The organism is Thermoactinospora rubra (genome assembly GCF_002093975.1).
GTDB lineage: Bacteria > Actinomycetota > Actinomycetes > Streptosporangiales > Streptosporangiaceae > Nonomuraea > Nonomuraea rubra_A.
Genome location: NZ_KZ084330.1, coordinates 1 through 112349 on the forward strand (window position 1 = coordinate 1; position 112349 = coordinate 112349).

A 112349-nucleotide genomic window follows, 5' to 3' on the forward strand; every position below is an offset into this window, starting at 1 on the left:
GGCTTATGGCGGGGAGAAGATCCCCCTGGATGAGGGCCACGAGCCGCACGGGCCTCACGAGGAGGAGCACGCCGCCATCGGCGCGGGCGAGGACCGCTCGATCACGCGCCACTGACCGGAGTTGAACCAGCGGGCCCGGACGGAGTCCTCTCCGTCCGGGCCCGCTGCTTTTTCAGATCCTGTACGGCTAGGGCCACCCTTCGGCCACCCCCCGAAAGGCCACCGTCCGCTGTTGCGGACCACGCAAGGCGGGCGGCCGCGGGCGGCGACGGCCTCGACGCCCGTGCTCAGCCGTACAGCCCGGCGGCGCGGGCGGCCTCCTCGATGCGGCGCAGGTGCTCGTGCCCGTCCGGCCCGAGGGCCGTCAGGACGCCGGCGATGAGGGTCTCGATCACCGCCAGGGCCGGGACGAGGCTGTCGTACGGCGAGGGCGAGCCGACACGGCTGGGCAGCACGACGTCGGCGACGGCGGCGATGGGCGACAGCCACGGGTCGGTGAGCAGGACGACTTTGGCGCCTTGGTCGCGCAGGTAGCGGGCGAGCTCCAGCGACTCGGGCTCGTAGCGGCGGTAGTCCAGGACGACCAGGACGTCCTTGCGGCCGGCGGCGGCCAGGACGGCGGCGCGCTCGACGGCGAGGTCGGACAGCGGGTGGACGTTGTCGCGCAGCTGGACGAGGTGGAGGGCGAGGTAGCGGCCGAGCACGCCGGTGAAGCGGCCCCCGGCCACCAGGATGCGGCGGCCGGGGTCGGCCAGCAGGCCGATGCCTTGCCGGAGGTCGTCGGGTGGGATGGCGGCGAAGGTGCCGGCGATCGCGGCGCCGATGCTCTGCCCGGCCTGCTGCAGCAGGCCGGCGGCGGTGGAGGAGCGGGAGCCGTACCCGCCGGCGTCGTAGAGGGTGGCGGGGGACGCCTCGCGCTCGCCGAGTTCGGCGCGCAGGGCGGCCTGGAAGCCGGGGAAGCCGCCGAAGCCGAGGCGGGCGGTGAAGCGCAGCACGGTGGGGGCGCTGACACCGGCGCGTTCGGCCAGCTTGGCGACGGTCTCCAGGCCCGCGGCCGGATAGGCGGCCAGCAGGGCCCGGCCGACCTTGCGCTCGGCCGGGCTGCACTCGCCGAGGCGTTCCTTGATGACGTCGCTCAGCCGCGCCATCGCACTCTCCTTCCCGACCGGCCGCCGGAAGGCGGCCCGTCGATCATGGGGTCAGCCGGCCCGGATGTCCACCCGCAGGCCGCGAGGATCGCGAGCAGGACTCTCCAGGACTCTCATGGCCTGTCCTGTGGGGGCAGTCGCCGGATCAGCGAGGCGAGCAGGGTGATACGTGGCCGGACGCTGGACAGGCCGACCCGGGCCAGCCGGCCGTCCACGCTGAGCCGGCCGCCGTCGATCTTCTCCAGGTGGTTGACGCAGCGCAGGAAGGTGCTCTTGCCCGAACCGCTGGGACCCAGCAGGCACAGCACCTGGCCCTGGCGCACCTCCAGGTCGACGCCCTTGAGCACCTCCAGCGTGCCGAAGCGCTTGCGCACCCCCTCGGCCTTGACCATGGTCATCGGACACCTCCGAACAGCCGCCGCGTCACGCCGGTGCCCCTGCCGTACCTGCGCTCCAGGTACGCCTGGGGAATCGACAGCAGCGTGGTGAGGACCAGGTACCAGGGCTCGCGACGATGAGCAGCGGGATGGTCTGGTGGTTCTGGCTGTAGACGCGCTGCACCTGCGTCATCAGCTCGGCCGCGTAGGCGGACTCGTTCAGCCCGAGGGCCAGCAGGGCCGCGGCCAGTGGTGTGATCACCTCGTTGGTGGGGGGCGACCAGACGATCAGGTCGATCTCCGGGTAGAAGATGCCGGAGAAGCCCCAGAAGAGGATCTGCACCAGGAGGGGAGTGCCGCGGAAGAGCCAGACGAACCCGGCCGTGCTGAGGGACAGGACCGGGTTGGCCGACAGCCGCATCACCGCGACGGCCACGCCGCCCGCCAGGCCGATGGCCACGACCGCGTTGACGGTGGCGGTCTTCAGGCCGATCGACTCGGCGCCGTGCTTGGCACGGATCTTGCCGTAGGTGCCGTCGTCCATCTCGAAGGCGTCGCCCCCGTCGGCGGTGCGCGCTGTGTAGATGGCGGCGGGCTTGGTCTGCAGGGCCGCCGTCACGGTGCCGGCCTTGATGGCGGGATGATGCCGTCGAACTTCTGCAGCCGAACTCGAAGCGCACGCCGAGCTTGGCGCCGATCGCCTGGCCGAGGTCGTAGTCGATGCCGGTCAGCTCCTTGCTGCCCTCGGAGACGAACATCTCGAACGGCGGGTACGGCGCGTCGGTGGCCACCCTGACCTTGCCGGCCTGCCTGATGCGTTCGGGAAGCAGGGCGTGGAGGGCGGGATCGGCGGTGGCGAGAACGGCCACACCTGCGAGGAGAAGGGGAAGTCTGCGCATGTCGCACCTCGGACGGGGATGGTGCGGAGCAGGCATTACAGAAGATGGCTAATGACGCCAAGCTGTATCATTCGTTACATTCTCCGTCGCTGTCCCGGCGTGCTCGGAAAGAGATTGGTCCGTACCTCTGTCCCTTCGTGAAGTCCATGTATTGACACTTCGCCTCCATCCCTCCAGACTCTCCATCTAAATGGTACGGACCAATTGTCCTCCTCTCGTCTGGAGCACCATGCGTACGATCGCCCCCCTCCGCCTCGCCGGCGGGCTGGCCGCTCTTGCCCTGGCCGTGTCGGCCTGCGGTCTCGGCGGCGTCAGTCAGCCGGCCGCCCCCCAGCAGACGACCGGGAACGGCAAGAGCAAGATCGTCTTTCAGACGCTCCAGCTCAAGCCGACCTTCGACGAGTACATCGAGAAGACCATCGCGGCCTTCGAGGCACACAACCCCGCCATCGACGTCGAATGGGTGGACATTCCCTTCCAGGGCGCCCAGGAGAAGCTCGTGGCGGACGCGGCGGCCGGCAAGCTCCCCGACGTGGTGAACCTCAACCCGAACTTCGCCCAGCCCTTGGAGAGCAAGGACGTCTTCGTCGACCTGGAGTCGGCCGCGGCGGACGCGAGGCCGCTCTACGTGCCCGGCGCGTGGGATGCGTTCAAGGTCCCCGGCAAGCCCGGCTCGTTCGGCTTCCCGTGGTACCTCACCTCCGAGGTGACCATGTACAACAAGAAGCTGTTCGAGAAGGCGGGCCTGGACCCGGCCAAGCCTCCGGCGACGCTGGAGGAGCTGCACGCCGCCGCCGAGAAGCTCGCCAAGGCCGGCAAGGGCGACTTCCACGGCATGCATCCGGCGCTGGAGAACCGCTTCATCACCGACCTGGCCAAGCTGGGCGTCCCGCTGCTCGACCAGAGCGGCAAATGGGCCTTCAACACCCCCGAGGCCGTGGCCCACGTGGAGAAGCTGGCCGCGATGTACAAGGACGGGGTGTTCTCCAAGGACTCCCTCACCCAGGACCACGCCAAGCAGACCGAGGCCTACCAGGCCGGCAAGATCGCGCTGTTCCCGAGCGGGCCGAACTTCCTCAAGCTGATCAAGGAGAACGCGCCCGAGATCGCCGAGCAGACCGGCGTGGGGCCGCAGATCACCGGCCCGGACGGGGTGGCCAACATGTCGGTGATGGGCCTGCTGGTGCCCAAGTCCAGCCCCAACCGGGAGGCCGCCCTCAAACTGGCGCGGTTCATCACCGACAAGGACAACCAGCTCGCCTTCTCCAGGATCGTGGCGGTGCTGCCGAGCGTGACCGAGGCGCTGGGGGACCCGTACTTCACCACCACCGACGGCACGCCGGAGTCCGAGGCCCGCAAGCTGTCGGCCGCCGCGCTGCCGACCGCGAAGAACCTCACCCCCGTGCAGTTCGACGACCGCGTCAAGAAGGCGGTCATCGGCAAGATCCAGCTCGCGCTGCAGGGCGAGCTGAGCGCCAAGGAGGCCCTCGACCAGGCGGTCGAGGAGGCCAACGAGATCACGGGCAGCTGAGCCCGCCGTACCCGCGGCCGGGTGGAAAGCCGGTCCGCGACCTCCGGGCGGCGCCCGCGACGGCCCGCCCGGAACCCCGTCCCGACGTCTGGAGGTCCACGCATGATCGGCCGCAACCCGGCCATCCCGTGGCTGTTCGCCGCCCCGGCCCTGCTGGTGGCCCTGGTCTTCTCGCTCGGCCCGTTCGCCAACACGATCGTGCTGGCCTTCACCGACGCCTCCACGCTGGGCGGCGGCGCCTTCAACGGCCTTGACAACTTCGCCCGCATCGCCGAGGACGAGCGGTTCTGGAACGCGATCGGCAACACCGCGCTCTACGTGGCCGTGTGCGTCCCGGCGATGGTGACGCTGCCGCTGCTGCTCGCGCTGCTCGTGCGGAAGAAGGTGTTCGGCATCGGGTTCTTCCGGGCCGTGTTCTACTCTCCCGTGGTCGCCTCGATGGTCGTGGTGGGCCTGATCTGGTCGTGGCTGCTGTCGGACGACGGCCTGGTCAACGCCGCGCTGCGCGGCCTGCGCCTGATCGAGGAACCGCTGCCCTTCCTCACCGACGCCGACCTGCTGCTGCTCAGCGCCATCGGCGTGACGGTCTGGAAGGGCCTGGGGTACTACATGGTGGTCTACCTCGCCGCGCTGGCCAACGTGCCGCGCGAGCTGCACGAGGCCGCCCAGGTGGACGGAGCGGGCCCGGTGCGCCGGTTCTGGTCGGTGACGGTCCCGGCCATCCGGCCGACCATGGTGCTGGTGGGCACGCTGGCCGCGGTCGCCGCGGCGAAGGTGTTCGCCGAGATCTACGTGCTGTCCAACGGCACAGCAGGCCCGGGAGGTGAGGCCGCGAGCGTCGTCTACCACATCCGCGAGGTCGGCCTCGGCCTCGGCGGGGAGGCCGGCTACGCCTCGGCGATGAGCCTGGTGCTGTTCGCCGTCACCCTCGGCTTCTCCCTGCTGCTCACCCGGCTCAACCGACGGGAGGAACGGCTGTGACCGTACGGACCGAGCCGCGGCGGACCGCTCTGCGCCCGGCGCCCGGCGCGCCGCCGGGCAGGACGCCGGCGCGGGCGGCCGCCCGGCGGGTGGCTGCCCGCATCGTGCACTACCTGCTGCTGCTCGGCATGCTCGTCGTCCTGATCGGCCCGTTCGCCTGGCAGTTGTCCACCTCGCTCAAGGGCACCGCGGAGAGCGTCTTCAGCTACCCGCCCGACCTGTGGCCGGACGACCCGACGCTGGCGAACTACGCCAAGGCCGCGCAGACCGTGCCGGTCTGGCGTTACGGGCTGAACTCCCTGATCGTCGCGCTCGGCTCGGCGCTCACCAACTGCCTGTTCGGCGCGATGGCCGGATACGCCCTGGCCAGGATGCGCTTCAGGGGCCGCAAGGTGGTCTTCGCCGCGTTCCTCGCCACCATGATCATTCCCTTTGAGGTGATCATGGTCTCGGTCTTCCTGACCTCGCGCTCCCTCGGCCTGGTCGACACCCTGCTCGGCGTGCTGCTGCCCACCGCCGTGACCGGCCTGTCGGTGCTGCTGCTGCGCAACGGCTTCCGCGCCCTCCCTGTGGAGGTCGAGGAGGCGGCCATGCTCGACGGCGCGGGGGAGTGGCAGCGGTTCTGGCGGGTGGCGCTGCCCTCGGTCCGCGGCACGCTCACCGTGGTCGCCATCTTCAGTTTCGTGTTCTCCTGGGACGACTTCCTCTGGCCACTGATCGTGCTGTCCTCGCCGAGGAACTACACCCTGACGGTGGGCATCCAGTACCTGTCCGGCACGTTCACCGCCGACCAGCGGGTGATCGCGGCGGGCACAATGATCGCTGTATTGCCGTTGCTGGCGCTGTTCTTCGCCCTGCAGAGATTCTTCTTCCGGGGCGTCGGGGAAGGGGCGGTCAAGGGATGACCCAGGAACCCAAATACGAGAGGCTGCGCCGTACCCTCGTGGAGCTCATCGAGACCCGGCTGGCCCCGCACGACCCGCTGCCGAGCGAGCGCGAGCTGATGCAGCGGTACGGCGTGAGCCGGATGACCGTGCGAGAGGCGATCGAACGGCTCGTCCGCGACGGGCGCGTCTACCGGGTGCAGGGCTCCGGCACGTTCGTCGCGGACGCCGGGAAGATCACCAAGTCGCTCACCCTCAGCTCGTTCAGCGAGGACATCCGCGCCCGGCGCATGGTCCCCGGCGGCAAGCTGCTGCTGATGGAGCGGGAGCCGGCCGACGTCAACGTGGCGCGCGACCTGTTCGTGGAGCCGGGCGCGCCGGTGGTGCATCTGCGGCGCCTGCGCACCGCCGACGGCGAGCCGATGTGCCTGGAGAACGTCTGGATCCCAGAGGATCTCGTGCCCGGCCTGGTCGGCCTGGGCGAGGTCGACTCGCTGTACGGACGGTTGGAGCAGGCCGGGGCCGCCCCCGAGTACGCCGACCAGACCATCTCCGCCACCGTCGTCACTCCCGAGCAGGCCGAACTGCTGGGCGTGCCCAACAACTTCCCGGCTCTGGAGGTGTCCCGGGTCGCCTACGACGCCCGGGGCCGCGCCGTGGAGCGGGGGATCAGCGTGTACCGCGCCGACCGCTACGACTTCCGCGTGACGATCGCCAGAGGGCGGCGCCGGTGAACCTCGGCATCGACATCGGCGGCACCAAGATCGCAGCCGGGCTGGTCGCGGACGACGGCACGGTCGTCCGCAAGGCCGCCACACCCACCCCCGCCGCCGAGGGCGCCGCCGCCGTCGTCGGCACGGTGGTACGGCTCGCGCGCGGGCTCCTGGCCGACGGCGCCGGGCGGCCCCGCGCGGTGGGCGTCGGCAGCTGCGGCATGGTGGACCCGGCGGGCCGGACGATCACGGCGGCCGTCGACTCCATCCGCGGCTGGGCGGGCACCCCGCTGGCCGGCCTGCTGGAGGACGCGCTCGGCCTGCCCGCGATCGTCCGCAACGACGTCCAGGCGTTCCTGGCCGGGGAGCTGAGCGTGCGGCCCGGCCTGTCACGCCGCCCCGTGGTGGGGGTGACGGCGGGCACCGGCATCGGCGGGGCGCTCGCGGCGGACGGCAGGATCATGCTCGGCGCCCACGGCGTCGCCGGTCACCTCGGCCACGTCCCCGTCCCCGAGGCCGACGGGCTCGCCTGCACGTGCGGCGCGAGCGGGCACGTGGAGGCGGTCGCCTCCGGCCCCGCCATGGCCACCGCCTATGCCCGTGCCGTCTCCGGGACCGCCACGGCCCACCCCGCCCCCGCCGGGCTCCTCGGCGAGGGGCGCGACCTGCGTCCCGTCGCGGTGCTGGCCGGGGCCGGCGACCCGGTGGCCGCCGCCGTGCTGGCCCGGGGCGGCACGGCGCTCGGGCGGGCGCTGGCCGGGGTGGTCAACGTGTGGGATCCCGCCGCCGTCGTGGTCGGCGGCGGGGTGGCCGCCGTCGGAGAGCCGTACCTCGGCCCGCTCCGCACCGCCCTGCGCGCCTCCGTCCTGCCGGTCCTGGCGGACGTGCCGGTGGTCGAGGCCGTGCTCGGCGCCGACGCGGTCGTGGTGGGCGCGGCCCGCGAGGCCGCTGCCCTGCTTGCGGGAACCGGCCGATGACGCTCACCCTCGCCCTCGTCCCGCTGGACGAGCGGCCCGCCTGCGCGGTCCTGCCCCGGGAGATCGCCGCGGTCGCCGGAGCCCGGGTCCTGCTGCCGCCCGCCGCGCACCTGCCGCGGATCCGGACGCCCGGCGACCCAGACGCGCTCGCCCGCTGGCTGCGGGAGACGCCGTGCGACGCCGCGGTGGTGGCGCTGGAGACGCTCGGATTCGGCGGGCTGATCGCCTCCCGGATCCTTCCCGCCACCGTCGAGCAGGTGACCGCCCGGTGGGCGCGGCTGCGCGAGGTCGGCGCTCCGGTGCACGCGGTCACCCTCGTCACCCGCACCCCGGACTCCGCCGACTCCATGGAGGAACCGGAGTACTGGGCGCGGCACGGCCCCGCCCTGCATCGCCTCTCCGCCGCGCTCCACCGCGGCGACGGCGCCGGGCCGGACGTCCCGGAGGAGGTGCGCCACGACTTCCTGCGGCGCCGGCTGCGCAACCACACGCTCAACCTCGCCGCGCTCGGCCTGCTGGCGGACGGCACGCTGGAGACGCTGGTCGTCGGGGCCGACGACACCGCCGAATGGGGCCTGGCCACGGCCGAGCTGCGCTGGCTGCAGGCGTGGACGGGCTGGCTGGACGGGCGGGTGACCGTACGGCCGGGCGCGGACGAGGCCACTGCCACGCTGGTGGCCCGCGTGCTGGCCGCGGAGGTTCCCGTGCGGTTCTCGGTGGAGGCCGCCGGGCCGCTCGACCGGGTGGCGCCGTACGAGAACATGCCCGTCGGGCAGACCGCGCGAGGGCAGATCGCCGCGTGCGGCGGGGTGTGCGACGACGGCGATCCGGAGGTGACGCTGCTGGTCCACGTCCCCGACGGCACCGGCGCCGACTGGGCGGTCGCCCCGCCCGCCGATCACGCCCGCAACACGGCGGCCGCGGCGGCCCTGGCCGGCCGGGCCGCGGAGCTGATCGCGGCCGGGCGGCAGGTGGCGATCGCCGACTGCGCCCAGCCGAACGGCGCCGACCCCGCCCTGGTGGCGGCGCTGGGCGAGCGCGGGCTGCTGCACCGGCTGGCCGCCTACGCGGGCTGGAACACCGCGGGCAACACGCTGGGCACGGCGGCGGCGCACGCGGTCGCGGTCGTCGCCGGCCGGCGCAACGGCACCTTCGACGCCGCCGCCCACCGGCGGCTGCTGTTCCGGCGGCTGGTCGAGGACCACGGCTACATGACACGGGTGCGCGGCACGGTGCGGGCCCGCCTGGGCGGCGATCCCACCCGGCACGACCACGTGCCGCCCGGACACCCGGCGATCGGCGAGATCGAGGCCGGGCTGAACTCCCTGCGGCCGCCCGGGTTCGACGGGCTCGCGGCGGCGGGGGTGCGGCTGCCGTGGAACCGCACGTTCGAAGTGGATTTCGACATCATCGAGGAGGATGGCGCGTGCGCATAGCCGACGTCGCGGTCGTCGGGGGCGGACTCGGCGGCGTGGCCGCGGCGCTCGCCGCGGCCGAGGCGGGATGCACCGTGGTGCTCACCTGCGACCAGGAGGTGCTCGGCGGCCAGGTCACCACGCAACTGGTGCCCGCCCTGGACGAGCACCCCCACGTGGAGGAAGGTGGGGTCTCGGCCTCCTACCGGAGGCTGCGGGAGCTGATCCGGGCACAGTACGGCGGGGTGGCCAACCCCGGCGGCGGCTGGGTGAGCAGGCTCTGCTTCGAACCCGCGGCGGCGAAGGCGGCGCTCGACCGGATGCTCGCCCCGCACGTGGCCTCGGGACGGCTCACCGTCCTCACCGGGACCGCCCCCGGCTCGGCCCGGGTCCACGCCGGGACGCTGGAGTCGGTGACGCTGAGCACCGGCGAGACGGTCTCGGCCGAGGTGTTCTGCGACGCGACCGAGCTGGGCGACCTGCTGCCGCTGGCCGGAGCCCCCTGGACGGTGGGCTCGGAGGGCCGCGACGCCTACGGTGAGGAGCTGGCGCTCGACGGCGGTCCCCGGCCCTCCGCGGTGCAGTCGTGTACCACCGGCTTCCTGGTCGAGCACCTGCCGGGCGAGGATCACACGGTCGAGCGGCCGCCGGGCTACGAGCGCTGGCGCGTGCGGCAGCCGTTCACCCTGGAGATCGCCGGCTGGGACGGCCGGGTGCACCGCTACCGCATGTTCGAACAGGGGCCCGACGGGCATCCGCCGTTCTGGACCTACCGGCGGCTGCGCGAGGGCGCCGTGCTCGGCGGCCGCGACCTGGCGCTGATCAACTGGGTGGGCAACGACTACGCCGACCGGTCGCTGGTGGACGAGCCGGAGCTCGCCGCGGCGGAGTCGCGCCTGCTGTCGCTCGCCTTCCTGCACTGGCTGCAGACCGAGGCGGGCTTTCCCGGGCTGCGGCTGGTCACCGAGGCGCCGGTCACCTTCGGCGGCCTGGCCGTGCACCCGTACGTGCGGGAGTCGCGCCGCCTGGCCGTGCCCCGGCCGGTCACCGAGCACGACCTGCGCCCGCGTCCCGGCCGGGCCAGGGCGGCGGCGATGCCCGACTCGGTCGGCGTGGCCTGGTACCACATGGACGTCCACCCCCGCGTCGGCCATCCGCGCAGCCACTACGCGCCGTCGGCGCCGTTCCAGATCCCGCTGTCCGCGCTGGTAGCCCCCGAGCCGGGCAACCTGCTCGCCGCGGCCAAGAACCTCGGCGCCACGCAGGCCGCCGCCGCGGCCTACCGGGTGCACCACGGCGAGTGGGCGGTCGGCGAGGCCGCGGGTGCGCTGGCCGCCCACTGCGTACGGCGGAGCGTGCCGCCCTCCCGGGTGGCCGCCGACCGGCGGGAGCTGTCCGCCCTGCAGGCCGCGCTCGTGGCCAGGGGCGTGCCGATCGCCTGGGCGCTGGACGTACCCGTGGACGATCCGCTGTTCGGCGCCGTCCAGTTGCTCGCGGCGGCGGGAGCCGTACGGCAGGACACGCTGGAGATCGGCCCCGGCGCGGCCCTCACCGACGGTGACCGGGCGGCGCTGCGCGCCGCGGCGCACCGGCTCACGGGCGCGAACGTGCCGGCCCCCGCCTTCGACGGCGCCGCCACCTGGGGCGAGGCGTGCCTGGCCCTGGCCCGTGCCGCCGGGCTCGTCCGCGAGGAGGACCGATGACGGGCACCAAGGCCACGGGCGCCGAGGTTCTCGGCAGGCTGCGCGGCGGGCTGGTGGTCTCCTGCCAGGCCTATCCGGGCGATCCGCTGTTCGGCCCCGCCTACATGGCGGAGATGGCGCGCGCCGCCGTGGCCGGCGGGGCGGTGGCGGTGCGCATCAACTCCCCCGCCGACGTGGCGGCCGTGCGGGCGGTCGTGGATGTGCCGATCGTGGGGCTGTGGAAGGACGGCGACGCCGAGGTCTACATCACCCCGACAGCCGGCCACGCGATCGCCGTGGCGCGGGCCGGAGCGGAGATCGTGGCCCTGGACGCGACCGGCAGGCCGCGCGGCGACGGGCTCGACCTGGCCGCCACGATCGAGCGGATCCGCGAGCGCACCGGCGCGCTGGTCATGGCCGACGTGGCGACCTTCGAGGAAGGGCTGGCCGCGGTGGCCGCCGGGGCCGACTGCCTGTCCACGACGCTGTCCGGCTACACCCCCGACTCCCCTCCGGGTCCCGAGCCCGACCTGGACCTGGTCGCCAGGCTGTCGGCGGCCTGCCCGGTCCCGGTCTTCGCCGAGGGCCGCATCACCACCCCGGAACAGGCCGACCGGGCCCTCGCCCTGGGCGCGCACGCCGTCGTCGTCGGCGGCGCGATCACCCGGCCCGCCGACATCACCCGCCGGTTCGTCTCGGCCTTGAAACGATCGCGGGCATGACGTCTGTCACGTCGACTGGGATCGCGAGCCGAGCCGCCACGAGCGGGAAACGCCCGCCACCCCCATGGGCGCGTCACAGGGGCGGCGGGCCTTTCAGCGGGACCGGAGGCGGCCGGGCGGGAAGCGTCCCGGACGCGCTCCGGCCGGAAGACCGGCTCAGCGCGCGCGGCTGAGCCAGCGGTCGTACATGGTCACATCGCGCAGCAGGCGGTCGCGGAAGCGCGGCTCCAGCCCGGAGGAGTCGCGCAGTCGGCCGGCCGCCCGGGCGAGCTGGGCCTCGGCGCGGCCGAGCTTGCCGATCCGGATCCAGCGGTCGGCCGCGGCCAGGTCCTTGGCCAGGTCCTTGGCCGTCTCCACGGGGACGCACCTGCCGGTCGCCGCGGCGAGCTGCTCGCCTGTGCGGGCGAGAGCCGTACGGGCCGCCCCCGGCAGGTCGGCGTGCGGCACGCGGGCCTTGACCCGGAAGACGCCGGTGCCCAGCGCGTCCGCCTGGTCGTTGCGGAGCTGCAGGTAGGAGAACAGGGCGGCGCCGTCGGAGCCGGCGTCGCGCACCGCCTGCACCTGGTCGAGCACGACCTCGGGGGCGCTGCCGCGCATGGGGCCGTAGGTCGCGGTGTAGAGCAGGTTGCCCTCGCCGACCAGGCCGCGCATCCTGGCGGTGTCGTCGGCCACCGCCTGCGCGGAGGTGCCGAACGCCATGCCGGTCAGCAGGTCGACGTAGCCGTGCTCGACCCAGGCTGCCCAGTTCTGGAACTTCTTGCCCAGACCGTCGGAGGGGTCGGGGAAGACCGCTGCGGACAGCCGGCGTCCGGGCGCGACCCGCCGCTGCAGCTCCCGCACCTCGGCGACGAAGGAGGTGATCCGCTGCTCGCGCCAGGCGTTCCAGTCCTTCCAGCGCGGGTCGTCCATGGTCAGGGCGTAGGGATCGACGCCGTACGCCTTGGCGAACTCGGCGCGGCTGTGGTCGCTGTAGGAGAAGGACGCCTGGTAGGGCAGCGAGACCGGGTAGCGGATGTAGTCCAGGTGCAGGCCGTCGGTCTCGTAACGGGTGAGGATCTCCTCGAAGATCTCCTTGACGTACTGGCGGGCCTGCGGGATCGCCGGGTCGAGGAAGTAGTAGCCGGCCTCCTGGGAGGAAGGCTGCGGGCCGCTCTTGCCGACGTCCTCGCGCTCCACCGCGGCCCATTCGGGGTGCGCGGTCAGGATCGGGCCCGGACCCTTGTTCTCGCCCTGGTGGCCGGCGAAGAAGGTGTGCACCCAGGCGTGCAGCTCGATGCCGCGCCTCTTCGCCCCGTCGATCCACACCTTGAGCGGGTCGAAGCCGGCCATGTTCGGCCGCTGGGCCGCCACGCCCCACCGGGCGGCGACCTGGCTGGGATAGATCGTGTACCCCTGCCAGAGGGTCTCCAGGAAGATCATGTTGATCCCGGTCGCCTGGAGCCGGTCGAGGGAGCGCTCGATCTGCTCGGGAGTGGTCTCGGTGGGCCTGACCCAGATGCCGCGGCCTTCGACGGGGCGGGACTCGCGGGTACGGTACCAGGCGGCTTCGGCCTCCCGCCTGGCTTGCTGCGCCAGATCCGCGGCGGCGCGCGGGTCCGGCTCGGCGGCGGCCCGCGCGAGCAGCCGCTCGGCCTCGGCGATGCGCGTCCTCGCTCCCTCGCCGTCAACGGGGAGACAGCTCGCCCCGGCGTCGTCCAGCCCCCGGCGGGCGGTGGCCAGCGCCTGCTCGGCGCCGAGCCGGTAGGTGCCCGCGTCGACCGAGACGGTGACCTTGCCGCCTTCGAGCCTCACCGAGGCGCCGAGCACCGCGTTGGCCGACAGCCACTGGCCACGGGAACCATGGCCGCTGATCACATAGCCGCCTTCCGGGACCGTGCTGTCCCCGCCGCCCCGGGCGGTGACCCGGCCGTTCACGACCGTGACCTCGAAGCCGTAGGCGTTGGTGCCGGTTCTGCCGGGCCTGGTGTAGACGACGAGCTGCTCGGCGCCCCGGCAGCCCGGATAGCACCGGCCGGACGCCGGATCGACGCCTTCGGGGTTGGTCTCGGCGGTGGGGTCCACCGCGTCCACCGGCGTGCCGACGGTCTTGAAGACCAGGCCCTCCAACCGGATCCGGTCGCCCCTGCGCACATGATCGCGAAGGAAGGCGCGCACATCGGGAGAGCCACCCGGCGAGGCGGACAGCACCGCCCCGTCCGCCGGGATCGCGTTGTCGCCTGGATTGGGGCACTGGGTCAGCGCGGTGCACACGTCGAGCACCTCGTAGACATCGCGCTCGGTCGTCTTGCGCAGGACGGCCTCTCCGCCGAAGGCGTTGGTGCCGGTGCGCGGCTGGAAGGCGGGGGTGTAGAGGGCCAGGATGCCGCCCGTCCTGCTGGGCGGGTCGACGGCGTGGATGGGGTGCTCTGCGCCGTCCGCGGCGATCACCTTCGGTCCGGCGGGGGCGGGCTCCGCGGCCGCCGCTTGCGCTCCGTTCGGCGCCGTCTCGGCTGTGGCGGGCGGCGCCGTCGGGAACGACAGCGCGACCACTGCCAGCAGGGCCGCGCTCCCTCCTCGAATACGCACAGACTCCTCCATTCAACAGATGTTTGGTCGAGTCTGGCGAAAATGGTCCGGACAAGTAACCGCCTAAAGCTCTCAATTCAGCATATATTCCGAACCACTACTCGAAATTGGTACGGACCACTGTCGGTGCGGGAGCCGGCGGGGCGGCGGGTTCCGGGCTTCACCGAGCACCCCGCCGAGCTCGGCACCACCCCCGGTGTCACCTCCTCCGGAGGCACGTCGAGCGTCGCCGACGCTCATTCGCGCGGGCCGCTGAGATCGGCCGTCACGGTCCGACCGGCACCCTTCGTCTGTCGAGGTGAGACATGCCGGACTCCCCGAGCATCCCCCGGGCATCGATCCGCGGACTCGCGCGTCGTCTACGTCGGCCACGACCCGATCGCCATCACCCACGCGCGGGCGCTGCCGCAGGATGAGCGCGTGGCCATCGCGCAGGCCGACGCCCGCGACCCCGAGGCGGTCATCCGCCATCCGGACGTGGCCGGGCTCATCGACTTCGACCGGCCCATGATGGAGGTGTGGCGGAAGGCGATGGCGCCCAGTAGGCGGCGCCGGGCTGCCCTGGTCGCGCGTCACCGGCTCGGGGAGTGGGTAGCAGGACAGCGATGCAGACGTTCCTGCCCTACCCCGACTTCGCGCAGAGCGCGCGGGCGCTCGACCGGCGGCGCCTGGGCAAGCAGCGCGCCGAGACGATCCAGGTGCTGCGCGGACTGCTCGTCCCGGGGTACGGCTGGCGGCGCCATCCGGCGGTCGCCATGTGGGCGGGCTACGAGGAGGCGCTCGCCCGCTACGGGCTGGAGATCTGCGGGGTGTGGCGCGCGAGCGGGCACGCCGACACGTGCGCCGGCACCCTCCGGGCGGAGCTGCGGCGGGCCCTCGGCGTGACCGCGGTTCGCCCGCAGCGCGAGCTGGCCCTGGCCGGGGACCTGCCGCCCTGGCTCGGCGATCCGGACTTCCACCGGAGCCACCAGTCGGCGCTGCTGCGCAAGGAGCCCGCCTTCTACCGGCCCCGCTTCCCCTCGGTGCCCGCCGACCTGCCGTATGTGTGGCCGGAGTCCGACCGGCCCCGCCGTACCCCTCTCTAGGCTCTAGGAGAAGCTAGTCCTCCTCCGTGAACACGATCTCGCGGCGCTTGCGAATCGCCGGGAGGGCGGCGACGACGAGGGCCGCCACGGCCAGCGCCAGGAGCGCCGCGGAGATGGGCCGGGTCAGGAAGACCGAGGCGTCGCCGCGGGAGATGATGAGCGCCCGCCGCAGGTTCTCCTCCAGCAGCGGCCCGAGGACGAAGCCGAGCAGCAGCGGCGCCGGTTCGCAGCCGCACTTGATGAGGATGTAGCCCAGGATCCCGAAGAACACGATCGCGTAGACGTCGTAGGCGTTGAACCCCAGGGAGTAGGTGCCGATCGCCGCGAACAGGACGATCATCGGGAACAGCACCTGGTAGGGGATGCGCAGCATGCGCACCCACAGGCCGATCAGCGGCAGGTTCAGCACCACGAGCAGCACGTTGCCGATCCACATCGACGCGATCAGGCCCCAGAACAGCGCCGGTTCGTCGGTGATGACGTTCGGCCCGGGGGTGATGCCGTGCACGATGAACGCGCCGACCATCAGCGCCATCACCGGGTGGGCGGGCAGCCCCAGCGTGAGCAGCGGGATGAACGACGTCTGCGCGGCGGCGTTGTTCGCCGACTCGGGGCCCGCGACGCCCTCGATCGCGCCGCGCCCGAACTCCTGCTGCCGCTTGGAGACGCGCTTCTCGACGGCGTAGGAGGTGAACGAGGCCAGCACGTGCCCGCCGCCGGGCAGGATGCCGAGCCCGGCGCCCAGGCCGGTGCCCCGCAGGATCGGGCCGACGATCCGGCGCCGGTCCTCGCGGGTCGGCCAGAGGTTCTTCACCCTGCTGACGATCGCCGTGCGAGCCTGCTCGTTCTCCAGGTTGCGCAGGATCTCGGCCACCCCGAACATGCCGACGGCGACCGACACGAAGTCGATGCCGCCGTACAGCTCGCGCCGGTCGAACACGAACCGGGGCGTGCCGGTGTAGATGTCCTGGCCGACGGTGCCGAGCAGGACGCCGAGCGCGATCATCGCCAGGGCCTTGAGCGCCGAGCCGCGCGCCAGCGCGATCGACACGATGAGGCCGAGCAGCACCAGCGAGAAGTATTCGGCCGGGCCGAACTTCAGCGCGACGCGGGCCAGCGGCGGGGCCGCGACCGCCAGCACGACGGTGGCCACCGTACCGGCGATGAACGATCCGATCGCGGCGGCGGCCAGCGCCGGGCCGGCCCGCCCCTGCCGGGCCATCTCGTGCCCGTCCAGCGCGGTGACCGCCGCCGACGACTCGCCGGGCAGGTTGATCAGGATGGCGGTCGTCGAGCCGCCGTACTGCGCGCCGTAGTAGATGCCGGCCAGCATGATCAGCGCCGTCACCGGCTCGAAGTTGAACGTGATCGGCAGCAGCATCGCCACCGTCGCCGTCGGCCCGATGCCGGGCAGCACCCCGACCATCGTCCCGAGCAGCACGCCCACGAAGCAGTAGACGACGTTCTGGACCAGGAGGGCGGTGGAGAAGCCCAGCGCGAGGTTGTCGAAGAATTCCATGCCTCAGTCCGGATGCCGCGTCACAGCCCCAGCCACGGGCCCCACAGCGGGATCCGCAGCTGAAGCCCGACGACGAAGATCAGTGTGGCGGCCACGGTCAGCCCGGCGGCCACGGCCACGGCCGTGAGCGGCCGCACGCGCGAGCTGGCCAGCGTGGTCAGCAGGGCGGTCACCGCCGAGGTCACGACGAATCCCAGGCCCCGCACGGTGAACCCGAAGAACAGGAGCGCGGCCACGATGAGGACGACCGCGCGCCAGGGGATCGGCCCGAACGAGATCACCTCGCCGGCGACGAGCCCCTTGACGACGATCGCCAGGCCCAGGGCGGCCACGATCGCGCCGACCAGCAGCGGGAAGGCGCCGGGGCCCATCCGCAGCGGGGTGCCCAGCTCGTAGCCGAGCGACCCCGCCACGAACGCGCCACCGATCAGGACGAAGATCATCCCGGCCAGGACGTCCGGGAGGGACCGGCGGCGCTCCACCTCAGGAGGCCTTGACACCGGCGTCGGCGATGACCTTGGCCCAGGTTCGCAGCTGCTCTTCGAGCTTGGCCCGGTGCGCCTGCGGCGTGGCGTTCTCGGCCGGGACCGGCGCGGTGCCGAGCTTGGCCATCTGGTCGATGACCTTCTGGTCGGCCAGCGCCGCCTTCAGCGCCTCGGACAGCTTCTGCACGACGTCCTGCGGCGTGCCCTTGGGGACGTAGAGCCCGTGCCAGACGCTGACCTTGAGGTCGGGCAGCCCGGCCTCGGCGGTGGTGGGCACGTCGGGCAGGCTCTTGACCCGCTCCGGCGTGGTGACCGCGTACGCCTTCACCTCGCCCGCGGCGATCTGGCCGCTGGTGTTGGTCGTCTGGTCGCACATGAAGTCGACCTGGCCGCCGACGAGGTCGGTCAGCGCGGGGCCGGTGCCCTCGTAGGGAACCTCCTGGAGCTTGACGCCGGCGGCGGTCTGGAACAGCAGGCCGCACAGGTGGGACGCGGCGCCGATGCCGGCGTTGGCCAGCGTGACCTTGCCGGCGTTCGCCTTCACGTAGGTCACGAGGTCCTGGAGCGTCGCGGGCGGGAAGTCCTTGCGGGCGACGATCGTCATCGGCACCTCGGTGACGAGCCCGACCGTCTCGAAGTCCTCCAGCGGCTTGTAGCCCAGGTTCTGGTACAGGGCCGGCGCCGTCGACATGCCGATGTGGTGCATGAGCACGGTGTAGCCGTCGGGCTTGGCCCGCGCGACCTCGCCGGCGCCGACCGTGCCGCCCGCTCCCTCGACGTTCTGGACGACGATCTTCCCGCCGAGCTTGGCGGCCATCGGGTCGGCGATCATGCGGGTGACGGTGTCCGTCGGGCCGCCCGCGCTGAACGGGACGACGAAGGTGATGTTCTGGTCCGGGTAGCCGCCGGCCTGGCCCGTGCCGGTGGTGCCTCCGGTGGTGCCGCCGTTGCCGGAACAGGCGGCGGCGAGCGCGACGGCGCCGATCGCGGCGAGCATCCGCACGGCGGCCCGGTACCCGCTGGTCCTTGTCATGGCGCGGCCTCCTCTCGGTGAGCGTGCGGCCTCAGTCTCGACCGGCGGGGGCGCGGACGGTGTCAAAGAAATCCCAAGGAATGCGCCGGATGTCAGAGAAACCCCAAGAACGGCTGACGCGAGCGTCGAGGCCGGCCGTACAATCCGGTATGCGGATCACCATCATCGAAGATGACGACCGCGTGGCGCGGGGCCTGGTGACCGTCCTGGCCCAGGCGGGCTTCGAGGTCCACCGCATCGCCACCGCCGCCGAGGCCGTGCGCGCCACCCCGTCCGACGTGGTCCTCGTCGACCTGGGCCTGCCCGACGGCGACGGGCTCGACGTGATCCGCAGGCTGCGTGACCGCCCGGAGACCGCGGTCATCGCGGTGACCGCGCGCTCGGAGGAGCACGAGCGGGTCCGCGGCCTGCGCGCCGGCGCCGACGACTACATCGTCAAGCCGTTCGGCGTCCCGGAGCTGCTGGCCCGGATCGACGCCGTCCTGCGGCGCACCCGGGCGGCCCGCGCCCTGACCCACCCGGACGAGCCGCTCGTCCTCGGCCCGGTGCGGATCAGCGTCGGCACCCGCGAGGTCACCGTCGGCGGCACGCCGCTGACGCTGACCCGCAAGGAGTTCGATCTGCTCCTGCTGCTGGCGCGGCGGGCGCCGAACGTGGTGAGCCGCGACGTCATCCTCGACCAGATCTGGGGCGCGACCTGGGAGTCCTCGAGCCGCACCCTGGACACCCACATCGCGGCGTTACGGCACAAGCTCGGGCCCGCCGTCCCCATCCGCACGATCCACGGGGTCGGCTACCGGCTCGTGGCCGACGCGCCGGAGCCGACCGGCTGACCCGCCGTGCACCGCCGCCTGCTCGTCGTCCTGGTCCCCCTCGCGGTACTGCTGGTCGCCGCGCTCGGGGTGCCGCTCAGCGTCACCGTGGCCGAGCGGGAGATGCAGGAGACCTACGTCGACCGGCTCAACGACGTGGGCCGGTTCGCGTCGCTGGCCGAGACCGCGCTGTCGACCGGGCGGACCGCGGCGCTCCAGCAGGAGCTGGCGCGCTACCACGAGCTGTACGGCATCCCGGCCGCGGTGATCGACACCTCGGGCAGGATCCTGCTCGGGCCGGCCGGCGCGTACGGCAAGGCGGCGCGGACCGAGCCGGCGCTGCCCCGGATCGTGACAGCGGCGCTGGCCGGGGGCAGATCCGAGCCGTCCGGGGAATGGGCACCGTGGGACGACTCCGCGCTCGTGGTCGCCGAGCCGGTCGGCCGGGACAGCCAGGTCGTCGGCGCGGTCGTGACGATCTCCGACCTGTCCAAGACGCGCCGCCGCATCCTCGTGCGCTGGGCCCAGCTCGCCGGGCTCGGGCTGTTGCCGCTGGTCGCGCTGGTGGCCGTCGCCTGGCCGGTGTCGGCCTGGGTGCTGCGGCCGGTGCGGGAGCTGGACGTGGCCAGCTCGCGGATCTCCCGGGGCGACCTCACGATCCGCGCGGACGCCGAGGCCGGCCCGGTCGAGCTGCGGCGGCTGGCGGAGTCGTTCAACATCATGATGGACGCGGTCGAGAACGCCGTGCAGCGGCAGCGGGCGTTCGTGTCCGACGCCTCGCACCAGCTGCGCAATCCGCTGACCAGCCTCCGGCTCGCCGTGGAGAGCCTCGAACCCCACCTGCGCCCGACCGGCCAGGGGCGGCAGGCCTACGACGTCGCCGTCGACGAGCTGAAGGCGATGCAGCGGCTGCTCAACTCGCTGCAGGCCAGCGCGCGGATGGAGAGCATACGGACGGCGTCGCCGGTGGATCTCGACGCGGTGCTGGCGACCCGGGTGGACCGGTGGCGGGCCCTGACGGCGACGGCCGGGCAGACGCTGGCGGTCGACGTGCCGCCGGGGCTGCGGCTGCTTGAGCCGCCGGGCGGGCTGGGCAGCGTCCTGGACGAGCTGATCAGCAACGCGCTGCGGCTGTCGGACGCGCGGGTGGTGGAGGTGAGCGCCCGGGTGTTGCCCGGCGGCGCGGGCGCCGCAGACGGCGACGCCGCCGCGGGCGTGGTCGCGATCGCGGTCCGCGACGACGGCCAGGGGCTCGACCCGGCCGAGCGGGCCCAGGCGCTGCGGCGGTTCTGGCGGTCGCCGCGGCATCAGAACGTGCCGGGGACCGGCCTGGGGCTGGCGATCTGCGCCGACCTGGTCGGGGCGGCCGGGGGCGAGCTGCGGCTGGAGGAGGGGCTGCCGCGCCCGGACGGGTCCGGGCACGGGTTCTCCGCGGTGGTCGCGTTGCCCGTCGCTCCGGCCGGTCCGGCGCCGGGGCCCGGCTCTCCGGCTCCGCCGCAGTCCTGAGTCAGCGTCTCGGATCAGCGCTTGTGGTCGCGGAACCAGGCGGCCGCGCCGGGGTGGAGCGGGACCGACGCGGTGGAGATCCCCGTGCGCACGTTGATCCGCCACGCTTCGGGAACGGCTTCGGCGCCGCCGCCTCCGGCGGAGGTGATCGTGCCGGTGTGCGTGAAGATCGTGTCGGTGATGGCGTAGACCAGGTTCTCGGGCAGGTCATCGCGCGCGAGAAGCACGTTCGGCACGGCGACGGTGCGGGTGGCCGGGACGCCGGCGTAGGCGGTCGCGGGGATCATGGCCGGCGTGTAGGGACCCGCGAACGCCGAGAACAGCGCGTCCGCCTGCGCCTCCAGCGGGATCAACCGGATCGGGTGCCGCTGCGCCAGCTCCGTGATGGCGGGCGTCGGGACCCCGGTCAGGGAGAACATCGCGTCTATCTCGCCGTCGCGCAGCGCCGCCGCCGACTCGGCCTGGCTGAGGTACCGGCCGTCGACCTTCACCCGGCCGAGCTCCAGCACCCGCAGCGAGGTGAACTCGGTGCCCGAGTCGCGGGCGCCGAGGGACGTGCGCCTGCCCTCCAGGTCCCGCAGCTCGCGAATCGCCGAACCGGCCATGACCACGAGATGCAGGTGGCTGTCGTAGAGGCGGCAGATCGCCGACAGCCCCTCGGGCGCCCTGCCGTCCGTCGTGATCAGCGCGTCCAGGCTCGTCAGCCCGAGGTGCACCTCGCCGGCCAGCAGCATCCGGATGTTGTCGGTGGACGCCCCGCTCGGCACGGTGACCACGGTGGCCCCGGGCACCTGCTCGGTGATGTGCTCGGCCAGCGAGCCGCCGATGCGCCGGTACACCGCCCCCTCAGGGCCGGTGGCCAGCCGCAGGCGGACCTCGCCGATCTCGGGCCGCCGCGAGCATCCCGCGATCAGCGCTCCGGCGGCCAGGAGCACCGCCCGCCGGCTGAGCCGTCGCAGCGGGGTCGGCGTCATGCCGCGATGATACGGACGGGGGCCGCCGGTGACATCAGGCCGGTGACATCAGCCTGGTCTTGCCGACCCCGTTGGCCTTGCCGTACGGCCGGAGGGCTCGTCGCGCTGAAAGTTTCACCGGCCGTCGCGGGGCCCATAGACCCCTGGCCAGCGGGGATGCGGTCGGGCCCGGCGGGTGGGCGGCGCCGGCATTGACGCTTGGAAAGCGCTTTCCTAAGGTGGGCTTGGTTACGTCGACGCTTCCATGCTTTGCCCGGGCAAGGACACCAGGCGATCTCATGCGCGGCGTCGTGGCGCCGGAAGACGCGCCCGCGCCGCCGTACCGACACCAGTGGAGAAGGATGATGCGTCCCACAGCCGTCCTCGCGTGCGCCGGCCTGTTAGCCGGCGTGCTCGTCGCCCTGCCCTCGTCGGCCGCGCACGCCGCGCCGACGCGGTATGAGGCCGAGACCTCGCCCGCGGTCTGCAGCGGCACCATCGACAGCAACCATTCCGGGTACTCGGGCAGCGGGTTCTGCAACGGCGCCAACGCCACCGGCGCCTACGCCCAGTTCACCGTCAACGCGGGCGCGGCCGGCACCGCCACGCTCAGCGTGCGGTTCGCCAACGGAACCACGACCGCCCGGCCCGCCGACCTGATCGTCAACGGCGCCACCGTCCAGAATGTCTCGTTCGAGCCCACCGGCGCGTGGAACACCTGGGCCACCAAGACGCTGACCGTGTCGGTGAACGCGGGCGGCAACACCGTCCGGCTCAACCCGACCGCCTCGGGCGGCCTGCCCAACATCGACTACGTCGACTTCGAGGCGGGCGGCACCACGCCGCCGCCCCCGCCACCGGGCGGCATCGTCGGCTGGGCCACGCAGGGCGGCGGCACGACCGGCGGCGCGGGCGGGCCCACGGTCACCGTGTCCGCCTTCGCCGACTTCCGGACCCAGGCACAGAGCTCCGGCGCCAAGACGATCCTGGTCAACGGCATGCTCAGCGGCTCGGGCACGATCGAGATCGCGGCCGACAAGACGATCCGGGGCGTCGGCGCGAACTCCGGGATCTCCGGAACCACCCTCAACATCGAGGACATGCACCCGGCCAACGTGATCATCCAGAACATGAACATCCGCGGGGTGCCCGGCAACGACGCCATCCAGATCGAGAACGCCACCCACGTCTGGATCGACCACAACACCATGTCCAGCACCATCGAGAGCGACCCCGACTACTACGACGGCATGCTGGACTGCACCCACGCCTGCGACTACGTCACCGTGTCGTGGAACGTCATCCGCAACCACTGGAAGACCTCGCTGGTCGGCCACTCCGACGGCAACGCCGGCGAGGACCGCGGCCACCTGAGGATCACCTACCACCACAACTGGTTCGACACGACCTTCGAACGCAGCCCGCGGGTGCGCTTCGGCGAGACGGTCCACGTGTTCAACAACTACTACTCCAACATCCGGCGCAACTCCTCGTCGTACGCCATCGCCTCCACCATGGACGCCGGGCTGCTCGTCGAGGGCAACGTGTTCGAGAACGTGCAGCAGGCGTGCTGGTCGGCCAGCGGCTACGCGGACTCCGATCCCGGACGGCTGGTCGCGCGAGGCAACCTGCTGACCAATTCCGGCCCGTGCGAGACCAACGGCTCGGTGGCCGCGGTTCCCTACGGTTACACCGTGGAGAACGTCGGCACCGTGAAGTCCTCCGTCATGGCGGGCGCGGGCGCCGGCAAGCTGTGACGGCGCTCCGGGGTGAGGCGCAGGCGGCGGCCTGCGGCCGGTGTCGGCCGGTCGCAGGCCGCCGCGGCTTCGCCCGCCCGGGCTGGATCAGGGCTCAGGCGGCTGCTCGTCTCCGGCCTGGGCCTGATGGCCGGGGAAGACGACGAAGCCGAAACCTGTCGTCGTCCTGCGGTTGAGGGGGACGTCGCACTTGATCCGGTGCCTGACGTCGCCGCGGCTGATGCCGAGGCCGTGGGCGATCAGCCGTTCCGGGCGGACGGGGACGGGGTCGTGGAACCCGACCTCCACCCGGAACGGCCAGCCGGTGTCCGCGGGCGGATCCGGTGGCGTGTGCAGGCGCCACGCGCCCGTCCAGTCGAGGGCGAACCGGTTGCGCCGGGCGACCAGCGGGTCCAGGAGCGTCTGGGCGACGAGCGCCGGATCGTTGGTCTCGAACGCGTGAAGCCGGTCGGGGGCGACGGACCGCACCGGGACCCGCTCGCGTACGGCGATCTTCGAGGTGTGGCCGCAGGAGACGCAGTGGACGAGGAGCCACACGTCCAGCAGCTTGCCGTTGGCGTTCACCCGGAACTTGCCCTCCTCGGCGGTGGCCACCGCCGATCCGCACTCCAGGCAGCGGAGGGAGAGCAGGGGCAGGCGGGTCCGCCGCACCGCCCAGGACAGCACGACATGACCTTTATGAGGTTGTGAAGACATGGTCTCTCTAGGGCCTGACGAAAGGCCGTCACGCGACGGCCGGAAACGCTGAAGAGCCGGGACGTCCCGGCAAGGCCGACGGCGGCGGCGCGCCGGACCGGGGACGGCCCGGCGGCGCCGGCGGGGTCGGCGACGAAGCGCTACGGAAGGTGTCAGGCCAAGAGAGCAGGCGGGGTCACGCGGTGGTCCTCACGACGGATTCGGCGATGCCGGTCGCAAGTTACGGGGCCGCCCGCGGGACCGCAATCCATTTATCCGCCCGCGGGCATCCGGGTAAAAGCCCGGTCCTGACCGTGCCCGCCACCTTGACCCGGCCGCGCCGGGCGGGTCACGATGCCGATACGGCAAGAAACTTAGGACTCCTAAGTAAAGGAGGGCGGCCATGACGGCGACGATCCCGGGCTACCTGTACGGCGAGGCGGACCGATCCCCGGTCACGCTGGAGGAGCTGGCCGACCTGCGCGCGAGCGTGCTGCTCGGGCCGGAGGACGAGCAGGCGCTGCGGCTGGCCGGCGACGTGCTGGAGGACCAGGTGGAGGACGTCCTGGACGTGTGGTACGGGTTCGTCGGCGCGAACCCCCACCTGCTGGCGGTGTTCGCCACCGCCGACGGCAAGCCGGACGGGCACTACCTCGACCGCGTCCGTGCCCGGTTCGGGCAGTGGATCCTCGACACCTGCCGCCGGCCGTACGACCAGGCGTGGCTGGACTACCAGCACGAGATCGGCCTGCGCCACACCACCGCCAAGAAGAACGGCACCGACCAGGCCGACGCCGCGCCGTACGTGCCGCTCCGCCACGTCATCGCGCTGATCTACCCGATCACCGCCACGATCCGCCCGTTCCTGGAGCGCAAGGGCCACTCGCCGGAGCAGGTGGAGGCGATGTTCCAGGCCTGGTTCAAGGCCGTCGTGCTGCAGGTCGCCCTGTGGTCGCGCGCCTACGCTGATGTCCGTGAATGGTGAGGAACCGGACGGCCGGCTCGACCGCCGCCTGGCCGACGCGCTCGAACGGCTGACCACCGCGATCAGGACGCTCGCGGTGGCCGGAGCGCAGGCACACGGGCTCAGCGTGGTCCAGCTCAACGCCCTGCTCGCGCTCGCCTCCCAGCCGGCCGAGCGGCGCCGGGTCGGTGCGCTCGCCGAGGAGTTCGCGGTGACCGCGCCGACGATGAGCGACGCGGTCACCGCGCTGGAGCGCAAGGGCCTCCTGGCCCGCATCCCGGTGCCGGGCGACGCCCGCCGCCGGGAGCTCGCGCTGACCCCCGAGGGCGAACGGCTCGCCGCCACGCTCACCGGCTGGGACGGCCCGCTGGTCGAGAGCATCGGCAGGCTGCCCAGACCGGAGCGGGAGGCGCTGCTGCGCTCGGCGCTCGACCTCATCGCCGGGCTCCGCCGCGCCGGCGTGATCACCGTCGACCGCAGCTGCGTGTCGTGCCGGTTCTTCGGCCGCGACGTCCGCGACGACCCGGCCGCGCCGCACTTCTGCGGGCTGCTGGAGCAGCCGCTGCCGGCGGCCGAGCTCCGCGTCGACTGCCCCGAGCACGAGCCGGCTCAGGCACGCGGCTGATGCGCCCGCACGCACCAGGTCCCGGCCCGTGGCCGATGCGGCGAGACGGCACGATCACGTCGCCGCCGTGCTCACCCGGGCGGGAGCGCGCCTGATCCTGGACATCGGCTGCGGGGAGGGAGCGCTGCGCCGGGCCATGCCCTGCGGGCGGATCGTGGGCGTGGACGGCTCGGCCACGATGCCGGCCGCCGCGTGGAGGTGGAGACGTGGGACGCGCCGCTGACCGGTGAGAACGTCGCGCCTGGCGTCACCGCGGCCGGCGCCCCACGGTGACCGGCAGCGCCCGCAGCCCGCGCAGGGTGAGGCTGCGCCGCCGCTCCAGGGTGTGCGCGGGTACGGCGAGCTCCAGGTCTTTGCCGATGAGCGCGCGCACCGCCACGGTCGCCTCGAGCCTGGCCAGATGCGCGCCCAGGCAGTAGTGCCTGCCGTACCCGAAGGCCAGGTGCGGATTGTGCGCCCTGGTGACGTCCAGGGCGGGGTCCAGGCCGCGGTTGGCCTCGTGCAGCGCCACCAGGATCGGTTCGCCCTCCTCCAGGAGCCTGCCGCCGATCCGCACAGGCTCGACGGCGAACCGCCAGGTCGATCGCCCGACCGGGCCGTCGTAGCGCAGCAGCTCCTCCACCGCCGCGGGCAGCAGCCCGGGCCGGTCGCGCAGCAGCGCGAGCTGGCCGGGATGGGTCAGCAGGGCCAGCATCCCGTTGCCGATCAGGTCGACCGTGGTCTCGTAGCCGGCGATGAGCAACAGGAAGATCGAGTTGACCAGGTGCGGTTCCGGCAGCCGCCCGTCGGCCAGCACGCTCACCAGGTCCGCTCCGGGCTCGCGCCGCTTGCTCGCGACCAGGTCGGGGATGAAGGCGGCGAACTCGCGCAGCGCGGCCTCGCGGTCGCCTTCGGCGACCACGGCGTCCGCCCACCTGCCCGTGTCGCGGCGCGTCACACCCAGCAGCTCGCAGATCACCGTCATCGACAGCGGCGCGGCGAACCGGCCGATGAGGTCTACCTGGCCGGTCAACCCGCCGGCGAGGTCGCTCGCGACCTGCTCGATGCGGGGCCGCAGCCGTTCCAGCGCCCGGGGGCGGAAGTGCGGGGAGAGCACCGCGCGGACCTCGGTGTGCTCGGGCGGATCCATGGTCAGCAGGTGGGTGCCCAGGCCCTGCCGGTCTTCCAGCGGCCTGCCGCGCCCGGCCGCCTGCCATTCGGGCGGCGCGTTTCGCGGATCCTTGCTCAACCGGGCGTCGTTGAGCGCGTTTCTCGCCTCTTCGTAATCCTTGACCAGCCAGCCGTACAGGCCGCCGGGCCATTCCAGGCGCTCCACGCTCATCGCGGTCCGCTCATTCGCCCGTCCGCGAGCCATGGCGCCATGCCGGTTTCGCCGGGATCGAGGGTGAATGCAGGAGCCATGAGGAAAGCTTACGCCGGTGGATCATCGGCGTGCCGGAACGAGGACGCCGAATGACGCAGCATGACACGCAATGACACGGAATGACGCGGAATGACGCGGAATGACACGGAATTTGCGGCGCGATAAACAGCCTTTTCACGGGTAGGCAACCCATGAGTATCACGCGCGATCGCCCGGCGAGATGCCACCATGAAGGTGACCCCGTCCGCCGGCTGAAGCGCCATCCAGCGGATGCCGGTCGGCGCGCGCATCCCCTCCGATGGCTCTCCTGACGCGACCTCGACAACGCCGGCCTGCCGCGACCTCGGGCGCGCACCGATCACGAAAGTTGGACCGCATGGATGAGGCACGCCTACGCGGTGAACGCGGCCTGGCGGAGGCGATCGAGGAGTGCCTGGGCGACTGGTCGCCCCGGAGCGGTGTCGCGGTGGAGATCTGGGCCCTGCCGTCCGTAGAGGTGCCCGCGCCCGTGGCCGCCGGTGTTCTCGCGGCGCTGCGGGAGGCGCTCGCTCTGGTGGAGCGTGCCAGCCACGCGCGGACGGTCTCGGTGGCCGTGACCGTGTCCGGCGCGGGGCTGCGGATGACCGTCAGCGACGACGGCACGGGGCAGCCGTGGGACGTCACGGAGCTGCGCGCCCGCTTCGCCGCGCTCGGCGGGCGCGTGTCGGTCAACCACGTGCCCGGCCACGGGACGACCGTGAGCGGCGTGATTCCCTCGGCCCGCCGGTGAGGTGAACGGGATCACGCCGCGGTCGCCACGGGCAGGCCGGCCAGGCGCCATTCGAGCATGCCGTCCTCCAGGCGCATCGCCCTGCGCCCGTGCGCGAGCAGGGTGCGGACCGCTTCGTGCGCGAACACGCAGTAGGTCCCCCGGCAGTAGGCCACCACGGTGCCGTCCTCGGGAAGCTCGGCGAGGCGGTCCAGCAGCTCATCCACCGGGATCGACAGCGCGCCCGGGATGTGGCCCGCCGCGTACTCCTCGCGCGGGCGGACGTCGACCACGGTGACGTCGCCGTCCCGGATCCGGCGCAGCAGCTCGGCCCTGGTGATCTGCTCGACGTCGCCCGGACCCAGGTAGGCGGCGCGGGCGCGGTCCACCTCGGCCAGGTGGGCGGCGGCGACCTGGCGGATGAGGGCCCACAGCTCGGCGACGTCCCGGCCGGCCAGCCGGTAGAAGACCTTGGTGCCCTGCCTGCGGGTGGCCACCAGGCCGGCCTGCCTGAGCACCTGCAGGTGGTTGGAGGCGCTGGTCAGCCCGAGCCCGGCGGCGGCGGCCAGGATCTCCACCGACCGCTCGCCCTGGGCCAGCAGCTCCATCAGCTCCAGCCGCCTGGCGTTGCCCAGTGCCTTGCCGACCTGCGCGAAGGCTTCGAACAGCGCTGTCTTGTCGCCCATTGAGACTCCTCCATTAATTTATGGAATAGTGTAGGAGGAGGTAGTCATGGTCATCCCCGTGCCGGACGATCTCGGCGAGGGCCGGGACCTGGAGGAAGGGCCGTGACCCGGCCCGCACCCACCCCGGTGCGGCTCGGGCTGCGCGCCAACCTGGCGCAGTTCACCCTCCTGGTCGCGGTCAACGCCCTGGTCGGGGGCCTGCTCGGCCAGGAGCGCGTGGTCGTGCCGCTGCTGGCCGAGCAGGCCTTCCGGCTCACCGCCGCCACCAGCGCGCTGACCTTCATCCTCACCTTCGGCGTCGTCAAGGCCGTCACGAACTTCTTCGCCGGCACCCTGTCCGACCGCTACGGCCGCAAGCCCGTCCTGGTCGCGGGCTGGCTGGCAGGGCTGCCGGTGCCGCTGCTGCTGATCTGGGCCCCGGCGTGGAGCTGGGTGATCGCCGCCAACGTGCTGCTCGGCGTCAACCAGGGCCTGACCTGGTCCACCACCGTCATCATGAAGATCGACCTGGTCGGGCCGCGGCGCCGCGGCCTGGCCATGGGCCTCAACGAGGCCGCCGGGTACGTCGCGGTCGCGATCACCGCGATGGCCACCGGCGCCCTGGCCCAGCAGTACGGCCTGCGCCCGGCGCCCTTCCTGCTGGGCGCCGCCTTCGCCGCGCTGGGGCTGGGGCTGTCCACGCTGGCGGTGAGGGAGACCCGCGGCCACGCCCGCCACGAGGCGGGCACCCCGCACGGCGGCCTGTCCACCCGGCAGGTCTTCGTCCTGACCAGCTTCAGGGAGCCCGCGCTGTCGTCGGTGAGCCAGGCCGGGCTGGTCAACAACCTCAACGACGGCCTGGCCTGGGGCCTGCTGCCGATCCTGTTCGCCGCGCACGGCCTGCCCATAGCCGGGATCGGCTTGCTGTCGGCCCTGTACCTGGCCGTCTGGGGCGTCGGCCAGATGGCCACCGGCGCGCTGTCGGACCGCTGGGGACGCAAGTGGCTGATCGCCTCCGGCATGCTCGCCCAAGGGCTGGCGCTGGCGGTCGTCGCGGTGACCACGAGCCCGGCGACCTGGGCCGCCGCGCTGGTCGTCCTCGGCGCGGGCACGGCGATGGTCTACCCCACCCTGCTGGCCGCCGTCGGCGACGTCGCCCACCCCTCGTGGCGGGCCCGCGCGGTCGGGGTCTACCGGCTCTGGCGCGACGGCGGCTTCGCGGCCGGCGCCCTGCTGTCCGGCGTGGTCGCCGACCTGTACGGCGTCGCCGCGGCGATCTGGACGGTCGCCGCGCTCACCGCGGCCTCCGGCCTGCTGGTCGCTGTGCGCATGTACGAGACCCACGCGAGAGGGAAGGCGGGCCCATGACGCCACCCCTACGGGCGCCGGAACGCCGCCTCACCACTCCACCGGCAGCTCCACCAGGCCGCCGGTCAGCTTGGTGTCGTGCAGCCGCAGCTCCTCCACCGGTACGGCCAGCCGCATCGTGGGAAAGCGCGGGACGAGCCGGGTGAAGACCGCCTGAAGCTCGATGCGGGCCAGCGGGGCGCCCAGGCAGTAGCGCAGGCCGTGCCCGAAGGTGAGGTGGTGGGCGGCCTGCCGCGTCACGTCGAGCCGGTCGGGGTCGGGGAAGGCGGCCGGGTCGTGGTTGGCCGACCCGTTGTCCAGCAGGACCAGCTCCCCGGCGCGGATGGTGACGCCGTCCAGCTCGATGTCGGCGCGGGCGTAGCGGGGGATGCCGCCGCCGCCCTTGCCGGGCCAGCGCAGCAGCTCCTCCACCGCGCCGGGGATGAGCGACGGGTCCTCGGCCAGCGCCCGCCATTGGGCGGGCTCGGCGAGCAGGGACAGCGCGCCCAGGCCGATCGCCACGACCGTGGTCTCGTGGCCGGCGAACAGCATGAGCATCGCCATCATGGCGACCTCGTCCTCGGGCACGCCGTCGGCCAGGAGCCGGGAGACGAAGTCGTCACCCGGCCGGCCGCGCCTGCGGTCCACCAGCTGCCGGCCGTAGCCGAACAGGTCGGCCAGGCCCTTCTCGGAGCGGGCGCGGTCGGTCACGTCGGCGGCGGCGTCGGCCCAGGCGCGGAAGTGGTCCCTGTCCTCGTACGGCACGCCGAGCAGCTCACAGATCACCAGGATGGGCAGGGGGAGCGCCAGCTCCCGATGCAGGTCGGCGGGCGGGCGCAGGCGGCCGAGCCGGTCCAGCAGCTCGGCGGTGAGCGCCTCGACGCGCGGCCGGAAGGCGCGCATGCGCCTGGGGGAGAACTGCGGCTGGAGCATGGCCCGCATCCGGGCATGATCGGTCGCCTCGGTCTCAAAGTCGCCGAGGGGCCCGCCGAACAGGGCCGACTCGCCGGTGCGGGCGGCGTTGCCCGGGTCGGGGTGGGCGCGGCCGAGCCGGTCGTCGGACAGCAGCCGCCGTGCCTCCTCATAACCGGTGACCAGCCAGGCGTCGTGGCCCACGCGGGTGCGGACCCTGTGGACACCGCCCCGTTCCCGCAGGGCGCGCAGCTGGGCGGGGGTCTGGAGCGGATGCGACCGGGCGAAGGGAAGCCGCGGTGTCATGTCTACTCCCATTTGTATACTCAGATGTAAATAAAAGCTATATGTAAACTTCCGAGTACACAAGAGGGGGGTGGCGATGACGGCACAACAGGCGGCGCCGGTCCGCCGGATGCGCCGGGCCGAGCGGCGCGAGCAGATCCTCGACGCGGCCACACGGGCCTTCGCCCGGGCCGGATTCGCCGCCACCAGCCTCGACGACGTGGCCGCCGAGGCCGGGATCACCCGGGTGATCCTGTACCGGCACTTCGAGTCCAAGACCGACATGTACCGCGCGGTGCTCGACCGCGCCTGCACCCGCCTCGTCGAGCAGGTGGGGGCGGACGACTTCGGCGGCGAGGCCATCCCGTCGCTGCTGCGCGCCGCCGCCGCCGACCCCGACGGCTTCCGGCTGCTGTTCCGCCACGCGGCCCGCGAGCCGGAGTTCCGCGATCTGACCGACACCCTGACCGCCGCCTCGGTCGAGATCGCGCGCAAGAACCTGGCCCCCCGCATTCCCCCCGGCCCGTGGGCGGACTGGGCCTCCCGCCTCATCCCGACCGTGGCGATCGAAAGCGTGATCGCCTGGCTCGACGCCGGCCGGCCCGACCCCGACGCCGCCGCCGAGCGCATCGGCGCGGCGATCCACGGCGTCATCCAGGCGGCCCAGCCCCGCTAGACCCGGCCGGCCCGCGCTGCCGCCGATCCCACCGCTGGCAGGATGACGCCATGGAAATCTGGATCAACCCGGACTGCTCCAAGTGCCGGTCGGCGCTGAGCCTCCTGGACGCCGAGGCGGCCGACTACACGGTCCGCCACTACCTGGAGGACCCGCCCAGCGTGCCGGAGCTCCGCGAGGTGCTGCGGCGGCTCGGCCTCGAACCCTGGGACGTCGCCAGGCTGGGCGAGCCCGTCGCCGCCGAGCTGGACCTGGCCTCCTGGCCGCGCGACGAGGCCGCCCGCGAACGGTGGATCGAGGCGCTCGCCCGCCACCCGATCCTGATCCAGCGCCCGATCATCACCGTGGACGACGCCAGCGCCGTGGTGGCCCGCTCACCCGAGGCCGTGGCCGGCGCGATCCGCGCGAGCCGGCGGGCACGCTAGGGCATCCACCTGCCGCCGGCCACGTCGATGGTCAGCCCGGTGAGCCAGGAGGAGGCCTCCGAGGACAGGAAGGCCGTCACGTTGGCCACGTCCAGCGGGTGGCCGAGGCGGCCGAGTGGGTGGTCGGCGAGCATCCTGTCCGTGAACTCCTGGGGCATCCCGGCCTCCAGGCGGCCGGTGAGGATGGTCGAGGGCGCCACGCAGTTGACCCGGATGCCGACCGGGCCCAGCTCGTGGGCCAGCTGCCTGGCGTCACCGCGTGGGTGCAGCCGGGGCTCGCGCGGCTACACCCGCTCATGTCCGGATACGGCTTTGCGCCCAGGGGAGGGCCTGCGATGATGGCGCTTGTGTCCCCCGGGGAACCGGCCCTGCGCCTCGCACGAGCCACTGCCTTCGCGCTGGTGTGCGTCGTCGTCTCCGCGGGCGGGCATCTGTTCGCCGGCGGGGGCGCGATACCGCCGGGCGTGCTGCTCGCCGGCGGCGCCGGCGCCCTGGCGCTGGCCTACGGGTTCAACGGCCGTGAGCGCGGCCTCGGAACCGTGCTCGCCGTGACGATCAGCGCCCAGGCCGTCCTGCACGAGCTGTTCACGCTGGCGGCGCCCGTCCCCGAGCTGCACGCCGGCCACGGCCGGCCCAGCGTGGGCATGGTGCTGGTCCACGGGGTGGTGGCGTGGCTGACCGGATGGTGGCTGCACCGCGGGGAGAGCGCGCTGTGGCTGGTGCTGCGCCTGTGGGCCGCCCCGTCGCTGGGATGGGCGCGCCGGCTGCCGCTCGGCACGGCCGTCACGCCGCCGGCGGTGCGGCCGGCCGTACCGGACGGACAGCCTGTGGCCTGGTCCCCCTGGGAGCGGACGGCCGCCGTCCACCTGCGCGGGCCGCCCTGCCGCCGTCGCGCCGGGTGAGGGCACCGCTGCCCCACGCCTCCGGCGCGCTCCAGTGACCAGGCGCCGGCAGCGGCGCACCCTGTCCCGGATGTTCCGGGGTACTCGTCTGGAGTTGTCGATGGCGTTGCCGACGGCGTTGTCGCCGCGATTCGTCCGCAGCCTGGCCGCCGTGGTGCTGGGCTGCGGAGCGTTGATGTTCACCGCCGCCTCCCCGGCGCTCGCGCATGACCGGCTCAAGAGCAGCTCGCCCGCCAAGGGCGCAGAGGTGGCCGAGGTGGAGCGGATCGAGCTGGAATACACCTCCCGCGTCAGGTTTCCCACGGTCGTCCTGCACGATCGGGACGGCCGCCAGGTCGCCCTGGGCAAGCCGGTGGTCGCCGGCCACAAGGTCGTCGCCGACGTGACCGAACGGCTGGCGCCGGGGGCCTACGTGATCGCCTGGCGGGTGGTGTCCTCCGACGGCCACCCGATCGAGGGGGAGACACCGTTCACGGTGGCCGGCCGGGCCACGCCCGCGTCCAGCGCGCAACCGTCTCCGGCCTCCTCTGCCGCTTCTCCTCCCGCGTCCCCTGCCGCCTCGCCGGCCGCTTCCCGGCAGGCGGGGGAGGACCTCGCCGCCGCCTCGCAGGGGCGGCCGGGCCTGCCCGGATGGCTGTGGGCGGTGGCGGCCGTGCTGGTGATCGCCGGGGTCGGGCTCTGGCTGCGCGCCCGGCGAGGGGACGGGCCGGACACGGCGTGAGCGCCGGGCTCACCGCCCGGGCCGCCGCCCTCCCCGGCCACACCGGCCGGGGCGATGCCGTACGCGCCCGGCTGCCGCTGCGCATCGCGCGGGCGGGCGCGTTCTCGGTCGTGTGCCTGGGGCTGGCCGCCCTGGGTCATCACCTCGCCGGGGGGTCGGGCGTCACCGCCGGTACGGTGGCGCCCGGCTTCGCCGTCGTCGCGTCGGCGGCCGCTGTCCTCGCGGGACGGGAACGCCCGCCCGCGTTGGTCGTCGTGGCGCTGGGCGCGGCACAGCTGTTCCTGCACGGGCTGTTCACGTGGAACGCCGCACCGGCGGCGGGCCTGCCGCACCGTGGCGGGCTGGTCGTCGACGCGGGCATGACACTGGGCCACCTGACCGCCACGCTCATCACCGGGTGGTGGCTGGCGCGTGGCGAGGCGGCGCTGTGGTCGTTGCTGCGCATCGCCGGCGCGCGTGCCGTACGGCGCCTGCGGGCGTTGCCGGCCTCCACGACAGCCTCCACGCTTCCGGAACCGCCCGCCCGGCCGCCCGCGCCGGACCGGGGTCCGCGGCGCCCGCACCCGGGCCGCCTGCTGCGGCACGCGGTCGTCCGCCGAGGTCCTCCCTTTCTCGCCGGTTCGTGAAGTCCCACACTCCACACCCGCGACGAAAGGGAGATCGCATGTCTGTTCGTACGGCCTGCCGCAGGGCGGGCGTCGTCGCCGCGGCCGCCGCCGCGCTCGTCGCCGGCTCGGCCCTGCCCGCGCTGGCCCACGTCACGATCCAGCCGGGCACCGCACCCAAGGGCGGCTGGACCAAGATCGCCTTCCGTGTGCCCAACGAGCGCGACGACGCCTCCACCACCAAGCTCGAGGTGAGCTTCCCCACCGACCACCCGCTGGCGTTCGTGTCGGTCAAGCCGGTTCCGGGCTGGGACGTCAAGGTGGCCGAGGGCAAGCTGCCCAAGCCGGTGGCCTCGGAGGAGGGCGAGATCACCGAGGCCGTCCTCAAGATCACCTGGTCGGGCGGCAAGATCGAGCCGGGCCAGTTCCAGGAGTTCGAGGTGTCGGCGGGGCCGCTGCCCAAGGACGTCGACCGGCTGTTCTTCCCCGCCACGCAGACGTACTCCAGTGGCGAGGTGGTCAGGTGGGCCGACGAGCCGAAGGCCGACGGCTCCGAGGCCGATCACCCGGTCCCGGTCCTCAAGCTGGTCGCCGCCGCCGACGATCACCAGGCGGGTACGGCGCCGTCGCCGTCGGCCGTCCCGTCCAAGCAGGCCGGGGCGGTGGCCGTCACGGCTTCCTCCGGCGACACCACCGCCCGGGTCCTCGGCGCGCTGGGCATCGTGATCGGCCTTGCCGGCGCCGGTCTCGGCGTGCTGGGCCTGCGGCGCTCGCGAAGCTGACGGTCCGGAATCCGGCCGGTCTCCCGGGACGCCCGCCGTACCGGGAGACCGGCCGCACCGTCATTCCGCGCCCCCGGTCGTCCCGGACGCCTGAACGGCCGGGAACCGGCTCACTGGTGCACCATCGCCGGTGCGCGTCCGGGAGGGACGTCGCCGGCGGTCGCAGGCTGTCAGCGTGGCCTGTCGCTGGCGTCGACGAGGCCGGAGCGGTGGGCGATGACCGCGAGCTGCGTGCGGTCGCGGGCGTGCAGCTTGGCCAGCAGTCGGCTGACGTAGGTGCGGGCGGTGGCGGGACTGACGAACAGCGCCCGTCCGATCTCCTCGTTGCTGTCACCGTGGCCGATGCGAATCAGGACGGCCAGCTCGCGCTCGGTGAGCGTCGCCAGCCGCGGGTCCGGCCGGGGTGGTCTCGGAGCCGCGGCGAGGTGTTCCATGACCCGCCGGGCGATCGGCGGGGACAGGACGTTGTCGCCGGCCGCCGCGGTGTGGACGGCCTTGCGCAGTTCGTCGGCCGGGGTGTCCTTCAGCAGATAGCCGGCCGCGCCGAGGGTGACGGCCTCGACGATCTCGTCCTCGTCGTCGAAGGTGGTCAGGACCAGCACCCGCACGCTCGCGAGGGCGGGGTCGGAGCGGATCGCCGCGATCGCCTCGAGCCCGCCCATCCCCGGCATGCGGATGTCCACGAGGGCAACGTCGGGACGGAACGCCCGCACCTGGGACAGCCCGGTGTGTCCGTCGGCGGCCTCGGCGACGACGGCGATGCCGGGATCGTTCTCCAGCAGCGCCCGCACCCCGGTGCGGACCAGTTCCTGGTCGTCGACCAGCACGACGCGGATCATGACGGGCCCTCCAGCGGGAGCTCGGCGCGGACGACGAACCCGCCCTCCTCGCGGCGCGCGGTCAGGGTGCCGCCGAGGGATCGAGCCCGTTCCGACATGCCCGCTATGCCGTGACCCATGGGCACGGCCGCGGGCACGGCCGTGCCGTCGTCGGCGACGCACAGGTGGAGGGCGCCTCCTTCGACGCGCCCGGTGATGCTCAGCCGTGTCGCCGCGGAATGCCGGACGACGTTCGTGACGGCTTCCTGCGCGATCCGGTAGGCGGCGGCGTCGACGGTGTCCGGGAGCCGGCCGGGGACGCTCACCGCGGTCTCGACCGCGATCCCGGCGGCCCGGGCGGTGTCGGCCAGGCTCTCGAGGTTCGACAGCGACGCGGAGGACCGCGGCGGCTCCCCCGGGGTGCGCAGCAGCGCGACGGTCCTCCTGAGCTCGCGCATGGTACGGGTGGCGGCGTCCCTGATCAGGCCGAGCGCGTCGGCCACGGCCGCCTGGTCGCGGGAGAGCGCTTCCCTGGCGACGTCCGCGTGGAGGGAGATCACCGACACCGTGTGCCCGATCGAGTCGTGCAGGTCACGTGCGATCGCCAGCCGTTCGGCATGGACCCGCCGCTCGGCCTCCTGGGCGTACTGGCGGGCGGTGAGCTCGGCGATCTGACGCTGCTGGGCCTGCTGGGACCGCCGGCTGCGGACGCCGTCGCCCAGCGCGACGGCGGCCGCCATCAACGCGAGATGCGGGATGAGGTCGTAGCCGACGACGAACGCGGCGTCCTGCCCCTCCAGCAGGCGGAAGAGCAGGGAGAACCCCACCACGGTCAGCGCCGTGACCACCGCGGCCCGCAGGCGTCCCGCCTCCGCGGCCGAGAACAGGGCCGCCGCCACCGGAACCGCCAGGCCCACCGCGGGGTATCCGGCCGCGTAGTACGCGAAGAGTCCGAGCGCGCTCAGCGCCAGCACGGTCCGCGGATGGTGCCGCCGGATCAGCATCAGCGCCCCGAGCCCGGCCGCCCACACGTACGCCAGGGCGTCGGGGTGCTGGCGGCCGCCTTGCCCCGCCGAGATCACCACGGAGACGGCCAGCGTGACACCGGCTCCCACCAGCGCGTCGACACCCCGGGGTGGGATTCGGACACGTCGACTGGTCATGCCATCACCCTACGATCGCCCTCACGAGGGGATCCACGTCGAGAAGCGACGCCGGTGTCGCCTCTCGACGTATCCCGGTCGCGACCCGATGCGGATGTCCAGACGCCCCCCGGCCTCCTACCGTCACGAGGGTGACCAATCCTCATGAGCCCGTACGACAGCGCCACCGCCTCGGACTTCCGATGGCCGCGATCATCGGGCTGGCGCTGCTCGCCGTTCCCCGCGTCGTGCTGCACGATCTCGGCGTCCTTCAGGAGGGCACGTTCGTCAACGCCGTCTTCGTCTTCCTCCCGCCCCTGGTGTGGATCGGCGTGGCCGTCTGGACGCGGGTGCCCAACCCGTTCCTGACGCTGCTCACGGTCGGCGCCTGCTACGGGGTCTTCCTTGCCGTGACGCACCAGCTGCTGTGGGGCGCCGCCTGGGGTGAGGCCGGGCCGTCGCTGGGCGGCAACCTCCGCGACCTCGCGCCGGGCGTCCAGGCGGTGCTGCTGCGTGGCTTCGCGGTTGTCAGCAGCCTGTTCACCGGAGTGGTCGTCGGGGCGCTGTCCGGACTCGTCGCCTGGGTCGCCCGCCGGGTCCTCAGGTAGGGGCACTCGCCTGAGCGGCCGCGTCCCGCTCCGCCAGCAGCCGCGCCGTCTCCTGCGACACCTCGGTCGCCAGCACCGCCGCCACCACGTCGATGAGATGGCTGGTGAACAGCCGGTCGTCGCGCCCCTCCGGCCCGCCCGCCCGGCGCGCCAGCTCGACGTGGGTCACCCGGATGGCCATGAACCGCTGGTGCAGCCGCCGTACCGCCACCTCGGGCAGCAGCGGCGCGACCAGCGCCCGCCACCGGTTGACGCTTGTGTCGGCCTCGGGGTCCATGGGCAGGTCGCGGCGGCGGTGCACGATCTCCTCCATGATCCGCAGGTAGGCGCGCCCGCCGTCCGGATCGGCGAGCTTGGCGGCCAGCGGCCGCACCAGCGCCCCCGCCAGCGCCCGCCGAGCCGCCGCCGCGTCGGGGAAGCCCGCGGGACCGGCGGCGGCCTCGTACTCGTCGAGCAGGCGATGGCGGTGCCGCTCGATGCCCGGCTGGTGCTTGGCCAGCACCGCGCGCAGCAGCCCGGCCCGGTCGCCGAAGTGGTACTGCAGCGCGGTCGAGTTCCGCTGCCCGGCCGCCGCGTTGATCTCCCGCAGCGAGACGGCCTCGATCCCGCGCTCGGCGAACAGCTGCTCGGCGGCGCTGACGAGGCGGCGGCAGGTGGCCTCGGCGCTGGGCGGCATGCCATCCCTCCCTTGTCCTGAAATATCCTCATCGCTAGCCTAATTAAGGCAGACGCCTTAAAACGATAGGGATGCCCATGGCCATCGACTTCACGCTCGCCCCCGAGCACGAGGAGATCCGCAAACGGGTCAGGACCTTCATCCAGGAGACCGTGGTCCCGGCCGTGAAACCCTTCGAGGGCTCCGAGGACAGGGCACTCAAGCGCGAGGAGTACCTCCACACGATCCTCGACCTGCGCCGCCAGGCCCGCGAGCAGGGGCTGTGGCTGCCGCACATGCCCAAGGAGTGGGGCGGCATGGGCCTGGGGCACGTCGAGCTGGCCATGGTGCAGGCCGAGGCCGCCAGGACCAGGCTGGGGCCGTGGATCCTCAACTGCGCCGCGCCCGACGAGGGCAACATGCACACGCTGCTGCACTGGGGGACCGACGAGCAGAAGGAGAAGTACCTGCGGCCGCTCACCGAAGGGCGCGTGATGTCGTGCTTCGCGATGACCGAGCCCGAGGTGGCCGGATCGGACCCGACGCTGATCCGCACCACCGCCGTCCGGGACGGCGACGAGTGGGTCATCAACGGGCACAAGTGGTTCATCTCCAACGCCCGCCGCGCGAGCTTCGCCATCCTCATCGCGCGCACCGAGCTCGACGTGCCCGAGGGCCGGCGGGGCGCGACCACCGCGTTCCTCGTCGACCTGCCCCAGGAGGGCTGGAACGACGTGCGTGAGGTCGAGACCATGCACGGCTCGACCGGGCACAGCGAGATCGTCATCACCGACCTGCGCGTGCCCGACGGCCAGATCCTCGGCGGCCGGGGCAACGGCCACCGGCTGGGGCAGTACCGCCTCGGCCCGGCGCGCCTGGCCCACTGCATGCGCTGGATCGCCCAGGCCGAGACCGCGCTGGACATGATGGTCGACCGCGCGCTGAACCGCTACAGCCACGGCTCGCTGCTGGCCGACAAACAGGGCATCCAGTGGCTCATCGCCGACTCGGCGATGGAGCTGTACCAGTGCAAGCTCATGGTCCTGCACGCCGCCTACAAGATCGACAAGGGTGAGGACTTCCGCACCGAGGTGTCGATGGCCAAGCACTTCGTCGCAGGCAGCCTCAACCGGATCATCGACCGCGCGATCCAGGTCCACGGCGCGCTCGGCTACTCCACCGACACCCCGCTGGCCCACATGTTCCAGCACGCCCGCTGGGCCCGCTTCGCCGACGGCGCCGACGAGATCCACCAGATGCGCATCGCCCAGCGCACGATCGCCGCCTACCAGGCCACCGGCTCCACGGCCGCCGCGACGGGAGGGCTGCCGCTGTGAAGGTCGCGCTGATCACCGGCGGCGGCAGTGGCATCGGCGCCGCCGTCGCGCGCCGCCTGGCCGCCGAGGGCGCCCGGCTCGTCCTCGCCGACGTCGACGAGGCCGCGGGCAAGGCCGTCGCGTCCGAGCTCGACGCGCTGTTCGTGCGCTGCGACGTGTCCCGGCTGGCCGACAACCAGGCGGCGGTGGCCGCCGCCATGTCCGAGTACGGCCGGCTCGACCTGGCCTTCCTCAACGCCGGCGTCGCCACCAAATGCGGCATAGGCGATGACTTCGACCCCGAGCGCTACCGCCTGGCCATGGGCGTCAACCTCGACGGCGTTGTGTACGGCGTGCACGCCGCACTCCCCGCGCTGCGGCGGAGCGGCGGCGGCACCATCGTGGCCACCTCCAGCATGGCCGGCATCGTCGGCATCCCCGGCGATCCCATCTACGCCGCCAACAAGCACGCCGTGGTGGGCCTGGTCCGCTCGCTGGGCCCCGACCTCGCCCCGTTCGGCGTCAAGGTCCAGGCCCTGTGCCCGTCCTTCGCCGACACCCCCATCCTCGGCGAGGACGGCAAGGCGCTGCTGGACGAGATGGGCTTTCCGGTGCTGGACGTCTCGGAGGTGGTCGACGCCTTCATGAAGCTGCTGGCCAGCGAGGGCACGGGCGAGTGCTGGTTCGTGGTCCCCGGGCGGGAGAGCGAGCCGTTCGCCTTCCGCCGGGCGCCCGGCCCGCGCGTCTGAACGCCCGGGACGTCTGGAACGCCTGGAACATCTGGGACGCCTGGAACATCTGGAACGTCTGGAAACGCCGCCCGGCCGGTCACGGCTCGGTCAGGCGGGCGCGCAGCCGGGTGCCGACGGAGGGCAGCAGGCCCAGGTACGGCGCCGCCCCGCCGTACCTGTCACGCAGGTAGGCGAGGGTCTCCAGCATGGTCTCCTCGGTGGCCTGGGCCCACAGGCCCTCCGCCGGACGGGACCGGCCGTCCCGGCTGCGCGCGTAGTCGCGGGCGATGCGGTCCTCCGGGACGCCCGCCAGCGTGAGCGCCAGCGCGACGGCCAGCCCGGTGCGGTCCCGGCCGGCGTGGCAGTGCAGGAGCACGCAGCCCGGCGGGGCCAGGGCGATCGCGGTCATGACCCGGGCCAGCCGCTCCGCGCCCCGGTCGAGGATCGCGCGGTAGATGGCGGGCAGCGTGTCGCCCATCGCCTCCAGGACGCTGTCCTCCTCGCGCAGGACCGGCAGGTTGCGGTAGCACGGGTGGCCGGCCAGCGGGCTGGGGTCGGCCGCGCACTCGGCGGGCAGCCGCAGGTCGACGACGAGCCGCACGCCGTACGCGAGCGCGGCGCGGGCGCCCTGCCGGCGGAGGCGGTCCGCACGCACCAGGGCGCCCGCCCTGACCCGGCCGCCCCACACGGTGGGCAGGCCGCCCAGGTCACGGGCGTTGTCACACCCGGGCCACGACAGCACGCCCGCCCCGGCGCCCGTCCCCGCCCTTGTTCCCGCACCGGTCACAGATCGCCCCTGAGGTTGCTCGTCCACGCCTCGAGCGTGGCCCGCCACTCCCGCGGGTCCTCGGGCCTGCCCGGCACGCCGGGCCGGGTCTGCCAGGGCAGCGGCCCGGACGCCCGCCGGTACTCCACCCCGATCGCGTCCAGCCGCTCCAGGTGGGCGGCGAGCCGTTCGGAGAAGCCGGCGAAGTCCCGCCCGGGACCGCTCCACACGGTCTCGGCGAAGGCAGACAGCCGGGGGAAGACCATGTAGTCGATCCGCCGGTCGGAGTCGATGAGCTCGGTCCACACCGCGCACTGGGCGCCGATCACCCGCGCGGCCTCCGGGGTCCCGCGCAGCTCGGCGGGCACCGGCTCGAAGGCGTAGACGTCCTGGAGCGTCAGGACGGTCCCGAACGGCACCGGCTCGTCCGCGCCGTCGCTTTGCCGGTAGTCCAGGTAGACCGAGGTGTTGGGGCAGGCGACGACGTCGTGCCCGGCCCGCGCGGCCAGCACCGCGCCCAGGTCCCCGCGCCAGGCGGCCACCACCGCGCCGCGGGCCGGCCCGCCGCCCTCCAGGATCTCCTCCCAGCCCAGCAGCCGGCGTCCGCGCGCGGCGAGGTGGTCGCCGATGCGGCCGATGAACCAGCTCTGCAGCTCCTCCTCGTCGCGCAGCCCCAGCTCGGCGATGCGGCGCTGGGCGGCCGGGCTGGTCTTCCACTGGTCCTTGCGGCACTCGTCGCCCCCGACGCAGACGACGGGGCTCGGGAACAGCTCCAGCACCTCGTCGAAGACGTTCTTGAAGAACTCGACCGTGCCGTCCTCCGCGTTGAGGACGTTCACGCCGATGCCCCAGGTGGTGGCGACCTCCAGGGGCGTGTCCAGGTTGCCCAGCTCGGGGTAGGCGGCGATGGCCGCCTGCGTGTGGCCGGGCAGGTCGATCTCGGGGACCACGGTGATCTGCCGGGCGGCGGCGTAGGCGACGATCTCGCGGATGTCGTCCTGGGTGTAGTAGCCGCCGTGGGGCTGCCCGTCCATGGCGCCGTTCCAGCCGGTCTGGCTCTCCCGGCGCCAGCCGCCCACCTGCGTCAGGCGGGGGTAGCGCCTGATCTCCACCCGCCAGCCCTGGTCGTCGGTCAGGTGGAGGTGCAGCACGTTGAGCTTGTGCATCGCCATCAGGTCGATGAAGCGCAGCAGGTGGTGCTTGGTCATGAAGTGGCGGGCCACGTCGAGCAGGCAGCCGCGCCAGGCGAAGCGGGGCCGGTCCTCCACCAGTACGGCGGGCAGCTCCATGGGCCGGGCGCCGGCCCTGCGGTAGGCGTGGGCGGGCAGCAGCTGGCGCAGGGTCTGCGCTCCGTAGAACGCCCCCACCGGCCCGCCCGCCTCGACGAGCACCTCGCCGGGGCCCGCGGTGAGCCGGTAGGCCTCCGCGGGCAGGTCGGCGAGCCGCAGCCGGATCGTGCCCGAAGCCGGCTCCCGCGGCAGCAGCTCGCCGCCGACGGCCGGGCCGAGCTCGCCCCGCAGCCACATCGCCACCTGCGACAGCGCGGGGTCGGCGGTCAGGGCGGTGCGGTCGTCGAGGACGAACCGGCCGGGTCGCCGGTCGAGCCGGACGGGCTTGGGAATGATCATCAAAAGTCCCTCGGGGAATCTAGCGGCAGGTGACGGTCGCGTCGGCGAGGTCGGCGTGGTCGAAGTAGGCGTTGTCGCCGCCGTTGGCGACGACCAGGCGGACGTAGCGGGCGCCTTCCACCGAGGCGGTGACCTTCCTGGCCGGCTGCGCGCCGGTGATCAGGCCGGTGCGGGCGGTCCGTTCGCCGTCGGCCCACACCTCGAAGGTCACCGAGCCGTTGGCGCCCACCTCGTCGTCCACGCCGGCCACGAACTCGACCGTGGAGCAGCGCCGCGCGAGGTAGTACTCGATGTCGGCGGGCGCGTGGGCGCCCAGCCCCTTGGCGTAGGCGACGCCGTCGAGCGTGAGCGGCCGCCCGTCGTGGCTGGTGTCCCGCTTCGGCGGCCCGAGGTGGTTCCTGGCGTTGGTCCAGGTCAGGTCGCTCAGATAGGAGGTGCCCGGCCCGGGCGCGGCGGCCACCCGGACGACCGCGGCCCCGCTCCACCGCCCGGTGCCCGCCCGCACGTCGGCCACCAGGTCGTAGGCCTTCTGCTCGGCCCCGGCGGGCGGGGTGACGGCCCAGGTCACGGTGAGGTCCTCGCCCGGCGCCAGCCGGCGCGTGGCCCTCTCGCCGTCCGCCCGCGCCCGCCATCCCTCCGGTACGGCCAGCGTCACCTCGACGTCCCGCAGCGTGGCCGTGGCGCCGGTGTTGACCACGCGGGTGACGATCGGGTTCTCCCTGCCAGGCTCCAGCGCCGACGGCCGGTCGTCGCCGGGGACGGACGGGTCGACCTCGACGGTCACCAGCGGCGGCGCCTGCTCGCGGCTCTCGCCGACCCGGTACATGACCGCGCCGTGCGCCGGCACGTGGGCGGCCAGCGCGCCCCGGGTGGTGGCGACGGCGCCCGTCCACAGGTCCTCGACCCGGTAGCGGCCCTCCGGCAGCTCCCAGGACAGGGTGGCGGCGCGGTCGCTTTCGTTGAACAGCACGATCGCCTGCGAGCCGTCCTGGAGCGGCTTGGCCAGCACGTGGTACCAGCCGTCGGTCTTCACCAGGCGTCCCATCGCGCCCAGGGGGTCCTGGTCGACCGCGATCACCTCGGGGTCGGCGACGACCGAGGGCGGCGCGTCCAGGGACTGCAGGATGAGCGGCGCGGCGCCCACGGCCCACAGCGTCATCTGCGTGCGGTACTCCAGCTCGGTCATGCCGCCCCGGCCGGCCTGCAGCAGGTCGGGGTCGGCCCAGCTGCCCGGCCGGGCGTGCTCGGCGCGCAGCTGGTTGACCTCCCAGATGTCGACCATCCCGGCGTAGGTGTCGCCGATGGGGCGGGTGACGAGGTTGGTCCGCCAGGTCGTGGCCAGCTCGGCGCCCCACAGCCAGGGGACGGAGTTGCCGTCCTCGTTGTTCATCGCGAAGGCGATCGAGTCGCCGAGCGCCTGCCGCATGAGCGGGTAGAGGGTCTGGGCGACGGCCCGGGAGTCCTTGCCGGGGAAGTCGGCCATGGGGACGTTGCACCAGTCGTACCTGACGTAGTCCACGCCCCAGGCGGCGACCTGCGCGCCGTCGGCGGCCTCGTGCCCGTAGGAGCCGGGGCCGCCGCCCGCGCAGGCCTTGGTCCCGGCCGACAGGGCCAGGCCGAGCTTGAGCCCCTTGCCGTGGACGTACTCGGCCAGCGCGGGGATGCCGGAGGGGAAGCGCGCGGGGTCGGCGGCCAGCGCGCCGCCCGACCGCTGCGGGGCGAGCCAGCAGCCGTCGACGATGACGTAGCGGTAGCCGTACGCGCTGAAGGCGGCGGCGAGCCGGTCGGCGGCCTGCCGTACCGCGGCCTCGGAGACCGAGCAGCCGAGCGAGCGGCTGCTCCAGCCCATGGGCGGGGCCGTGACGCCGGGCGGGGCGGCGGTGCGGGCCGCCTCGGCGGGAAGCGGGAGCAGGGGCGGCAGGAGGAGGGCCGCCGCCAGGGCGGCCAGGGTCGCGCGCATGGGCATCACACCGGGTTCAGGCTGGGGTTGCCGGGCTCGATGACGAAGGAGCCCGAGGTGTAGGCCGGGGCGTACGGCTCGGTGACCCGGGGCAGCGAGCGGAACTCCACCCGCATCTCCTCGGCGGAGATCCGGGTGCGCACGTAGCCGCGGCGGCCGTTGAAGAACTTCACGTGCGGGTTCTCCTGCAGCAGGATCCCGGTGTTGGGGTATTCGTCCAGGCCGTTGCCGGCGCTGGTGACGCTGGTGCTGACCAGCTCCACCGCCACCGACCGGGACGCGGGGTCCTGGTAGTCGAGCTTGACCTCGCCCGCCCAGTGCGAGTGCACGTCGCCGGTGAGCACGACGCCGTTGCGCTTGTAGGCGTCCAGCGCGGCGGTCAGGCGGTTGCGGGATGCGACGTAGCCGTCCCAGCCCTCGTTGGAGTAGCCCTTGGCCTCGCCGTTGGCCCAGTCCATCTCCATGAGGAAGACCTGCTGGCCCAGCAGGTCCCAGGTGGCGGCGGACTCGCGTAACCGCCTGTCGAGCCAGGCCTCCTGCTCGGTCCCCAGGATGGTGCGGTTGGGCGCGAACCGCTCGGCGCAGTCCGCGCCGACCGTGCCGCTGCGGCCGGTGCAGGCGTACAGGTCGCGGTAGTGGCGGGTGTCGAGCATGTGCAGGTTGGCGACCGCCCCCCAGCGCAGGGTCCGGTACAGCCGCATGGCCGGTCCGGCCGGTCGCTGGGCGCGGCGCAGCGGCATGTTCTCGTAGTAGGCCTGGAAGGCGGCGGCCCGGCGCTCCAGGAAGGGCGGGTCCGGCTGCTCGGGGACGTCGCCCGCCCAGGCGTTCTCGATGTCGTGGTCGTCCCAGACCACCGCCCAGGGCGCGATCGCGTGCGCAGCCTGCAGCTCGGGGTCGGCCTTGTGCTGGGCGTGCCGCAGCCGGTAGCCGGCCAGGTCCAGGCACTCGCCGCCGGCCTGGTCGCGGACGGGGTACTTGTAGTCGCCGTACTCGTAGATGTAGTCGCCCAGGAACGCGATCAGGTCCGGCTCGTCCTCGGCCATCCGGCGGAACGCGGTGAACCAGCCGACCTGGTAGTCGGCGCAGGAGGTGAACGACAGGCGCAGGTCACGGCCGCGCGTGCCGGGGGCGGGCGTGGTGAGCGTACGGCCGGTAGGGGAGATCTCGGCGCCGGCGCGGAAGCGGTAGAAGTACTCCGCGCCCGGGTCGAGGCCCTCCAGCTCCACGTGGACGCTGTGGGCCGCCTCCGGCCTGGCGATCTCCACGCCGTGCCGTACCACGTGGCGGAAGCCCTCGTCCTTGGCCACCTGCCACTGCACGGGCACGTCGCGGCCGGGCATGCCGCCGCGCCCGTCGGGGGTCAGGGGGTCGACGGCCAGGCGCGTCCACAGGACCACGCCGTCGGGAGCGGGCTCTCCGGAGGCCACGCCCAGCCGGAAGGGGTCGGTCAGGGGGCGGCGCCGGGCCGCGGCGGGGCGGGACAGCGCCCCCAACGCGGCCAGGCTCGCGCCCCCGGCGATCAGCGAACGCCGGGTGATCATGGTGAGGCTCCTACTGGACGGTGGCGTTGCCCTCGGCGACGGCCTGGTCGGCGGCCTGCTGCGGGGTCAGCTTGCCGAGATACATGTCGTTGAAGATCTGGACCATCTTGGTCTCGAAGCCGGTGAAGCCGGTGGTGACGGGCAGCGGGAACGTGGTGCCCTTCGCCTCCTCCAGGAACGGGGAGACGTCGAGGTTCTTGCTCTTCCAGTAGTCGACGTAGCCCTGGGCCAGGCTGGTGATCGCCGGGAAGACGTAGCCCTCGTCGGCCATCAGCTTCTGCGGTTCCTCGCTGGCCAGGTAGGCGGCCAGCTTCATGGCCGCGTCCTTGTTCTTGCTCTTGGCGTAGACGACCTCGGCCAGGCCGTTGAGGTTGACGGCGCGGCCGGCGGGGCCCTCGGGCATCGGGGCGATGCCCAGCTCGAAGGCGACCTCCGGGGCGACGAAGGGCAGCAGCGCGTTGTTGGCGGGGAACATCGCCACCTCGCCGCGCTTGAAGATGTCGGTCATCTTGCCGGTGGGCGGGTTGGTCTGGGTCGCGGGCGGGGCGACGTTGTACTTGTTGACCAGGTCCACGCCGAACTGCAGGGCCTGCACGCCGGCCGGGTCGTTGAAGGTGTAGGTGCCGAACGGCTTGTCCAGCAGCTTGCCGCCGTTGGAGACCACCCAGTTCATCCACTGCGTCTGGTAGTGGTTCCAGGAGGCGAAGCCGTACGTCTTGATCTTGTCCTTGTCGAAGCCGGGCTCGCCCGGGTGCTTGCCGTTCTGGTCGACGGTCAGCTTGCGTGCGATCTCCAGCAGGGTGCCGGAGCCGTCGGGGGCCCAGGTGAGCTTCTCCGGCATCTCCACGCCGGCCGCCTTGAACAGGTCCTTGTTGTACAGCAGGCCCACGATGCCCCAGTCCTTGGGCACGCCGTACAGCTTGCCCTCGTAGGTGAAGGTCTGCACGACGGTCGGGTGGTACTTGGCGGTGTCGAGCTTGAGCCCGCCGACGTCGGCGAGCACGCCCTTGGTGACGAACTCGGGGAAGGAGGTGGGCTGCATCCAGAACACGTCGGGCGCGGTCCCGGCCACCGCGTCGGCGGTCAGCTTGGTCCAGTACTGGTCCCAGGGCAGCACCTCGACCTTGACGTCGATGCCGGGGTTGGCCTTCTCGAAGTTGGCCATGACCTTGTCGTAGCCGACCTTCTGCTGCTCGTCCCAGAGCCGGTAGGTGAGCGTGACCTTCTCGGATCCGCCTCCGGCGTCGCCGGAGCCGCATGCGGACAGGGCGAGTACGGCGGCGCCGAGCAGCGCCGCGATGGGGGTGCGCATGGGTTGGGGCCTTTCACTTGAGTCCGGTGAGCACGACCGACCGGACGATGTGCCGCTGGAAGAAGATGAAGATCACGATCATCGGCAGAAGGGCGATCAGGCCGCCCGCCATCAGGAGGTTGTAGTCCACGCCGACGCCGCCCTTGAGCGTCGCGATCGCGACCGTGGCGACCTTGGTCTCCTCGCCGCTGGTGATGATGAGCGGCCACAGGAAGCTGTTCCACGACGAGATCACGGTGATGATCGCGAGCGTGCCGAGCGCGGGGCGGCAGAGCGGGAGCATGATCCTGAACAGGATCGTGAGCGATCCCGCCCCGTCGATGCGGGCCGCCTCCTCCAGCCCGGCAGGCAGCCCGCGGAAGAACTGGCGCATGAGGAAGATCCCGTACGGCGTGCCGAGCAGGTACGGCACCAGCAGCCCCCACCAGGTGTTCACCAGGTCGAGCTGCCTCATGATCAGGAAGAGCGGGATCACGGTGACGGCGCTGGGCACCATCATGGTGGCCACGTAGAGCCAGAACAGCGGTTCCCTGCCGCGGAAGCGCAGCCGCGCGAAGGCGTAGGCGGCGAAGGTGGTGAACACCAGCTGCCCGGCGGTCAGCGCGGCGGTCATCAGCACCGTGTTGAGCAGCGCCCGCGGGAAGTCGCCGGCCAGGATCCGCTCCAGGTTGGCCGTCGTGGGCGGCAGGCCGGGCTCCCACGGCTGGGTGGTGCTGAGCTGGACCCCGGTCTTCAGAGCGGTCAGCACCACCAGCAGGTAGGGGAAGACGGAGACGAAGACGCCGACGATCAGCACGGCGTACAGGAGGGTTCGCTTCATGGCTCAGCTCAGGTCGTAGGTGGTGCGCTTGCTGAAGAACCGGACCTGCACCAGGGTGACCACCAGGATGATCACGAAGAGCAGCAGGGACAGCGTGGCCGCGTAACCGAAGTCGAACTCCCGGAAGGCCGTCTGGAAGATCGAGAAGTTGATCACCTCGGTGCTGCCGCTCGGGCCGCCGTCGGTCATGGCGAAGACCGTGTCGAACACCTGGAAGGCGCCGATCAGGCTGGTCACCGAGACGAAGAACATCGTCGGGTTGAGCAGCGGGAGCGTGACACGGAAGAAGCGCTGCACCGGCGTCGCGCCGTCCACCGCGGCCGCGTCGTACAGCTCCTTCGGGATGCCCTGCAGGCCCGCCAGGAAGAACAGCATCGTGTAGCCGGTGTGCTGCCAGACGTTGACCAGCGCGACGGCGGGCAGCGCCCAGGTGGGGTCGGACAGCCAGTCGGGGCCGGTGATGCCCACCAGGCCGAGCGCCCGGTTGATGGCGCCGTCCCGCGGGTCGAAGATCCAGTACCAGATCAGGCCCATGACGATGGGGGTGGCCATCCACGGGATCACGAACAGCGCGCGGTAGAACCTGATGCCCTTGACGCGCTGGTCGAGCATGACGGCCAGGCCGAGGGCGAGGACCGTCTGCAGCGGGATGCACAGCAGGACGTACAGGATCGTCACCCACACCGAGTGCCAGGCCTCGCCGTCGCCGGCCAGCCGCTCGTAGTTGGCCAGGCCGACGAACTCGGGCTCCGACAGCAGCTCCCAGTCGAACAGGCTCAGGCCGAAGACGATCAGCACCGGCAGCAGGAGGAAGGCGGCCACGCCGAAGAGGCTGGGCGCGACGAACAGGTAGGCGTGCCAGTCGCCGAGCCGGAACCGGCGGGCCCCGCCGGAGCGCGCCCGCTCGTGCTCCTTGCCCACCGCCGTGCCGCACGGCGGGGCGGGCCGTGCGGCGCCGGACCGTGACAGGCCGGACCGCGAGAAGCCGGTCACGACGGGTCCGTCCGCGTGGGCACCATGAGCCGCCGGGTGGTCTCCAGCCCCCACTCGTCCAGGGCGGCGAGCGGGTCGCTGGAGCCGCGCAGCCCGCCCGTGGCCGCGATGTGCGCCGCCCACTCCTCCCGGGCCTCGACCTCCGGCCGGACGATGATGCAGTCGGGGTCGTTGACCCACCAGCGGGCGTGCAGGAACTCGCGGGCCGCCCCGGTCAGCCGCGCCCCGAGCTGCGAGGGCTGGCTGATGTCGCCGGAGCGGGGCAGCAGGGTGGGCGCGATGTCGGGGCTGACCCGCATGATGTCCACCAGGCCGAGGCTGGGCAGCATGGGCGCCCCGCAGCCGTGCAGGGTCGCGTCGGGGCCGGCGCCCTGCCGGACGAGCTCCAGGCCGAGCCGGTAGGCGGTGACGGGGTCGACGTCCTCGGCCCGCTTCCCCGGGAGGGCTCCGGCGTAGCAGTAGTCGAGCTTGAAGTGGGTGATCCCGAGGCCGCGCAGGGTGGCGAAGACGGTGAGGAGATGCTCGGCCGCGCCGGGGTGGGTGACGTCGAGGACGGCGAGGTCCTGGTTCCACATGCGGCCCGCCCAGGCCCCCTCGACCAGCCAGTCGGGGTGCTCGCGGAAGATCCGGCTGCGGTGCCCGACGAGGAAGGGCGCGACCCAGATGCCCGCCCGCTTGCCGGCCTCCAGCAGCGTGCCAGCCACCCGCTCCAGCGATCCGAAGCCGGGGCGCACCTCGAGCCAGTCGCCGATCTCGGCCTCGTAGCCGTCGTCGAGGAGGAACATGTCGGCGGGCAGGCCGTACCGCTCGGCGAGGCGGAGGTTGTCGATGACGTCGGCGTCGGTGACCTTGTCCCAGTAGCCGTACCACGAACACCACAGGGGCGGCACCGCCGGAAACGTTTCCGGCGCGAACCCGTCGGCGATCCGCTCGGCCCACTGACGCAACGCCTGGGGGAGGCCGCCCTCGGCCTGCCAGTGCGCCACCGGCCCGTCGGCGGAGACGACCAGCCTGCCGCCCTCCCACCGGGCCCGGATCGAGGGCACCTGCAGCGGCGAGGGCGCCGACCAGACGCGGACCGGCCCGCCGTCGCCCGGATCCACCGCGAGCAGGCCCTCGCCCTGGAACACGCCCTCGGGAACGGGCGTCTCCGGGCGGTAGCACAGGACCTGGATGGCCGGGTCGGCGGGGCGGGGCGGGCGCTCGTGGAGCCGGTAGGCGCCGGTCGGGCTCCAGCTCTGCCAGCCATGCTCGAAGACCAGGCTCCCGGCGGGGTCGCAGCCGATCTCGCCGATGTCCGTGAACGGCATCAGGCTCCGTCCTCTCTCTACTTTCGAAGGAGCCCTTCATTAGTAGCAGTCGCCCGAAAGCCGGGTCAAGGTGGACTTTCGGGGACGGTTGGCGGAGAGGTTGCCGGTGGCATACTGGGGAGTTAACGAGGAAACCTACATTAGGGATGGCGATGGCGAACCTGCGTGGCGGCGACCTGTCCCGGCTGCGGCAGCTCAACTCCCTGTCCGCGATCAGGGAGCTGCGCCGCGACGGGCCGCTCACCCTGTCGGCGCTCGCCGACCGGACCGGGCTGTCCAGGCCCTCCACCAAGGAGGTCGTCGACGAGCTCGCCGAGCTGGGCTGGGTGGAGGAGGTGCCGCCGAGCCCGGGCACCATGGGCAGGCCGGCCCGCCGCTACCGCTTCCGCGCCGACAACGGCTTCCTCGCCGGCGTCGACATAGGAGCGCACAACGTCCGGGCGGCGCTGTCGGACCTGGACGGCCGCGTGCTCGCCGAGACCAGGCAGCCGGTCGAGCCCGGCACCCCGGCCGAGCAGCGGCTGGCGGCCATCGAGCGGGCGGTCGAGGGCTGCCTGGCCATGAGCGGCAAGACCGCGGCCGACCTGTGGACCGTGGCCGTCGGCACCACCGGCGTGCTGACGCCCGAGGGCGTCGTGCGGTACTCGGCGGGCATCCCCGACTGGAGCGGCTTCGACCTCGGCGAGCGGATGCGGGCCATGTTCCCCTGCGAGGTGCTGCTGGAGAACGACAGCCGGCTGGCCGCCCTGGCCGAGCTCAGACGCGGGGTGGCGCGCGGCTCGCGCGACGTGGTGTTCCTGCACGTCGCGCGGCGGATGGGCGCCGGGCTGATCATCGACGGCAAGGTCCACCGGGGCCACGGCGCGGCGGCGGGGGAGATCGTCATGCTGCCGGAGGCCAGGTGGTTCGACGCCCCCGAGCACCTCAACTCCTGCGAGGTCGTGCCGGAGGGCACGCCGGCCGAGGACGCCGCCGGCTTCACCCTCGCCGCCGCCAGGGCGGGCGACCCCGTCGCCCTCGCGGCGGTGCACCGCTACGCCGACGACCTCGCGGTCGGGACCGCCGCGATGGTGCTGCTGCTGGACCCCGAGATCGTGGTGCTCGGCGGCGGCTTCTCGCGCTCGGCGGACGTGCTGCTGACCCCGCTGCGCGACCGGCTCGCGCGGGTGTGCATCCGCATGCCCGAGGTGCGGGCCTCCACGCTGGGCGGGGAGTGCGTGGTGCTGGGCGCGATCGAGTACGCCGCCGACCACCTGGACCGGCAGCTGTTCACCCCGGACAGCGGGCCCGAGCTGCCCGTGCCGCTGCCGGCGGGCCGGTGAACGAGGCCGTCCCTATCTCTCCCACGCCCGGACGTAGTCCACCACCATGCGGCCCACCGACCCCGGCGCCGGCGGCCCCCCGGCGTACACGAAGTTGCTCACCACCAGGTTGGCCGGGCCCGGGGGCGGGCCCGGCGCGTGGCACACCCGCTCCCCGTCGACGTAGAAGTCCGTCCCCCAGTCCTGGATGTCGGCCCCGTAGACGTGCATGCCCGCGCTCGGGTCGAAGCGGGGCGTGTGGACGCAGCCCTGGACGGAGTCCGAGTGCCGGGTGAGGTACAGGCGCCGGCGATTGTCGGAGAAGTACTCGAAGACGTCCGTCTCGGCCGGCTGCCAGTTCCCGGGCACCGGCCAGGTCCAGAACGACGGCCAGAATCCCGGGGGCGCGGGGAGCTTCGCCCTGATCTCGACGTAGCCGTTCCGGAAGGCGTAGCCCTTGGGCCCGGTGGAGGTGATCAGGCAACTGGACCAGTCGTACCAGTGCCCGGCCTCCGACCGGACACCGTCGGGCCTGGCCGTGATGGTCAGCGTCCCGCCGGACACCGAGCAGTTGCCGGGCCGGTCGAACTCCAGCTGCTCGCTGCCCGGGTTGCCGGTGCCGTACGGCTGGTCGGACCAGTCGGACTCGGCCGTGGAGCGAAACCGCCATTTCGCCTCGTTGACGGAGGATCCATGGAATTCGTCGTGGAACTTCAGCGTCCACCGGCCGCCGGGCCCGACGGGTTTGACGCCGCCGGGGTCCGAGGGCGACGCCGGGACCGGGCGCTCGGCGAAACTCATGGCAAGAGCCGACATGACCGCCAAGAATCGTATCAACCACATGGTTTCCCGCCTTTCCCTGGGAATTCATTGATTCGCCGTCAAAGGCGGAAACCTGTGCCGAGAATGTCCGGGGAGTCTGTTTGCCACGTGCACAAGTGCCCGGATCGCTCTTTGATCCGCACGTATGACTCTTTAGCGGCTGATTGGCATCAATGCCCTGCGGGTATGGCAGCGTTTTTGCCCGCCATATGGTGGTAAGCGGTCCATGGACCGAAAAGTCGGTCGCGCCCGGGCCGGGTCAGGCCGCCGACCAGCCGCCGTCCACCGGCACGAGGGCGCCGTTGACGAACGAGGCGGCGTCCGAGGCGAGGAAGAGGGCGACGTCGGCCATCCGCTCCGGCTCGGCCATGCGCTCGCCGAGCGCGAGCACGGGTGCGAGCCGGGCGACGCCCGCCGGGTCGAAGGCCGCCGCGGTGTCGGCGATGCCGGTCATGGTGGGACCGGGCAGGATGGCGTTGCAGCGGATGCCGTCCTTGGCGTAGGCCCAGGCCACGCTGCGGGTCAGGCCGACGACGCCGTGCTTGGAGGCGGTGTAGGCGGCCCCGGCAGCGCCGCCCCGGATGCCGGCAACCGGGCCAACAGGGGGCCGGGGGCCGCGGCGGAGAACAGGGCGGCGCTGATCGCCGCGGCTCGCGAGGTCTTCGCCCGCGCCGGCTACGACGCGCCGCTCAGCATGGTCGCCCGCGCGGCCGGGGTCGGGCAGGGCAGCCTCTACCGGCACTTCCCCGACCGTGCCGCCCTGGCCCTCGCGGTGTTCGAGGACAGCGTCGCCGAGCTGGAGGAGCTGGCCGCCCGCCCGGGCGTCACCCTGGACGAGGTGCTGGCGCGCATCACCGAGCAGACCATCGCCTCCACCGCGTTCATCGACATGGTCAGCCTGACCCCGGCCGACCCCCGCATCCTCGCGGTGCGCGACCGGGTGGCCGGCCTCCTGGCGGGCCCGCTGGCCGCGGCCCGTGAGGCGAGCCGCGTGCGGCCGGACGTCACGGCCGAGGACCTGGTCCTGGCGATCAGCATGCTGGCCGGCGTGCTGGCCAGGACCCCGCCCCCGGCCCGGCGCGAGGCCGCCCGGCGGGCCTGGTGGCTGCTGCGCCAGGGCATCGAGTCCTGATCCAGGGCCTCGGCCCATGTCCGCCGTGACGGCGCTTCGCACGCATCGTCACGTAAAGTAATCAAACATGGCGGACAACACGGCGGCGGAGCGGCACGTGATCGAGATCGCGACCCGGCTGTTCGGCGAGCTGGGCTTCGACGGCACCTCGATGCGGCTCATCGCCGACGCGGCGGGCCTCGACCTCGACACCGTGGTCGCCGTCGCGGGCGACAAGGTGGAGCTGTACCGGGAGGTGATGCGGCGCGCCCACGAGGTGGAGCAGGCCGCGATGGGGGAGGCCCTGGCGCGCTTCACCCCCACCCGGGATGGGCTGATCGCCCTGGCCGACGCCTACCTCGACTTCTGCGTCGGCCACCCGCAGATCGTCGCGCTGTGGCTGCACCGGTGGATGGGCGACGCCGCGGACGTGACGGACCTGGAGGAGCGGTACTCCCGGGCGCTCACGGCCCGCGTGACCTCGGTGATCCGGCCGCTGCTGCCGCCCGACGTGGACGCCGACCACGTGGCCTGGATGATCGTCTGGTCGGTGTACGGGTTCATGTCGGGCCGCCTGCAGTACACCGTCACCAACGCGCCGGCGCGGGCGAGCCGTCGGCGTGGCATCGGCGTGGAGCCGGCCGCGCTGGCCCGCTTCCGCGACTACCTCCACAAGTTCATCTGGCGGATGACGTCTCCGACGGTCTCGTGACGTCGACGTGGATCTTCGGCCCCGGCCCGGCGCCCGCGGGCCGCCATCCCGCCAGCACGTCGCCCGCGCGCTCCAGCCCCACCGTGGCCGCCACCAGCGGCTCGGGATCGACCGAGCCGTCGGCGTAGTGCTCGATGGCGCCGCGCAACCCCGCCGACCCGCCGAGGACGCCGACCGCCGTGACGTCCTTGAGCACCAGCGCCCGGCTGTCGACCGGGCTGGGCCGTCCCGCCAGGCCGATGCAGACCACGCGCCCGCCGGGTTCGACCACGTCGAGCGCCCAGGCGGGCACGGCGGCGGCGTTGGTGGCGTCGATGACCGCGTCGTACGGCAGGGCCGGCAGCTCCCCGGCCGTCCACACGCGCGGGCACCCCAGGCGGCGCGGCAGCTCCAGCGCCTCGGGAGAGGGGCCGACCACGTGGACCTCGGCCCCGGCCGCGGCGGCGAAGGCCGCGGCCAGCAGCCCGATGGTGCCCGGTCCCGCCACGACGATCCGCACGCCCGGCCCGGCCCCGGCGGCCCGCACCGCGCGCAGCGCGTTGCCTCCGGGCTCGACGAGGGCGCCCGCCGTGCCGCCGACCGAGTCCGGCAGCGGGTGCAGCGCGCGGACGGGCATGAGCAGCTGCTCGGCCAGGGCCCCGGGCCAGCCGCGGCGGATGCCGACCTCGTGCCGGTCCTCGCACACGTGGTGGCGCCCGCGCCGGCAGCGGTGGCAGGCGCCGCAGCCCAGCATGGTGTCCCCGGTGACGCGCCGCCCCACCCAGGCCGGGTCGACGCCCTCGCCGGCGGAGGCGACCGTGCCGCACCACTCGTGCCCGGGCCGCAGGGGATAGGCCGCGTGCCCCTGGTGCAGGTAGGCCATCTCCCCGGTGTAGAACTCCACGTCCGTGCCGCACAGGCCGGCCCGCTCCACGTCGATCACGACCTGGCCGGGTCCCGCCCGCGGCGGCTCGACGTCCAGCACGACGGCCCGGCGCGGCCCGGTCAGCACCAGGGCCCTCATGGCCGGCCCAGCGGGACGGGCCGCCACAGGGTCGTGGGCACGCCGGCGACGCCGACCTCGACTGCGAACAGGCCGCCTCCGGCGGTGGTGACGACCAGGGTCTCGCCGACGAAGGCCGCGCTGGAGACCTTCGGCACCGGCAGGCTGACCGCGTCGAGCAGCCTGCCGTCCGGGGACAGCCGCCGCACCTGCCCCGCGCCCCACACGGCCAGCCACAGGTTGCCCTCGACGTCCACGCTCAGGCCGTCCGGCAGCCCGTCGGTCACCGTGATCGCCGCCCTCCTCGGCCCCACCCGCCCGGTCTCCGGGTCGTACGGCTGGGCCCACACCACGCCGGGCCTGCTGTCGACGTGGTACATCGTCCGCCCGTCGGGCGACCAGCCCAGCCCGTTGGAGACGGTCAGCCCCTCGGCGACCACGCTCACGCGGCCGCCGGACTCCAGCCGGTAGAGCCTTTCCTCGCCGGTGCGGCCGTCCAGGGCGAGGCTCCCGGCCAGGAACCGCCCCGCCGGGTCGCACTTGCCGTCGTTGAACCGGCTCGCCACGCCCTCCGGCAGCACCCTGGGCCCCGTCGTGACGCCCGTCAGGCCGACGACGGCGAAGCCGTCCCGCGCGGCCACCAGGATCGAGCCGTCGGTGCCGGGCACGGCCGCGCCGACGGTGCCCGGCAGCGTGTGCGTGCACGCCACCTCCAGGGCCCCCATCCGCAGCCGCCCCTCCATGATCCGGCCCGTGGGGATGTCCACCCACAGCAGGCGCTCGCCGAGGGGATCCCACACCGGCCCCTCGGCCAGCTCATAAAGCTCCGTGGACAGCGACTCGGCGATCATCGCCCCTCCCCGACGATGGCGTGGATCCGCGGCAGGGCCGCGACCAGCGACGCCAGCGGCGTGCGGTAGGCCAGCGCGCTGACGCTCACCGCGCCGCTGGGGGTGCGCGCGGAGGTGAGGAAGGCGGGCACCGCCACGCACGTGACGCCCTCCTCGTTCTCCTGGTCGTCGGTGGCGTAGCCGCGCTCGCGCACGGCCGCCAGGTCGGCCGCCAGCTCCTCCGCGGTGACCTTGGTGCCGGCCGTACGGCGGGGCAGCGGGCCCCGCGCCACCCAGGCGGCCACCGCCGCGTCGTCGGGCAGCGCGTAGGCCAGCAGCAGCTTGCCCACGGCCGTGCAGTGGGCCGGGTTCCGCCCGCCCACGGTGGAGGTGAGCCTGACCGGGCCCGACGGCGGGTCGACCTTGGCCCGGTAGACCACCTGCCGCCCGTCCAGCACCGCGTAGTGCGCGGTCTCCCCGAAGGCGGCCGCCAGCCGTTCCAGCGCGGGCCGTACCCGGACGTGGTCGGGGCGCGCCTCGTGGTGGGTGAACGCCAGCCGCAGGAACTCGTCGCCCAGCAGGTACCGGCCGCGGCCGTCCTGGAGGGCGAACCCCGCGCGGCGCAGGGAGGCCAGCGCCCGGTGCACGGTCGGCTTGGGGGACTCCACCGCCCTGGCCGTCTCCTCCAGCCCCACGCCCTCGGGATGCTCGGCCAGCACGCGCAGCACGGCCAGCACCCGGTCGGAGCCGACGAGCCGCTCTTCTCGCCGCCGGGCGCCGCGGCTAGAGTCGATCATATTCCGGATGCTAGATCGGCGTTCCGTCAAACGGAAGAAGGCCATGCGCAGCGACCAGTGGTACGCGGGGACCGACCGCAACGCCTACATCCACCGCGCCTGGATGCGCCGCGGCCTGCCCCGGGAGGCGTTCGGGGGCGGCCGGCCGCACATCGCCATCGCCAACACCGCCTCCGACCTCACCCCGTGCAACATGCACCTGGACGAGGTCGCCGAGCACGTCAAGCACGGCGTGTGGGGGGCGGGCGGCGTCCCACTGAACCTGCCGGTCCTGTCGCTCGGGGAGACCCAGGTGCGCCCGACGGCCATGCTGTGGCGCAACCTGGCCGCCATGGCCGCCGAGGAGATGTTCCGCGCCAACCCCGTCGACGGCCTGGTCCTGCTCGGCGGCTGCGACAAGACCATCCCCGCGCTGCTGATGGCCGCCGCCTCGGTGGACCTGCCCGCCGTCGTCGTGCCCGGCGGGCCGATGCTCACCGGCCACTTCCGCGGCCTCCCGCTGGGCTGCGGCACCGACGTGTGGCGGCTCAGCGAGGAGGTGCGCGCCGGGACGCTGTCGCGGGAGGCGTTCCTCGCCTCCGAGTCGGTCATGATCCGCAGCAAGGGCCACTGCAACACCATGGGCACCGCCTCCACGATGGCCTGCATGGCCGAGGCCCTCGGCATGACCCTCCCCGGGACCGCCGGCACCCCGGCCCCCGACGCGCGCCTGCTGGAACGCGCCCACTACACCGGCAGGCTCGCCGTCGAGCTGGTCCGCGAGGGCCGCACGCCCTCCCAGGTCATGACCCGCGGGGCGTTCCACAACGCGATCGTCACGCTGGCCGCGATCGGCGGCTCCACCAACGCCGTGGTCCACCTGCTGGCGATCGCCGGGCGGCTCGGCGTCGGCCTGACGCTGGACGACTTCGACCGGACCGGCTCCGGCGTGCCGCTCCTGGTGGACCTGCAACCGGCCGGGCGGCACCTGATGGACGACCTGTTCCGCGCGGGCGGGCTGCCGGCCGTGCTGAAGGAGGTCGCCGACCTGCTCGACCCCGCCGCCGTGACCGTCACGGGCAGGCCGCTCGTCGAGCACCTGGCCGAGGCGGAGATCTGGGACGAGTCGGTCATCCGGCGCCGCTCCTCGCCGCTGCTGGAGGACGCGGGCATCGCCGTCCTGCGCGGCAACCTCGCCCCGCGCGGCGCGGTCGTCAAGCCCGCCGCCGCCTCGCCGCACCTGCTGCGGCACCGCGGCAGGGCGATCGTGTTCGACAGCGTCGAAGACCTGCGCGCCCGGCTCGACACCGTCGACGCCGACGAGACCAGCGTGCTCATCCTGCGCGGCTGCGGGCCGCGTGGTTATCCCGGCATGCCGGAGGTCGGCAACCTGCCGCTGCCCGCCAAGCTGCTGGCCAAGGGGGTGCGGGACATGGTGCGCGTCAGCGACGCCCGCATGAGCGGCACCGCCTACGGCACGGTGGTCCTGCACACCGCGCCGGAGGCGGCCGTCGGCGGGCCGCTCGCGTTGGTGCGCACGGGCGACCCGATCGTGCTCGACGTGCCGGCCCGGCGGCTGGACGTCGACGTCCCCGCCGGGGAGCTGGCCCGGCGCGAGCCGGTCACCGCGGGCTTCGCCGCCCCGAGCCGCGGCTGGGAGCGGCTGTATGTCGACCATGTCCTCCAGGCCGACCAGGGGGCCGACCTGGACTTCCTCGTCGGCTCCAGCGGCCACCGCGTGGCCAGGGACTCTCACTGAGGCGCGCACCGCAGGCCGCGACGCGCCCAGGGTCTTGCCGGAGCGGTTCTAACCTTGGCGGCGGCTGCGGTAGGCGGCGGTCTTGGCCCGCGCCGTGCACGCGGCGCTGCAGTGCCGGCGCGAGCCGTTGCGCGTGAGGTCGATGTAGACCGCCTCGCACCGGCGCGCCTGGCACTGGCCGAACCGGCGGGAGCCGTAGCCGTCCACGATGAGGGCCAGCGCGGTGGCGAACTCGCCGCCCAGCGCCTCGACCTCGGTCTCACCCGACCCGTGGAAGTGCACGTGGAACGGCTGGCCGACGTCCTCCGTCAGGTACGGCTGCGCGCGGTACTCCCGGATCATCGCGTTGATGAGCGCGGCCTGCTCCGCCGCCGAGTCCGCCACCAGCGCGCCACGCAGCTTCCAGGCCAGCGACGCCAGGCGCTCGCCCGCGTCGGGCGCCGCCAGCAGCGCCTCGGCCCTGCGCCCGGACAGGTGGCCGGCGAAGGCGGTCGCGAGCGCGGGGCCGTCCAGCCGGTCGGCCGGGGCGTCCCGCGCCAGCTCGCCGCCGCCCTGCTGGCCCGGCTGTCGACGCCGGTCCTCAGCCTGGCCCTCATGCTGGTCGTGGCGGAGCGGACGCGGTCGTACGGCGTGGCGGGGCTGGTGCTGACCTGTCACGCGCTGGCCCTGGCGGTGTGCGCGCCCCTGACCGGACGGCTGGCCGACCGGCGCCGCGCCCGCCCCGTGCTCGTCGCGTTCCTCGCCGCCCACGCGCTCGCCTACGGCACCCTCCTGGCGGCCCTGGCGCTCGCCGTACCGGCCGCCGCCCTCATCGCCTCGGCCGTCCTGCTGGGCGCCACCACCCCGCCCGCCACCTCGGTCGGCCGGGCCGCCTGGCCCAGGCTCGTGCCCGCCGAGTCGCTGCCCGCCGCCTACGCGCTGGACAACGCGGTCAACGAGCTCATGTTCGTCGCCGGGCCGGTCCTGGTCTCCGTGCTGCTGCTGGCCGCACCCGCCCAGGCGATCGTGGCCGGGGCGGGTGCGGCCCTGCTGCTGGGCGTCGCCCTGCTGGCGGCCTCGCCCGCCGTACGGGACCACACCCCGGCCGGGCGGCCCACCGGCTCACGCGGCAGGCTCGCCCGGCTGTCCGGGCCGCTCGCGCACCGTCCCACGCTCGTGGTCCTCGCCGTGGCCGCCACCGCGGCCTTCGCCTTCGGCTGCCTGCGCGTCGCCACCCTGGCCGCGGCCACCGTCAGCGGCGCGCCGGCCGCCGCCGGGGTCCTCATGGGCCTGCTGTCGGCCGGCGCGCTCGCCGGGGGACTGCTGTACGGCACGCGCACCTGGCCGTTCAGCGGCCGGACGATGCTCATCGCGCTCTCCCTGGCCGACGCCGCCATCCTGCTCGCCGACGCCGCGCCGACCGGCTTGGCCGCGCTGGCGGCGCTGGTCGCCCTGACCGGGCTGCTGCAGGGGCCGCGCGACGCGCTCCAGGCCACGCTGCTGGCCGGCCACACGCCCGCCGAGCACCGCACCGAGGCCTTCTCCTGGCTCAACACGTTCATGTGGACCGGCTACGGCCTGGGCGCGGCCATCGCGGGCCGGCTGACCGGGCCGCTGGACGGCGGCGCGCCCGCCTTCCTGGCCGCCGCGGCGGTCGCCCTGCTGGGGGCGGCGCTGGCGGCGGCCTGCTACCGGCCCGCGTCGGCGGAGCCGGGCTGAGCCGTCCCCTGGTTGAGGGCGCGCCGCATGTCCGCCACCGCGCGCAGCGTGCCGCGCACGGTGCCGGTGACCTTGGAACGGCCCTCCCGGCGCAGGTAGTCCACCTCCACCTCGCTGATGCGCCACCCCGCGGCGGCGGCCCGCAGCACCATCTCCAGCGGGTAGCCGAAACGCCGGTCGGCCAGGCCCAGGGCCAGGAGCGGCTCCCGGCGGCAGGCCCGCATCGGTCCCAGGTCGCGCAACGGCACGCCGGTACGGCGGCGCAGGTCGCGGGCCAGCACGGCGTTGCCGAGCCGGGCGTGCGGCGGCCAGGCGCCGCGCTCGCGGGGCACCCGCCGCCCGAGCACCAGGTCGCTCCGCCCGTCCAGGACCGGCAGCGCCACCGCGGGCAGCTGGCGGGGGTCGAGGGAGGCGTCGGCGTCCATGAAGCACACGACGTCGGCGGTCGCGGCGGACAGCCCGGCGTGGCAGGCGGCGCCGAAACCGCGCCGCGGCTCGGCGACCACCCGCGCGCCCAGCCGGGCGGCGACCTCGGCCGAGCCGTCGGTGGAGCCGTTGTCGACCACGAGGGGGACGTAGCCGCCGGGCATCCGCTCCAGCACCCAGGCCAGCCCGGCTGCCTCGTTCAGGCAGGGCAGGATCACCTCGGCGGTCATGGGGGTGCCCGCGCCGGCGGCGGTCGTGTGGTCGGCGGTCGTGTGGTCGGCGGTCATGAGAAGGCGAACTCCTTCATCCCCGCGTCGAAACCGCACGCCGCCCGGAAGCCGAGCCCGGCGCGGGCCCTGTCCGGCGAGGCGACGATGTGGCGGACGTCGCCCAGCCGGTACTCGCCGGTGACGACCGGGGCGGGGCCGCCGCGCGCGGCCGCCAGGGCGGCGGCCATCTCGCCCACGGTGCGGGGCGTGCCGCTGGCGATGTTGTAGGCGGCCAGCGTGCCCGGCGGCGGCACGGTCGTGGCCGCCGCGAGGTTGGCGCGGGCGACGTCGCGGACGTGGACGAAGTCCCGCAGCTGGCGCCCGTCCTCGAACACCCTCGGCGGCCTGCCCGCCTCCAGCGCGGAACGGAAGATCGCGGCGACGCCCGCGTACGGGGTGTCGCGCGGCATCCGCGGCCCGTAGACGTTGTGGTAGCGGAGCGCCACCGCGTGGCCGCCGGTCTCCCGCGCCCAGTTGGCGGCCAGGTGCTCCTGGGCAAGCTTGGAGGTGGCGTAGGCGTTGCGGGGGTCGGGCGGCGCGTCCTCGCCGATGACCGCGTGGGCGAGGGCCGCGCCGCAGCGCGGGCAGGGCGGCTCGAACCGGCCCCGCTCGAGGTCGGCGACGGCGCGCGGCCCCGGCCTGACGCGGCCGTGCTCGGGGCAGTCGTAGGCGCCCTCCCCGTAGATCACCATGGAGGAGGCGAGCACGAGCCGCCCGATGCCGTGCCTGGCCATGGCGGCCAGCAGGACGGCGGTGCCGTGCACGTTGACCGAGGCGTAGTCCGGCAGGTCGGAGACGTCCACGCCGAGGCCCACCTTGGCCGCCTGGTGCGCCACCAGGTCCGCGCCGGGCAGCACCCGGTCCAGGGCGGCGTCGTCGCGCACGTCGAGCCCGTCCGCGACGTCCAGCCCCACCACCTCGTGACCGGCCGCCTCGAACTCCTCCACCACGTGGCTCCCGATGAACCCGGCCGAGCCGGTGACGATCACCCTCACACCGCCGACGCTAACCAGGGGCCCCGCCGGGTTGAAGCTCACGGCCGATCCCGTTCGCGAGCCGTAAGAACTCGACACCCCACCCGATCTCCCCGGCCGGGATCCTCGCCCCTCGCACGATTTCCTCAGCCGGCGAGGTGAACGCCCCACAAGATCCCCGGTTCCCGAGCCGATGAGGTGGGCGGGTGCGGGGTGGCGGGGGCTTGCTACGGCGAGGGTCGCCACTCCGGCAGGTCCTGCCTGGGTCCTGGGCCGGTGAGGTGGGCAGGGTGCGCGGTGGCGGGGTCCCGTGACGGGGAGGGCCGCCCCCTTCCTCCAGGCCGCATTTCTTACGGATCACGGACGTCCTGAGCCGCGACGGCCGCACATCGCGCTCGCGGTGCGAGGCTGCTGCCGTGAGGCGACGGACGTTCTGGGTGGGCGCGGTCCTGGCGGCCCTCGTCGCCGTCCTGGTGAGGACGTCCCTCGGGCCGCCCGGCCTGCTGGGCTGGTACCTGGCCGCCTGGGCGCTGTTCGCCGCCGCGCTGTGGCTGGCCCGCGGGCTGCCCCGGCGGCGCCTGGCCGCCCTCGCGGTCGGCGGCGGGATCGCCGTGGCCGCGACCGGCCTGGCCGCCCCGCCGAGCACCAGCACCGACTCCTACCGCTACGCCTGGGACGGCCGCGTCCAGGCGGCCGGCGTCTCGCCCTACGACCACCCGCCCGCCGACCCCGCCCTCGCCCGGCTGCGCGACGACTGGCTGTTTCCTCCCGGCTGCGGCCGGCCCTTCTGCACCCGCATCAACCGGCCCGCCGTCCACACGATCTACCCGCCCGTCGCCCAGGCGTACTTCCTGCTCGTCCACCTGCTCTCACCCGAAGGCTCCCGCCACAAGCCGCTGCAGGTGGGCGGCGCCCTGATGGCCGTGCTGGTCACCCTGGCGCTGTGCCGGTGGCACGGCGCGCGGGCGGCGGCCTGCTGGGCCTGGTGCCCCGCCGTACCGGCAGAGGCGGTCAACAACGCCCACGTCGACATGCTCGGCGTGCTGCTCGTGGTGCTGGCTTTCTGCGTGACGCGCGGCAGGGGAGCGCTGCTCGGCGCGGCGGTGGCGGCCAAGCTGCTGCCCGCGACGGCCCTGCCGGGCGCGCTGTCCGGGGTGTTGCGCGACGGCGTGGACCGGCGGCGGATCCTGCGGATCATCGGGCCCGCCGCGCTGGTCGTCGTCCTGGCCTACCTGCCCTACGCGCTGGCCTCCCGGGCTTCCGTGCTGGGCTACCTGGCCGGGTACGTCGAGGAGGAGGGGCTGGACGACCCGTCGGCGCGCGAGCGGTACGCCCTGCTGCGGCTCGTCCTGCCCGACTCCTGGGCGCCGCCGGCGGCGATCGCCCTGCTGGCCTTGGTCATGCTGCACGTGCTGCGCCGCGGGGACCCCGGCCGCCCCTGGCACGGCGCGCTGCCGGTCGCCGGCTCCCTCCTGCTGCTGGTCACGCCGGCCTACTCCTGGTACGCCCTGCTCGTCGTCGCGCTGGCCGCCATGGCCGGCCGGTGGGAGTGGCTGGGCGTGGCACTGGCCGGCGCCGTCGCCTACCTGTCGGGTCCGGCGACCGTCCCGGGTCCGGCGACCCTCGCGTACGGCCTGGCCGCCTCGGCGGTCCTGGCCTGCTGGGCCGTACGTCGTGCCGAGAGGATTGGACACGCCCATGACGCAGATCTTGGTCATCGCTAAGGAACCCGTGCCCGGCCGGGTCAAGACCCGGCTCACCCCGCCCTTCAGCCCGGCCCAGGCCGCGGAGCTGGCCGCGGCGGCGCTGGAGGACACCCTGCGCGCGGTCGCCGCCGCGCCCGCCACCCAGCGCGTGCTGGCACTGGACGGCCGGCCGGGCGGCTGGCTGCCCGACGGCTTCGTGGTGATCCCGCAACGCGGCGCGGGCCTGGACGAACGCCTGGCAGCGGCGTTCGCCGACGCCTGCCGGCTGCGGCCCGGGCCCGCCGTCCTGATCGGCATGGACACCCCGCAGGTGACCGCCGGCCTGCTGCGGCGCGCGGCCGAGGCGCTGGCCGGCCACGACGCGGTGTACGGCCCGGCCGCCGACGGCGGCTTCTGGCTGCTGGGCCTGCGCGAACCCGACCCGGACCTGCTGCTCGGCGTGCCCATGTCGCGCCCGGAGACCGGCAGGCGCCAGCTCGACCGGCTGGCGCGGGCCGGGCTGAGCGTCTGCCACCTGCCGGAGCTGACGGACGTGGACACCGCCGAGGACGCCTTCCGCGTCGCCGGGCAGGCCCCGGCCACCCGCTTCGCCGCCGCGCTGCGAGAGACGACGCGACCACAGAAAGTCACGATTGTCCCAAAGGTCAAATCGGGCACTCCCTACCTATTGGTTTGAGACGTCGCAGGGAGATACTGGCGATGTGAGCGCCACGTCGCCCATCCTGCGTGCGAAGCTCGCCGCCCAGCGGGCCGTCGAGGCCCGCGAGCGCGCCGAGGACGCCGTCGCGCGCCTGACGCAGCTGCACATGTTCGCGCGGGCGCGAGGCGATCAGGTGACGCGGGCCGAGGACCTGGCCCGGCAGGCCGAGAGCAACCTGCACGCCGCCCGGCGCTACGCCGCCGAGGCGCACCAGGCCACCGCGGACGTCCTGCTGCGCCTGGCCACGCTGTACGAGGGCCGGGCGGTCGAGGCCCCCTCGTCGTTGCTGTGCCACGCCAAGGCCGCCGAGGCCCGGCGCGAGGCCGCCTGGCACCAGCACCTGGCGCAGCCCTCGACGATCCACGCGAAGACGGCGGCGCTGTCGGTGGTCTCGCACCACGACGGCGACGTCGGGATCGTCACCGCCGTCGGCGAGCTGGACCTGACCACCGGCGCCGACCTCCACATCGCCCTGGCCACCCACGTCACCAGGGGATGCGTCCGGATCGTCCTCAACCTCGCGTCGCTGGAGTTCTGCGACGCCGCCGGGCTGCGCGTGCTGCTGGAGTTCCACAGGCGCACCACCGCGGCGGGCGGCTGGCTGCGGCTGGCCGGCGTCCACGGCGCCGTCGAGCGCCTGCTGGAGGTCACCGGCCTGCTGGAGGTCGTCACCGTGCACGCCGACGTCGCCGAGGCGCTGGCCGCCCAGGAGGGGGGACCCGCCGCGGAGCCCTCCTTCGTCTGACCCGCGCGGCCCGCAATCAAGGGCCGGATCCCGGGTAGACGCCCGGCATGACCACGCTCGTCGGCACCAGCGGCTGGCAGTACCGGCACTGGCGCGGCGTCCTGTACCCCGAGGGCCTGCCCCAGCGCCGGTGGCTGGAGACCTACGCCGAGACCTTCCCGACGGTGGAGAGCAACAACGCCTTCTACCGCCTGCCTTCGGCGGAGACCTTCGCCAGGTGGCGCGAGCGCACGCCCGACGGCTTCGTCATGGCGGTCAAGGCCAGCCGCTACCTGACCCACGTCAGGCGGCTCGCCGGCCCGGAGGAGCCCGTCCGGCGCCTGGTCACGGTGACCGCCGAGCTGAAGGACAGGCTCGGCCCGATCCTGCTGCAGCTGCCGCCGAGCCTGCGGGCCGACGCCGGGCTGCTCGACCGCTGCCTGGCCTGCTTCCCGCCGCACGTCAAGGTGGCCGTGGAGCCCCGGCACGTCTCGTGGTGGACGGCCGAGGTCAGGCGCGTGCTGGAGGCCAGGGGAGCGGCGCTGTGCTGGGCCGACCGGCTGGGCCGCCCCGTCACCCCGCTGTGGGTGACCGCCCCGTGGGGATACGTCCGCCTGCACGAGGGCCGCGGCACCCCGCCCCCGTCGTACGGCATCGCCGCGCTGAAGGCGTGGGCCCGCCGCGTGCGCGAGGCGGGCTGGCAGGAGTGCTACGTGTACTTCAACAACGACCCCGGAGGGGCCGCCGTCCGGAACGCGACCACGTTCGAGGGACTGCTCTAGAGTGGACCGCCATGGTCCGCACACGTTTGTACCGCAACGGGGTTCTGGAACGGCAAGGCTTCCCCATAGCCGATGTCTCCGACTTCGTCAGTGAGCAGGACTGCGTCGTCTGGTTCGACCTGTGCGCCCCCGACAGGAAGGCCCTCGACGCGATCAGCGAGGAGCTCGGCCTGCACGACTTGGCCGTCGAGGACGTCGTCAACGACCACCAGCGCCCCAAGCTCGACGTCTACGACACTCACCTGTTCGTCACCGTCTACGCCATGGCCATGCGCGAGGGCCGCCTCGACCCGGTCGAGGTGTCGGTCTTCGTCACCCGCAACGCGCTGGTCACCGTCCGGGAGAACGACCACTTCGACATCGAGGAGGTGGTCCGCCGCTGGGACGGCAACCGCGACCTGGCCAAGCACGGCGTCTCCTACCTGCTGCACGGCCTGCTCGACGTCGTGGTCGACCAGCACTTCGAGCTCGTCCAGCACTTCGACGGCCAGGTGGAGGAGCTGGAGGGCCGGCTGTTCGAGGACCGGCTGAGCGACAAGGACATGCAGCGGCGGACCTTCCAGCTGCGCAAGAACATGGTCGAGTTCCGCCGCCTGAGCCTGCCGATGCGGGAGGTGGTCAACACGATCCTGCGGCGCGACCTGCACGTGGTCGACCCCGGCATGGCCCCCTACTACCAGGACGTCTACGACCACGTCCTGCGCGTGGCCGAGTGGACGGACTCGCTGCGCGACCTGCTGGTCAACATCCGCGAGACGCACCTGACCCAGCAGGGCAACCGGCTCAACGAGATCATGAAGAAGGTCACCGGCTGGGCGGCCATCATCGCGGTGCCCACGGCCGTCACCGGCTTCTACGGGCAGAACGTCCCCTATCCCGGGTCCGAGCAGCCGTGGGGCTTCTGGATGTCGACCGTCGTGGTGATCGTGACGTCGGTGGGGCTCTACCTGGCGTTCAAGAAGAGGGACTGGCTGTAGACCGCCGGGCACGCCCCGCCCCGGTCCTCCAGCTCCAGCCGTACGGTCAGCCGTACCTGCCGCGACCCCGACGGCGGGAACAGCGGCAGGCAGCGCCACCCCGACGGCCCGCCCGCGACCAGGGTGCGGCGGCCGATGGGGGTGGCGATCAGGTCGAGCGACTCGTAGGCGGCGGGGGCGGCCAGGGTGAGGCGGAACAGCCCGCCCGGCAGGGTCTCGCGGGTGCCTTCGAGGGCGTAGTAGTCGAGCACGCCGCCGCTGGTCGACACGACGGCGCGCATGGTGAAGCGGCGGCCCTCGACGGTGAAGACCTCCATCGAGGGGGCGCGGTAGATCGAATGTATGTAGGCCAGGCCGAAACTCCCGTCGGCGGGCAGGAAAAGCCCGCCGACGGCCGGGCGCCCGCAGCCGCTGCCCGACAGGCACGCCGCGAGCGCCGCCCCCGCGAGGACCAGGCGGATCAGCCGACCTTCTCCTTGTAGTAGCGCGCCGCGCCGGGGTGGAGCGGGATCGGGTCGGTCTGCTGGCCTGTCTTCACATCCAGCTTCCCGGCCTCGGAGTGCACCTTCACCAGCTCGGCCTTCTTCTCGAACAGGGTGCGGGTGATGTCGTAGGCGAGCTGCTCGTCCATCTTGTCCGGCACGAGCAGGACGTTCGGCACGCCGACCGTCTTGACGGCGCCCTCCAGCTTGTAGGCCGACAGGTCCATGTCGAGCGTCTGGTAGGTCTGGCCGAACTTGCCCGACAGCGCCGACATCACGTCGCCGGTGTCGAGGATCTTGATGTCCGGCTTGCTCGTGGCCAGGTCCACCACGCCCGAGGTGGGCACGCCGCCGACCCAGAAGAACGCGTCGATCGTGCCGTCCTTGACGGCCTGGACCGACTCGTTGATCGACAGTTGCTGCTTGCTGATGTCGGTGTCGGGGTTGATGCCGACCGCCTCCAGCACGCGCCGCGCGACCACCTGGGTGCCGGAGTTGGCCGGGCCGAGCGAGACCCGCTTGCCCTTCAGGTCGGCCACCTTGGTGGCGGCGACGCCGGGCGCCACGACGACCTGGGTGTAGTTGTCGTAGATGCGGGCGATGGCCTTGATCGGCTGCTTGGCGGTGAAGCTGCCGGTGCCGTTGACGGCGTCGGCCGCCGCGTCGGTCTGCGAGAAGGCGATGTCGGCCTTCCCGTCGGCCAGCAGCTTGATGTTCTCCACCGACGCCGAGGTCACCGAGGCGGTGGCCTGGGTGTTGGCGATGTTGTTCTTGAGCTGGGTGGCCAGGCCGCCGCCGTAGACGTAGTACACGCCCGTGGTGCCGCCGGTGGCGATCGTCAGCCGGTTCCCCTGACCGCCGCACCCGGCCAGCGCCATGATGGCCACGGCCGCCCCCACTATGAAGCGTTTCACGCTGAGGTTCTCCTTCTCCTGATGAGGTGTACGGCTGCCGCGAGCGCCAAAACGGCCAGGCCCGCGACGATCGGAGTGGTGTCCAGGAACAGCAGCAGCACGGCGGCCACGGCGGCCAGCGCCCGCTCGGGCCAGCCGGTGAAGCCGCCCGTCGCCAGGGCCAGCGCGGCGACGGCCACGCAGGACACCAGCGCCATGACGGCGACCGTGACCAGCGGTCCCTGGAACAGCAGCGCCTGCCCGTTGGGGGTCAGCACGAAGGCGAAGGGCACCAGGAAGGCCGGCAGCGTGTAGCGCCAGGTCATCATCATGGTCTTGTAGGTGTTGCCGCCCGTGATGGCGGCGGCGGCCACCGCCGACAGCGCCGTCGGCGGGCTGACCTCGCTGAGCACCGCGTAGTAGAAGATGAACATGTACGCCTCGGCCTGGGTGACGCCGAGCGTGGTCAGCGCCGGGCCGATGATCACGGCGGCGATGATGAAGCTCGCGGTCACCGGCACGGCCAGGCCGAGCACCATCACCGCGATCGCCGCCATGAGCGTGGTGAGCAGCAGGTTGCCCTGCGCCACCCCGACGATGATCGCGCTGAGGTTCAGCCCCAGCCCGGTCTGGGTGATGACGCCGACGATGATGCCCGCCGCCGCGCACACCGCCGTGACCGGCAGCACCTCCAGCGTCCCCCTGGCCAGGGCCTCGCCGACGCGCCCCGGCGTCATGCGGTGCTCGGGGTCCAGGAACGACAGCAGGAACGCGACGGCGGTGGCGATCACCACGGACTGGAAGGCCGAGCGGTCCATCGCCATCAGCACGATGATGAGGATCAGCGAGCTGAAGTGGTAGCCGAAGCGCAGCAGGAGCCTGCCGACCTTGGGCGCGTCCACCTGCACGGCGTGGGTGTGGAAGCGCCGGGAGTCGATCTCGATGGCCAGGAAGATGCCCAGGTAGTACAGGATCGTGGGGATGGTCGCGTACAGCAGCACCTGCAGGTAGCCGACCTTCAGGTACTCGGCGATGATGAACGCCGCCGCGCCCAGCGTGGGCGGGGACAGGATGGCGCCGATGCCGCCCGCGGCCAGGATGCCGCCAGCCGACTCCTTCGGGTATCCGGCGCGCCGCAGCACCGGCCAGGCCACGCTGCCCAGGCTCACGGTGGTGGCCACGCCCGAGCCGGAGACCGTGCCGAGCAGGAAGCCGGCGGTGGTGACCGTACGGCCGGGCGCGGAGCGGGACCTGCGGAACGCGGCGAAGCTCAGGTCGATGAAGAACTTGCTGGCGCCCGACAGGTCCAGGACCGCGCCGTAGATGGTGAACAGGATGATGTAGCTGGCCGCGACCTGCAGGGGCACGCCGAAGAAGCCCTCGGTGCCGGTGTAGAGCTGGGAGACGATCTGCTCCAGGTCGAAGCCGCGGTGGCCGATGGTCCAGTCGATCGGGAGGTAGCCCCCGAAATACGCATAAACGAGGAAGACGGCGCAGATGACGACCAGCGACCAGCCGACGGTCCGCCGCACCGCCTCCAGCAGCAGGACGGTCAGCAGCACGCCGGCCGCGATGTCGAGGTCGGTGAGCGCCGCGCCGGAGCCGCGGTCGCGGAAGGCCTGGAAGTCCAGCAGCGGGTAGACGCACACGGCCAGCGCCAGCGCGGCCAGCGCCCAGTCGGCGACGGTCGGCCGGTCGGCCCGCCGGGCCGCGGCCGGCTCGGGGGCCCGTCCTGCCGTCGCGGCCGTCCGCGGCTCTGGCCCTGCCCCGGCCGCCTGCGGCGCTCCCGCGGTATCGGCCGCCAGCGGCTTCCCGGCCGCCTCGGCGACCGCCCCGCCCACGGCGCCGGGCGGCCCCTCCTCGGCGGCGGGCCGCCTGCCCAGCCGGAACCCCGAGCGGTAGCACAGGAACACCAGGGGCAGCGCGACCGCCAGGAACGTCATGCGGTGCTGCAGCGACTCCACCGGGCGGAACACGACCACCAGCGAGTAGACCGACAGCAGGCCGCCCACGATCCACACGCCCAGCCGCAGCTTGCCGGACAACTGCCGGGCCGGCCGTTCCTGTTCGTGGGCCGCCACCAGCTCAGCCGCGCGGCGGTCGCTCACCTCGGTCAAGGATTTCCTCCCCAAGCTGCGTTTTGGGGGGACTTTATGAGGTCTTCACAGCAGCTGGGAAGACGACCTCAGCAACATTTAACATCACGCTGCGAACACGGGCCGACACCGCTCGGCCAGCCGCTCGACCTGGACGGATCCGGCCTGGCCGCCGTCGCGCAGCCGCAGCGCCGCCTCGCCCGAGGCGGCCTCGCGCGGGCCCACCACGAGCTGGTACGGCACCAGCCGATGCGCCCTGATCCGGGCGCCGAGGCTGCCCCGCTCCGGATGGGCCAGCTCGGTCCGCATGCCGGCCGCCACGCACCGCCGTACCAGCTCCAGGCCCGCGGGCACCTCGGCGTCCGACACCGGCAGCACCACCGCCTGCACCGGGGCCAGCCAAGCCGGGAACGCGCCCCCGTGCACCTCGATGAGGTGCGACAGCAGCCGCTCCATACCGCCGACGACGCTGCGGTGCACCATCACCGGGCGGCGGGGACGCTGGTCGGGGCCGACGTACTCCAGCTCGAAGCGGCCCGGCTGGTACAGGTCGACCTGGACGGTCGACAGGGTGGCCTCGCGTTCGGCGGCGTCGGCGATCTGGATGTCGATCTTGGGGCCGTAGAAGGCGCCCTCGCCCCTCTCCTCGTCGTAGTCCTGGCCGCGCTCGCGCAGCACCCCGCGCAGGATCGCCTCCGACCGCTCCCACAGCCGCGGGTCGTCGACGTACTTGCCGCCCTCGCCCCTCAGCGACAGGCGGTAGCGGGCGGCCTTGACACCGAGCTGGGCGTGGGCCTGCTCGATCAGGTCCAGCGCGGCCGAGACCTCCTCGGCCGCCCGCTCGGGGGCGCAGAACACGTGGCCGTCGTTGAGCTGGATGGCCCGCACCCGGCTCAGCCCGCCCAGCACGCCCGACAGCTCGCACCGGTACATGCCGCCGAGCTCGGCGATCCGCAGCGGCAGCTCCCGGTGGCTGTGCTGCCGGGCCCGGTAGACGAGCGCGTGGTGCGGGCACAGGCTGGGACGCAGCACGAACTCCTCCCCGCCCACCTCCATGGGCGGGAACATGTCCTCGCTGTAGTGCGCCCAGTGCCCGGATCTCTCATACAGCTCGCGCTTGCCCAGCACCGGCGAGTTGACGTGCCGGTAGCCGTGCCTGCGCTCCAGCTCATAGACGTAGTCCTCGACGGCCTTGCGCACCGCCGCGCCCGCCGGCAGCAGGTACGGCAGGCCGGAGCCGATGAGCGGGTCGGTGCCGAACAGGCCCAGCTCCCGGCCGAGCTTGCGGTGGTCGTGCATGGCTTCCTCCTTGGATGGTGGGGAGGCGAGCGCCGCACGACGAAAGCCCCGGGGCGCTCGCCCCGGGGCTTCGTGAGGTATGCGTCAGCGCGCCGGGACGGAGTCCGGCGTCGTCGTCTCGAAGGCGCGCTGCATGGATCTCATCCTAGCCGAGCGTTGACGATCCTGGTGGTGGAACGGCCCGGGATCATCTCCATCTCCCAGCACTGCGCGCCCAGCAGGGCCGCCGCCGCCCTCCTGCCCCCGGCGTGCGGGTCGCCCTGGGTGTGCGCGAGCGCGCCGGGCCGCATCGGCGCGAGCAGGTCGATGTAGTGCTCGGGGGCGTGCGCCTCCGGCGGCCCGGTGACCACGAACACGCCCGTCACGCACCGCAGGGCCGCCAGCACCTCGGCCCGCTCGGCGGCCGGGTTGAGCGGCCGCGACGGGCCCTTCCAGGCGCGCACGCGGGGATCGTCCTCCACGCCCACCACCAGGGGCAGGCCGCGCCCGGCCACGGCGTTGAGGTAGCGGACGTGGCCCACGTGGAGGATGTCGAACACCCCGGTCACGATCGCCGCACCCGGCTGGTCGTAGGGCTGCACCCAGACCGCTTCCAGGTTCACCGGCACTCTCCCTCGACCTCGACTCGTCGATCAGAGAGTACTTGGTGCGGGCCTACCGGTTTACGAGAGGTCCGTCACGGCAGAGACAGTCCGAGACGTTTTCCTTAGGAGAACCATGATGAACTCTGCCGAGGAAGCCGGGCGCACGGTGACGGGTGCGGCGCGCAGGGCGGCCGACAATCCCGCGCTCGGCAAGCTCGCGCGCGTGGGCTTCGCGGCCCGCGGCGTGCTGTATGCCCTGATCAGCGTGCTCGCCTTACAGATCGCCTTCGGCCCCGCAGGCAAGGAGGCCGACAAGAACGGCGCCGTCCAGATGATCCAGGAGCAGGGCGGCCTGGGCGAGATCCTCCTGTGGGTGATGACCGTGGGCCTGGCGGCGCTGGCGGTCTGGCAGGCCGGTGAGGCGCTCTTCAGCCACGGGCGTACCCGGGACAGGGTCGAGTCCGCCCTGCGCTCGGCGTTCTACGTGCTGCTGGTCGTCTCGCTCTTCGGCCTGCTGACCAACAAGAAGGACGCCGTCCCCTCGACCGACAAGCAGTCCCAGGACGCCACCGCCGCGCTGCTGGACCTGCCCGGGGGCCAGATCCTGGCGGCGCTGGCCGGCCTGGGGGTCGTCGCGCTCGGCGTGTACTGGATCCACGAGGGCTGGACCAGGAAGTTCATGCGCGACATGACGGGCGGCGGCGAGCTGGTGCGGCGCCTGGGCCAGGCGGGCTACATCGCCAGGGGCGTCATCGCCGTCGCGGCCGGCATCCTGATCGGCAGGGCCGCGATCGCCTTCGACGCCAAGGAGGCCGTCGGCATCGACGGCGCGCTCAAGGCGCTGGCCGAGACGCCGCTGGGCCCGCCGCTGCTGGCCGTGGTCGCGCTGGGCCTGCTGCTGTTCGCGGCGTACTGCTTCGCCGAGGCCAGGTGGCACCGCACGTGAGAGCGCCGGACCTGAGAGCACCGCACGTGAGAAAGGAAGTTCCTACCTTTTCGCGATAATCTCCGCCACCGCCGCCCCGCGTCTCATGACGCCGACCCCATTCGGGGCGTCGCCGAGGCGAGCGGGAGGTCGACGTGCCAGCTTCCGATGTGCCGGCTTCCGACGTGGAGAGCCGGGATCTGGTGGTCCGGTTGCCCGGGGCGCCCGCCCAGGTCTCCCGGGCCAGGACCATCGTGACCGGCGCGCTGGGCCGCGACCACCCGCTGCACGACGACTGCGTGCTGCTGACCAGCGAGCTGGCCACCAACGCGGTCCTGCACTCCCACTCCGGCGACGGCGGCGGCTTCACGCTGACCGTGCGCGCCTCCGCCGCAGGGGTCCGGGTCTGCGTCGAGGACGACGGGTCCGACCGTCCGCCGTGCGCCTGCCGTACCGCCCCGAGGGACACCAGCGGGCGCGGGCTGCCGCTGATCGAGGCGCTCAGCCACCGCTGGGGCTTCTCCCGCGAGGGCGGCTGCAACACCGTCTGGTTCGAGCTGGTCCACGTGACCGTGCCGCCGCAGTGGAGCCGCTAGACCTCCAACCGGCACAACCCCTCGGCGAGGGCCTTGGTGGTGAGCCGGGTACGGCTGTCGCAGCCCAGCTTGGTGAAGATGTGCTCCAGGTGGGTCGTGACGGTGCGCACGCTCACCACCAGGGCGGCGGCGATCTGCGGGTTGGAGTCGCCCGCCGCGACCCGCGTGATGACCTCGATCTCCCGGCCGGTCAGGTCGTAGGGCAGCGCGCAGGGCCGCTCGGCCACCACCGCGCCCTGGATCGCGCCCTGGAAGCCCACCGCCGCCCGCGTCATCCGCACCTCGTGCCACTGGCCGTCCCGGTCCAGCCACAGCCCCGAGCGGCCCAGTTCCCGGGAGTCGATGAAGTCGCGCGCCAGCGCGGCCATGCCGGGCTCGGCGGCCACGGCCGGCGAGTGCGGCGTTCCCGGCACGTCCCGGCTGACGCCCATCCGGTCGAAGGCCACCGCGCGGAAGCCGGGCGGCAGCCCCACCGGGTCGACGACGCACCGGGACAGGTCGGTCACGTGGGCGAGCGTCGGCGCGAGCGCGCCCAGCAGCTCGCGCGCCGGGCCGTCGAACGCCTCGGGCCGGGTGGAGGTGAGGTGCACCAGGCCGGTGTAGCGGCCCTCGGGCAGGAACAGCGGAGCGGTCAGGCCGGACCGCCAGCCGTAGGGCTCCAGGTGGCGGCGGAAGTAGCGCTCGGTGCCCGGCGCGCGCATGGCCAGCGGCGAGCGGGCGGCCATCGCCTCGCGGTAGGGCGGCAGGCCGGCGTACTCCTCGGCGGCGTCGGCGTCGATCCTGGCGTGCCCGTCGGCGAGCAGGCTGCGGTGCCGTCCGGTCGCCGGGTCGAAGGCCACGAACTCGTAGGCCTCCAGCGGGATCACCCTGCGCAGGGCCCGCATCGCCCCGCGGGCGCCGTCGCGGCGGGCGACGTGGAAGCCCACCTCGGCGAACGCCTGTAACAGGGTCATCTCCGGCACGATCCTTTATAACACGGCACTTTCCTTCTTCGCCGTGCTGAGAGAGAAGAGAAATTTCGCCCCCTGGCCGGTCAGGGCTCGCGGCCTGTCGAAGATCGGCCGGGCGCTAGGCTGGCGTGCCGTGACGGGCGAGGGCAAGGCTTGGGCCGACGCTTTGGCAGGCCGGGTGGCGCACTGGACGACCGAGCTGTTCGCCCCCCAGGTGCTGGTCATCGCCCTGCCGCCGGTCGTGGGCCTCCTCGCGCGCGGCTGGGCGGGCGCCGCCTGGGGGCTGGTCGCCTCGCTGCTGTGCGGGGGCGTCCCGGCCACGGTGATCGCGCTGGGCGTCCGCGCGGGCCGCCTGGACTCCCGCCACCTGGTGGACCGGTCCCGCCGCACCGTCCCGCTGCTCAGCGCGCTGCTGGCGGTGGTGGCCACCCTGGTGCTGCTGGTGCTGCTCGGCGCGCCCACGCTGCTGGTCGCCACGGTCACCGCCATGCTGGCCGCCCTGGCCGTGACGGTCCCGGTGACGCTGCGCTGGAAGATCTCCTTCCACGCCGCCGTCTCCGCGGGCACCGTGGTGGTCTTCGCCCACGTCCTGCCGCCGCCGCCCACGGTCGTGACCGGCGCGGCGCTGGTGGCGCTGATCTGCTGGGCCCGCGTGCGGCTGACGCACCACACGCCCGCTCAGGTCGTCGCGGGCGCCCTGGCCGGCGTCGGTACGGCCTGGCCCACGCTGGCGGCGTTCGGCCTGTAAAGATCCCTGATGGCTCACAGCCTGGAGGCCGACGGGGGCCGCCAGACCAGCGTGATGACGAAGTACAGCAGCCCGGCCAGCACGAGCGCGATCACCACGCCGATGTTGGCGCTGCCGAACGTGCCCTGCCTGAGCTCCTCGCTCATCAGGAAGCCGACGAGCTTGGCGATGTTCGGGTCGGAGGAGGTGATCAGGCCCAGCCCCACGACCGAGGCGGCGACCAGCGAGATCACCCCGGGCCAGTTCACCGCCGGGCCGCCGGGGCGCAGCAGCCGCTCGTCGTAGCCGCGCCCGCCGTCGCGCCAGCGCCACATGTCCACCAGGAAAACCGCCACCCACGCGGCCATGACCACCCCGATGATCGCCAGGAACGCCTGGAACGTCCACAGGAAGTTGGCCGACACGAACAGCAGGTAGTACCCGGCCAGCACCATCAGCACGCCGTCGACCAGCACCGCGTAGTGCCGCCGGATCGGCACGCCCAGCGCCAGCATCGACAGGCCGGAGGAGTAGATGTCCATGATCGCCCCGGCCAGGAACCCGCCGATGGCGGCCAGCAGGTACGGCAGCAGGAACCACGTCGGCAGCGCCGCCGCCAGCGCGCCGACGGGGTCGCTCCCGGCGTTCTCGGCCAGCTTGGGATCGCCGCCCGCCAGCAGCACGCCGAACACGAGCAGCACCATCGGCGGCACCGCCCCGCCGATCGCCGTCCACAGGGCGACCGACCGCGGCCTGGAGTCCACCGGCAGGTAGCGGGAGTAGTCGGCGCCGCAGTTCACCCAGCCCAGGCCGAGCAGCGTCATGGCGAAGACGACCCCGCCCAGCCACGCGCCCGCGCCGCCGGTGGCCGGCAGGGAGGTGCCGAGCCTGGGCGCCATGAGGGCCATGTAGACGACCGTGAGCACGATGAAGGCGTAGGTGAGGTAGCGCTGCACGCGCATGATCATGGCGTGGCCGTACACCCCGACGACGATCGTCACGAGCGCCGCCACGGCGAAGCACAGGCCCAGGGCGGCGGTGGTGGGCGTCCCGTCGGCCCGGGCGAAGGCGCCGGGGGCGAGGCGCGCGAGGATGGCCGCGCCGCCCTGCGCCGACAGGGTCACCAGGACGGTCTCCCAGCCGACGTTGGAGACGTAGGAGAACAGCGTCGGCAGCTTGTTGCCCTGGACGCCGTACGGCGCGCGGCCCAGCGTCATCGTCGGCACGCCGGTCCTGGCGCCCGCCACGGCCACCAGGCCGACGAGGGCGAAGGACAGCAGGTACCCCAGCGCGCCGGTGAGCACCGCGGGCAGCACGCCCAGGCCGAGGCCGACGATGTAGACGCCGAACGCGACCCCGAACAGCGACAGGTTCGCCGCCGCCCACGGCCACACCAGGTCGAACGGCCTGCCTCGCCGTTCGGCCACGGGAACGGCGTTGATGCCGTTCTGCTCCACGCTGAGTGCCGGGGCGGTGCTCTGCATGATCGGGACGTTACACCTGGGGCTGACGATGGGCCAGAGCCGCCCCCGGCCCCTGGTCACGCAGCGGTGAGCAGCCGCGTGAGCACCCGCGTGCCGAACTCCAGCCCCTCCACCGGCACCCGCTCGTCCTTGCCGTGGAACATCCCGAAGTAGTCCAGGTCCGGCCGCAGCATGAGCGGCGCGAAGCCGTACCCCTTGATGCCGATCCGCGCGAAGGACTTCGCGTCGGTCCCCCCGCTCATCACGTACGGCACGGGCCGCGCCAGCGGGTCCTCGGCCGCCAGCGCCGCCGCCAGCTCGTCGAAGAACGGCGACGGGTAGGGCGCGGAGGGCGCCTCCTCCAGGTTGACGAACTCCCGCGTGATCTTGGGGCCGAGCAGCGAGTCGATCGTCTCCAGGAACTCCTCGCGCAACCCCGGCAGGTACCGCCCGTCGACGTGCGCCTCGGCGGTCGACGGCACCACGTTGACCTTGTAGCCCGCCTCCAGCATGGTCGGGTTGGCCGAGTTGCGGATCTGCCCCTTGAACAGCGCGCCCAGCCCGCCCAGCCGTTCGGCCTCGGCGTCCAGGCGGTCCAGGTCGACGGGCTGCCCGGTGATGTCGCCCAGCGCCCGGATGAGCGCCGCGACCGACGGCGTGAGCCGTACCGGCCAGGTGTGCGAGGCGATCCGCGACAGGGCGTGCACCAGCGTGGCGACCGGGTTGTCCACCGCGGGCCGGGAGCCGTGCCCGGCCACGCCGTGCGCGGTGAGCTTCATCCACGCGGTGCCGCGCTCGCCGACCGCGATGGGGTAGACCCGCACGTCCCCGGCGGCGACGCTGAATCCGCCCGACTCGCTGATCGCCTCGCTCACCCCGTCGAACAGGTCGCGGTGCTCGGCCACGGCGTGGCGGGAGCCGTAGTCGCCCGTGGCCTCCTCGTCGGCCAGGAAGGCGACCACCACGTCCCGCCTGGGCCGCACCCCGCGGGCGGCCAGGTCGAGCACGGTGGCGAGCGTCATCGCGCAGGAGCCCTTCATGTCCACCGCGCCCCTGCCGTACACGCAGCCGTCGACGATCTCGCCGGAGAAGGGGTGCAGGCGCCACTCGCCCGGGTCGGCGGGCACCACGTCGAGGTGGCCGTGGATGAGCAGCGCGTCGGGGGAGTCGCCCTCCAGGCGCGCCACCACCGTCGTGCGCCGGGGCGCCGACTCGAACACCACGGGCTCGATCCCGGCGTCGGCCAGCAGCGTGGCCACGTACTCGGCGGCGGGCCGCTCGCCGGAGCCCGGATTGGTGGTGTCGTAGCGGATGAGGTCGGAACAGATCTCAGCCACGGATTTCACGCGAAACCCCCGAAAACGCGGTCGTAGAAGGCCAGCTCGGCCTCGAGTACGGCGACGATAGTCTCTTCCCTGCGCCAGCCGTGCTGCTCGCCCGGGAAGGTGTGCAAGGTGCACTCTTTGCCATGTTTGGTGAGTTCGGCGGTGAACCGCTCGGCCTGCGCCACGTCCACGATGGCGTCCTCCAGGCCGTGGAACATCAGGCACGGCCCGCTCGCCTGGGCCGCGTGCAACAGCGGCGAGCGCTCGGTGTAGCGGTCGCGGGCGGCGGGCAGCGGGCCGATGAGCCCGTCCAGGTAGCGCGACTCGAAGTCGTGCGTCTCGGCCGCCCAGCTCTCCGGATCGGTGATCGCGTAGTGCGCGACCCCGCACGCGAACACGTCGGTGTGCACGAGCGCCGCGACCGTGGTCCAGCCGCCCGCGCTGCCGCCGCGGACGGCGATCCTGGCCGCGTCGGCCCGCCCGAGCGCCACCAGGCCGCGGGCGACCTTGGCGCAGTCCTCGACGTCGACGACGCCCCACTGGTGGCGCAGCCGTTCCCGGTAGGCCCTGCCGTACCCGGTGGACCCGCCGTAGTTGACCACCGCCACGCCCAGGCCGCGGCTGGTGAAGTAGGCCACCTCCAGGTCCAGCACCGGGGGGCGGCTGCTGGTCGGGCCGCCGTGGACGAACAGCACGTACGGCCGGGTCGAGGCGTCCTGGGCGTACAGGTGCACGTGGACGCCCTCGATGACGGCCGGCTCGGGGACCGGCAGCAGCGACCGGTCGGGCAGCGGCTTGGACGCGGACACCACCGTGTGCTCGCCGTCGTCCAGCCGCACCGCCGTCACCTGGGCCGGGGTGTACGGCGAAGCCGCCACGCCCACCGCCACGCCGTCGGCCGCCGAGACGGTGCCGTACCAGTGGGTGGCCGGGCCGCCGAGGTCGGTCAGCTCGCCGGTGTCCGGATCGAGTACGCCCAGGCGCTTGCCGTCGGCGGTGCCGTAGACGGTCACGAGCCTGGACCCGGCGACGGCGAACCAGGTGCCGCCGAGCTTCCACGGCGCGTCGCCGAACTCCATCGGCAGCGGGGCCAGGTTGCGCCGCCGCCCGTCGAGGGTCACGTGGTGGACGTTCCACCAGCCGGTGGCGTCGGTCACGGCGTAGAGCGAGCCGTCGTCGCGCCACTCGGCCTGTACGACGGATTCGGCGGGCCCGCCCGCGATCACCCGGCGTTCGCCGGGGGAGTCCAGCGGAGCCACGCACAGCTCGGTGCCGTCCCAGGGCATGTTGGGGTGGTCCCAGCCGATCCAGGCGACGTGCCGGCCGTCGGGGGACAGGCGGGGGTTCATGAGGAAGCGGTGCGCCCGCACGAGCACGCGCACCGGGCCGCCGTCGAGCGGGACGGCGACGAGGTCGCGGACGTCCTCGATCTCCCTGACCGCCCACACCTCCTGCCTGCCGGGCGGCAGGCAGAGGTCGGCGTACCGGCTCGGCCCCTCCGGCGTCAGCGGCACCGGCTCGCCGCCCGGGTCCAGGCGGTGGAGCCGCTGGTCGCCCCAGTGGGTGAAGACCAGCCCTCCTCCCGGCAGGGGCCGCCAGGACCGCCCGCCGTACTCGATGACGCGGTTGCGGGCGTTCCAGCCCGGCGGCAGGACGTCGTGGCGGCGGCCGTCGGGCGTCCGGCGCACCACGCACCGGCGTCCGGCCTCGTGGGGGCGCGGCTCGTCCCACCAGACCTCCAGCCCGGCGGGGGTGGGCACGGCCTCCACCCACAGGGGGCTGCCGTCGGTTCTCGCCACGTCGATCGCTCGGATCGTGTCGGGGGTCGTGTCGGGGGTCGTGTCGGGAGTCATCGTCACCATGTGCCGTCGGAAGGGGGAAGGGGCGTCCCGGGCGGGTGGATCACGTACGCGATCCCGCCGCTGCCGGAGCTTCTGAGCCACACGTTCTCGAATGCTGCCCGCGGATACACGCGCCTCACGCCCGAGTCGCCGGGCGCGGCCGGGTCGTTGGCGATCACGTCGCCCTCGCGGGTGAAGCCGGCGACGACCATGATGTGGCCGCCGGTGGAGTACCCGGCGCCGGGCAGCTCGTGCTCCCTGAACGACTGCGAGGTGATCACCGGGATGCCGGCGGCGACGAGCCGCTCCAGCTCACGCAGCGAGCGCAGCCGCGTCACCAGGCCGTCCAGGCCGTAGCGCCCGGCGTAGGCCACGCCGAAGGACCAGTTGCCGGTGCCCTGGTAGCTGTGGTCGTAGGTGCCGCCCGCGGCGTGGTCCACCGCCGGGCAGGGGTCCTGCGGCGGCACCCACGCCAGCTCCTCGGGGCCCGGCCCCCGCCCCCAGTAGGCCATCACCATGGCGAGCGAGGCGGGGCCGCACCAGTTCTGCCCGCCGCCGTCCCACTGCGGGAAGTGCCCGGCGTGCGCCTGCTGCGACAGGCGCGGCACGTCCAGGGCGACGCCGCGGCCCGGTCCGGGAGGGCTCACCGGTACGGCGGAGCGGTACGGCACGGCGGAGGCCATCACGGCCAGCCGCTCGACACGCACGCCCGAGCCGTACATCGTCACGCGCACCCGGTAGGCCTCGACGGGGCGGCGGGCCACGAAGGTGTCGACCGCCACGTCCCCGTCCTCGTCGCCCTGGCCGGGCACCGACGTGCGGTGGACGTCGCCGTCGCCCTCGGCCCAGCGGCCCATGCTGTACCACTTGGTGGTCCGCCCCGCCGCCGTCCTGGCCTGCAGCTCGACCTCCAGCCAGCCGCCCGGCCGGGTGCGCGCGGTCCACGACGCCACCAGCTCGGTGGCGGGGAAGCCGACGGGCGTCTCCTCGCTGGTCCAGCGCAGCGTCGGCCAGGTGGCCGCGCCGTCGCCGAACGGGTCGGCGACGCGGGCCGTACCGGCCTCCAGCGGCTCGGCCACCGTGAAGCGGCGGACGGCCACGCCGGCGAGATCGACGGTGAGCACCAGGCCGATTGTGGCGTGCGGCCAGGTGAAGGGCATCGGACGGTTTACGTACTCCCCGCGGAGTAGGCCACGCGCCTCCCGCCGTGGGATGTCCCCGGCCGCGGCCGGGACCAGGGTGTGGCCATGGAGCTCTTGAGACTGGTGCTGCTGTTCCTCCACCTGGCCGGGTTCGCCGCGCTGCTGGGGGGCTTCTTCCTCCAGATGCGCATGAAGCAGCCGCAGGTCGGCAGCTACATGATCGGCGGGGCGGTCGGGCAGGCCGTCACCGGCGCGGCGCTCGTCGGCGTCCGCTACGCGCTCGACCTGCCGGTGAGCAACCCCAAGATGGGCGTCAAGTTGGGGCTCGACCTCGTCCTGCTCGTGGTGGCGATCGTGGGCGTGCGGCAGGGGGCGCGGGGGCGCCGGTCGTTCTACGCCGCGGGGCTGCTCGCCGCCGCTGCCGCCGCCGTCGCGGTGTTCTGGCGGTGAGAGACAGGGGACCGCTGGAAGCCGGCCCCAGCCTCCGGTCCCCGGCCCCCGGTCGCCGGTTGGCGGTGGCCGGCTGACGGCAGCCGGTTGGCGGTGGCCGGCCGACTGTCGGTCGCGATCTCTATCGTCGCGGCCATGACGAACGCGGTACAGGCGTACACCTACGCCGGACCCTCCACTCTCGACGGATCGCGGTTAGGGCTGTCGACCTCCGGCGGCCGGGCGCTGTCCGGGCCCCAGGCGCACCCCAGGTTCTTCAGCGGGCTGGTCACGCAGGCGGCGCCGGCCGCCGCGTGCCTGCTGGCGCTGGCCGACGTCGCGATGACCCGCTACCACCAGCCCCGCCCCACCTGGAGCCGCGACCCGGTGGTGACCTGCGACGGGCGGCGGCTGCGCCTGGAGTCCTTCTCGGCCTGCGGCGGCGTCTACGCCCGGCTCGACCTCGACGCGCTCGACGGGGAGGTCCTCGACCGCGGCACCACCAACGTCGACGTCAACGGCCCGCTGCGGGAGGCCCTGGCCAGGGTCGGCGGCAAGGACCCGCTCCACCTCGGCGTCGGCCCCGACGAGCTGGCCGTCACCACGCTCGACGGCGCGGTCGTGGAGAAGAAGGTGCCGCTGCCCGACCGCTGGCTGCGCGGCTTCGCCGAGGTCCAGGTCATCGCCGCCGGGTTCGACCTGCGCGCCGAGCTGGCCGGACCGCACGCGGTCCGCTTCCTGCGCGGCCTGCCGCGCCGGGCGGGCGCCGCCGTCTGGGTCGCCCCGGCCGGACGCGAGCTGCGCGTCGTCTCCGGCCCGCGGCCCGGCGCGGTGTGCCTGTCCGGGACGGGCCGCCTGGCCACGCTGCTGCCGCTGCTGCGCTTCGCCAGGAGCCTGCGGGTGTACGGCCCGGCCGCCCCGCGCGAGCGGGAGGCCTCCGCCTGGGAGCTGGAGCTGCCCGGCATGCGCTACACCCTCGCGATCTCCCCCGAGCCCTGGCGCGGCTTTTCGGGCGAAGGCGCGGTGCTCGGCGACCTGGCGACCGACGAGGCCGCCGCCGACGCCGACGTGGTCGGCATGCTGCTCAACTACGAACCGGCCGTCGAGCTCGGGCTGCTCGCCGACCGCTCCGGGCTGCCGGTCCCGCGCGTGCGCGCCGCCCTCACCCAGCTCGGCACCGCCGGGCGCGTCGGCTACGACCTGCACGAGGCCGCCCATTTCCACCGCGAGCTGCCCTACGACCGTGACCGGGTGGCCGAGCTCAACCCCCGGCTGACCGCCGCCCGCGCGCTGGTGGAGGCGGGAGCCGTACGGCTGGCCGGAGACCTCGCGGAGGTGACCACCGACGGCGGCGTGCGACGGGTACGGTTCGCGGACGGCTCGTGCACGTGCCCGTGGTGGTTCGACCACCGGGGGTCGCGTGGCCCGTGCAAGCACGTGCTGGCGGCCCAGATCGCCGCTCGCGCCGTGGTGGAGGTGACCGCGTGAGCGCTTGGGAGGCGGTGCGCGAGGCGATCCGTGTCGGCGACGTGGCACGGACGGCGGACATCGTCATGGCGCTGGACGAGGCCGGGCGCCGGGAGGTGGCCGCCGAGCTGCCCGGGCACATCCGCCCTGCCAGGGACGCGGCGCACGAGCGGATGCGGCGGACACAGGAGCAGATGGAGCAGCACGGGGAGGCGGCACGCCGCGAGTTCATGCGCGCCGCCGTCGCCTCGGGCGAGACGGAGGAACGCGCGCAGCAGCTGTGGTGGTCCAGCGCGCAACACCGCCAGGTGTGGGAGAACCACCAGCGGATCTGGAGAATCCGGGACTCGTGGATCGAGCCCATGCGCGTCGCGGGGGCGGGCACGATCGGCGGGGCCGCGGCCGTCGCCTCGTGGCTGCGGCGCCGCGAGTTCCGCCCGCTGCCCGGCAGCTTCAGCCTCCTCCTGCGGGTCATCGTGGCCCGGCCGCCGGAGTGGCAGGCCGACCTGGCCGTCCGGCTGGCCGCGCGCCTGCGGCCGACCAGCGTGCGCGACGAGGACGCGACCCTGGCGCTGGCGCTGCTGCGCCGTAGCAAAGCCGTGCCGCCCGAGCACGACCCGCTCGTCGTCGCCTGGGTCGCCGCCGGCCCCGGACACTCGCTCGCCGACGACCCGCTGCTGGACCACCTGCTGCCCCGGCTGTTCCAGGCCGAGGGCGTGGGCAGGCAGCTGAGCCACGAGCCGGTCGGCCCCGACTACCGCGGCCCGTGGCTGTCGGCGCTGCCCCGGCTCGCGGCGGAGGGCAGGGTCGAGCGCCGCGTGCTGCTGGAGGGCTGCGTCAGCCGGTTCCTGCGCGGCGGCGACGCCACGAGCCTGCGCTTCTTCGCCCGCCTCCACGAACTGCTCGACCCCGCGCCGGACGAGATCGATGCCCGCAACTACCTGCGGCTGCTGCCCGCCGCGCCCGGGCCGGTCGCCGAGCTGGCGCTGCGCCATCTGCGCCGCCTCGGCACGCTGACCGAGGAGCAGACCGCCGAGGCGATCGAGGCGCTGCTGCACCGCGCGGAGAGCAAGCTGGTGCGGGCCGGGCTGAGCTGGCTGGACCAGACGGCCCGCGCCGCGTCCGGTGACCTTGATCACCTGGCGCCCGCGCTCGGCTCGGCGTTCGTCAGCGAGTCGCCCCAGGTGCAGGAGCGCGCGGTACGGCTGGCCGGCAAACACGCCGGGCGCTTCACGCCCGTCGGCGCCGAGGCGGTCCGCGCCTCGGCCACGGTGCTGCCCCCCGACCTGGCCTCCCGGCTGGGGGATGCATTCGGCGAGGTGGAGGTGGACGAAGGGGACGGTTTCGTCCCGGGCGAGCTGCCGGACTTCGGCGAGCCGCAGGCCGTCTCCCTCACGCCTCTGGGCGAGGCGTCGCTGCTCGTCGGATACGGACACTTCACGGACGGCGTCGCCTTCGAGCGCTGGCTGGCCGGTTTCGTCGCGGCTGTCGCGCGGGGCGGGCTGCGCGACGCCGCCCTGCCGGGGCAGACGTGGCTCTACGGCCGCAGCGAGTGGGGCGAGCCGTCGGAGTGGGCCGAGGCGCTGCTGCGGGAAGCCGTCCGGCAGGCCGGTGGGTTGCGGTCGCCCGTCACGCATCGGTTCTGGGTCGACATCGGCGAGGGCTCCTTCGAGGCCGACTTCGGCCGGCTGCCGGAGAAGTGGCGCTCCCACATCATCACGCAACTGACGGAGGAGGGCGTCCCGCTGGGGAACCTGGAACATGCGGTGGTGGGCGAGCCGATCGAGGGTGAGATCCGCGGCGTCGCCAGGTCGACGGAGGGATGGCCGCGCGGCTACGAGGAGGGTCCTTGCCCGGATCGGCTCCCCAGCCCGGCGTCGGTCGCGGCCCCGCGCTTCGTCATGCTGCGCCGGTGCGCCGAGCTCTACGCCGCGCTCAAGAGCGGGGCGCTTCCGCCGTACCTGCTGGCCACCCCCACCCGCGCCGACGGCATGCTGGACGTCGGCGAGCTGGTGGCGCGCCTGGAGGGCTACGAGCGGGCAGGCGTCCGCCCCCTCGACGCCGACCTGCAGCAGGCCCTGCTCCGGCTGCCCCGTGAGGTGGCCGGGGAGGACGTCGCGAAGGCACGCGCGCTCGGCTCAGAAGCGGGCGCCACGCTGGTCCGCTGGCTGGAGCGCCGGCCACGGCCCTCGACGCGCGTCGAGTGGATCGGCGACGACCGGGGGCCCTGGCCTCCGTTCCGCTCGCGGATCCAGGCACCGGCCACGGGCCTGGACCTGGCGGACCTGCTCCTGGCCGATCCGCCGGTGGAGCTATGGAATAGGAACAAGGAACACCTGGGCGGCTGGCCGCTGGTCACGCCCGCCGACCCGGACGTGGCGGCGATGCAGCTGGTGCCGTACCTGCTCGACCACTGGCGCCGTCCGGAAGCCTTCCACGACGACGTCGCGGCGTTGCTCGACCAAGGCGGCCCGGGGACCGAGGGGATCGCCCTGTTGCTCGCCTGGCTGCTGGCCGAGCGGGAGTCCTCGCAGGGGCGGGAGCCCGGCGTCTCGCTCCTGCTGCGCGCCGTCGCGCGGCGCAGCCTCCCGGCGGCCGAGTGCGGGCGGCAGCTCGGAATGCTGGTGCGCCTGGGCTCCGGCAGGCTCCGCGACGTGCTGGAGTCCCTGGAGGAGTGCGCTTGGCAGGGCGCGCACCGCGAGGTGTGGCAGATCGTCGCCGGGCTGCTGCCCGTCTACCTCCCCGAGCCGGGCGGGCGCACTCCGGGCACACGCGGGCGCTCGGCTTCGCCGTACGGGCGGCGCGATGGGCGGACGCCCGCGGGGCGATCCCGGCGGTGGCCGAGATCGCCGCGCGCAAGGGCTCCAGCGGCGTCATCCGTGAAGCGCGGCGGCTTCACGAGCTGCTGGAAGGTGTCACAGGTAGAGGCCGGTCGGCTCCCTGACGGCGGCGGGGGCCACAGCCCGGTGGGCGCGCAGGGCGTACAGCTCGGCCAGCGTGGCGCCCTCCGGGCCGACGCCCTCGCCCGTGCCGAGCCAGCGCACGGCCTCCTCCCGGCTCAGCGGCCCGACCTCGATCTGGGCCAGGCAGCGGCCCGGGCGGACCACCGCCGGGTGCAGGCGCGTCAGGTCCTCGTTGGTGGTGATCGCCACCAGCACGTCGCGGCCCTGGCCCAGCAGGCCGTCGGTCAGGTTGAGCAGGCGCGACAGGCCCTGTCCTGAGGCCGCCTTGGCGCTCGCGCCGATCAGCTCGTCGCAGTCCTCCAGCACCAGCAGCCGCCAGCGGTCGTCGTCGTGCCCGACGGCGACCTCCATGAGGTACCCGGGGCTGCCGAACAGCTGCTCGGGGTCGAGCACGCAGTCCACCTGGCACCATTCGCGCCACTTGCGGGCCAGCGTGCGCAGCAGCGTGGTCTTGCCGGTCCCGGGCGGCCCGTGCAGGAGGACGAGCCGGCCGGCGACGTCGCCGGGCCGCAGGGCCATGAGCCGCTCCAGCCGGGCGCGCGCCGCGGCGGTGTAGTTGCCGCTGATCTCGGCCCAGGGCTGGGCGGTGACGGGCTTGTCCGAGCGGTTGCCACCGTGCCGCGCCCGCCACCAGAACCCCATCTTGACGTGCTCGGCCTCGGGGTCGGGCTCCTCTGCGCCCTCGGTCGCCTCCTTCAGCACCGCCCGGGCCAGCTCCTCGGTGACGGCCGTGACCCCGACGGTGGCGCTCCGCCCGCGGTGCCGTACGGCACGCAGCGTCCACCCCTCGCCGCACACCAGCCGCGCCTCGGAGCCGTCCTCGACCTTGGCGGTGCGCACCACGGTGCCGTGCGCGGGATACAGCGTCGCCTCGGGACGCACGCGCTCGAGATCGGCCTGCCGGTACCACGGCTGGACGCCGGTCGCGAACGGCGACAGGGCGAGGGCGTCGATCACGTCGAGCGCGGAGTCGGCGTCGTCCAGCCACACGGTCATGGGCAGCGGGCCGGGCGTCGCGCCGGTGCGTGTCTGGTCGGCGGAGAAGGCCACCTCCTTCATGACGGACATGCGTTTCATGATCCGCGAGCATGCCGGACATGTCCACGGAATATTACGATCCGCGACACCGCGAGGCCGGGCGGCTCAGGAGGACTTCTTGAGAATGCCCTTGCTCTGCCCCATCACGAAATTGGCCTGGTAGTCCAGGGTGATGGCGTTCTTCCTGGTGAGCTTGATCGTCGGATTGGTGCCCAGCAGGTCGAACCCCACGCACGTGCCGCCCAGCCCGGTGAGCTCGAAGATGAGGGCCGACGTCGAGTAGCCGGTGAGCACCAGCTCGCCCTTGCTGCAGCCGGCGTCCTCGCCGGGCGACTCCCAGGTGCCCTTGGACCGGCCGGCCGCGAGCGTGATGGTGACGGGCTCGTCCTCGAAGGTCTTGCCGTCGATGGCCCTGCTGTCGGCCGTGCCCTTCCAGGTGCCCGCGAAGGCGGCCGGGATCTTCAGGTCTCCCTGCTGTCCCGCGTCGGCGGGCTGACTGCTCTCGTCCTCCGACGGCGACGGCGACGGGCTGGGCGGGGTCTCGGTCGGCTGCCGGCCGGCCGCGGGGGAGGAGGCGGCGACGGTCCTGGTCGGCTGGTCGTCTCCGGGCGACGGGTCGCGGTTCAGCCACAGCACGACGCCCGCGGCCGTGGCCGCCAGGGCCACGGCGACGGCCGTCGCGACGATGGGAGCGCGGCGTGACGGGGGGCGCGGTGGCGGCACCGTCGAGTTGGCCCTGCTGCCGGGATCGGTCCAGGCGCCGTGACCCCCGTGAGGAGGCGCGCCACGAGGGTGGCCTCCAGGGTGGGACACCGGGTGGGGCGGGATCGTGCCCGGCGAGGCGGCCACGGGGGTGGCCATGGGCGCGGCGGCCTGGGGGTTGACCAGCGCCACCATCAGCTCCTTGGCCGAAGGCCGCCGCGCCGGGTCCTTCGACAGCGCGGCCCCGATGATCCCCCGCAGGCGGGGCGGTAACGGCGACAGGTCCGGCTCGGAGTACAGCACCCGATGCATCACCGCGGGCACCGTGTCCGCCCCGAACGGGCTGGAGCCGGTCGCCGCGTAGAGCATCGTCGCGCCCCACGCGAAGACGTCGGAGGCGGCCGAGGCCGGGGAGCCGTTGATCTGCTCGGGCGCGAGGTAGGCGGGCGTGCCGATCAGGCCCGAGGTCATCGTCGCCGCCCCCTCGGCGCGGGCGATGCCGAAGTCCACCACGCGCGGCCCGTCGGGGCCCAGCAGTACGTTGCCCGGCTTGAAGTCGCGATGCACGATCCCGGCGGCGTGGATGGCCGCCAGGGCGGTCGCCGTCCCCACCGCCAGGCGTTCCAGCTCGCCGCCGTGCAGCGGTCCCCGCTCGAAGACCCGCGTGGCCAGCGACGGGCCGTCGACGTACTCGCTGGCCACCCACGGCCGCGGCCCGTCCGTGGAGACCGCCAGGACGCGGGCCGTGCAGAAGGACGCGATGCTCTCCAAAGCCTGCAGCTCCCGGCCCAGCCGCGCCCGCGTCTCGCGATCGCCGCTGGACAGCAGCTTGACCGCCACCCGCTCGCCGACGGGGTCGAACCCCAGGTACACCACGCCCTGGCCGCCCTCGCCGAGGCGGCCGGCCAACCGGTAATCGCCCAGCTGCGGCGGGTCGTCCGGTTCGAGTGGGAAGACCATGGCCGTTACGGTACATGTCGGGAAATAGCCCGGTACCGTATGACCCTGGTGATCCACGAAGTGTCAGCGCCCACATGGAGGTTTCGGGGTGTCCAGGGCGAGCTTCCGCGAGCGTGTGCGGTATTGGTTCGACAACACCATGGCCAAGGGAACGGCGGCGCTGGTCGGCTGGCTGTCCCTGGTGTCACTCGCGCTCATCGTGGTGGTGGCGGGGCTGACCCTGTGGCTGGCGCCGGGCGAGCCGGCTCCCGGCATGAGCGCGGGGGAGGTGCTCTGGCTCGCCCTCATGCACGCCATGACACCCAGCAAGATCGCCAGCGACAAGGGCAGCGTGCCGTTCATGGCCGTCATGTTCATCGGCTCGCTGGGCGGCCTGTTCATCGTCAGCATCCTCATCGGCCTGCTGTCCAACGGGCTCAAGGCCAAGGTCGACCGGCTGCGCCGGGGCCGCTCCCGCATCGTCGAGCGCGGCCACACCGTCGTCCTGGGCTGGTCCGACCAGGTCCACACCATCGTCGGCGAGCTGGTCAAAGCCAACGCCAGCCAGCGCGGCGCGGTCATCGCCATCCTCGCCGACCGCGACAAGCCGACCATGGAGGAGGAGCTACGCGAGCGCCTGGGCGACACCGGCAGGACGCGGATCGTCTGCCGCACCGGCCGGCCCACCGAGCCGCGCGACCTGGAGCTGATGAACCTCGGCTCGGCACGTTCCATCGTGGTCCTCTCACCCGAGGGCGAGGACCCCGACGCGCACGTGGTGAAGATCCTCCTGGCGCTCGCCAAGCGCGCCGGCGTCCACCCGCCCGTCGTGGCCGCCCTCGCCTCCAGCCGCAACCTCGCCGCCGCCCGCCTGGCCGGCGGCCCGGCCGTCCACCTGGTGGACTCCGACGACACCGCCTCCCGGCTCATCGTCCAGTCCTCCCGCCAGTCCGGCATGTCGGTGGTCTGCATGGACCTGCTGAACTTCGACGGCGGCGAGATCTACCTGCGCACCGAGCCGGAGCTGGTCGGCAGGACGTACGGCGAGGCGCTGCCGGCCTACCGCACGGCCACCGTCATGGGCCTGAGCCGCCCCGGCGGGGTCACGCTCAACCCGCCGATGGACACCGTGATCGACAGCGGCGACCAGATCGTGCTCATCGCCCAGGACGACTCCGTGATCCGGTTCGGCGGCGAGCCGCCCCAGCCGGTCGACACGGCCATCGTCACCGCCGAACGCCGCAGGCCGGAGCCCGAGCGGACGCTCATCCTCAATTGGAACGGCCGCGCCGAGCAGATCATCCGCTACCTCGACGGCTACGTCCCCGCCGGCTCGCTCCTGGAGATCGCCACCGACCACCCCAAGGCCGGGGTGGACCTCATGGCGCTGGAGAACCTCAAGGTCAACGTCAAGGACTGCGACACCACCGACCGGTACGCGCTGGAGGCGCTGGGCCTGGGGCTGTTCGACCACGTCATCGTGCTGTCCGACGACCGCTACTCCCCGCAGCACGCCGACACCCGCACGCTGATGACGCTGCTGCACCTGCGCGACATGCAGCAGGCTCACGGCCAGCGGTACTCCATCGTCAGCGAGATGCACGACGAGAGCAACCGCGCGCTCGCCGAGGTGACCGAGGCCGACGACATCGTCATCAGCGACACCGTCATCGGCCTGCTGCTCGCCCAGCTGGCCGAGAACCGGCACCTGGCCGAGGTGTTCGGCTACCTGTTCGACTCGCGCGGCTCGGAGATCTACCCGCGGCCCGCCGCCGACTACGTCCAGCCGGGCGCCGAGATCAACTTCGCCACCGTCGTGGAGTCGGCCCGCCGCCGCGGCGAGACCGCCATCGGCTACCGCCTGGCCACCCAGCTCAACACCCCGCCCCATTACGGCATCGTGCTGAACCCCGACAAGACCGCCAAGCTGACGCTCGGCCGCCGTGACTCCGTCATCGTGCTCGCCGAGCGCTAGACCCTCCCACGGGGGGAGACCCCAGGCTGGTGCCGTGATCCTCCATGACGTCTCCGCGTACGGCACGCGGCACTGCGAGACCAGCGCCCTGGGGGTGCTGCTGCGCCACCAGGGCCTCGACCTGTCCGAGCCCATGCTGTTCGGCCTGGGCTCGGGCCTCGGCTTCGTCTACTGGCAGGGGTTCCTCGGCGGCCGGGTCAAGCCCCTCCACCTCACCAGGAACCTGGCCGAGCGGCTCGGCCTGGAGCTGACCGTGCGCGAGACCTCCTCCCCGCGCAAGGCCTGGCAGCAGGTCCGCGAGGAGATCGACGCCGGCCGCCCGGTGGGCCTGCAGCTGGACAGCTTCCACCTGGAGTACTTCACCACCAAGATCCACTTCGGTGGGCACGTCGTCGCCGTGTACGGCTACGACGACCGCCGGGCCTACCTGGTCGACACCGACCAGCAGGGCGGCGCGGTCACCACGAGCCTGGAGAGCCTGGCGGCCGCCCGCGCCGAGCGCGGCCCGATGACGGCGCGGAACCTGTCCTTCACCCTCGCCGCGCCCCGCCCCGTGCGGGTCGAGGACGCGATCGGCCCCGCCATCCGCGCGAACGCCGCCGGCTTCCTCGCCGCGCCCATCTCCAACCTCGGCCACCGCGGCATCGCCAAGGCGGCGGCGCGCGTCGCCGAGATCACCCCGCAGACCGGCGTCCTCATGGAACGCGGCGGCACCGGCGGCGCCCTGTTCAGGAACCTGTACCGGGACTTCCTCGCCGAGTGCCTCACGATCGCCGACGATCCCGCGCTGCGCGCCGGGCACGCGATGTACGCCGAGATCGCGCCGCTGTGGAGCGAGGCGGCGGCCCACATCGAGCGCGGCGAGCCCGACAGCGCGGCGGCGATCCTGCGGGAGCTGGCCGGCCGGGAACAGGCCGCCATGGAGACGCTCAGCAAGGTGACCCTGTAGAGGTACGGTTCACAGGTGAGCCAGCGCACCATCGACTGGGTCGACGGCGCCGTCGAGCTGATCGACCAGACGCAGCTGCCCGACCGGCTCGTGGTGCTGCGCATTACGACCGTGGACGACCTGATCGACGCCATCCGGCGGCTGGCCGTGCGCGGAGCGCCCGCGCTGGGAGTGGCGGGCGCGCTCGGCGTGGTGCTGGCCGGCGGCGACGCCGAGGCCGTCGCCCGCCTGCGCGCCGCCCGCCCCACGGCCGTCAACCTGGCCTGGGGCATCGACCGGGTGCTGGCCCATCCCGGCGACCCGCTGGAGGCCGCGCTCCGCATCCGCGACGAGGACGTCGCCGCCTGCCACGCGATGGGAGCGCGCGGCGCCGACCTCATCGAGGGCGACGCCCTGCGGATCATGACGATCTGCAACACCGGCGGCCTGGCCTGCGTCGAGCGCGGCACCGCCCTGGGCGTCGTCCAGACCCTCCACGAACGCGGCCGCCTGGCCGAGGTCCTGGCCCTGGAGACCCGCCCGCTGCTGCAGGGCGCCCGGCTCACCGCCTGGGAGCTGGACCGGATGGGCGCGCCGTACCGGCTCGTCGTCGACTCGGCCGGGCCGTACCTGCTGACCACGGGCGTGGACGCGGTCCTCGTCGGGGCCGACCGCATCGCCGCCAACGGCGACACGGCCAACAAGATCGGAACCTACGCCCTCGCGCTGGGCGCCCGCCGCGCCGGGGTGCCGTTCGTCGTCGTGGCCCCCGAGTCCACCATCGACCCCGCCACCCCCTCCGGCGACCACATCGCCATCGAGGACCGCGACGCCGAGGAGGTGCTGACGCTCCGAGGCGTACGGCTCGCGCCGCCCGGCGCCAAGGCGCTCAACCCCGCCTTCGACGTCACGCCGCACGACCTCATCTCGGCCATCGTCACCGAAAGTCGCGTGATCCGGCCCTAGACGGGTGATCCGGTCCCGGGCCGATACCGATTTCGGCGAATTCCCCATGCTCTCCGCACATCCCGGGTTACGCTCGGCTATCACGGCACGAGGGGAGCGCGCCATGGCCATCGACCTGGTGTTACGGAGCGAGTGGGGCGCCCGCGCCCCGAGGGGCAGCTACACCCAGCTGGAGTCCACGCGCGGTGTGAAGGTGCACTACACCGGCGGCCGGGTGGACCCGGCGACCGTCTCCGACCACGCCAAGTGCGTGGCGCTGGTCAGGTCCATCCAGAAGCACCACATGGACGCCAACGGCTGGATAGACATCGGCTACTGCGTCGATGAGGAAACGGAGATCCTCACCCAACAGGGGTGGAAGTCCTACAGAGACCTGCGGGTCGGCGACCTGGCGCTGACCCTCAACCACGAGCTCGGTGTCTCGCAGTGGCAGCCGGTGCTCGAAGTGTGCGTCTTCCCGCGACAGCAGCGGGAGCTGGTGCTGATGGAGGGCACCTCCCACTCGTCCCTGACGACACCCGACCACCGCTGGCCGGTGGAGCGCCTGTATCGCAGGATGGGAGGCGATGGGCGCAGAAGCCTCGCCTCGTATGAACGGCTGTGGGTGACGACACAGACGATCGGGTATTGGGATCGCATCCCGATCGCTGCGCCGTGCGCGGATCTGCCTTCTGAGCCGAAGTGGTCCGACGCCTTCGTCGAACTGGTGGCGTGGTTCTGGACCGAGGGACACGTCATGACGCTTCGGGGAGGCAGAAGGTCCACGAGCGTTGCCCTCTATCAGTCGGTTAAGAACTCCACCTACGTCGCGCGTATTCGCGCCGCGCTCCGGGAGGTTTTCGGGCCGCCCGCGGAGAGCTTCCCGCGCAGAGGAAGGCAGACCGACGGCGTCCCACGTTGGCGTGAATCCGTCAACCGGCACCTCGTGGAGTTCCATCTCTCCGCGGATGCGGGCAGACGGCTGCTCGAAGCGGCACCAGGCCGAGTGCCGACTCACTCCTTCCTCCTGTCGCTGACGAAGGCTCAACTGTCTCTCTTCATCGAGACTTCCCTCGCAGCCGACAACGCGGGCGACGGCATCCTCGCCCAGAAGAACAGGGCGGCCGCCGAGGCGTTCATGTTCGCGGTGCTTGTAAGTGGCAGGGCCGCTTCGTTGCGACCCCGGCCACCGACCAATTCGTGCAAGAGCACTATGTGGCAGGTCACCATAAGAAAGAACTCATACTTCTCGCCACGGTCGGCCGCGCAGCGCCAAGCCAATTTCGTGATCAAACCTCTCCGCTACGACGGCGAGATCTGGTGTCCCCGTACGGAGAACCAGTCCTGGCTGGCCCGCCGCCGGGGAACGGTCTACTTCACCGGCAACACCTACATCGCGTGCCCGCACCGGATGGTCTTCGAGGGGCGGGGCCCGCTCCATCTGCCGGCCGCCAATGGGGCGGGGCTCAACGCCGGTCACTACGCCGTGCTGGGCCTGGTGGGCAACTCCGGGCTGGTCCAGCCGCCCGACGGCCTGCTCCACGGCGTCCGCGACGCCATCGAGCACCTGCGGCAGCACGGCAACGCCGGCAGCGAGATCAAGGGGCACCGCGACGGCTACCCGACCGACTGCCCGGGCGAGCCGCTGTATGCGTGGGTCAGGCGCGGCGCGCCCCGGCCCGGCGGCGGGACGGGCGGAGCGCCGCCGTTCCCCGGGCGGCTGCTGAAGTACCCGCCGGTCATGCGCGGTCAGGACGTGCGCACCTGGCAGGCGCAGATGAGCAGGCGCGGCTGGAACATCGCCGTCGACGGCGCCTACGGGCCCGACTCGCGCGACGTGTGCCGCCGCTTCCAGCGCAACCAGGGCATCGCGGTCGACGGCGTCGTCGGGCCGGTGACGTGGCGGCTGGCCTGGGAGGCTCCGCTACCCTGAGCCCCGAGGCGTTGTCGTGGTCGGCGGGCGCTTACTATCCGAGGCATGGAACTGGCGGCGGACTTCCCTGCGACGACACGGGAGGAGTGGCGGGCGCTCGCGCTCGCCGTCCTGCGCAAATCAGGCGTGGAGACCGACGACCCCGAGGCGTACCTGGCCGCGCCCACCTACGACGGGGTGCCGGTCGCACCGCTCTACGACGCCTCCGACCTGCCCGCCCGCCCGGGCCTGCGGCCGGCCCGGCGCGGCTGGGACGTGCGGCAGCGCCACGAGACGGCCGACCCTGAGGCGGTGCTCGCCGACCTGGAGAACGGCGTCACCTCGCTGTGGCTGGCCGTGCCGCCCGAGGACCTGCCGCGCGTGCTGGCGGAGGTCTACCTCGACCTCGCGCCCGTCGTGCTCGACGCCGGCGGGCGGGTGGCCGAGGCCGCCGAGACCCTGATCGGGCTGGCCGCCGAGCGGGGCACGCCCCTGTCGGGCAACCTCGGGGCCTGCCTGGGGACGGCGGGGCGCGAGGTGGTCGTGGAGCTCGCCCGGCGCTGCGTCGCCGACCATCCGGGGCTGCGCGCGGTCGTGGTGGACGCGCTGCCGTACCACGACGCGGGCGGCAGCGACGTGCAGGAGCTCGGCTGCTCGCTCGCGCTGGGCGTGGCGCACCTGCGGGCGCTGGTCGAGGGCGGGCTGAGCGTGGCCGAGGCGCTGGGCCAGCTGGAGTTCCGCTACGCCGCCACCGCCGACCAGTTCGCGACGATCGCCAAGCTCCGGGCGGCCCGCCGCCTGTGGGCGCGCGTCGCGCAGGTGTGCGGCGGGCCGGGGGAGCAGCTGCAGCACGCGGTGACCTCCTCGGCGATGATGACCAGGCGCGACCCGTGGGTGAACATGCTGCGCACGACGCTGGCCTGCTTCGCGGCGGGCGTGGGAGGGGCCGACGCGGTGACCGTCCAGCCGTTCGACGCCGCGCTGGGCCTGCCGGACGCCTTCTCGCGGCGCATCGCCCGCAACACCCACTCGCTGCTGCTGGAGGAGTCCTCGATCGGGCGGGTGGCCGACCCGGCGGGCGGGTCCTGGTACGTCGAGCGCTGCACCCACGACCTGGCCGTGCGGGCGTGGGAGTGGTTCCAGGAGATCGAGCGCGCCGGAGGGATCGAGGCGCCCCTGGTGGCCGAGCGGATCGCGCGGACGCGGGCGCGCCGCGACGACGACGTCGCCCACCGGCGCTTCCCGATCACGGGCGTGAGCGAGTTCCCCCACCTGGAGGAGAAGCCGGTACGGCGGGGGGGGGGGGGGGGGCGGGCCGNGCGCCGTTCGAGGAGCTGCGCGACCTGGCCGACGCGCAGCCGGTGCGGCCCAAGGTGTTCCTGGCCACCATCGGGCCCGTCGCCGCGCACACCGCGCGGGCCGCCTTCGCGGCGAACCTCTTCCAGGCGGGCGGCATCGCCGTGGAGACCGCCGGGCCGGGCACGGATCCCGAGCAGATCGCGACCGCGTTCGCCGTCAGCGGCACCAGCGTGGCCTGCCTGTGCTCCAGCGACAGGCTGTACGGCGAGCACGCTGCCGCGGTGGCCGCCGCGCTGCGGAAGGCGGGGGCCAGGCGGGTGTGGCTGGCCGGGAGGGGAGACTACGAGGGTGTCGACTCCTACCTGTACGCCGGGTGCGACGCGCTCGCGGTGCTGCGGACGACCTTCGACGACCTGGGGGTGGTGCGATGACTCCGTCCGGTATCCCGGACTTCTCGGGCGTTCCGTATGAGGACCCGGCTGCGGGGGCGCCCGCCGTGCCGGAGGGCGAGACCTGGCAGACGCCCGAGGGCATCGCGGTCAAGCCGCTCTACACCCCCGGCGACCTGGAGGGGCTGGACTTCCTGCGCACCTATCCGGGGGCTGTGCCGTACCTGCGCGGGCCGTACCCGACGATGTACGTCACGCAGCCCTGGACGATCCGGCAGTACGCGGGCTTCTCGACGGCGGAGGAGTCCAACGCCTTCTACCGGCGCAACCTGGCCGCCGGGCAGAAGGGCCTGTCGGTGGCCTTCGACCTGGCCACGCACCGCGGGTACGACTCCGACCATCCGCGCGTGGCGGGCGACGTGGGCATGGCGGGCGTGGCGATCGACTCGATCTACGACATGCGCCAGCTGTTCGACGGGATCCCGCTGGACAGGATGAGCGTGTCGATGACGATGAACGGCGCGGTCCTGCCGGTCATGGCGATGTACATCGTCGCGGCGGAGGAGCAGGGGGTGAAGCCGGAGCAGCTCGCGGGAACCATCCAGAACGACATCCTCAAGGAGTTCATGGTCCGGAACACCTACATTTATCCGCCCGAGCCGTCCATGCGGATTATTTCGGATATTTTCGCTTATACGTCAGCGAAGATGCCGAAATTCAACTCCATCAGCATTTCCGGGTACCACATCCAGGAGGCGGGGGCCACCTGCGACCTGGAGCTGGCCTACACGCTGGCGGACGGGATGGAGTACCTGCGCGCCGGGATCGACGCCGGGCTCGACATCGACGCCTTCGCGCCGCGGCTGTCGTTCTTCTGGTGCATCGGCATGAACTTCTTCATGGAGGTGGCCAAGCTGCGGGCGGCCCGGCTGCTGTGGGCCAAGCTCGTCTCCGGCTTCGGCGCGAAAAATCCCAAGTCGTTGTCCCTGCGCACCCACTGCCAGACCTCGGGCTGGTCGCTGACCGCGCAGGACGTCTTCAACAACGTCGTGCGCACCTGCATCGAGGCCATGGCCGCCACGCAGGGCCACACGCAGTCGCTCCACACCAACGCCCTCGACGAGGCGCTGGCGCTGCCCAGCGACTTCTCGGCCCGCATCGCGCGCAACACGCAGCTGGTCCTGCAGCAGGAATCCGGCACCACCCGCCCGATCGACCCGTGGGGCGGCAGCTACTACGTCGAACGCCTCACCCACGACCTGGCCGTCCGGGCCTGGCGCCACATCGAGGAGATCGAGCAGGCCGGCGGCATGGCCAAGGCGATCGACGCCGGGCTACCCAAGCTGCGCATCGAGGAGGCGGCGGCCCGCACCCAGGCCCGCATCGACTCCGGCCGCCAGCCCGTCATCGGCGTCAACAAGTACCGCCCGGCCGCCGACGAGCCGATCGAGGTGCTGAAGGTCGACAACAGCGCGGTGCGCGCGCAGCAGCTGGACAAGCTCCGCCGCCTGCGCGCCGAGCGCGACCCCGAGGCCGTGCGGCGAGCCCTGGAGGCCCTGACGAAGGCCGCCGCCAACCCCACGGCCGGCCTGGACGGCAACCTGCTGAAGCTGTCCATCGACGCCGCCCGCGCCAAGGCCACCGTGGGGGAGATCTCCGCCGCCCTGGAGCAGGTCTTCGGCCGCCACGCCGGCCAGATCCGTACCATCTCCGGTGTGTACCGTGAGGAGGCGGGCCCGGCGGAGAACATCGAGCGGGTACGGCGGGCGTGCGCCGAGTTCGAGCGCCTGGAGGGCCGCCGCCCCCGCATCCTCGTGGCCAAGATGGGCCAGGACGGCCACGACCGGGGCCAGAAGGTCATCGCCACCTCCTTCGCCGACCTCGGCTTCGACGTCGACGTCGGGCCGCTGTTCCAGACGCCGGAGGAGGTCGCGCGCCAGGCCGTCGAGGCGGACGTGCACATCGTCGGGGTCTCGACGCTGGCCGCGGGGCATCTGACGCTGGTGCCGGCGCTGAAGAAGGCGCTGGAGGACCTCGACGCCGGGGACGTCATGATCGTCGTCGGCGGCGTGATCCCGCCCGACGACTTCGACGCGCTGCGCGCCGCGGGCGCCGCCGCGATCTTCCCCCCGGGAACGGTGATCGCCGACGCCGCCCTTGGCCTGGTGGAGGAGCTGCGGTCGAGGCTGGGGCACTGACCTCGACGGCATCGCGCGCCGTCCGAGCCTCGCTCGGGCGGAGGCCCCACTCCTCCGCTTTCGTCCCGACCTGCTCGTACGATCGGTGGCATGAGATCCCTGGAGGACTACGTCGACGGAGTGAAGGCCGGCTCGCGCACGTGGATCGCCCGCGCGATCACCCTCGTGGAGTCCTCCAGGCCCGACCACATGGAGCTGGCCCAGCGGCTGCTGGTGGAGCTGACGCCGCTGGCGGGCAACGCCAGGCGCGTGGGGATCAGCGGCCTGCCGGGGGCCGGCAAGTCGACGTTCATCGACGCTCTCGGCACGATGCTCACCCGGGAGGGGCACCGCGTGGCGGTGCTGGCCGTCGACCCGTCCTCCACCAGGACCGGCGGCAGCATCCTGGGCGACAAGACCCGCATGGCCAGGCTGGCCGCCGACGAGAACGCCTTCATCCGGCCGTCCCCGACGTCCGGCACGCTGGGCGGGGTGACCAAGGCCACCCGCGAGGCGATGGTCGTGGTGGAGGCGGCCGGGTACGACGTGGTGATCGTGGAGACGGTCGGCGTGGGCCAGTCCGAGACGGCGGTCGCCGACATGGTGGACACGTTCGTGCTGCTCAGCCTGGCCCGGACCGGCGACCAGCTGCAGGGCATCAAGAAGGGCGTGCTGGAGCTGGCCGACGTGATCGCGATCAACAAGGCGGACGGCGAGCACGAGCCGGCGGCCCGCAAGGCGGCGCGGGAGCTGGCGGGGGCGCTGCGCATGCTGCGCTCGGAGGACGGCCCGCCGCCCGTGCTGACCACCAGCGGCCTGACCGGCGCGGGCCTGGAGGAGCTGTGGCGGCACGTCCTGGTTCACCAGGAGGGCGTCGACGTGGCGGCCAAGCGCCGCCGCCAGCAGGTCCGGTGGGTGTGGACGCTGGTGGAGAACCGCCTGCTGGCCGAGGTACGGCGGGTGCCGGGCGTGGCCGAGGTCGAGCGGGAGGTGCTGGAGGGACGGCTCACGCCCGCGCTCGCCGCGGACCGGTTGCTGGCCGCCTTCCGCCGCGCCATGTGACGATGGCGATGTGGATGAAGGCGATGTGGACGAAGGCGATGTAGACCGCCTGCTGCCGGAACCGGTCGCCAAGGCCGTGGCGGAGTACCGGGCGCTGCGCGACGAGCACGGCGTCTGCTGGGGCGAGCAAGGCGTGGCCTACCTGGCCGAGGTCCGCACGAGCGCCTACCTCATGCCTCCCTACGGCTTCTCCGTGGCCGCCTATCGCAGGGCCGTGGGGGACCGCGACGGCGACCCGCTGGTCGCGGACCGCATCGTCCGCGACACCCTCGCCGGGGACGTGCTGGACAACCTGGCCGCCCTCCGCCTCACGCCGGAAGGCGCGAGCCTGGAGGCCAGGACCCAGGCGGTCCTCGACGACACGCCGCCGCGCACCACGCTTCTGCTGGACTCCAGCCGCGACGAGCCGGCCACCGTGACCGTGAACGGCACGCCGTACCAGGTGGAACCGAAGGGAGCGCGCCTGGTGGAGATCGACGGCGCGGCCGAGGTGATCGCCGACGGGCGGCGGGTGGACCTGACGCCGCTGGCCCGGCGCGTCCCCAAGGCCACGCTGACCCTCCGCGCGGGCTTCCCGTGCCGCTGGAGCGTCAGCAGCGAGGACGGCCAGGGCTGGTGGCCCGGCGGGGTGCCGCGCAAGCTCGACGCGCACCGCAGGCCGTACTTCCACGGCGACGGCCTCACCCTCGACGTCCCGGCCGAGACGGTGGTCGTGCAGGTCACCAGGGGCATGGAGTACGCCACCGACGAGGTGCGGCTCGACCTGGCCCCCGGCGAGCACCGGCTGGTGGAGCTGCGGCCGGAACGCCTCTACGACGCCGAGAGCCACGGCTGGTACGGCGGCGACCTGCACGTCCACCTCAACTGGATGGGCGAGGAGCCGGCCGGGCCCGCGCTGGCCGCCGCCGCGCAGGAGGGCGAGGACCTGCACGTGCTGAACCTGGTCGCGGGCAACGTCGCCGGGGAGCGGGTCTACGACCGCGAGGCGATGGAGCACTGGGCCGGGCGCGACCTGCCGTGGTCGGACGAGCGGCACATCGCCCGGTTCGGCGTGGAGTATCGCAACGACCTGCTGGGCCACTGCACGGCCTTCGGCCTGGGCGGCCCGCCGAGCCGCTGGCACAGCGGGTTCACCGGCGCCGACCACCCGCCCAACAGCCGGATCCTGCGCGAGCTGGGAGGCGTGCGCAGCTACGGCCACCCGTTCCACACGCCCGGCGACGAGCTCGGCTCCGGACGCAACTGCGCGGCGCGGGAGGTCGTCGCCGACGCCGCCCTCGGCCTGGTCGACGCCCTCGACGTGCTCAACCACTCCTCGATCGAGGCGACCGCGGCGGTCTACCGGCGGCTCATCGGGGCGGGCAACCGCCTGGCCGTCAGCGCGGGCACCGACGCCGTCCTGTCGATCTGCCGCCGCGGCACCGCCTCCAGCCCGCCCGGCTGGGCGCGGGTCTACGCCTGGGTGGACGGGCCCCTGACCGCCGAGTCGTACGGCGAGGCGATCCAGCTGGGCCGGACCTTCGCCACCACCGGGCCGTGGCTGGAGCTCAAGGTCAACGGGCACGGGCCGGGCGAGACGCTGCGCCTGGCGGCGGGGGAGCGGGTGCGGGTCCAGGTCAGGTCCGTCGGGCCGGAGGTGGAGCGGCTGGAGGTCCGCACCGCCGGGGGCGTCGCGGCGCAGGGGCCGCCCGGCCGGCTGGAGGTGGAGCTGCGCCCGGACGAGCCCACGTACGTGGTCGCGGTCGCCACCGGCGGGCCGCACCCCCGCTCGATGCACCCCGAGGGCGTCTACGCCCACACCAGCCCGGTCTACCTGGAGGTGGGCGGCGGCCCGATCGCCAGGCCCGAGGACGTCCGCTGGTGCCTGGACTGGCTGGACCGCCTGGAGGGCCTGGTGCGCGAGCTCGGCAGGTTCGACGCCGACGGCCAGCTGGAGGCGCACCTGGAGCTCTACGAGCAGGCCCGCGCGGTGTACCGGGCTAGGCTTGACGGTCATGGACCTGGCCTGCCTGACCGCTGAGGAGCTGCTCAAGCTCGCCGTCCCACACGAGGACATCGCCCCGCTCCTGGCCGGCCGGCCCGCGCCCGGCTCCGACGCCTGGCGGCGGCTCCAGCAGGACGCGGGCGACCTGCTGGCGAGGATGGGGCGGGCAGACAGCGGGCCGCGGCCGCCCGAGGAGGCGACGGCGGAGTTCGGCCCGTACTACTACGTCTACGTCTTCCTGGCCCTCCTGCCCCACGTGCGCGCCTACCACCGCGAGCACGGCATCCCGGCGGAGGTGTCGTGGTTCACGCTGACCGACCTCGGGCGGCACATGGCCGTCCACCGGCGGCTGCACGGCAGGCCGGGGCTGAACGCCGTCTGGTGGCACACCCTGCATTTCCGCGGCCTGCTCTACGCGCTGGGCAGGCTGCAGTTCGAGCGGGCCCCGCTGGGCGAGGCGATGGCCGGGCTGGCGCGGTCGGCGGGCATCGACGCCGAGGCGGGCGAGCCGGTGCTGAGCGTGCACATCCCCGACTTCCTCGGCCCCATGACGCCCGAGGCGTGCGAGGAATCCTTCCGCCGGGCGCGGGAGTTCTTCCCCCGGCACTTCCCCGAGGACTTCCCCGACGGCAAGGTGCGCCTGGCGGTGTGCGACTCGTGGCTGCTGGACGGCCGGCTCGCCGCCCACCTGCCGCGCGGGTCCAACATCGTGGCCTTCCAGCGGCGCTTCGTCACCGGCAACCCGCGCCCCGACCGCGACGGCATCCTGCCCTTCGTGTACGGCACCGCCGAGCCGCCCGCGGTGCCGCCCCGCCGTACCTCCCTGGAGCGGGCCGTCGCCACCCTGCTCGACGGCGGCGCCGTCCCCTGCTGGACCATGGGCGTCACGCGATTGTGAGGACGGAGAGGGTGGCGCGGCGCGAGGTGGAAATCGCGGAATTCGGGCATTAGCCGGTGCATGCGGCTGAGATCACACCTCCACCGGCTGGACAAGAAGCTGTTCGCGGCGGTGGCCGAGGCGCACCTGCCCGGGCTGGAGCGGGTGCTGCCCCAGCTGTCGCGGGCGGCCGACAACGCGCTGCTGTGGACCGGGGCGGCGGGCGTGTTCGCGTTGAGCGGCAGGCGCAGGATGCGGCGCGCGGCCACGCGCGGGATGCTCGCGATCAGCCTGGCCAGCCCGCTGGTCAACCTCGTGGGCAAGCAGGTGTTCAAGCGGGAGCGGCCGGCGGCGCGGCCCCCCGTGGCGCGCGTGCTGAGGATGCCGCTGTCGGCGTCGTTCCCCTCGGGGCACTCGGCCTCGGCGGCGGCCTTCGCCACGGCGGTGGCGCTGGAGGCCCCGCCGCGGGTGGCCGTCCCGGTCGCGCTGCTGGCCTCGGCGGTGTGCTTCTCGCGCGTCTACACGGGCGTGCACTACCCGGGGGACGTGCTGGCCGGGGCGGCCATCGGGGTGGTCACGGGGCTGCTGACGCGGCGCGTCTGGCCGGAGGCGGGCGAGGCGGGCCGGGCCCGCGCGGCGGCCGCCGCCCCGGCCGAGGCGCACGACCCCGAGGGCGAGGGCCTGGTGCTGGTCGCCGAGCCGGGAGCCGACCTGGCGGAGATCCGGGCGGCGCTGCCCCGCGCGTCCATCGTGGCGGCTCCGCCCGCCGACGCCAGGACTGTGGAGTCAGACGTCGCGGAGACCGGGGCAGGGGAGTTCGAGGCGCCGGAGACTGAAATCGCGGAGTCCGGAGCCCTGGAACCCGAAGTCGCGAGGTCCGAGGCCGCGGAGACCGAAGCCGCGGCCATCGGAGTCTTGGAGTCAGGAGTTGCGGAGTCCGGGACAGCGGAGGCCGCAGCCGCTGAGGCTGGAGCCGCGGAGACCGGGGCCGGCGTCACGGGCGGCGCGAGGTCCTTCCGCGATGCCGTACGGCGGGTCGCCGCGGGCGCGAAGGTGCTCGGCGTGGCGGGCGGCGACGCGGCGGTCGCGGACGCGGCCCGCGAGGCGCTCGGCCGCGGCCTGCCCCTGCTGGCGGTGCCCTGCCGGCCCGCCTTCTTCTCGGCCCTCCCCGCCGCCCTCGGCCTGGAGGACCCCGGGGACGCCGTCCACGCCTACCGGACGGGCGCGGTCGTCGCGGTGGACGTCGGCGAGGTCGCGGGACACGTCTTCCTCAACCACGCCGGCGCCGGCCTGCACGGCGAGCTGGCGGCGCGCGTGGAGGCCAGGCGCCACGTCCTGGGCACCTGGCCCGCCCTGCTGTGGTCGCTCGCCGAGCTCATGCGCGCCGGCGCGAGGCCCGCCGAGCTCGTCGTGGACGGCGTGCCGTACCGGACGTGGGCCTTGTTCGTCGGTAACTGCCGCTACGACGGCTCGAGCCCGGTGCCCAGGCGTCGCCACCGGCTGGAGGACGGCCTGCTGGACGTCAGGATGCTCACCGCCGCCGACCGGCTGCCGAGGCTGCGCGCCTTCACCAGCCTGATCGGCGCCCGCCTGGGCCTGTCGCGGCTGTACCGCCGGTGGCAGGCCGACCACCTGACCCTGTCCGCTCACGCGCCGTCCGGCCGGGTGCGGCTGACCCTCGACGGCGGCAGGACCGTGGCCGTGCGGGGCACGGCCGTCTTCGCCAAACGGCCGCGCGCCCTGCACGTGCTCAGATGACGGCCCGCTCGTACATCTGGTCGAGCTCGTCGCGGAAGTGCTCCTCGACGACCTTGCGCCGCACCTTGAGGCTGGGGGTCAGCTCGCCCGTCTCCACGGCGAAGTCCTGCGACAGGATCGCGAACTTCTTGATCGTCGAGTAGCTCGGGAGCGTCGAGTTCACCGCGTCGACGGCCTTCTGCACCTCCGCCCGCATGCGCTCGTGGCCGCGCAGCTGCTCGGGGTCCTCGGGCAGGCCCTCGGCCGCCGCCCACGGCCTGACCACGTCCATGTCGAGCGTGACCAGGGCCGTGCAGTAGTTGCGCCGGTCGCCGTGGACGAACACGTGCGACAGGAACGGGCAGGCGGCCTTGATCTTGCCCTCGATGTAGGTGGGGGCGACGTACTTGCCGCCGGAGGTCTTGATGAGCTCCTTCTTGCGGTCGGTGATGCGCAGCCGGCCCGCCTCGTCCAGCTCGCCGATGTCGCCGGTGTGCAGCCAGCCGTCCTCCAGCGTCGCCGCGGTCTCCTCCGGCAGGTTGTGGTAGCCGCGCATGATGCCGGGGCCGCCGATGAGCACCTCGCCGTCCTCGGCGATGCGGACCTGCACGCCCGGCAGCGGCAGGCCGACGGTGCCGAAGGCGTTGGAGTCGGGCCGGTTGAGGAAGCTGCCCGCCGAGCTCTCGGTGAGCCCGTAGCCTTCGAGGATCGTCAGCCCCGCGCCGTCGAAGAACTCGGCCACCTCCATCGACAGCGGCGCGGAGCCGGAGATGAAGAAGCGGATGCGCCCGCCGAAGCGCTGGCGCAGCTTGGCGAACACCAGCCGGTCGGCGACGGCGTGCTCCAGGCGGGTGGTCAGCGGCACGGGCACGCCCTTCTGGCGGGCGCGGCTGACCCGGACGCCGGTCTTCTTGGCCCACGCGAAGATCTTCGCCTTGGCGCCGCCCTCCCGCTGGACGGTGGCCGCGACCGTGTTGTGGATCTTCTCGAAGATGCGCGGCGCGGCGGCCATGAACGTGGGCTTCAGCTCGCCCAGGTTGTCGGCGATCTTGTCCAGGCGGCCGTCGATCGCGGTCGGCACCCCGCACTCGATCATCACGACCTCCAGCAGCTTGCCGAAGGAGTGCGCCAGCGGCAGCCACAGGAAGTGCAGGTCGTCGGGGCCCAGCAGGCCCAGCTCGCGCACGCCGGCCGCGGTGGCCAGCCAGTTGCCGTGGGTCAGCTCCACGCCCTTGGGGCGGCCCGTGGTGCCGGAGGTGTAGATCAGCGTCGCCAGGTCGTCGGGGGTGATCGCGTCGACCATGGCGTCGTAGTCGCCCTCGCCCTTGACGTCGTCGAGCCTGACGACCCAGCCGTCGTCGCTCGCCGTACCGTCGACCACCAGGACGTTGCTCACGCCGGCCAGCTGGTCGCGGACCGACCTCAGCTTGGCGACCTGCTCGTCGTTCTCCGCGACGACGAGCCTGGTCTGCGAGTCGTTGATGACGTAGGCGCACTCCTCGGCGGTGTTGGAGGGGTAGATCGTCGTGGTGGCCGCGCCCGTCGCCAGCACGGCCAGGTCCGCGAGGATCCACTCCAGGCGGGTGGAGCACAGGATCGCCACCCGGTTGTCCTTGTTCGCGCCCAGCTGCGCCAGGCCCAGCGCGAGCGGGCGCACGCGCTCCTGCACCTGGCTCCATGTCAGCGATGCCCACCCCGACTCGGCCGGATAACGGTAGGCCTCGGCGTCCGGGCTGTGCTTCACCCGGTCACGCAACAAGGCGGGAATGCTCGACATACGCGACCTCCTCTGGCGAACGATGTGCAGACTCTAGGACGGAGGACGGCCGCGCGTCGATGGGCGCGGGCGCGAGGTGGCGTGGACGAACGAGCGCGAGCGCACTTCCCACGCCCCGCAGGAGCAGCGCAGGTACGACACCACTCCCTCGGAGGTGACGTGGGAGGAGACGAGGGTCAGGCCCAGCGGATCGTGAAGGTGCATGTCTCCACCGTGGTGTAATGCCCTTATGCATTTCAATGCTTACGGCGGCAACGGGGCGGCCCTGTCGGCGGCGCTGGTCAACGCCACCGACTTCCGTCCCCGGCCGCTGGCCAGGCTGATCGCCGCCCACGAGATGCTGCGCACCGACCTCACCGCCGAGCAGGCCGGGCAGGTCCGCGCCTGGGCCGCCCAGCTGGCGCCCGTCTTCGGCGAGCGCGACACCGCCAAGCAGGTCGAGCTCGTCAACGGGCTGCTGGAGATCTCCGCCTCGCGCCCGTACGTGAGCACCCACGACGGGCTCCGGCCGCACCTGCACTTCTGCTCGCCGGAGGCCGACATCGTGGCCCGGGTCAGGGACACCACGGCCGGCGGCCTGGCCATGGTCGTCTGCTTCTCCGACGGGCGCAGGCTGGGCCGGTGCGAGCGGGAGGGGTGCGAGGTGGTGTTCGTGGACACCTCGCGCAACGGCCGCCGCCGGTTCTGCTCCCTGACCTGCGCGAACAGGGTCAACGTGGCCGCGCACCGGGCCCGCGCGGTTGCGCGGAGATCACCGATCGGCTAATATCCCCTGGTCTTGTCGCCTAGCCCTGGAGGGGCATAGTGAGGATCTGAGGTCGCGGGCACCGCGCCTTCCACCGGCGCACCTGTCACCTCAGCATGTCGTCCTCACAGGCGCGCCTTGCGGTGTTCCCGCCGAGTCACGTCGTCATCCTCGTGATCGGGAGCCGCCTCATGCCTTTTCCCCTGTCCATCGTCGTGGACCATGTCAGCTTCGCCTGGCCCGACGGCACCGTGGTGCTCGACGGGCTGTCGGCCGCCTTCCCCGCCGGACGGACCGGCCTCATCGGGCGCAACGGCTCGGGCAAGTCCACGCTCTTGAAGATCATCGCCGGCGAGCTGCGTCCCGCCGCCGGATCGGTCACCGTCGAGGGGCAGGTCGGCTACGTGCCGCAGACCCTGCCGCTCGGCGTCGGCCGCACCGTCTCCGACCTGCTCGGCATCACCCGCGCCCGGCACGCCCTGCACGCCATCGAGCGGGGCGAGGTGGCCGAGGAGCACTTCGCGGCGATCGGCGACGACTGGGACGTCGAGGAACGCGCCAGGGCCGAGCTCGACCGGCTGGGTCTGGGCCACCTCGACCTGGACCGCACGGTCGCCACGCTGTCGGGCGGCGAGAGCGTCATGGTGGCGCTCGCCGCGCAGTTCCTGCGGCGCCCGGAGGTGCTGCTGCTGGACGAGCCGACCAACAACCTCGACCTGGAGGCCCGGCGGCGGCTGTACGCGGCCGTGGAGTCCTGGGGCGGGGTGCTGGTCGTGGTCAGCCACGACCGCGCGCTGCTGGCGCTGGTGGACCAGATCGCCGACCTGCGCGAGGGGACCGTGCGGATGTACGGCGGCAACCTGGCCGCCTACGAGGAGCAGCTGGCCGCCGAGCAGGAGGCCGCCCAGCGGCAGGTCCGCACGGCCGAGGCCGAGGTGCGCCGGCAGCGGCGCGAGCTCGTCGAGGCGCGCACCAAGGTGGACCGGCGGCGCCGCTACGGGGACAAGATGGCCGCAGTCAACAAGTCCCCCAAGATCGTGGCCAACGCGCGCAAGCGCCAGGCCCAGGTGTCGGCGGGCAAGCACCTGGCCGTGCACGAGGAGCGGCTGGAGGAGGCGCGTGAGCGGCTGACCGAGGCCGAGCAGGCCGTCAGGGACGACGCGGAGATCCGGATCGAGCTGCCGGAGACCGAGGTGCCCGCCGGGCGCGTGGTGCTGACCCTCGACCTGGAGACGGCCGGGCTGCCCGCCGCGGGTACGGCACGGCCGCCCGCCGACGGTGCCGACGGTGCGGTGCAACCGTCCGGCGACGGTACGGCTCAGCCTTCCGCCGACGGTGCGGCCCAGCCGTCCGAGCACGGTGGCGCACGGCCGCTGGAGACGCTGGTCATCCGCGGTCCCGAGCGCATCGCCCTGCTGGGCCCCAACGGCTCGGGCAAGACCACGCTGCTGCGGCGCATCGCCGAGCAGGGCGCCAACGTGCCGGTGCGCTACCTGCCGCAACGGCTGGACCTGCTGGACGACTCCCTCAGCGTGCTCGACAACGTCCGCGCCGTGGCCCCCTCGGCCTCGGTCAACGAGGTGCGCGCCCGCCTGGCGCGCTTCCTGTTCCGCGGCGACAGGGTGATGCAACGGGCCGGGACGCTGTCGGGCGGCGAGCGGTTCCGCGCGACGCTGGCGGCGCTGCTGTCCGCCGAGCCCGCTCCGCAGCTGCTGCTGCTGGATGAGCCGACCAACAACCTCGACATGGCCAGCGTCGCCCAGCTGTCCCAGGCGCTGGCCGCCTACCGGGGCGCGCTGATCGTGGTCAGCCACGACCTGCCGTTCCTGGAAGGGCTGGGGATCGACCGCTGGCTGGTCATGGACAGGGAGAGGGGGCTGGCCGAATCGTGATTGACGTTCAGGGATCAATCAGGCGATAGTGTGGCAGATGGCTGCCCCCCGTTTGATGACCGCTGCTCCCCGGTTGATGACCTCGGCGCTCGCCGCCGCCGTGCTGACCCTCACCGCGTGCAGCGCGTCCACCCCGGCGGGCACCTCGGAGATCACCGGCGTGGCGGGCGAGGGCGCCGGGACGGCCCCGCCGTCCGGCACCCCGGCCAGTCCCCAGCCCACCGTCGCCGCGTTGACGCCCGAGGCGTACCGGGGCGAGCTGGAGAAGATCCAGAAGACGGTCCGCGACTCCCTGGACGACCTGGCCTCGGCGCGCACCGTGAAGTCCCTCGACCAGCGCGTCTCACGCGCCGAGGAGGAGCTGACCGGGGCCGCCGACGGCCTGGCGGCGCTGACGCCGCCCCCGGAGGTGGCCGTCCAGCACGAGCGGTTCGTCGCCGGCCTGCGCGACCTGGCCGCCGAGCTCGGCGCGGCCACCGGCAAGGTGGCCACCCGCGACCTGTGCACGGGCTCGGCGCTGGTCAGCGACGTGGGAAGCAAGCTCAAGGAGCTCGACGCGGCCGGGCAGGCGCTGCAGGACGCGGGCGGCTACCCGGCCGACGTGGTCGCCGTGAAGGCGGCGGGCAAGCAGAACCGCCGCCTGCCCAACGGCCGCTTCCTGCGCAAGGAGAGCCTGACGGGCCGCAGCTCGCTGCAGATCGACAACGGCTCCTCCCGCGACGCCGTCGTCACGCTGATGCGGGGCGGCACCAAGGCGTTCACCGTGTACGTGCGCAAGAAGTCCAAGTTCAAGGTGCGCGGCGTGCGCGACGGCTCCTACCGCGTCTACTTCACCCACGGCGTGGACTGGGACGGCAGGCTGCGGGCCTTCACCCGCCAGTGCAGCTTCGAGCGGTTCGACGACAAGGTGAAGTTCAAGACCACCTACACCGCCACGCGCATCCTGTGGCACGACTGGCGGATCACGCTGCACGCGATCACGGGCGGCAACGCCCGCACCTCCGACGTCGACCCCGGCGACTTCCCCGGCTGACCTCGGCTCCGCACTGGGAACCATACGAAAAAGAGCCGCTCGCGCGGCTCTTTCCCGGGTGGCTCAGGAGGAGAACAGCATGTTCACCCAGCTGCGCTGCCGGTGGTGGCCGTAGTGGCCGCCGTGGGGCGCGCCCCAGCCGGGGCCGTGGGCGGCGGGCGGAGGCGGCGGGGGCGCCGCGTGCCACTGGGCCTCCATCCGCGTCAGCGTCTCGAGCTCGCCGTAGTCGAGGAAGATCCCACGGCAGTTGTCACACTGCTCGATGTGGACCCCGTTGCGCTCATATGTCCGCATATTGCCGCGGCACTTGGGGCACTGCATCTGGCTCGTTCTCCTTGCCCTCTGCGGGTATTGACCTGCGTGCGCCACTATCTCAGGCTTCGCTGAAGCCCGACAATCCTGCCGCACGCCTCGATCAACGATTGCTCGGTCTCGTCGAGTTCCCTGCCCTCCCGCTTGGCGCGGTCCAGGGCGAGGGCGGCCAGCTGGACGGTGAGCGTGCGGGCGGGCAGGTCGAGCCGCCGCCACGGGTCGCCCTCGCCCAGCGCGGGCCCGCCGGCGGCCAGGTAGGCGCCCAGGAAACGCTCCCAGGAGCGCGGGTCCAGCAGCCCGGCCGCGTACCACGCCGCCGGCCTGGCCAGGTCCCACGCCGGGTCGCCCACGCCCAGGTCGTCGACGTCGATGAGCAGCCAGCGGTCGCGGCGCACGAGCTGCCCCAGGTGCCAGTCGCCGTGCGTGAGCAGCCCGGGAAGCGGCTGCGGCTCGGGTAACCCCGCGTACGCCTGCCGTACCAGCCGCTCCTGCGCGGACTGGCCGGTCAGGCGGGCCACCGCGCGCGCCGCACGCGCCGGGCCGCCCGCCGCGGGCAGCGGCGGCAGCACGGTCAGGGGTACGGCGTGCAGCCCGGCCAGCAGCCTGGCGCCCTCCTCCCAGGGCGCGGCGGCCAGGTCGTCGGGGGAGACCGGCCGCCCGGCGGGCCAGACGGTCACCGCGCGGCCCGCCACGCGCAACACCTCCTCGCACAGCGGCGCGAGCATCAGGCCGTGAAGCGGCGCGGAGGCGGCGGCCCGCACCCGCAGGGCCAGCTCGGCGGGGTCGTCCCGCTGGGAGTGCGCCTTGACCACCACCTCCCCGCGCCGCACCACGAGCACGTCGGTGCGGGTGACCGCCCACTCCGGCTCGCCGCGCCCGCCGTACCGCTCCGCCAGCGTGGACAGCTGCTCCTCCAGGGTCACGCCGATAAGACTAGGGGGATGAGCAGAGTCGGTTTCGCCGTGCCGGTGTCGGGCCCGTGGGCCACGCCGGAGAACATGCGCCGCATCGCCCAGCGGGCCGAGGAGCTGGGCTACCACGAGCTGTGGACCTTCCAGCGGGTGCTGTACCCGGTGGGCCACCCCATGGGGCCCACCTACCGCAGCGTCCACGACCCCGTCGTCGCCCTCGCCCACCTGTCCGGGATCACCTCGCGGATCAGGCTGGGCCTGGCGGTGGTCAACGCCTACCTGCAGCCGGTCGTGCTAGCCAAGCAGCTGGCGAGCCTGCAGATCCTGTCGGGCGGGCGGCTGACGGCCGGGCTGGGCCTGGGCTGGCTGCCGGAGGAGTTCCAGGCCGCCGGGGTGCCGTTCGAGGCGCGGGGGCGCAGGGCCGAGGAGTTCCTGGAGGTGCTGCGCGCCTGCTGGACCCAGGACGTCGTCGAGTACAAGGGCGAGTTCTTCCAGGTGCCCGCCGCCCACATGGCCCCCAGGCCGGATCCCGCGCCGCCGGTCCTCCTCGGCGGGACGGCCGAGCGGGCGCTGCGCAGGGCGGGCCGGCTCGGCGACGGCTGGGTGAGCGCGAGCCGGGAGGACCTGAGCGGGGTCGCGCAGAAGATCTCCGTCGTCAAGGAGGCCGCCCGGCAGGCCGGGCGCGACCCGGAGCGGCTGCGCATCGTCGTCCGCGGGGTGACCAGGGTGCGGCGGGGCGAACGCGCCTCGCTGACCGGCACCTACGAGGAGATCCGCCAGGACGTGGCCGAGCTGTTCGCCAAGGGCGTCACCGACGTCTTCCACGACCTCAACTTCGACAAGGAGATCGTCACGGCCGACGCGCGCGAGGCGATGCGGCGGGCCGAGGAGGCGCTGGAAGCGCTAGCGCCCTAGCCTCCTGCGCGACGGCCGAGCGCAGCTCCCGGATGCCGGGACGGCCGCGCACCGGATGCACCGCGTTGGTCAGCAGCACCACGGTCAGCGCCAGCCCGCGGTCGACGACGAGCGAGGTCCCGGTGAAGCCGGAGTGGCCGAACGCATCCGTCAGCGGCCCGACGATGGCCGGGTCGCCGATCCGCACGCCCAGTCCCTGGCGGAACGGCGCGCCGCTCGCCCCCTGGTCGCGGGTCATCTCGGCCACGGTCGCGGGCTTGAGCGCCGCCCCGCCGCCCAGGCGCAGCGCCTCGCCGAGGCGCAGCACGTCGTCGGCGGTGGCGAACAGTCCCGCGTGCCCGGCGACGCCGCCGAGCGCCCGAGCGGTCTCGTCGTGGACCTGACCGCGCAGGCAGCCGCCGGGGTGGCACTCGGTGGCGGCGATGCGGGGCAGCAGCCCGGACGCGGGCCGGTAGCAGGTGTCGCGCATGCCGAGGGGGCCGGTCACGCGCTCGCGCACCAGCTCCTCCAGCGGGGCGCCGCCGGCGATCTCTGCGACGCGGCCGGCGGTGACCATGCCCACGTCGGAGTAGACGTACGGCCCGCCGACGGGCAGCGTGGCGGGGGTGGACAGGACCAGCTCCAGGCGCTCGGCGGGGGAGCCGGAGGGCAGTTCGAGGTCGGGACGGCGGGTGGGCTGCAGCCCCGCGGTGTGGGTGAGCAGGTGGCGCACGGTGACGTGGGGCCGGTG

General features: G+C 73.4%; 103 protein-coding genes and 4 pseudogenes (1 of these 107 running past the window's edge). 57 read left to right on the forward strand and 50 right to left on the reverse strand.

Translation table 11 applies throughout. From position 1 onward, the window contains the following. Positions 1–287: 287 nt before the first annotated feature. From BSB02_RS09825 to BSB02_RS43435, 4 genes and pseudogenes are all read right to left on the reverse strand, one after another. Positions 288–1148 (reverse strand): MurR/RpiR family transcriptional regulator, encoded by an 861-nt coding sequence (locus BSB02_RS09825; RefSeq protein WP_084958420.1) that lies wholly within the window; start codon positions 1146–1148, stop codon positions 288–290. Positions 1149–1348: 200 nt separating this feature from the next. Beyond that, positions 1349–1540 (reverse strand): annotated as a pseudogene (locus tag BSB02_RS09830) (ATP-binding cassette domain-containing protein); the annotation flags it as partial. Positions 1541–1571: 31 nt separating this feature from the next. Beyond that, positions 1572–2144 (reverse strand): hypothetical protein, encoded by a 573-nt coding sequence (locus BSB02_RS09835; RefSeq protein WP_240506315.1) that lies wholly within the window; start codon positions 2142–2144, stop codon positions 1572–1574. A gap of 58 nt (positions 2145–2202) precedes the next feature. Then, positions 2203–2460: pseudogene (locus BSB02_RS43435) on the reverse strand (transporter substrate-binding domain-containing protein); the annotation flags it as partial. A 193-nt stretch (positions 2461–2653) separates the two neighbouring features. Between BSB02_RS43435 and BSB02_RS09840 the strand changes: the two are divergent. The 8 genes from BSB02_RS09840 (at position 2654) to BSB02_RS09875 (ending at position 11329) form a co-directional block, all read left to right on the forward strand. Then, the gene (locus BSB02_RS09840; RefSeq protein ID WP_158088593.1) at positions 2654–3955 is read left to right on the forward strand and encodes an ABC transporter substrate-binding protein; all 1302 of its coding nucleotides are present in this window, start codon (positions 2654–2656) and stop codon (positions 3953–3955) included. A gap of 102 nt (positions 3956–4057) precedes the next feature. Then, on the forward strand, positions 4058–4936 hold the full coding sequence (locus tag BSB02_RS09845; protein WP_084958422.1) for a carbohydrate ABC transporter permease: 879 nt from the start codon (positions 4058–4060) through the stop codon (positions 4934–4936). Continuing rightward, positions 4933–5841, forward strand: coding sequence for a carbohydrate ABC transporter permease (locus tag BSB02_RS09850; RefSeq protein ID WP_240506316.1), 909 nt, complete (start codon positions 4933–4935; stop codon positions 5839–5841). Before BSB02_RS09845 ends, BSB02_RS09850 begins: the two co-directional genes overlap by 4 nt. After that, positions 5838–6554 (forward strand): GntR family transcriptional regulator, encoded by a 717-nt coding sequence (locus BSB02_RS09855; RefSeq protein WP_084958423.1) that lies wholly within the window; start codon positions 5838–5840, stop codon positions 6552–6554. The genes BSB02_RS09850 and BSB02_RS09855 overlap by 4 nt, the downstream gene beginning before the upstream one ends. Next, positions 6551–7510, forward strand: coding sequence for an ROK family protein (locus BSB02_RS09860; protein ID WP_206184602.1), 960 nt, complete (start codon positions 6551–6553; stop codon positions 7508–7510). Before BSB02_RS09855 ends, BSB02_RS09860 begins: the two co-directional genes overlap by 4 nt. Next, positions 7507–8946, forward strand: coding sequence for a DUF4127 family protein (locus tag BSB02_RS09865; RefSeq protein ID WP_084958424.1), 1440 nt, complete (start codon positions 7507–7509; stop codon positions 8944–8946). Before BSB02_RS09860 ends, BSB02_RS09865 begins: the two co-directional genes overlap by 4 nt. Next, positions 8937–10628 (forward strand): FAD-dependent oxidoreductase, encoded by a 1692-nt coding sequence (locus tag BSB02_RS09870; protein WP_158088594.1) that lies wholly within the window; start codon positions 8937–8939, stop codon positions 10626–10628. The genes BSB02_RS09865 and BSB02_RS09870 overlap by 10 nt, the downstream gene beginning before the upstream one ends. Further along, positions 10625–11329: an N-acetylmannosamine-6-phosphate 2-epimerase gene (locus BSB02_RS09875; RefSeq protein ID WP_084958426.1), complete on the forward strand. Its 705-nt coding sequence runs from the start codon at positions 10625–10627 to the stop codon at positions 11327–11329. Before BSB02_RS09870 ends, BSB02_RS09875 begins: the two co-directional genes overlap by 4 nt. 156 nt (positions 11330–11485) lie before the next feature. Here BSB02_RS09875 and BSB02_RS09880 read toward each other — a convergent pair whose 3' ends face one another. Further along, positions 11486–13894 (reverse strand): glycoside hydrolase family 10-like protein, encoded by a 2409-nt coding sequence (locus tag BSB02_RS09880; RefSeq protein ID WP_158088595.1) that lies wholly within the window; start codon positions 13892–13894, stop codon positions 11486–11488. Between the two features lie 42 nt (positions 13895–13936). Here BSB02_RS09880 and BSB02_RS43440 point away from each other — a divergent pair. Both BSB02_RS43440 and BSB02_RS09890 read left to right on the forward strand, forming a co-directional pair. Further along, a pseudogene (locus BSB02_RS43440) lies at positions 13937–14392 on the forward strand (SAM-dependent methyltransferase); the annotation flags it as partial. 107 nt (positions 14393–14499) lie between these two features. After that, positions 14500–14979 carry an MSMEG_6728 family protein gene (locus tag BSB02_RS09890; RefSeq protein WP_084958428.1) on the forward strand — a complete coding sequence of 160 codons (480 nt, stop codon included), beginning with the start codon at positions 14500–14502 and terminating at the stop codon, positions 14977–14979. 13 nt (positions 14980–14992) lie between these two features. Here the strand turns inward: BSB02_RS09890 and BSB02_RS09895 are convergent, their stop codons facing one another. The 3 genes from BSB02_RS09895 to BSB02_RS09905 are packed head-to-tail and all read right to left on the reverse strand — an operon-like array spanning position 14993 to position 18016. Further along, positions 14993–16498, reverse strand: a complete 1506-nt coding sequence (locus BSB02_RS09895; RefSeq protein WP_084958429.1) for a tripartite tricarboxylate transporter permease — start codon at positions 16496–16498, stop codon at positions 14993–14995. Between the two features lie 20 nt (positions 16499–16518). Further along, positions 16519–16998, reverse strand: coding sequence for a tripartite tricarboxylate transporter TctB family protein (locus BSB02_RS09900; RefSeq protein ID WP_206184603.1), 480 nt, complete (start codon positions 16996–16998; stop codon positions 16519–16521). Then, positions 16982–18016, reverse strand: coding sequence for a tripartite tricarboxylate transporter substrate-binding protein (locus tag BSB02_RS09905; protein ID WP_206184604.1), 1035 nt, complete (start codon positions 18014–18016; stop codon positions 16982–16984). The genes BSB02_RS09900 and BSB02_RS09905 overlap by 17 nt, the downstream gene beginning before the upstream one ends. A gap of 149 nt (positions 18017–18165) precedes the next feature. On the opposite strand from BSB02_RS09905, the gene BSB02_RS09910 reads away from it, so the two are divergent. Together BSB02_RS09910 and BSB02_RS09915 are read left to right on the forward strand one after the other, a co-directional pair. After that, the gene (locus tag BSB02_RS09910) at positions 18166–18849 is read left to right on the forward strand and encodes a response regulator transcription factor (RefSeq protein ID WP_084958430.1); all 684 of its coding nucleotides are present in this window, start codon (positions 18166–18168) and stop codon (positions 18847–18849) included. Positions 18850–18855: 6 nt separating this feature from the next. Then, positions 18856–20334, forward strand: coding sequence for a sensor histidine kinase (locus tag BSB02_RS09915; RefSeq protein WP_084958431.1), 1479 nt, complete (start codon positions 18856–18858; stop codon positions 20332–20334). A 14-nt stretch (positions 20335–20348) separates the two neighbouring features. On the opposite strand, the gene BSB02_RS09920 is transcribed toward BSB02_RS09915, so the two are convergent. Next, complete coding sequence (locus BSB02_RS09920) at positions 20349–21308, reverse strand: TAXI family TRAP transporter solute-binding subunit (RefSeq protein ID WP_084958432.1); 960 nt, start codon at positions 21306–21308, stop codon at positions 20349–20351. A 341-nt stretch (positions 21309–21649) separates the two neighbouring features. Between BSB02_RS09920 and BSB02_RS09925 the strand changes: the two genes are divergently transcribed. Continuing rightward, positions 21650–23044, forward strand: coding sequence for a pectate lyase family protein (locus tag BSB02_RS09925; protein ID WP_084958433.1), 1395 nt, complete (start codon positions 21650–21652; stop codon positions 23042–23044). 87 nt (positions 23045–23131) lie between these two features. Here the strand turns inward: BSB02_RS09925 and BSB02_RS09930 are convergent, their stop codons facing one another. Beyond that, a complete protein-coding gene (locus tag BSB02_RS09930) occupies positions 23132–23710 on the reverse strand; it encodes a DUF1062 domain-containing protein (RefSeq protein WP_240506317.1) in 579 nt (192 codons plus the stop codon). A 412-nt stretch (positions 23711–24122) separates the two neighbouring features. On the opposite strand from BSB02_RS09930, the gene BSB02_RS09935 reads away from it, so the two are divergent. Genes BSB02_RS09935 through BSB02_RS09945 form a run of 3 tightly spaced genes read left to right on the forward strand, consistent with a single transcriptional unit; the run spans position 24123 to position 25531 of the window. Further along, complete coding sequence (locus BSB02_RS09935; protein WP_084958435.1) at positions 24123–24704, forward strand: protoglobin domain-containing protein; 582 nt, start codon at positions 24123–24125, stop codon at positions 24702–24704. Continuing rightward, entirely contained in the window at positions 24694–25308 is a 615-nt protein-coding gene (locus BSB02_RS09940) for a MarR family winged helix-turn-helix transcriptional regulator (RefSeq protein ID WP_206184605.1), read from the forward strand. Before BSB02_RS09935 ends, BSB02_RS09940 begins: the two co-directional genes overlap by 11 nt. 28 nt (positions 25309–25336) lie before the next feature. Continuing rightward, positions 25337–25531: a methyltransferase domain-containing protein gene (locus tag BSB02_RS09945; RefSeq protein WP_084958437.1), complete on the forward strand. Its 195-nt coding sequence runs from the start codon at positions 25337–25339 to the stop codon at positions 25529–25531. A gap of 24 nt (positions 25532–25555) precedes the next feature. Here BSB02_RS09945 and BSB02_RS09950 read toward each other — a convergent pair whose 3' ends face one another. Next, positions 25556–26629 carry a cytochrome P450 family protein gene (locus BSB02_RS09950; protein ID WP_084958438.1) on the reverse strand — a complete coding sequence of 358 codons (1074 nt, stop codon included), beginning with the start codon at positions 26627–26629 and terminating at the stop codon, positions 25556–25558. A gap of 418 nt (positions 26630–27047) precedes the next feature. Between BSB02_RS09950 and BSB02_RS09955 the strand changes: the two genes are divergently transcribed. After that, positions 27048–27440 carry a sensor histidine kinase gene (locus BSB02_RS09955; protein ID WP_084958439.1) on the forward strand — a complete coding sequence of 131 codons (393 nt, stop codon included), beginning with the start codon at positions 27048–27050 and terminating at the stop codon, positions 27438–27440. A gap of 11 nt (positions 27441–27451) precedes the next feature. Here the strand turns inward: BSB02_RS09955 and BSB02_RS09960 are convergent, their stop codons facing one another. Then, the gene (locus BSB02_RS09960; RefSeq protein ID WP_084958440.1) at positions 27452–28105 is read right to left on the reverse strand and encodes an ArsR/SmtB family transcription factor; all 654 of its coding nucleotides are present in this window, start codon (positions 28103–28105) and stop codon (positions 27452–27454) included. A gap of 102 nt (positions 28106–28207) precedes the next feature. On the opposite strand from BSB02_RS09960, the gene BSB02_RS09965 reads away from it, so the two are divergent. Next, a complete protein-coding gene (locus BSB02_RS09965) occupies positions 28208–29452 on the forward strand; it encodes an MFS transporter (RefSeq protein ID WP_084958441.1) in 1245 nt (414 codons plus the stop codon). 30 nt (positions 29453–29482) lie between these two features. Here the strand turns inward: BSB02_RS09965 and BSB02_RS09970 are convergent, their stop codons facing one another. Next, positions 29483–30649, reverse strand: a complete 1167-nt coding sequence (locus tag BSB02_RS09970) for a cytochrome P450 (RefSeq protein WP_240506318.1) — start codon at positions 30647–30649, stop codon at positions 29483–29485. A 76-nt stretch (positions 30650–30725) separates the two neighbouring features. Here BSB02_RS09970 and BSB02_RS09975 point away from each other — a divergent pair, with 76 nt between their 5' ends. Further along, on the forward strand, positions 30726–31304 hold the full coding sequence (locus BSB02_RS09975) for a TetR/AcrR family transcriptional regulator (RefSeq protein WP_084958443.1): 579 nt from the start codon (positions 30726–30728) through the stop codon (positions 31302–31304). Positions 31305–31354: 50 nt separating this feature from the next. Beyond that, complete coding sequence (locus tag BSB02_RS09980) at positions 31355–31729, forward strand: ArsC/Spx/MgsR family protein (RefSeq protein WP_084958444.1); 375 nt, start codon at positions 31355–31357, stop codon at positions 31727–31729. Here the strand turns inward: BSB02_RS09980 and BSB02_RS09985 are convergent. Beyond that, positions 31726–31998, reverse strand: coding sequence for an SDR family oxidoreductase (locus BSB02_RS09985; RefSeq protein WP_084958445.1), 273 nt, complete (start codon positions 31996–31998; stop codon positions 31726–31728). The two genes, BSB02_RS09980 and BSB02_RS09985, sit on opposite strands and share 4 nt — an antisense overlap. A 66-nt stretch (positions 31999–32064) precedes the next feature. Between BSB02_RS09985 and BSB02_RS09990 the strand changes: the two genes are divergently transcribed. The 4 genes from BSB02_RS09990 to BSB02_RS10005 all read left to right on the forward strand — a co-directional run bounded on the left by BSB02_RS09990 (position 32065) and on the right by BSB02_RS10005 (position 34739). Continuing rightward, entirely contained in the window at positions 32065–32631 is a 567-nt protein-coding gene (locus BSB02_RS09990; protein ID WP_084958446.1) for a hypothetical protein, read from the forward strand. 100 nt (positions 32632–32731) lie between these two features. After that, positions 32732–33352, forward strand: a complete 621-nt coding sequence (locus BSB02_RS09995; RefSeq protein ID WP_158088597.1) for a copper resistance CopC family protein — start codon at positions 32732–32734, stop codon at positions 33350–33352. Beyond that, a complete protein-coding gene (locus BSB02_RS10000; protein WP_143590446.1) occupies positions 33349–33978 on the forward strand; it encodes an MFS transporter in 630 nt (209 codons plus the stop codon). The genes BSB02_RS09995 and BSB02_RS10000 overlap by 4 nt, the downstream gene beginning before the upstream one ends. 38 nt (positions 33979–34016) lie before the next feature. Further along, positions 34017–34739 (forward strand): YcnI family copper-binding membrane protein, encoded by a 723-nt coding sequence (locus BSB02_RS10005; RefSeq protein WP_084958448.1) that lies wholly within the window; start codon positions 34017–34019, stop codon positions 34737–34739. Positions 34740–34909: 170 nt separating this feature from the next. Here the strand turns inward: BSB02_RS10005 and BSB02_RS10010 are convergent, their stop codons facing one another. Next, positions 34910–35578 carry a response regulator gene (locus tag BSB02_RS10010; RefSeq protein WP_084958449.1) on the reverse strand — a complete coding sequence of 223 codons (669 nt, stop codon included), beginning with the start codon at positions 35576–35578 and terminating at the stop codon, positions 34910–34912. Then, positions 35575–36720: a sensor histidine kinase gene (locus tag BSB02_RS10015; RefSeq protein WP_084958450.1), complete on the reverse strand. Its 1146-nt coding sequence runs from the start codon at positions 36718–36720 to the stop codon at positions 35575–35577. Before BSB02_RS10015 ends, BSB02_RS10010 begins: the two co-directional genes overlap by 4 nt. 182 nt (positions 36721–36902) lie before the next feature. Between BSB02_RS10015 and BSB02_RS10020 the strand changes: the two genes are divergently transcribed. Beyond that, positions 36903–37307: a hypothetical protein gene (locus BSB02_RS10020; protein WP_084958451.1), complete on the forward strand. Its 405-nt coding sequence runs from the start codon at positions 36903–36905 to the stop codon at positions 37305–37307. Here BSB02_RS10020 and BSB02_RS10025 read toward each other — a convergent pair. Then, complete coding sequence (locus tag BSB02_RS10025) at positions 37300–37983, reverse strand: TetR/AcrR family transcriptional regulator (protein WP_084958452.1); 684 nt, start codon at positions 37981–37983, stop codon at positions 37300–37302. The genes BSB02_RS10020 and BSB02_RS10025 overlap by 8 nt on opposite strands. Positions 37984–38060: 77 nt before the next feature. Between BSB02_RS10025 and BSB02_RS10030 the strand changes: the two genes are divergently transcribed. Both BSB02_RS10030 and BSB02_RS10035 read left to right on the forward strand, forming a co-directional pair. Further along, on the forward strand, positions 38061–39299 hold the full coding sequence (locus tag BSB02_RS10030; RefSeq protein ID WP_084958622.1) for an acyl-CoA dehydrogenase family protein: 1239 nt from the start codon (positions 38061–38063) through the stop codon (positions 39297–39299). Continuing rightward, entirely contained in the window at positions 39296–40027 is a 732-nt protein-coding gene (locus BSB02_RS10035) for an SDR family oxidoreductase (RefSeq protein WP_084958453.1), read from the forward strand. The genes BSB02_RS10030 and BSB02_RS10035 overlap by 4 nt, the downstream gene beginning before the upstream one ends. A gap of 79 nt (positions 40028–40106) precedes the next feature. Here BSB02_RS10035 and BSB02_RS10040 read toward each other — a convergent pair whose 3' ends face one another. The 8 genes from BSB02_RS10040 to BSB02_RS10075 are packed head-to-tail and all read right to left on the reverse strand — an operon-like array spanning position 40107 to position 50339. Further along, the gene (locus BSB02_RS10040; protein ID WP_276206316.1) at positions 40107–40823 is read right to left on the reverse strand and encodes a tyrosine-protein phosphatase; all 717 of its coding nucleotides are present in this window, start codon (positions 40821–40823) and stop codon (positions 40107–40109) included. After that, positions 40793–42403, reverse strand: a complete 1611-nt coding sequence (locus tag BSB02_RS10045; RefSeq protein WP_084958455.1) for a beta-N-acetylhexosaminidase — start codon at positions 42401–42403, stop codon at positions 40793–40795. The genes BSB02_RS10040 and BSB02_RS10045 overlap by 31 nt, the downstream gene beginning before the upstream one ends. A 19-nt stretch (positions 42404–42422) precedes the next feature. Further along, on the reverse strand, positions 42423–44363 hold the full coding sequence (locus BSB02_RS10050) for an NPCBM/NEW2 domain-containing protein (protein WP_158088598.1): 1941 nt from the start codon (positions 44361–44363) through the stop codon (positions 42423–42425). Between the two features lie 5 nt (positions 44364–44368). Continuing rightward, positions 44369–45904 (reverse strand): alkaline phosphatase D family protein, encoded by a 1536-nt coding sequence (locus tag BSB02_RS10055; RefSeq protein ID WP_084958457.1) that lies wholly within the window; start codon positions 45902–45904, stop codon positions 44369–44371. 10 nt (positions 45905–45914) lie between these two features. Then, positions 45915–47216 (reverse strand): ABC transporter substrate-binding protein, encoded by a 1302-nt coding sequence (locus tag BSB02_RS10060; RefSeq protein WP_084958458.1) that lies wholly within the window; start codon positions 47214–47216, stop codon positions 45915–45917. A 13-nt stretch (positions 47217–47229) separates the two neighbouring features. Beyond that, entirely contained in the window at positions 47230–48036 is an 807-nt protein-coding gene (locus BSB02_RS10065) for a carbohydrate ABC transporter permease (RefSeq protein ID WP_084958459.1), read from the reverse strand. A 3-nt stretch (positions 48037–48039) separates the two neighbouring features. Continuing rightward, positions 48040–49029, reverse strand: coding sequence for a carbohydrate ABC transporter permease (locus BSB02_RS10070; RefSeq protein ID WP_206184606.1), 990 nt, complete (start codon positions 49027–49029; stop codon positions 48040–48042). Continuing rightward, a complete protein-coding gene (locus tag BSB02_RS10075; RefSeq protein WP_084958460.1) occupies positions 49026–50339 on the reverse strand; it encodes a glycoside hydrolase family 36 protein in 1314 nt (437 codons plus the stop codon). The genes BSB02_RS10070 and BSB02_RS10075 overlap by 4 nt, the downstream gene beginning before the upstream one ends. Positions 50340–50491: 152 nt before the next feature. Between BSB02_RS10075 and BSB02_RS10080 the strand changes: the two genes are divergently transcribed. Next, positions 50492–51661, forward strand: a complete 1170-nt coding sequence (locus BSB02_RS10080; RefSeq protein ID WP_084958624.1) for an ROK family transcriptional regulator — start codon at positions 50492–50494, stop codon at positions 51659–51661. Positions 51662–51673: 12 nt separating this feature from the next. Here the strand turns inward: BSB02_RS10080 and BSB02_RS10085 are convergent, their stop codons facing one another. Both BSB02_RS10085 and BSB02_RS39480 read right to left on the reverse strand, forming a co-directional pair. Then, entirely contained in the window at positions 51674–52441 is a 768-nt protein-coding gene (locus BSB02_RS10085; RefSeq protein ID WP_158088599.1) for a glycoside hydrolase family 16 protein, read from the reverse strand. Positions 52442–52721: 280 nt separating this feature from the next. Next, on the reverse strand, positions 52722–53045 hold the full coding sequence (locus BSB02_RS39480; RefSeq protein ID WP_240506353.1) for an SDR family oxidoreductase: 324 nt from the start codon (positions 53043–53045) through the stop codon (positions 52722–52724). Here BSB02_RS39480 and BSB02_RS39485 point away from each other — a divergent pair. Both BSB02_RS39485 and BSB02_RS10095 read left to right on the forward strand, forming a co-directional pair. Then, positions 53001–53594 (forward strand): helix-turn-helix domain-containing protein, encoded by a 594-nt coding sequence (locus tag BSB02_RS39485; protein ID WP_143590448.1) that lies wholly within the window; start codon positions 53001–53003, stop codon positions 53592–53594. The genes BSB02_RS39480 and BSB02_RS39485 overlap by 45 nt on opposite strands. Before the next feature lie 67 nt (positions 53595–53661). Next, positions 53662–54285 carry a TetR/AcrR family transcriptional regulator gene (locus BSB02_RS10095; RefSeq protein WP_084958462.1) on the forward strand — a complete coding sequence of 208 codons (624 nt, stop codon included), beginning with the start codon at positions 53662–53664 and terminating at the stop codon, positions 54283–54285. Here BSB02_RS10095 and BSB02_RS10100 read toward each other — a convergent pair. The 3 genes from BSB02_RS10100 to BSB02_RS42935 are packed head-to-tail and all read right to left on the reverse strand — an operon-like array spanning position 54251 to position 56894. Further along, the gene (locus BSB02_RS10100) at positions 54251–55288 is read right to left on the reverse strand and encodes a zinc-dependent alcohol dehydrogenase (protein WP_084958626.1); all 1038 of its coding nucleotides are present in this window, start codon (positions 55286–55288) and stop codon (positions 54251–54253) included. The two genes, BSB02_RS10095 and BSB02_RS10100, sit on opposite strands and share 35 nt — an antisense overlap. Next, positions 55285–56118 carry an SMP-30/gluconolactonase/LRE family protein gene (locus BSB02_RS10105; protein WP_084958463.1) on the reverse strand — a complete coding sequence of 278 codons (834 nt, stop codon included), beginning with the start codon at positions 56116–56118 and terminating at the stop codon, positions 55285–55287. The genes BSB02_RS10100 and BSB02_RS10105 overlap by 4 nt, the downstream gene beginning before the upstream one ends. After that, positions 56115–56894, reverse strand: a complete 780-nt coding sequence (locus BSB02_RS42935; protein WP_084958464.1) for an IclR family transcriptional regulator — start codon at positions 56892–56894, stop codon at positions 56115–56117. Before BSB02_RS42935 ends, BSB02_RS10105 begins: the two co-directional genes overlap by 4 nt. Before the next feature lie 7 nt (positions 56895–56901). Between BSB02_RS42935 and BSB02_RS10115 the strand changes: the two genes are divergently transcribed. Further along, a complete protein-coding gene (locus tag BSB02_RS10115; RefSeq protein WP_206184607.1) occupies positions 56902–58632 on the forward strand; it encodes an IlvD/Edd family dehydratase in 1731 nt (576 codons plus the stop codon). A gap of 48 nt (positions 58633–58680) precedes the next feature. Here BSB02_RS10115 and BSB02_RS10120 read toward each other — a convergent pair whose 3' ends face one another. Beyond that, entirely contained in the window at positions 58681–59289 is a 609-nt protein-coding gene (locus BSB02_RS10120) for a CGNR zinc finger domain-containing protein (protein ID WP_206184608.1), read from the reverse strand. Here BSB02_RS10120 and BSB02_RS10125 point away from each other — a divergent pair. Then, positions 59227–60330 carry an MFS transporter gene (locus BSB02_RS10125; protein WP_143590450.1) on the forward strand — a complete coding sequence of 368 codons (1104 nt, stop codon included), beginning with the start codon at positions 59227–59229 and terminating at the stop codon, positions 60328–60330. The two genes, BSB02_RS10120 and BSB02_RS10125, sit on opposite strands and share 63 nt — an antisense overlap. Here BSB02_RS10125 and BSB02_RS10130 read toward each other — a convergent pair. Next, on the reverse strand, positions 60300–61043 hold the full coding sequence (locus BSB02_RS10130) for a glycosyltransferase family 2 protein (protein WP_240506320.1): 744 nt from the start codon (positions 61041–61043) through the stop codon (positions 60300–60302). The genes BSB02_RS10125 and BSB02_RS10130 overlap by 31 nt on opposite strands. After that, on the reverse strand, positions 61040–62020 hold the full coding sequence (locus tag BSB02_RS10135) for an NAD-dependent epimerase/dehydratase family protein (RefSeq protein WP_084958629.1): 981 nt from the start codon (positions 62018–62020) through the stop codon (positions 61040–61042). The genes BSB02_RS10130 and BSB02_RS10135 overlap by 4 nt, the downstream gene beginning before the upstream one ends. 395 nt (positions 62021–62415) lie before the next feature. Between BSB02_RS10135 and BSB02_RS10140 the strand changes: the two genes are divergently transcribed. The 5 genes from BSB02_RS10140 to BSB02_RS10160 are packed head-to-tail and all read left to right on the forward strand — an operon-like array spanning position 62416 to position 66888. Further along, positions 62416–63723: a glycosyltransferase 87 family protein gene (locus BSB02_RS10140; RefSeq protein WP_084958467.1), complete on the forward strand. Its 1308-nt coding sequence runs from the start codon at positions 62416–62418 to the stop codon at positions 63721–63723. After that, positions 63698–64381: a TIGR04282 family arsenosugar biosynthesis glycosyltransferase gene (locus BSB02_RS10145; RefSeq protein ID WP_084958468.1), complete on the forward strand. Its 684-nt coding sequence runs from the start codon at positions 63698–63700 to the stop codon at positions 64379–64381. Before BSB02_RS10140 ends, BSB02_RS10145 begins: the two co-directional genes overlap by 26 nt. A gap of 25 nt (positions 64382–64406) precedes the next feature. Further along, positions 64407–65150 carry an STAS domain-containing protein gene (locus tag BSB02_RS10150; RefSeq protein ID WP_084958469.1) on the forward strand — a complete coding sequence of 248 codons (744 nt, stop codon included), beginning with the start codon at positions 64407–64409 and terminating at the stop codon, positions 65148–65150. Positions 65151–65197: 47 nt separating this feature from the next. Then, on the forward strand, positions 65198–65911 hold the full coding sequence (locus BSB02_RS10155; RefSeq protein WP_084958470.1) for a DUF72 domain-containing protein: 714 nt from the start codon (positions 65198–65200) through the stop codon (positions 65909–65911). An 11-nt stretch (positions 65912–65922) separates the two neighbouring features. Continuing rightward, a complete protein-coding gene (locus BSB02_RS10160) occupies positions 65923–66888 on the forward strand; it encodes a magnesium transporter CorA family protein (protein WP_206184609.1) in 966 nt (321 codons plus the stop codon). Here the strand turns inward: BSB02_RS10160 and BSB02_RS10165 are convergent. The 5 genes from BSB02_RS10165 to BSB02_RS10185 all read right to left on the reverse strand — a co-directional run bounded on the left by BSB02_RS10165 (position 66855) and on the right by BSB02_RS10185 (position 72260). Further along, positions 66855–67205: a hypothetical protein gene (locus BSB02_RS10165; protein ID WP_084958472.1), complete on the reverse strand. Its 351-nt coding sequence runs from the start codon at positions 67203–67205 to the stop codon at positions 66855–66857. The genes BSB02_RS10160 and BSB02_RS10165 overlap by 34 nt on opposite strands. Positions 67206–67348: 143 nt before the next feature. Then, positions 67349–68284 carry a TAXI family TRAP transporter solute-binding subunit gene (locus tag BSB02_RS10170; protein WP_206184610.1) on the reverse strand — a complete coding sequence of 312 codons (936 nt, stop codon included), beginning with the start codon at positions 68282–68284 and terminating at the stop codon, positions 67349–67351. Further along, the gene (locus tag BSB02_RS10175; RefSeq protein ID WP_240506355.1) at positions 68281–70371 is read right to left on the reverse strand and encodes a TRAP transporter permease; all 2091 of its coding nucleotides are present in this window, start codon (positions 70369–70371) and stop codon (positions 68281–68283) included. The genes BSB02_RS10170 and BSB02_RS10175 overlap by 4 nt, the downstream gene beginning before the upstream one ends. A 93-nt stretch (positions 70372–70464) precedes the next feature. Continuing rightward, on the reverse strand, positions 70465–71658 hold the full coding sequence (thrS, locus tag BSB02_RS10180) for a threonine--tRNA ligase (protein WP_084958473.1): 1194 nt from the start codon (positions 71656–71658) through the stop codon (positions 70465–70467). A gap of 140 nt (positions 71659–71798) precedes the next feature. Further along, positions 71799–72260, reverse strand: coding sequence for an adenylyltransferase/cytidyltransferase family protein (locus BSB02_RS10185; protein ID WP_240506321.1), 462 nt, complete (start codon positions 72258–72260; stop codon positions 71799–71801). A gap of 115 nt (positions 72261–72375) precedes the next feature. Between BSB02_RS10185 and BSB02_RS10190 the strand changes: the two genes are divergently transcribed. Both BSB02_RS10190 and BSB02_RS10195 read left to right on the forward strand, forming a co-directional pair. After that, a complete protein-coding gene (locus BSB02_RS10190) occupies positions 72376–73188 on the forward strand; it encodes a DUF1206 domain-containing protein (RefSeq protein WP_240506322.1) in 813 nt (270 codons plus the stop codon). A gap of 134 nt (positions 73189–73322) precedes the next feature. Further along, positions 73323–73763 (forward strand): ATP-binding protein, encoded by a 441-nt coding sequence (locus tag BSB02_RS10195; RefSeq protein WP_240506323.1) that lies wholly within the window; start codon positions 73323–73325, stop codon positions 73761–73763. On the opposite strand, the gene BSB02_RS10200 is transcribed toward BSB02_RS10195, so the two are convergent. Then, on the reverse strand, positions 73760–74716 hold the full coding sequence (locus tag BSB02_RS10200; RefSeq protein WP_240506324.1) for a LuxR C-terminal-related transcriptional regulator: 957 nt from the start codon (positions 74714–74716) through the stop codon (positions 73760–73762). The two genes, BSB02_RS10195 and BSB02_RS10200, sit on opposite strands and share 4 nt — an antisense overlap. A gap of 43 nt (positions 74717–74759) precedes the next feature. Here BSB02_RS10200 and BSB02_RS10205 point away from each other — a divergent pair, with 43 nt between their 5' ends. Next, positions 74760–75461, forward strand: a complete 702-nt coding sequence (locus tag BSB02_RS10205; protein ID WP_240506325.1) for a phosphatase PAP2 family protein — start codon at positions 74760–74762, stop codon at positions 75459–75461. 14 nt (positions 75462–75475) lie between these two features. Here the strand turns inward: BSB02_RS10205 and BSB02_RS10210 are convergent, their stop codons facing one another. Genes BSB02_RS10210 through BSB02_RS10225 form a run of 4 tightly spaced genes read right to left on the reverse strand, consistent with a single transcriptional unit; the run spans position 75476 to position 81193 of the window. Then, on the reverse strand, positions 75476–76924 hold the full coding sequence (locus BSB02_RS10210) for a purine-cytosine permease family protein (RefSeq protein ID WP_084958479.1): 1449 nt from the start codon (positions 76922–76924) through the stop codon (positions 75476–75478). Positions 76925–76980: 56 nt separating this feature from the next. Further along, positions 76981–78249 (reverse strand): M20/M25/M40 family metallo-hydrolase, encoded by a 1269-nt coding sequence (locus BSB02_RS10215; RefSeq protein WP_084958480.1) that lies wholly within the window; start codon positions 78247–78249, stop codon positions 76981–76983. After that, a complete protein-coding gene (locus tag BSB02_RS10220; protein ID WP_084958481.1) occupies positions 78246–80081 on the reverse strand; it encodes a dipeptidyl-peptidase 5 in 1836 nt (611 codons plus the stop codon). The genes BSB02_RS10215 and BSB02_RS10220 overlap by 4 nt, the downstream gene beginning before the upstream one ends. Positions 80082–80083: 2 nt before the next feature. After that, a complete protein-coding gene (locus BSB02_RS10225; RefSeq protein ID WP_240506326.1) occupies positions 80084–81193 on the reverse strand; it encodes a C39 family peptidase in 1110 nt (369 codons plus the stop codon). Positions 81194–81316: 123 nt separating this feature from the next. Between BSB02_RS10225 and BSB02_RS10230 the strand changes: the two genes are divergently transcribed. The 3 genes and pseudogenes from BSB02_RS10230 to BSB02_RS43860 all read left to right on the forward strand — a co-directional run. Continuing rightward, complete coding sequence (locus BSB02_RS10230) at positions 81317–81661, forward strand: hypothetical protein (RefSeq protein ID WP_084958483.1); 345 nt, start codon at positions 81317–81319, stop codon at positions 81659–81661. Between the two features lie 135 nt (positions 81662–81796). Further along, positions 81797–83128, forward strand: a complete 1332-nt coding sequence (locus BSB02_RS10235) for an SWIM zinc finger family protein (RefSeq protein ID WP_084958632.1) — start codon at positions 81797–81799, stop codon at positions 83126–83128. Between the two features lie 1880 nt (positions 83129–85008). Beyond that, positions 85009–85236, forward strand: a pseudogene (locus tag BSB02_RS43860) (DUF7824 domain-containing protein); the annotation flags it as partial. 786 nt (positions 85237–86022) lie between these two features. Here the strand turns inward: BSB02_RS43860 and BSB02_RS10240 are convergent. Together BSB02_RS10240 and BSB02_RS10245 are read right to left on the reverse strand one after the other, a co-directional pair. Further along, complete coding sequence (locus tag BSB02_RS10240) at positions 86023–87138, reverse strand: DUF5925 domain-containing protein (protein WP_240506327.1); 1116 nt, start codon at positions 87136–87138, stop codon at positions 86023–86025. Positions 87139–87213: 75 nt separating this feature from the next. Further along, positions 87214–88770, reverse strand: coding sequence for a serine/threonine-protein kinase (locus tag BSB02_RS10245; protein ID WP_084958484.1), 1557 nt, complete (start codon positions 88768–88770; stop codon positions 87214–87216). A gap of 88 nt (positions 88771–88858) precedes the next feature. Here BSB02_RS10245 and BSB02_RS10250 point away from each other — a divergent pair, with 88 nt between their 5' ends. The 10 genes from BSB02_RS10250 (at position 88859) to BSB02_RS42115 (ending at position 104055) form a co-directional block, all read left to right on the forward strand. Continuing rightward, on the forward strand, positions 88859–90724 hold the full coding sequence (locus BSB02_RS10250) for a CASTOR/POLLUX-related putative ion channel (RefSeq protein ID WP_084958485.1): 1866 nt from the start codon (positions 88859–88861) through the stop codon (positions 90722–90724). A 34-nt stretch (positions 90725–90758) separates the two neighbouring features. Continuing rightward, the gene (locus BSB02_RS10255; protein ID WP_084958486.1) at positions 90759–91673 is read left to right on the forward strand and encodes a BtrH N-terminal domain-containing protein; all 915 of its coding nucleotides are present in this window, start codon (positions 90759–90761) and stop codon (positions 91671–91673) included. A gap of 15 nt (positions 91674–91688) precedes the next feature. Then, positions 91689–92618, forward strand: a complete 930-nt coding sequence (mtnA, locus tag BSB02_RS10260) for an S-methyl-5-thioribose-1-phosphate isomerase (RefSeq protein ID WP_084958487.1) — start codon at positions 91689–91691, stop codon at positions 92616–92618. A 103-nt stretch (positions 92619–92721) separates the two neighbouring features. Continuing rightward, positions 92722–94530 (forward strand): peptidoglycan-binding protein, encoded by a 1809-nt coding sequence (locus tag BSB02_RS42105; RefSeq protein WP_240506328.1) that lies wholly within the window; start codon positions 92722–92724, stop codon positions 94528–94530. Between the two features lie 45 nt (positions 94531–94575). Beyond that, positions 94576–95827 (forward strand): methylmalonyl-CoA mutase subunit beta (locus tag BSB02_RS10270; protein WP_240506329.1); only part of this gene is annotated, 1252 nt, incomplete at its 3' end. Between the two features lie 408 nt (positions 95828–96235). Continuing rightward, the gene (gene scpA, locus BSB02_RS10275) at positions 96236–98395 is read left to right on the forward strand and encodes a methylmalonyl-CoA mutase (protein ID WP_084958488.1); all 2160 of its coding nucleotides are present in this window, start codon (positions 96236–96238) and stop codon (positions 98393–98395) included. Between the two features lie 90 nt (positions 98396–98485). Continuing rightward, positions 98486–99436, forward strand: coding sequence for a methylmalonyl Co-A mutase-associated GTPase MeaB (gene meaB / locus BSB02_RS10280; protein ID WP_084958489.1), 951 nt, complete (start codon positions 98486–98488; stop codon positions 99434–99436). A 25-nt stretch (positions 99437–99461) separates the two neighbouring features. Continuing rightward, complete coding sequence (locus BSB02_RS10285) at positions 99462–101456, forward strand: CehA/McbA family metallohydrolase (RefSeq protein ID WP_084958490.1); 1995 nt, start codon at positions 99462–99464, stop codon at positions 101454–101456. Then, positions 101431–102318, forward strand: coding sequence for an acyltransferase domain-containing protein (locus tag BSB02_RS10290; protein ID WP_084958491.1), 888 nt, complete (start codon positions 101431–101433; stop codon positions 102316–102318). The genes BSB02_RS10285 and BSB02_RS10290 overlap by 26 nt, the downstream gene beginning before the upstream one ends. A gap of 60 nt (positions 102319–102378) precedes the next feature. Then, positions 102379–104055: a bifunctional phosphatase PAP2/diacylglycerol kinase family protein gene (locus BSB02_RS42115; protein ID WP_084958492.1), complete on the forward strand. Its 1677-nt coding sequence runs from the start codon at positions 102379–102381 to the stop codon at positions 104053–104055. On the opposite strand, the gene BSB02_RS10300 is transcribed toward BSB02_RS42115, so the two are convergent. Continuing rightward, positions 104048–105811, reverse strand: coding sequence for an AMP-dependent synthetase/ligase (locus tag BSB02_RS10300; RefSeq protein WP_084958493.1), 1764 nt, complete (start codon positions 105809–105811; stop codon positions 104048–104050). The genes BSB02_RS42115 and BSB02_RS10300 overlap by 8 nt on opposite strands. 33 nt (positions 105812–105844) lie before the next feature. After that, positions 105845–106015 (reverse strand): hypothetical protein, encoded by a 171-nt coding sequence (locus BSB02_RS40535; RefSeq protein ID WP_158088600.1) that lies wholly within the window; start codon positions 106013–106015, stop codon positions 105845–105847. A gap of 25 nt (positions 106016–106040) precedes the next feature. Here BSB02_RS40535 and BSB02_RS10305 point away from each other — a divergent pair, with 25 nt between their 5' ends. The 3 genes from BSB02_RS10305 to BSB02_RS10315 all read left to right on the forward strand — a co-directional run bounded on the left by BSB02_RS10305 (position 106041) and on the right by BSB02_RS10315 (position 109481). After that, positions 106041–106577: a CGNR zinc finger domain-containing protein gene (locus BSB02_RS10305; protein ID WP_084958494.1), complete on the forward strand. Its 537-nt coding sequence runs from the start codon at positions 106041–106043 to the stop codon at positions 106575–106577. 170 nt (positions 106578–106747) lie between these two features. Further along, positions 106748–108448, forward strand: coding sequence for an ABC-F family ATP-binding cassette domain-containing protein (locus BSB02_RS10310; RefSeq protein ID WP_084958495.1), 1701 nt, complete (start codon positions 106748–106750; stop codon positions 108446–108448). A gap of 37 nt (positions 108449–108485) precedes the next feature. Beyond that, positions 108486–109481 carry a hypothetical protein gene (locus BSB02_RS10315; protein WP_143590452.1) on the forward strand — a complete coding sequence of 332 codons (996 nt, stop codon included), beginning with the start codon at positions 108486–108488 and terminating at the stop codon, positions 109479–109481. A gap of 63 nt (positions 109482–109544) precedes the next feature. On the opposite strand, the gene BSB02_RS10320 is transcribed toward BSB02_RS10315, so the two are convergent. Further along, positions 109545–109802, reverse strand: coding sequence for a TFIIB-type zinc ribbon-containing protein (locus tag BSB02_RS10320; protein WP_084958497.1), 258 nt, complete (start codon positions 109800–109802; stop codon positions 109545–109547). Between the two features lie 47 nt (positions 109803–109849). Beyond that, on the reverse strand, positions 109850–110716 hold the full coding sequence (locus tag BSB02_RS10325; RefSeq protein WP_084958498.1) for a phosphotransferase: 867 nt from the start codon (positions 110714–110716) through the stop codon (positions 109850–109852). A gap of 18 nt (positions 110717–110734) precedes the next feature. Between BSB02_RS10325 and BSB02_RS10330 the strand changes: the two genes are divergently transcribed. Next, positions 110735–111619: a TIGR03619 family F420-dependent LLM class oxidoreductase gene (locus tag BSB02_RS10330; protein ID WP_084958499.1), complete on the forward strand. Its 885-nt coding sequence runs from the start codon at positions 110735–110737 to the stop codon at positions 111617–111619. Here the strand turns inward: BSB02_RS10330 and BSB02_RS10335 are convergent. Continuing rightward, positions 111555–112349: the 3' portion of a serine hydrolase domain-containing protein gene (locus BSB02_RS10335; RefSeq protein ID WP_206184612.1), read on the reverse strand. 333 nt of this gene lie beyond the right edge of the window; 795 of the gene's 1128 nt are visible here — the last part of the coding sequence; the start codon falls outside the window, past its right edge; its stop codon occupies positions 111555–111557. The genes BSB02_RS10330 and BSB02_RS10335 overlap by 65 nt on opposite strands.

Coding starts and splice junctions, on each gene's coding strand:
- BSB02_RS10320 (WP_084958497.1), bottom strand. CDS start 109,802: ATGCAGTGCCCCAAGTGCCGCGGCAATATGCGGACATATGAGCGCAAC.
- BSB02_RS09875 (WP_084958426.1), top strand. CDS start 10,625: ATGACGGGCACCAAGGCCACGGGCGCCGAGGTTCTCGGCAGGCTGCGC.
- BSB02_RS10230 (WP_084958483.1), top strand. CDS start 81,317: ATGGAGCTCTTGAGACTGGTGCTGCTGTTCCTCCACCTGGCCGGGTTC.
- BSB02_RS10145 (WP_084958468.1), top strand. CDS start 63,698: ATGACGCAGATCTTGGTCATCGCTAAGGAACCCGTGCCCGGCCGGGTC.
- BSB02_RS10105 (WP_084958463.1), bottom strand. CDS start 56,118: ATGATCGCCGAGTCGCTGTCCACGGAGCTTTATGAGCTGGCCGAGGGG.
- BSB02_RS09895 (WP_084958429.1), bottom strand. CDS start 16,498: ATGGAATTCTTCGACAACCTCGCGCTGGGCTTCTCCACCGCCCTCCTG.
- BSB02_RS09890 (WP_084958428.1), top strand. CDS start 14,500: ATGCAGACGTTCCTGCCCTACCCCGACTTCGCGCAGAGCGCGCGGGCG.
- BSB02_RS10315 (WP_143590452.1), top strand. CDS start 108,486: ATGGCTGCCCCCCGTTTGATGACCGCTGCTCCCCGGTTGATGACCTCG.
- BSB02_RS10160 (WP_206184609.1), top strand. CDS start 65,923: ATGGTCCGCACACGTTTGTACCGCAACGGGGTTCTGGAACGGCAAGGC.
- BSB02_RS10235 (WP_084958632.1), top strand. CDS start 81,797: ATGACGAACGCGGTACAGGCGTACACCTACGCCGGACCCTCCACTCTC.
- BSB02_RS10065 (WP_084958459.1), bottom strand. CDS start 48,036: ATGAAGCGAACCCTCCTGTACGCCGTGCTGATCGTCGGCGTCTTCGTC.
- BSB02_RS10010 (WP_084958449.1), bottom strand. CDS start 35,578: ATGATCCGCGTCGTGCTGGTCGACGACCAGGAACTGGTCCGCACCGGG.
- BSB02_RS10015 (WP_084958450.1), bottom strand. CDS start 36,720: ATGACCAGTCGACGTGTCCGAATCCCACCCCGGGGTGTCGACGCGCTG.
- BSB02_RS10080 (WP_084958624.1), top strand. CDS start 50,492: ATGGCGAACCTGCGTGGCGGCGACCTGTCCCGGCTGCGGCAGCTCAAC.
- BSB02_RS10330 (WP_084958499.1), top strand. CDS start 110,735: ATGAGCAGAGTCGGTTTCGCCGTGCCGGTGTCGGGCCCGTGGGCCACG.
- BSB02_RS09950 (WP_084958438.1), bottom strand. CDS start 26,629: ATGAGCGTGGAGCGCCTGGAATGGCCCGGCGGCCTGTACGGCTGGCTG.
- BSB02_RS09845 (WP_084958422.1), top strand. CDS start 4,058: ATGATCGGCCGCAACCCGGCCATCCCGTGGCTGTTCGCCGCCCCGGCC.
- BSB02_RS10210 (WP_084958479.1), bottom strand. CDS start 76,924: ATGCAGAGCACCGCCCCGGCACTCAGCGTGGAGCAGAACGGCATCAAC.
- BSB02_RS10300 (WP_084958493.1), bottom strand. CDS start 105,811: ATGTCGAGCATTCCCGCCTTGTTGCGTGACCGGGTGAAGCACAGCCCG.
- BSB02_RS10245 (WP_084958484.1), bottom strand. CDS start 88,770: ATGGTCTTCCCACTCGAACCGGACGACCCGCCGCAGCTGGGCGATTAC.
- BSB02_RS10155 (WP_084958470.1), top strand. CDS start 65,198: ATGACCACGCTCGTCGGCACCAGCGGCTGGCAGTACCGGCACTGGCGC.
- BSB02_RS10165 (WP_084958472.1), bottom strand. CDS start 67,205: ATGGAGGTCTTCACCGTCGAGGGCCGCCGCTTCACCATGCGCGCCGTC.
- BSB02_RS09910 (WP_084958430.1), top strand. CDS start 18,166: ATGCGGATCACCATCATCGAAGATGACGACCGCGTGGCGCGGGGCCTG.
- BSB02_RS09865 (WP_084958424.1), top strand. CDS start 7,507: ATGACGCTCACCCTCGCCCTCGTCCCGCTGGACGAGCGGCCCGCCTGC.
- BSB02_RS10200 (WP_240506324.1), bottom strand. CDS start 74,716: ATGACCCTGTTACAGGCGTTCGCCGAGGTGGGCTTCCACGTCGCCCGC.
- BSB02_RS42935 (WP_084958464.1), bottom strand. CDS start 56,894: ATGATCGACTCTAGCCGCGGCGCCCGGCGGCGAGAAGAGCGGCTCGTC.
- BSB02_RS10115 (WP_206184607.1), top strand. CDS start 56,902: ATGCTAGATCGGCGTTCCGTCAAACGGAAGAAGGCCATGCGCAGCGAC.
- BSB02_RS10030 (WP_084958622.1), top strand. CDS start 38,061: ATGGCCATCGACTTCACGCTCGCCCCCGAGCACGAGGAGATCCGCAAA.
- BSB02_RS09980 (WP_084958444.1), top strand. CDS start 31,355: ATGGAAATCTGGATCAACCCGGACTGCTCCAAGTGCCGGTCGGCGCTG.
- BSB02_RS42115 (WP_084958492.1), top strand. CDS start 102,379: ATGCGGCTGAGATCACACCTCCACCGGCTGGACAAGAAGCTGTTCGCG.
- meaB (WP_084958489.1), top strand. CDS start 98,486: ATGAGATCCCTGGAGGACTACGTCGACGGAGTGAAGGCCGGCTCGCGC.
- BSB02_RS10130 (WP_240506320.1), bottom strand. CDS start 61,043: ATGACCGCCGACCACACGACCGCCGACCACACGACCGCCGCCGGCGCG.
- BSB02_RS10075 (WP_084958460.1), bottom strand. CDS start 50,339: ATGCCGTTCACGGACATCGGCGAGATCGGCTGCGACCCCGCCGGGAGC.
- BSB02_RS09905 (WP_206184604.1), bottom strand. CDS start 18,016: ATGACAAGGACCAGCGGGTACCGGGCCGCCGTGCGGATGCTCGCCGCG.
- BSB02_RS10020 (WP_084958451.1), top strand. CDS start 36,903: ATGGCCGCGATCATCGGGCTGGCGCTGCTCGCCGTTCCCCGCGTCGTG.
- BSB02_RS09995 (WP_158088597.1), top strand. CDS start 32,732: ATGGCGTTGCCGACGGCGTTGTCGCCGCGATTCGTCCGCAGCCTGGCC.
- BSB02_RS10100 (WP_084958626.1), bottom strand. CDS start 55,288: ATGAGGGCCCTGGTGCTGACCGGGCCGCGCCGGGCCGTCGTGCTGGAC.
- BSB02_RS09825 (WP_084958420.1), bottom strand. CDS start 1,148: ATGGCGCGGCTGAGCGACGTCATCAAGGAACGCCTCGGCGAGTGCAGC.
- BSB02_RS09955 (WP_084958439.1), top strand. CDS start 27,048: ATGGATGAGGCACGCCTACGCGGTGAACGCGGCCTGGCGGAGGCGATC.
- BSB02_RS10060 (WP_084958458.1), bottom strand. CDS start 47,216: ATGCGCACCCCCATCGCGGCGCTGCTCGGCGCCGCCGTACTCGCCCTG.
- BSB02_RS10025 (WP_084958452.1), bottom strand. CDS start 37,983: ATGCCGCCCAGCGCCGAGGCCACCTGCCGCCGCCTCGTCAGCGCCGCC.
- BSB02_RS09925 (WP_084958433.1), top strand. CDS start 21,650: ATGATGCGTCCCACAGCCGTCCTCGCGTGCGCCGGCCTGTTAGCCGGC.
- BSB02_RS42105 (WP_240506328.1), top strand. CDS start 92,722: ATGGCCATCGACCTGGTGTTACGGAGCGAGTGGGGCGCCCGCGCCCCG.
- scpA (WP_084958488.1), top strand. CDS start 96,236: ATGACTCCGTCCGGTATCCCGGACTTCTCGGGCGTTCCGTATGAGGAC.
- BSB02_RS10045 (WP_084958455.1), bottom strand. CDS start 42,403: ATGATCATTCCCAAGCCCGTCCGGCTCGACCGGCGACCCGGCCGGTTC.
- BSB02_RS09960 (WP_084958440.1), bottom strand. CDS start 28,105: ATGGGCGACAAGACAGCGCTGTTCGAAGCCTTCGCGCAGGTCGGCAAG.
- BSB02_RS10190 (WP_240506322.1), top strand. CDS start 72,376: ATGATGAACTCTGCCGAGGAAGCCGGGCGCACGGTGACGGGTGCGGCG.
- BSB02_RS10125 (WP_143590450.1), top strand. CDS start 59,227: ATGCTGGTCGTGGCGGAGCGGACGCGGTCGTACGGCGTGGCGGGGCTG.
- BSB02_RS10050 (WP_158088598.1), bottom strand. CDS start 44,363: ATGCGCGCGACCCTGGCCGCCCTGGCGGCGGCCCTCCTCCTGCCGCCC.
- BSB02_RS10305 (WP_084958494.1), top strand. CDS start 106,041: ATGCATTTCAATGCTTACGGCGGCAACGGGGCGGCCCTGTCGGCGGCG.
- BSB02_RS10240 (WP_240506327.1), bottom strand. CDS start 87,138: ATGTCCGTCATGAAGGAGGTGGCCTTCTCCGCCGACCAGACACGCACC.
- BSB02_RS09840 (WP_158088593.1), top strand. CDS start 2,654: ATGCGTACGATCGCCCCCCTCCGCCTCGCCGGCGGGCTGGCCGCTCTT.
- BSB02_RS10310 (WP_084958495.1), top strand. CDS start 106,748: ATGCCTTTTCCCCTGTCCATCGTCGTGGACCATGTCAGCTTCGCCTGG.
- BSB02_RS09935 (WP_084958435.1), top strand. CDS start 24,123: ATGACGGCGACGATCCCGGGCTACCTGTACGGCGAGGCGGACCGATCC.
- BSB02_RS09970 (WP_240506318.1), bottom strand. CDS start 30,649: ATGACACCGCGGCTTCCCTTCGCCCGGTCGCATCCGCTCCAGACCCCC.
- BSB02_RS10085 (WP_158088599.1), bottom strand. CDS start 52,441: ATGAGTTTCGCCGAGCGCCCGGTCCCGGCGTCGCCCTCGGACCCCGGC.
- BSB02_RS10220 (WP_084958481.1), bottom strand. CDS start 80,081: ATGACTCCCGACACGACCCCCGACACGACCCCCGACACGATCCGAGCG.
- BSB02_RS10095 (WP_084958462.1), top strand. CDS start 53,662: ATGGCGGACAACACGGCGGCGGAGCGGCACGTGATCGAGATCGCGACC.
- thrS (WP_084958473.1), bottom strand. CDS start 71,658: ATGCACGACCACCGCAAGCTCGGCCGGGAGCTGGGCCTGTTCGGCACC.
- BSB02_RS10005 (WP_084958448.1), top strand. CDS start 34,017: ATGTCTGTTCGTACGGCCTGCCGCAGGGCGGGCGTCGTCGCCGCGGCC.
- BSB02_RS10290 (WP_084958491.1), top strand. CDS start 101,431: ATGGACCTGGCCTGCCTGACCGCTGAGGAGCTGCTCAAGCTCGCCGTC.
- BSB02_RS09920 (WP_084958432.1), bottom strand. CDS start 21,308: ATGACGCCGACCCCGCTGCGACGGCTCAGCCGGCGGGCGGTGCTCCTG.
- BSB02_RS10055 (WP_084958457.1), bottom strand. CDS start 45,904: ATGATCACCCGGCGTTCGCTGATCGCCGGGGGCGCGAGCCTGGCCGCG.
- BSB02_RS09855 (WP_084958423.1), top strand. CDS start 5,838: ATGACCCAGGAACCCAAATACGAGAGGCTGCGCCGTACCCTCGTGGAG.
- BSB02_RS09990 (WP_084958446.1), top strand. CDS start 32,065: ATGATGGCGCTTGTGTCCCCCGGGGAACCGGCCCTGCGCCTCGCACGA.
- BSB02_RS40535 (WP_158088600.1), bottom strand. CDS start 106,015: ATGCACCTTCACGATCCGCTGGGCCTGACCCTCGTCTCCTCCCACGTC.
- BSB02_RS09975 (WP_084958443.1), top strand. CDS start 30,726: ATGACGGCACAACAGGCGGCGCCGGTCCGCCGGATGCGCCGGGCCGAG.